This window comes from Thioalkalivibrio sulfidiphilus HL-EbGr7, assembly GCF_000021985.1.
Taxonomy (GTDB): Bacteria; Pseudomonadota; Gammaproteobacteria; order Ectothiorhodospirales; family Ectothiorhodospiraceae; genus Thioalkalivibrio_A; species Thioalkalivibrio_A sulfidiphilus.
The window spans coordinates 2,149,209-2,262,835 of record NC_011901.1 but is presented as its reverse complement, the minus strand read 5'-3'; the positions used below and the strand labels follow the sequence as shown (position 1 = coordinate 2,262,835).

General features: G+C 64.0%; 104 protein-coding genes and 3 tRNA genes (2 of these 107 cut by a window edge). 73 read left to right on the top strand and 34 right to left on the bottom strand.

The features are described from left to right. Both mobB and mobA read right to left on the bottom strand, forming a co-directional pair. A protein-coding gene (gene mobB / locus TGR7_RS10665) for a molybdopterin-guanine dinucleotide biosynthesis protein B (protein ID WP_012638689.1) crosses the window boundary here: on the bottom strand, positions 1-69 show its start. 477 nt of this gene lie to the left of the window's left edge; 69 of the gene's 546 nt are visible here — the first part of the coding sequence; its start codon is at positions 67-69; its stop codon lies beyond the left edge, outside the window. A 218-nt stretch (positions 70-287) separates the two neighbouring features. Continuing rightward, the gene (gene mobA / locus TGR7_RS10660; RefSeq protein WP_012638688.1) at positions 288-866 is read right to left on the bottom strand and encodes a molybdenum cofactor guanylyltransferase MobA; all 579 of its coding nucleotides are present in this window, start codon (positions 864-866) and stop codon (positions 288-290) included. 62 nt (positions 867-928) lie between these two features. Here mobA and TGR7_RS10655 point away from each other — a divergent pair, with 62 nt between their 5' ends. From TGR7_RS10655 to TGR7_RS10640, 4 genes are all read left to right on the top strand, one after another. Next, positions 929-2,407, top strand: a complete 1,479-nt coding sequence (locus TGR7_RS10655; RefSeq protein WP_041441655.1) for an NfeD family protein — start codon at positions 929-931, stop codon at positions 2,405-2,407. Further along, positions 2,404-3,159: a slipin family protein gene (locus TGR7_RS10650; protein ID WP_012638686.1), complete on the top strand. Its 756-nt coding sequence runs from the start codon at positions 2,404-2,406 to the stop codon at positions 3,157-3,159. Before TGR7_RS10655 ends, TGR7_RS10650 begins: the two co-directional genes overlap by 4 nt. 151 nt (positions 3,160-3,310) lie before the next feature. Beyond that, positions 3,311-4,237 (top strand): site-specific tyrosine recombinase XerD, encoded by a 927-nt coding sequence (gene xerD / locus TGR7_RS10645; RefSeq protein WP_012638685.1) that lies wholly within the window; start codon positions 3,311-3,313, stop codon positions 4,235-4,237. Between the two features lie 147 nt (positions 4,238-4,384). Next, entirely contained in the window at positions 4,385-5,110 is a 726-nt protein-coding gene (locus tag TGR7_RS10640) for a DsbC family protein (protein ID WP_012638684.1), read from the top strand. Between the two features lie 101 nt (positions 5,111-5,211). On the opposite strand, the gene trxA is transcribed toward TGR7_RS10640, so the two are convergent. Together trxA and TGR7_RS10630 are read right to left on the bottom strand one after the other, a co-directional pair. Further along, positions 5,212-6,072 carry a thioredoxin gene (trxA, locus tag TGR7_RS10635; RefSeq protein WP_012638683.1) on the bottom strand — a complete coding sequence of 287 codons (861 nt, stop codon included), beginning with the start codon at positions 6,070-6,072 and terminating at the stop codon, positions 5,212-5,214. Between the two features lie 161 nt (positions 6,073-6,233). After that, positions 6,234-9,635: a UvrD-helicase domain-containing protein gene (locus tag TGR7_RS10630; protein WP_041441650.1), complete on the bottom strand. Its 3,402-nt coding sequence runs from the start codon at positions 9,633-9,635 to the stop codon at positions 6,234-6,236. 170 nt (positions 9,636-9,805) lie between these two features. Between TGR7_RS10630 and parE the strand changes: the two genes are divergently transcribed. The 7 genes from parE to TGR7_RS17490 all read left to right on the top strand — a co-directional run bounded on the left by parE (position 9,806) and on the right by TGR7_RS17490 (position 17,583). Beyond that, entirely contained in the window at positions 9,806-11,698 is a 1,893-nt protein-coding gene (gene parE, locus TGR7_RS10625; protein ID WP_041441647.1) for a DNA topoisomerase IV subunit B, read from the top strand. 130 nt (positions 11,699-11,828) lie between these two features. Then, positions 11,829-12,149, top strand: a complete 321-nt coding sequence (locus tag TGR7_RS10620; protein WP_012638680.1) for a type II toxin-antitoxin system RelE/ParE family toxin — start codon at positions 11,829-11,831, stop codon at positions 12,147-12,149. Positions 12,150-12,160: 11 nt separating this feature from the next. Continuing rightward, a complete protein-coding gene (locus tag TGR7_RS10615) occupies positions 12,161-12,487 on the top strand; it encodes a helix-turn-helix domain-containing transcriptional regulator (RefSeq protein WP_012638679.1) in 327 nt (108 codons plus the stop codon). Positions 12,488-12,670: 183 nt separating this feature from the next. Next, complete coding sequence (locus TGR7_RS10610; RefSeq protein ID WP_012638678.1) at positions 12,671-13,600, top strand: HAD family hydrolase; 930 nt, start codon at positions 12,671-12,673, stop codon at positions 13,598-13,600. Between the two features lie 145 nt (positions 13,601-13,745). Next, positions 13,746-15,995 (top strand): DNA topoisomerase IV subunit A, encoded by a 2,250-nt coding sequence (gene parC / locus TGR7_RS10605; RefSeq protein WP_012638677.1) that lies wholly within the window; start codon positions 13,746-13,748, stop codon positions 15,993-15,995. Between the two features lie 298 nt (positions 15,996-16,293). Continuing rightward, the gene (htpX, locus tag TGR7_RS10600) at positions 16,294-17,181 is read left to right on the top strand and encodes a protease HtpX (protein WP_012638676.1); all 888 of its coding nucleotides are present in this window, start codon (positions 16,294-16,296) and stop codon (positions 17,179-17,181) included. A 231-nt stretch (positions 17,182-17,412) separates the two neighbouring features. Continuing rightward, entirely contained in the window at positions 17,413-17,583 is a 171-nt protein-coding gene (locus tag TGR7_RS17490; protein ID WP_012638675.1) for a DUF3330 domain-containing protein, read from the top strand. Positions 17,584-17,767: 184 nt separating this feature from the next. Here the strand turns inward: TGR7_RS17490 and TGR7_RS10595 are convergent, their stop codons facing one another. Continuing rightward, positions 17,768-18,424 (bottom strand): arylesterase, encoded by a 657-nt coding sequence (locus tag TGR7_RS10595; protein ID WP_041441642.1) that lies wholly within the window; start codon positions 18,422-18,424, stop codon positions 17,768-17,770. Here TGR7_RS10595 and TGR7_RS10590 point away from each other — a divergent pair. The 3 genes from TGR7_RS10590 (at position 18,423) to TGR7_RS10580 (ending at position 23,975) form a co-directional block, all read left to right on the top strand. Then, on the top strand, positions 18,423-19,133 hold the full coding sequence (locus TGR7_RS10590) for an ABC transporter ATP-binding protein (RefSeq protein WP_012638673.1): 711 nt from the start codon (positions 18,423-18,425) through the stop codon (positions 19,131-19,133). The genes TGR7_RS10595 and TGR7_RS10590 overlap by 2 nt on opposite strands. Positions 19,134-19,144: 11 nt before the next feature. Continuing rightward, positions 19,145-21,640 carry an ABC transporter permease gene (locus tag TGR7_RS10585; protein ID WP_012638672.1) on the top strand — a complete coding sequence of 832 codons (2,496 nt, stop codon included), beginning with the start codon at positions 19,145-19,147 and terminating at the stop codon, positions 21,638-21,640. Positions 21,641-21,737: 97 nt separating this feature from the next. Then, on the top strand, positions 21,738-23,975 hold the full coding sequence (locus TGR7_RS10580) for a RelA/SpoT family protein (protein ID WP_041441635.1): 2,238 nt from the start codon (positions 21,738-21,740) through the stop codon (positions 23,973-23,975). Positions 23,976-24,144: 169 nt separating this feature from the next. Here TGR7_RS10580 and TGR7_RS10575 read toward each other — a convergent pair. Further along, positions 24,145-24,221 (bottom strand) — tRNA-Arg (locus tag TGR7_RS10575). A gap of 140 nt (positions 24,222-24,361) precedes the next feature. Here TGR7_RS10575 and TGR7_RS10570 point away from each other — a divergent pair. From TGR7_RS10570 to TGR7_RS10525, 11 genes are all read left to right on the top strand, one after another. Then, on the top strand, positions 24,362-25,642 hold the full coding sequence (locus TGR7_RS10570; RefSeq protein ID WP_012638670.1) for a nucleotide sugar dehydrogenase: 1,281 nt from the start codon (positions 24,362-24,364) through the stop codon (positions 25,640-25,642). Between the two features lie 47 nt (positions 25,643-25,689). Continuing rightward, on the top strand, positions 25,690-26,697 hold the full coding sequence (locus TGR7_RS10565; protein WP_012638669.1) for an NAD-dependent epimerase: 1,008 nt from the start codon (positions 25,690-25,692) through the stop codon (positions 26,695-26,697). Positions 26,698-26,739: 42 nt separating this feature from the next. Continuing rightward, the gene (locus TGR7_RS10560) at positions 26,740-27,975 is read left to right on the top strand and encodes a GumC domain-containing protein (RefSeq protein ID WP_012638668.1); all 1,236 of its coding nucleotides are present in this window, start codon (positions 26,740-26,742) and stop codon (positions 27,973-27,975) included. 70 nt (positions 27,976-28,045) lie between these two features. Next, complete coding sequence (locus TGR7_RS10555) at positions 28,046-29,449, top strand: phosphohexomutase domain-containing protein (RefSeq protein ID WP_012638667.1); 1,404 nt, start codon at positions 28,046-28,048, stop codon at positions 29,447-29,449. 98 nt (positions 29,450-29,547) lie between these two features. Next, entirely contained in the window at positions 29,548-29,925 is a 378-nt protein-coding gene (locus TGR7_RS17190) for a nucleotidyltransferase family protein (RefSeq protein WP_081434282.1), read from the top strand. 45 nt (positions 29,926-29,970) lie between these two features. Then, positions 29,971-30,345, top strand: coding sequence for a type VII toxin-antitoxin system HepT family RNase toxin (gene hepT / locus TGR7_RS10545; protein WP_245522976.1), 375 nt, complete (start codon positions 29,971-29,973; stop codon positions 30,343-30,345). A 188-nt stretch (positions 30,346-30,533) separates the two neighbouring features. Beyond that, on the top strand, positions 30,534-31,586 hold the full coding sequence (gene rfbB / locus TGR7_RS10540) for a dTDP-glucose 4,6-dehydratase (protein ID WP_012638664.1): 1,053 nt from the start codon (positions 30,534-30,536) through the stop codon (positions 31,584-31,586). 164 nt (positions 31,587-31,750) lie between these two features. Further along, the gene (locus tag TGR7_RS17185; RefSeq protein ID WP_012638663.1) at positions 31,751-32,458 is read left to right on the top strand and encodes an FkbM family methyltransferase; all 708 of its coding nucleotides are present in this window, start codon (positions 31,751-31,753) and stop codon (positions 32,456-32,458) included. A 185-nt stretch (positions 32,459-32,643) separates the two neighbouring features. Then, entirely contained in the window at positions 32,644-33,369 is a 726-nt protein-coding gene (locus tag TGR7_RS17180; protein ID WP_187148395.1) for a class I SAM-dependent methyltransferase, read from the top strand. Continuing rightward, complete coding sequence (locus TGR7_RS10530) at positions 33,366-34,859, top strand: lipopolysaccharide biosynthesis protein (protein ID WP_012638661.1); 1,494 nt, start codon at positions 33,366-33,368, stop codon at positions 34,857-34,859. Before TGR7_RS17180 ends, TGR7_RS10530 begins: the two co-directional genes overlap by 4 nt. 54 nt (positions 34,860-34,913) lie before the next feature. Beyond that, a complete protein-coding gene (locus TGR7_RS10525; protein WP_148211495.1) occupies positions 34,914-35,429 on the top strand; it encodes a hypothetical protein in 516 nt (171 codons plus the stop codon). Positions 35,430-35,564: 135 nt separating this feature from the next. On the opposite strand, the gene TGR7_RS10520 is transcribed toward TGR7_RS10525, so the two are convergent. Then, the gene (locus tag TGR7_RS10520) at positions 35,565-36,545 is read right to left on the bottom strand and encodes an IS5-like element IS1384 family transposase (protein WP_012637023.1); all 981 of its coding nucleotides are present in this window, start codon (positions 36,543-36,545) and stop codon (positions 35,565-35,567) included. Between the two features lie 31 nt (positions 36,546-36,576). Here TGR7_RS10520 and TGR7_RS10515 point away from each other — a divergent pair, with 31 nt between their 5' ends. The 8 genes from TGR7_RS10515 to fcl all read left to right on the top strand — a co-directional run bounded on the left by TGR7_RS10515 (position 36,577) and on the right by fcl (position 45,758). Beyond that, positions 36,577-37,422 carry an O-antigen ligase family protein gene (locus TGR7_RS10515; protein WP_148211494.1) on the top strand — a complete coding sequence of 282 codons (846 nt, stop codon included), beginning with the start codon at positions 36,577-36,579 and terminating at the stop codon, positions 37,420-37,422. 37 nt (positions 37,423-37,459) lie between these two features. Then, complete coding sequence (locus TGR7_RS17175; RefSeq protein WP_012638658.1) at positions 37,460-38,263, top strand: glycosyltransferase family 2 protein; 804 nt, start codon at positions 37,460-37,462, stop codon at positions 38,261-38,263. Between the two features lie 792 nt (positions 38,264-39,055). Continuing rightward, positions 39,056-40,216, top strand: coding sequence for an NAD-dependent epimerase/dehydratase family protein (locus TGR7_RS10510; protein WP_012638656.1), 1,161 nt, complete (start codon positions 39,056-39,058; stop codon positions 40,214-40,216). A 75-nt stretch (positions 40,217-40,291) separates the two neighbouring features. After that, entirely contained in the window at positions 40,292-41,539 is a 1,248-nt protein-coding gene (locus TGR7_RS17165) for a glycosyltransferase (RefSeq protein ID WP_012638655.1), read from the top strand. After that, the gene (locus tag TGR7_RS10500; protein ID WP_012638654.1) at positions 41,536-42,264 is read left to right on the top strand and encodes an FkbM family methyltransferase; all 729 of its coding nucleotides are present in this window, start codon (positions 41,536-41,538) and stop codon (positions 42,262-42,264) included. Before TGR7_RS17165 ends, TGR7_RS10500 begins: the two co-directional genes overlap by 4 nt. Positions 42,265-42,324: 60 nt before the next feature. Further along, positions 42,325-43,590, top strand: a complete 1,266-nt coding sequence (locus tag TGR7_RS10495; protein WP_012638653.1) for a glycosyltransferase WbuB — start codon at positions 42,325-42,327, stop codon at positions 43,588-43,590. Continuing rightward, on the top strand, positions 43,587-44,705 hold the full coding sequence (gene gmd, locus TGR7_RS10490; RefSeq protein WP_012638652.1) for a GDP-mannose 4,6-dehydratase: 1,119 nt from the start codon (positions 43,587-43,589) through the stop codon (positions 44,703-44,705). Before TGR7_RS10495 ends, gmd begins: the two co-directional genes overlap by 4 nt. An 84-nt stretch (positions 44,706-44,789) precedes the next feature. Next, positions 44,790-45,758 carry a GDP-L-fucose synthase gene (gene fcl / locus TGR7_RS10485; protein ID WP_012638651.1) on the top strand — a complete coding sequence of 323 codons (969 nt, stop codon included), beginning with the start codon at positions 44,790-44,792 and terminating at the stop codon, positions 45,756-45,758. 390 nt (positions 45,759-46,148) lie between these two features. Here the strand turns inward: fcl and TGR7_RS10480 are convergent, their stop codons facing one another. From TGR7_RS10480 to TGR7_RS10470, 3 genes are all read right to left on the bottom strand, one after another. After that, positions 46,149-46,481: a DUF5615 family PIN-like protein gene (locus tag TGR7_RS10480; protein ID WP_012638650.1), complete on the bottom strand. Its 333-nt coding sequence runs from the start codon at positions 46,479-46,481 to the stop codon at positions 46,149-46,151. Continuing rightward, on the bottom strand, positions 46,478-46,681 hold the full coding sequence (locus tag TGR7_RS10475; protein ID WP_342606937.1) for a DUF433 domain-containing protein: 204 nt from the start codon (positions 46,679-46,681) through the stop codon (positions 46,478-46,480). Before TGR7_RS10475 ends, TGR7_RS10480 begins: the two co-directional genes overlap by 4 nt. A gap of 292 nt (positions 46,682-46,973) precedes the next feature. Next, a complete protein-coding gene (locus tag TGR7_RS10470; RefSeq protein ID WP_012638648.1) occupies positions 46,974-47,570 on the bottom strand; it encodes a Uma2 family endonuclease in 597 nt (198 codons plus the stop codon). 335 nt (positions 47,571-47,905) lie between these two features. Here TGR7_RS10470 and TGR7_RS10465 point away from each other — a divergent pair, with 335 nt between their 5' ends. The 6 genes from TGR7_RS10465 (at position 47,906) to TGR7_RS10440 (ending at position 51,878) form a co-directional block, all read left to right on the top strand. Beyond that, positions 47,906-48,199, top strand: coding sequence for a type II toxin-antitoxin system HigB family toxin (locus tag TGR7_RS10465; RefSeq protein ID WP_012638647.1), 294 nt, complete (start codon positions 47,906-47,908; stop codon positions 48,197-48,199). Between the two features lie 17 nt (positions 48,200-48,216). Then, positions 48,217-48,591 (top strand): helix-turn-helix domain-containing protein, encoded by a 375-nt coding sequence (locus tag TGR7_RS10460; RefSeq protein WP_012638646.1) that lies wholly within the window; start codon positions 48,217-48,219, stop codon positions 48,589-48,591. Between the two features lie 58 nt (positions 48,592-48,649). Next, entirely contained in the window at positions 48,650-49,615 is a 966-nt protein-coding gene (locus TGR7_RS10455; RefSeq protein ID WP_012638645.1) for a transposase, read from the top strand. A 68-nt stretch (positions 49,616-49,683) separates the two neighbouring features. Then, on the top strand, positions 49,684-49,944 hold the full coding sequence (locus TGR7_RS10450) for a type II toxin-antitoxin system Phd/YefM family antitoxin (RefSeq protein ID WP_012638644.1): 261 nt from the start codon (positions 49,684-49,686) through the stop codon (positions 49,942-49,944). After that, entirely contained in the window at positions 49,944-50,351 is a 408-nt protein-coding gene (locus TGR7_RS10445) for a type II toxin-antitoxin system VapC family toxin (RefSeq protein WP_012638643.1), read from the top strand. Before TGR7_RS10450 ends, TGR7_RS10445 begins: the two co-directional genes overlap by 1 nt. Before the next feature lie 108 nt (positions 50,352-50,459). Then, on the top strand, positions 50,460-51,878 hold the full coding sequence (locus tag TGR7_RS10440; protein ID WP_012638642.1) for an undecaprenyl-phosphate glucose phosphotransferase: 1,419 nt from the start codon (positions 50,460-50,462) through the stop codon (positions 51,876-51,878). Between the two features lie 94 nt (positions 51,879-51,972). Here TGR7_RS10440 and TGR7_RS10435 read toward each other — a convergent pair whose 3' ends face one another. The 3 genes from TGR7_RS10435 to TGR7_RS10425 form a co-directional block, all read right to left on the bottom strand. After that, the gene (locus TGR7_RS10435) at positions 51,973-52,338 is read right to left on the bottom strand and encodes a type II toxin-antitoxin system VapC family toxin (RefSeq protein WP_012638641.1); all 366 of its coding nucleotides are present in this window, start codon (positions 52,336-52,338) and stop codon (positions 51,973-51,975) included. Then, on the bottom strand, positions 52,335-52,556 hold the full coding sequence (locus TGR7_RS10430; RefSeq protein WP_012638640.1) for a ribbon-helix-helix domain-containing protein: 222 nt from the start codon (positions 52,554-52,556) through the stop codon (positions 52,335-52,337). The genes TGR7_RS10435 and TGR7_RS10430 overlap by 4 nt, the downstream gene beginning before the upstream one ends. 153 nt (positions 52,557-52,709) lie before the next feature. Beyond that, on the bottom strand, positions 52,710-53,945 hold the full coding sequence (locus TGR7_RS10425) for an O-antigen ligase family protein (RefSeq protein WP_012638639.1): 1,236 nt from the start codon (positions 53,943-53,945) through the stop codon (positions 52,710-52,712). Positions 53,946-54,054: 109 nt separating this feature from the next. Between TGR7_RS10425 and TGR7_RS10420 the strand changes: the two genes are divergently transcribed. Continuing rightward, a complete protein-coding gene (locus tag TGR7_RS10420) occupies positions 54,055-55,521 on the top strand; it encodes a mannose-1-phosphate guanylyltransferase/mannose-6-phosphate isomerase (protein ID WP_012638638.1) in 1,467 nt (488 codons plus the stop codon). Positions 55,522-55,676: 155 nt separating this feature from the next. On the opposite strand, the gene TGR7_RS10415 is transcribed toward TGR7_RS10420, so the two are convergent. The 6 genes from TGR7_RS10415 to glgB all read right to left on the bottom strand — a co-directional run bounded on the left by TGR7_RS10415 (position 55,677) and on the right by glgB (position 60,146). Continuing rightward, the gene (locus TGR7_RS10415; protein WP_012638637.1) at positions 55,677-56,180 is read right to left on the bottom strand and encodes a GNAT family N-acetyltransferase; all 504 of its coding nucleotides are present in this window, start codon (positions 56,178-56,180) and stop codon (positions 55,677-55,679) included. An 11-nt stretch (positions 56,181-56,191) separates the two neighbouring features. Then, a complete protein-coding gene (locus TGR7_RS10410; RefSeq protein WP_012638636.1) occupies positions 56,192-56,470 on the bottom strand; it encodes a type II toxin-antitoxin system TacA family antitoxin in 279 nt (92 codons plus the stop codon). 436 nt (positions 56,471-56,906) lie between these two features. Continuing rightward, positions 56,907-56,982, bottom strand: a tRNA-Ala gene (locus tag TGR7_RS10405). A 103-nt stretch (positions 56,983-57,085) separates the two neighbouring features. After that, the gene (locus TGR7_RS10400) at positions 57,086-57,514 is read right to left on the bottom strand and encodes a type II toxin-antitoxin system HicB family antitoxin (RefSeq protein WP_012638635.1); all 429 of its coding nucleotides are present in this window, start codon (positions 57,512-57,514) and stop codon (positions 57,086-57,088) included. Between the two features lie 4 nt (positions 57,515-57,518). Next, positions 57,519-57,704 carry a type II toxin-antitoxin system HicA family toxin gene (locus TGR7_RS10395; protein ID WP_012638634.1) on the bottom strand — a complete coding sequence of 62 codons (186 nt, stop codon included), beginning with the start codon at positions 57,702-57,704 and terminating at the stop codon, positions 57,519-57,521. 264 nt (positions 57,705-57,968) lie between these two features. After that, a complete protein-coding gene (gene glgB, locus TGR7_RS10390) occupies positions 57,969-60,146 on the bottom strand; it encodes a 1,4-alpha-glucan branching protein GlgB (RefSeq protein WP_012638633.1) in 2,178 nt (725 codons plus the stop codon). A gap of 167 nt (positions 60,147-60,313) precedes the next feature. On the opposite strand from glgB, the gene glgC reads away from it, so the two are divergent. The 3 genes from glgC to malQ are packed head-to-tail and all read left to right on the top strand — an operon-like array spanning position 60,314 to position 64,829. Then, complete coding sequence (gene glgC, locus TGR7_RS10385; protein WP_012638632.1) at positions 60,314-61,579, top strand: glucose-1-phosphate adenylyltransferase; 1,266 nt, start codon at positions 60,314-60,316, stop codon at positions 61,577-61,579. Further along, positions 61,569-63,302, top strand: coding sequence for a glycoside hydrolase family 57 protein (locus TGR7_RS10380; protein WP_012638631.1), 1,734 nt, complete (start codon positions 61,569-61,571; stop codon positions 63,300-63,302). The genes glgC and TGR7_RS10380 overlap by 11 nt, the downstream gene beginning before the upstream one ends. A 39-nt stretch (positions 63,303-63,341) precedes the next feature. After that, entirely contained in the window at positions 63,342-64,829 is a 1,488-nt protein-coding gene (gene malQ / locus TGR7_RS10375; protein WP_012638630.1) for a 4-alpha-glucanotransferase, read from the top strand. 98 nt (positions 64,830-64,927) lie between these two features. Here the strand turns inward: malQ and TGR7_RS10370 are convergent, their stop codons facing one another. Continuing rightward, positions 64,928-65,458 carry a DsrE family protein gene (locus TGR7_RS10370; protein ID WP_012638629.1) on the bottom strand — a complete coding sequence of 177 codons (531 nt, stop codon included), beginning with the start codon at positions 65,456-65,458 and terminating at the stop codon, positions 64,928-64,930. Between the two features lie 297 nt (positions 65,459-65,755). On the opposite strand from TGR7_RS10370, the gene TGR7_RS10365 reads away from it, so the two are divergent. The 6 genes from TGR7_RS10365 to secF all read left to right on the top strand — a co-directional run bounded on the left by TGR7_RS10365 (position 65,756) and on the right by secF (position 71,410). After that, positions 65,756-65,842 (top strand) — tRNA-Leu (locus TGR7_RS10365). A gap of 92 nt (positions 65,843-65,934) precedes the next feature. Then, positions 65,935-67,029, top strand: a complete 1,095-nt coding sequence (gene queA, locus TGR7_RS10360) for a tRNA preQ1(34) S-adenosylmethionine ribosyltransferase-isomerase QueA (protein WP_012638628.1) — start codon at positions 65,935-65,937, stop codon at positions 67,027-67,029. Next, entirely contained in the window at positions 67,019-68,134 is a 1,116-nt protein-coding gene (gene tgt, locus TGR7_RS10355) for a tRNA guanosine(34) transglycosylase Tgt (RefSeq protein WP_012638627.1), read from the top strand. The genes queA and tgt overlap by 11 nt, the downstream gene beginning before the upstream one ends. Positions 68,135-68,194: 60 nt before the next feature. Continuing rightward, complete coding sequence (gene yajC, locus TGR7_RS10350; RefSeq protein ID WP_012638626.1) at positions 68,195-68,524, top strand: preprotein translocase subunit YajC; 330 nt, start codon at positions 68,195-68,197, stop codon at positions 68,522-68,524. Between the two features lie 56 nt (positions 68,525-68,580). Next, positions 68,581-70,452 (top strand): protein translocase subunit SecD, encoded by a 1,872-nt coding sequence (gene secD, locus TGR7_RS10345; protein WP_012638625.1) that lies wholly within the window; start codon positions 68,581-68,583, stop codon positions 70,450-70,452. A 16-nt stretch (positions 70,453-70,468) separates the two neighbouring features. Next, positions 70,469-71,410 (top strand): protein translocase subunit SecF, encoded by a 942-nt coding sequence (gene secF / locus TGR7_RS10340; protein WP_012638624.1) that lies wholly within the window; start codon positions 70,469-70,471, stop codon positions 71,408-71,410. 52 nt (positions 71,411-71,462) lie between these two features. Here secF and TGR7_RS10335 read toward each other — a convergent pair whose 3' ends face one another. After that, positions 71,463-71,822, bottom strand: a complete 360-nt coding sequence (locus TGR7_RS10335) for a hypothetical protein (RefSeq protein WP_012638623.1) — start codon at positions 71,820-71,822, stop codon at positions 71,463-71,465. A gap of 268 nt (positions 71,823-72,090) precedes the next feature. Continuing rightward, entirely contained in the window at positions 72,091-72,870 is a 780-nt protein-coding gene (locus TGR7_RS10330; protein ID WP_012638622.1) for an inositol monophosphatase family protein, read from the bottom strand. A gap of 102 nt (positions 72,871-72,972) precedes the next feature. On the opposite strand from TGR7_RS10330, the gene TGR7_RS10325 reads away from it, so the two are divergent. The 18 genes from TGR7_RS10325 to der all read left to right on the top strand — a co-directional run bounded on the left by TGR7_RS10325 (position 72,973) and on the right by der (position 89,140). Next, on the top strand, positions 72,973-73,716 hold the full coding sequence (locus tag TGR7_RS10325) for an RNA methyltransferase (protein WP_012638621.1): 744 nt from the start codon (positions 72,973-72,975) through the stop codon (positions 73,714-73,716). Positions 73,717-73,809: 93 nt separating this feature from the next. Beyond that, complete coding sequence (cysE, locus tag TGR7_RS10320) at positions 73,810-74,616, top strand: serine O-acetyltransferase (RefSeq protein WP_012638620.1); 807 nt, start codon at positions 73,810-73,812, stop codon at positions 74,614-74,616. A gap of 96 nt (positions 74,617-74,712) precedes the next feature. Continuing rightward, positions 74,713-75,201 (top strand): Fe-S cluster assembly transcriptional regulator IscR, encoded by a 489-nt coding sequence (iscR, locus tag TGR7_RS10315; RefSeq protein WP_012638619.1) that lies wholly within the window; start codon positions 74,713-74,715, stop codon positions 75,199-75,201. Positions 75,202-75,264: 63 nt separating this feature from the next. Then, positions 75,265-76,488 (top strand): IscS subfamily cysteine desulfurase, encoded by a 1,224-nt coding sequence (locus TGR7_RS10310; RefSeq protein WP_012638618.1) that lies wholly within the window; start codon positions 75,265-75,267, stop codon positions 76,486-76,488. A gap of 153 nt (positions 76,489-76,641) precedes the next feature. Beyond that, positions 76,642-77,049 carry a Fe-S cluster assembly scaffold IscU gene (iscU, locus tag TGR7_RS10305; RefSeq protein WP_012638617.1) on the top strand — a complete coding sequence of 136 codons (408 nt, stop codon included), beginning with the start codon at positions 76,642-76,644 and terminating at the stop codon, positions 77,047-77,049. Between the two features lie 76 nt (positions 77,050-77,125). After that, entirely contained in the window at positions 77,126-77,449 is a 324-nt protein-coding gene (gene iscA / locus TGR7_RS10300; RefSeq protein WP_012638616.1) for an iron-sulfur cluster assembly protein IscA, read from the top strand. Positions 77,450-77,474: 25 nt separating this feature from the next. After that, entirely contained in the window at positions 77,475-78,017 is a 543-nt protein-coding gene (hscB, locus tag TGR7_RS10295) for a Fe-S protein assembly co-chaperone HscB (protein ID WP_245522975.1), read from the top strand. A 74-nt stretch (positions 78,018-78,091) separates the two neighbouring features. Continuing rightward, the gene (gene hscA, locus TGR7_RS10290; RefSeq protein WP_012638614.1) at positions 78,092-79,963 is read left to right on the top strand and encodes a Fe-S protein assembly chaperone HscA; all 1,872 of its coding nucleotides are present in this window, start codon (positions 78,092-78,094) and stop codon (positions 79,961-79,963) included. A gap of 74 nt (positions 79,964-80,037) precedes the next feature. Next, positions 80,038-80,376, top strand: a complete 339-nt coding sequence (gene fdx, locus TGR7_RS10285) for an ISC system 2Fe-2S type ferredoxin (protein WP_012638613.1) — start codon at positions 80,038-80,040, stop codon at positions 80,374-80,376. Between the two features lie 14 nt (positions 80,377-80,390). After that, the gene (iscX, locus tag TGR7_RS10280; RefSeq protein WP_012638612.1) at positions 80,391-80,585 is read left to right on the top strand and encodes a Fe-S cluster assembly protein IscX; all 195 of its coding nucleotides are present in this window, start codon (positions 80,391-80,393) and stop codon (positions 80,583-80,585) included. Between the two features lie 328 nt (positions 80,586-80,913). After that, positions 80,914-81,345 (top strand): nucleoside-diphosphate kinase, encoded by a 432-nt coding sequence (gene ndk, locus TGR7_RS10275; RefSeq protein WP_012638611.1) that lies wholly within the window; start codon positions 80,914-80,916, stop codon positions 81,343-81,345. 85 nt (positions 81,346-81,430) lie between these two features. After that, positions 81,431-82,561 (top strand): dual-specificity RNA methyltransferase RlmN, encoded by a 1,131-nt coding sequence (gene rlmN, locus TGR7_RS10270; protein WP_012638610.1) that lies wholly within the window; start codon positions 81,431-81,433, stop codon positions 82,559-82,561. Then, complete coding sequence (gene pilW / locus TGR7_RS10265) at positions 82,558-83,334, top strand: type IV pilus biogenesis/stability protein PilW (protein ID WP_012638609.1); 777 nt, start codon at positions 82,558-82,560, stop codon at positions 83,332-83,334. Before rlmN ends, pilW begins: the two co-directional genes overlap by 4 nt. Beyond that, on the top strand, positions 83,324-84,301 hold the full coding sequence (locus tag TGR7_RS10260) for a helix-turn-helix domain-containing protein (RefSeq protein WP_012638608.1): 978 nt from the start codon (positions 83,324-83,326) through the stop codon (positions 84,299-84,301). The genes pilW and TGR7_RS10260 overlap by 11 nt, the downstream gene beginning before the upstream one ends. Positions 84,302-84,341: 40 nt before the next feature. Next, positions 84,342-85,616 carry a histidine--tRNA ligase gene (gene hisS, locus TGR7_RS10255; protein ID WP_012638607.1) on the top strand — a complete coding sequence of 425 codons (1,275 nt, stop codon included), beginning with the start codon at positions 84,342-84,344 and terminating at the stop codon, positions 85,614-85,616. Positions 85,617-85,857: 241 nt separating this feature from the next. Beyond that, complete coding sequence (locus tag TGR7_RS10250) at positions 85,858-86,487, top strand: YfgM family protein (RefSeq protein WP_012638606.1); 630 nt, start codon at positions 85,858-85,860, stop codon at positions 86,485-86,487. Further along, positions 86,484-87,686: an outer membrane protein assembly factor BamB gene (gene bamB, locus TGR7_RS10245; RefSeq protein WP_012638605.1), complete on the top strand. Its 1,203-nt coding sequence runs from the start codon at positions 86,484-86,486 to the stop codon at positions 87,684-87,686. The genes TGR7_RS10250 and bamB overlap by 4 nt, the downstream gene beginning before the upstream one ends. A gap of 59 nt (positions 87,687-87,745) precedes the next feature. Continuing rightward, positions 87,746-89,140, top strand: a complete 1,395-nt coding sequence (gene der, locus TGR7_RS10240) for a ribosome biogenesis GTPase Der (protein WP_012638604.1) — start codon at positions 87,746-87,748, stop codon at positions 89,138-89,140. 250 nt (positions 89,141-89,390) lie between these two features. Here der and TGR7_RS10235 read toward each other — a convergent pair whose 3' ends face one another. Beyond that, positions 89,391-90,209, bottom strand: a complete 819-nt coding sequence (locus TGR7_RS10235) for a peptidoglycan DD-metalloendopeptidase family protein (RefSeq protein WP_012638603.1) — start codon at positions 90,207-90,209, stop codon at positions 89,391-89,393. A gap of 302 nt (positions 90,210-90,511) precedes the next feature. Here TGR7_RS10235 and TGR7_RS10230 point away from each other — a divergent pair, with 302 nt between their 5' ends. From TGR7_RS10230 to TGR7_RS10220, 3 genes are all read left to right on the top strand, one after another. Continuing rightward, positions 90,512-91,678: a pyridoxal phosphate-dependent aminotransferase gene (locus TGR7_RS10230; RefSeq protein WP_012638602.1), complete on the top strand. Its 1,167-nt coding sequence runs from the start codon at positions 90,512-90,514 to the stop codon at positions 91,676-91,678. A gap of 146 nt (positions 91,679-91,824) precedes the next feature. Further along, positions 91,825-92,229: a large-conductance mechanosensitive channel protein MscL gene (gene mscL, locus TGR7_RS10225; protein ID WP_012638601.1), complete on the top strand. Its 405-nt coding sequence runs from the start codon at positions 91,825-91,827 to the stop codon at positions 92,227-92,229. A 64-nt stretch (positions 92,230-92,293) separates the two neighbouring features. After that, entirely contained in the window at positions 92,294-92,782 is a 489-nt protein-coding gene (locus TGR7_RS10220) for a TspO/MBR family protein (RefSeq protein ID WP_012638600.1), read from the top strand. Positions 92,783-93,025: 243 nt separating this feature from the next. Here TGR7_RS10220 and TGR7_RS10215 read toward each other — a convergent pair whose 3' ends face one another. From TGR7_RS10215 to dctP, 8 genes are all read right to left on the bottom strand, one after another. Continuing rightward, positions 93,026-93,901 carry an AEC family transporter gene (locus tag TGR7_RS10215; protein ID WP_012638599.1) on the bottom strand — a complete coding sequence of 292 codons (876 nt, stop codon included), beginning with the start codon at positions 93,899-93,901 and terminating at the stop codon, positions 93,026-93,028. Between the two features lie 48 nt (positions 93,902-93,949). Continuing rightward, entirely contained in the window at positions 93,950-95,158 is a 1,209-nt protein-coding gene (glcF, locus tag TGR7_RS10210) for a glycolate oxidase subunit GlcF (protein WP_012638598.1), read from the bottom strand. A gap of 6 nt (positions 95,159-95,164) precedes the next feature. Beyond that, positions 95,165-96,226, bottom strand: coding sequence for a glycolate oxidase subunit GlcE (gene glcE / locus TGR7_RS10205; protein ID WP_012638597.1), 1,062 nt, complete (start codon positions 96,224-96,226; stop codon positions 95,165-95,167). Continuing rightward, positions 96,226-97,737, bottom strand: coding sequence for an FAD-linked oxidase C-terminal domain-containing protein (locus tag TGR7_RS10200; protein ID WP_012638596.1), 1,512 nt, complete (start codon positions 97,735-97,737; stop codon positions 96,226-96,228). Before TGR7_RS10200 ends, glcE begins: the two co-directional genes overlap by 1 nt. Positions 97,738-98,123: 386 nt before the next feature. Next, positions 98,124-99,473, bottom strand: coding sequence for a four-carbon acid sugar kinase family protein (locus tag TGR7_RS10190; RefSeq protein WP_012638594.1), 1,350 nt, complete (start codon positions 99,471-99,473; stop codon positions 98,124-98,126). Between the two features lie 80 nt (positions 99,474-99,553). Next, positions 99,554-101,779, bottom strand: coding sequence for a phosphoketolase family protein (locus TGR7_RS10185; RefSeq protein ID WP_012638593.1), 2,226 nt, complete (start codon positions 101,777-101,779; stop codon positions 99,554-99,556). 254 nt (positions 101,780-102,033) lie between these two features. Further along, on the bottom strand, positions 102,034-104,232 hold the full coding sequence (locus tag TGR7_RS10180; RefSeq protein WP_012638592.1) for a TRAP transporter large permease subunit: 2,199 nt from the start codon (positions 104,230-104,232) through the stop codon (positions 102,034-102,036). 116 nt (positions 104,233-104,348) lie between these two features. Then, complete coding sequence (dctP, locus tag TGR7_RS10175) at positions 104,349-105,509, bottom strand: TRAP transporter substrate-binding protein DctP (RefSeq protein ID WP_012638591.1); 1,161 nt, start codon at positions 105,507-105,509, stop codon at positions 104,349-104,351. 219 nt (positions 105,510-105,728) lie between these two features. On the opposite strand from dctP, the gene TGR7_RS10170 reads away from it, so the two are divergent. After that, positions 105,729-106,514, top strand: a complete 786-nt coding sequence (locus tag TGR7_RS10170; protein WP_041442945.1) for an IclR family transcriptional regulator — start codon at positions 105,729-105,731, stop codon at positions 106,512-106,514. Between the two features lie 168 nt (positions 106,515-106,682). Here TGR7_RS10170 and cysZ read toward each other — a convergent pair whose 3' ends face one another. Beyond that, positions 106,683-107,405, bottom strand: coding sequence for a sulfate transporter CysZ (gene cysZ, locus TGR7_RS10165; protein WP_012638589.1), 723 nt, complete (start codon positions 107,403-107,405; stop codon positions 106,683-106,685). Between the two features lie 42 nt (positions 107,406-107,447). Between cysZ and TGR7_RS10160 the strand changes: the two genes are divergently transcribed. Next, positions 107,448-108,275 (top strand): alpha/beta hydrolase, encoded by an 828-nt coding sequence (locus TGR7_RS10160; RefSeq protein WP_425358075.1) that lies wholly within the window; start codon positions 107,448-107,450, stop codon positions 108,273-108,275. Between the two features lie 47 nt (positions 108,276-108,322). On the opposite strand, the gene TGR7_RS10155 is transcribed toward TGR7_RS10160, so the two are convergent. Together TGR7_RS10155 and queF are read right to left on the bottom strand one after the other, a co-directional pair. Next, positions 108,323-109,621, bottom strand: coding sequence for an FGGY-family carbohydrate kinase (locus TGR7_RS10155; protein ID WP_012638587.1), 1,299 nt, complete (start codon positions 109,619-109,621; stop codon positions 108,323-108,325). Between the two features lie 116 nt (positions 109,622-109,737). After that, on the bottom strand, positions 109,738-110,127 hold the full coding sequence (gene queF / locus TGR7_RS10150) for a preQ(1) synthase (RefSeq protein WP_012638586.1): 390 nt from the start codon (positions 110,125-110,127) through the stop codon (positions 109,738-109,740). A 184-nt stretch (positions 110,128-110,311) separates the two neighbouring features. On the opposite strand from queF, the gene smc reads away from it, so the two are divergent. Further along, positions 110,312-113,627 carry the 5' portion of a chromosome segregation protein SMC gene (gene smc / locus TGR7_RS10145; protein WP_012638585.1) on the top strand. The gene runs 191 nt beyond the window's last position, so the window shows 3,316 of its 3,507 coding nt (coding positions 1-3,316); its start codon is at positions 110,312-110,314; the stop codon falls past the right edge of the window.

The window sequence follows — 113,627 nt, the reverse complement described above, 5'->3', positions numbered from 1 at the left end:
GCCGCTGTAGGCAGCAAAGCCCAGCACGGGCAGGGAACAGCGGACGGGTTCTGTGATCTCTTGGCCCATGTGAAGCATGCCTTGTGTTGGTCAGTATTCGTGCCGAATCATATCAGGCGGTGAGGACAGCGTTGCTTGGCGGTCTTTCTAAGGCAAGGATCGAAAAGCACACTGCGAAGGACGCGAAGGTCTGCGCGAAGGCCGCAAGATTTTTTTTCAAGATGTGTCTTTGCGTCCTTGGCGAGAACTTTGCGCCCTTTGCGTGCCGGCTTTTGAATGTACGGCCATCAGCCCTGGTGCGCCGCCAGCTCCTCGGGCGTGTTGAGGTTGGCGAAGGCCTCGGGGTAGTCGGAGAAATCCACTTCCACGTGGGCGTGATCCCGCATCCAGCGGCCCACCGCCAGCCGGCCGGCGGCGATGTCGGCATCCAGTTCCGGCAGGAGGGAGCGGTGTAGCAGGGCGAACAGCGGTTGCATACGCTCACCGTCGTGGGGCAGGGCGATCAGGGCCTCCGGGGCGTTTGACAGGGCATCTGTCAGGCGCTGCACCAGGCACGTCGGCAGTGCGGGGGTGTCGCAGGGCACGCACTGGACCCAGTCCGTGTCCGCATGGCGCAGCACGGCGGCCATGCCTGCCAGGGGGCCGGGATACTCGTCGTGGTGGTCGCTGACTACCGGGTAGCCAAAGGCCTCATAGTCCGTGCGGTTGCGATTGGCGTTGACGAGCAGACTGCTCACCTGCGGACGCAGTCGCTCGATCACGTGCTCTACGAGAGGCCTGCCATTGAGCAACAGCAAGCCCTTGTCTTCCCCACCCATGCGCATGCCCCGGCCGCCGGCCAGGATGGCGCCGGTGATGTCTGACATGGAATGATTCTCTGCAGGCATGGTCAGAAGTGATTCACGGAGGGGATGCTATGATAACTGCCATGGGTGCCAATCGATACGCACGGATGTTCCGCCTGGGGGTCTGGGCCCTGTTGCTCATCCTCGGCGCGGTCCTTGCGTTTGCCGCCACCGGCGAGGATCGTCAGCGCAGCGCGCTGCTGCTGGACATCGACGGGGCCATCGGACCGGCCACCAGCGACTATGTCGTGCGTGGTCTGAAGCAGGCCCGGGACGAGGGCGCCGAACTGGTGATCCTGCGCATGGACACGCCGGGCGGTCTGGACACCGCCATGCGCGAGATGATCAAGGAGATCCTCGCCTCCCCGGTGCCCGTGGCCACCTACGTGGCCCCCGCCGGCTCCCGTGCCGCCAGTGCGGGCACCTACATCCTCTACGCCAGCCATATCGCCGCCATGGCGCCGGCCACCAACCTGGGTTCTGCCACCCCGGTGGCCATCGGCGGCATGCCCGGCATGCCCGACGAGCAGCCGCAACGCGATGACAGGAGTCGCGACAGGGAGGACAAGGAGACCAAGGAGACCAAGGACAAAGAGGCCGAGGCAGGCGATGCCGCCGAGGAAAGACCCGCGGAGCCCCGGCGCGGCACCAGCCCCATGGAGCGCAAGGTGCTGGAAGACGCCGTGGCCTACATCAAGGGGCTGGCGGAGCGCCACGGGCGAAACGCCGAGTGGGCCGAGCAGGCGGTGCGCGAGGCCGTCAACCTGACCTACTCCGAGGCCCTGGCACTGAACGTCATCGACGTGGTGGCCGAGAGCGTGGAGGATCTGCTCAAGCAGATCCACGGACGCACCGTGAAGATGGATGTGGGCACCCGGGTGCTGAACACGGAAAACCTGCAGGTGATCCAGGTGGAGCCCGACTGGCGCAGCCGCCTGTTGTCGGTGATCACCAACCCCAACATCGCCTACATCCTCATGATGGTGGGCATCTACGGCATCATCTTCGAGCTGGCCAATCCCGGCAACATCTTCCCCGGCGTGGTGGGCGCCATCTGCCTGGTGCTGGCGCTCTATGCCTTCCAGGTGCTGCCCATCAACTATGCAGGCCTTGCGCTCATCATTCTCGGCGTCGTATTGATGATCGCCGAGGCCTTCGTGCCCAGTTTCGGCATACTCGGATTCGGCGGCATCGCCGCCTTCGTGGTGGGATCGATCATCCTGATGGACGAGACAACACTCAGCATTTCCATACCCCTGATCGGCGGCACGGCCCTGGTGTCCGCCGCCTTCTTCATCTGGGTGCTCAGTCGGCTGGTGGCCATCCGCCGGCGCAAGGTGGTCACCGGTGAAGAGGAGATGATCGGCATGGAAGGCACCGCGATGGACGAGTTCGTCGGTAACCGGGGCCGTGTCTGGCTGCACAGCGAGACCTGGTCCGCGGAGTCCCCCCTGCCCGTGGCCAAGGACGAGCGGGTGCGGGTCGTCGGTATGCAGGGCCTGCTGCTCAAGGTTGAACCGATTACGGAACACACTGAAACCCACAAAGGAGCTGCCACATGATTGCCTATCTGGTACCCCTGGCCCTGGTACTGGGCCTGCTGGTCATGTCCATCCGGATCCTTCCGGAGTACGAGCGTGGCGTGATCTTTTTTCTGGGAAGGTTTCAGGGAGTGAAGGGACCGGGTCTGATCATCGTCATCCCGGGCATCCAGCAGATGGTGCGGGTGGACCTGCGTATCATCACCCTGGACGTGCCCAGTCAGGACGTGATCTCCCAGGACAACGTGACCGTGCGGGTCAACGCGGTGCTGTACTTCCGGGTCATGGAGCCGGCCAAGGCCATCATCCAGGTGGAGGACTACTACGCCGCCACCAGCCAGCTGGCCCAGACCACCCTGCGTTCCGTGCTCGGCAAGCATGATCTGGACGAGATGCTCTCCGAACGCGACAAGCTCAACCAGGACATCCAGGAAATCCTCGACAAGCAGACGGATTCCTGGGGCATCAAGGTCACCAACGTGGAGATCAAGCACGTGGACCTCAACGAGAGCATGATCCGCGCCATCGCCCGGCAGGCGGAGGCCGAGCGTGAACGTCGCGCCAAGGTGATCCACGCCGAGGGCGAACTGCAGGCCGCCGAGAAGCTGTCCGAGGCCGCCGAGATCATCGGTCGCCAGCCTGCCGCCCTGCAGCTGCGCTACCTGCAGACCATGAGCGACATGTCCACCAAGACCGGCTCCTCAACGGTGTTCTTCCCGCTGCCGATGGAGCTGGGGGACATATTCAAGGCGTTGCAGAAAGGTGCGAAGTAAGGCGAATCAAGTGGGAAGTGGGAATTGGGAAGTCGGAACTGAAGTGTGAAGTGCGAACTAGAAAGTCGGAAGTCAGTTCTTTTTCTTCCCACTTCCAATTTCCTACTTCCTACTTCCTACTTCCCACTTCCCACTTCGAACTTCATCCCTGATGTCCGCTTTCACTACCGGCCCGGACACTGCCCCGCCTTCCACCCTGGCTATCGACGCCTTCCTCGACGCCATCTGGGCGGAGCACGGCCTGAGCGATCACACCCTGGCCGCCTACCGGGCGGATCTCATGGCACTGGCCCGCTGGCTGGGGCCCCGGGGCAAACGGGTGGAGCAGGCGGACCGTGGCGACCTGCTGGCCTACCTGTCACACCGGGTGGCCGGTGGTGCCCGGCCCCGGTCCACCGCGCGTCTGCTGTCCAGTCTGAGGCGTTTCTACCGCCACCAGGTGCGCGACGGGCGGCGCCAGGACGATCCCACCGCCCAGATCGATTCCCCCAAGCTGGGCCGGCCCCTGCCGGACACCCTGAGCGAGACGGACGTGGAGGCCCTGCTGGCATCCCCGGACACCGACACCGACCTGGGGCTGCGCGACCGGGCCATGCTGGAACTGCTCTACGCCACCGGGCTTCGGGTCTCGGAGCTGGTGGGGCTTCGGGTGGACCAGGTGAACCTGCGCCACGGGGTGGTGCGCACCCTGGGCAAGGGCAGCAAGGAGCGCCTGGTGCCCCTGGGCGAGGAGGCCTCCGTCTGGGTGGAGCGTTACCTCGGTGCTGCCCGCCCGGCGCTGCTGGCGGGGCAGGGGGCCTGCGACGACCTGTTCGTCACCCGCCGGGGCGGGGCCATGACCCGTCAGGCCTTCTGGCACCTGCTGCGCCGCTATGCCGCCCAGGCCGGCATTCACAAGCATCTCTCGCCCCACACCCTGCGTCATGCCTTCGCCACCCACCTGCTCAACCACGGCGCCGACCTGCGCGTGGTGCAGATGCTGCTGGGCCACAGCGACCTGTCCACCACCCAGATCTACACCCACGTGGCCCGGGCAAGACTCAAGGAGCTGCACGGCAAACACCACCCGAGAGGGTAAGTGGGCAGTGCGAATCGGGAAGTGAGAAGTTGGGCCCATTTCCCACTTCTCAATTCTTACTTCTCACTTCGGAGTGAATTTTTGTCATCATTGCGCGTCTTATACGCATCCGATCTTCTTTTTGACCCCCACTCAAGGTTCCATTTCATGCTCAAGACCCTGTCCAAACTCTTGCCGGCCGTGGCCCTTTCTCTGGCCGTGGTGTCCCATGCAGTCCTTGCCCAAACCGCAGAGGAACGCCTCAAGGACCTGATCCCCGGGGTGACGGCGGATGCCGTCAAGGAAAGCCCGGTGGCCGGGCTCTACGAAGTGCGCTATGGCACCCAGATCTTCTACGCCACCGGCGACGGCCAGTATGTCCTGCAGGGCAACCTGGTGGAGATGGCCACCCGTACCAATCTGACCGAGGCCAGCCGCACCGAGGCCCGCAAGGTGGTGATGGAGGCCCAGGACGAGTCCCGCATGGTGGTCTATGCCCCCAAGGGCGAGGTCAAGCACACCATCACGGTGTTCACCGATGCCGACTGCACCTTCTGCCGCCGCATGCACGCGGAGATGGAACAGATCAACGATCTGGGCATCAAGGTGCGCTACCTGCTGTTCCCGCGCACCGGCGTGGACTCCCCCAGCTACCGCAAGGCGGTGGGCATCTGGTGTGCCGACGACCGCAACCACGCCATGGACGAGGCCAAGCTGGGCAAGGACATCCCTGTGAAGAACTGCGACAACCCGGTGCAGGCCCACATGCTCCTGGGTGAGCAGGTCGGCGTGCAGGGCACCCCGGCCATCGTCCTGGAAGGCGGCCAGATGCTGCCCGGCTACCGCCCGGCCAACGAGCTGGCGGCGATCCTGGAGCAGGTTGCCAGGAAGTAGGCAGGGTGAATTGGGAAGTGCGAAGTTAGCAGCAAAAAGGCGAGCCATGGCTCGCCTTTTTGCATTTCAGTTCCGACTTCCCAATTCACACTTCCCGCTTCTCAATATAAGAGGCTCACCATCTTCCTCCGGTATTCCTTCACCAGCGGGTGCTGGGCGCCCAGCAGTTCGAAGGCGGCCAGCAGGCCCTTGTGGCCGGCCTCGTCGGCGTACTTGCGGTGCTTCTGCATGAGCCTGAGCAGCAGGGACAGCGCCGCCTCGTAGTCTTCCGACAGGATCCTCGCCGCCGCCACCCGGTGCAGGGCCTCCGGGTTGTCGCCGGCCTCGACCTGCGCCTCCAGTTTCTGCAATTCCTCGCCCCGTGCGGCCACCCGGGCGAACTGCACCAGGGCCTCCAGGCGCTGGACCTCCTCTTCCTGGTGCAGGTCCATGGGCAGGGTCTTCAGGGTCTCGTCCGCCTCGTCGGCCCGGCCCAGGGCCATCAGGGCACGGGCGATGTCGATCTTGATGGCCTGGTTGTCCGCGTCCTCTGCCAGGGCCGCTTGCAGAGACGCCAGGGCGCCCTCGGCATCACCGGCCGCCAGCTGGGCCTGGGCGGTCGCGCGCTGTTTGTCCGAGGGGCGGGGCAGGTGTTTCTCCAGCAGGGCGCGGATGGTGGATTCCGGCTGAACGCCCATGAACTGGTCAACCGGCTTGCCGTGGCGGAACAGCATCACCGTGGGCAGGCTGCGGATGCCGTAGCGGCTCGCCAGGGCCTGCTGCTCGTCGGAATTGATCTTGGCCAGGATGAAGCGTCCGCCGTAGGCCGCGGCCAGCTTCGCCAGCACCGGCATGAGCATCTGGCAGGGCTGGCACCAGGCGGCCCAGAAGTCCACCAGCACCGGACGCTCCCGGGAACCCTCCAGCACCACCTGGTCGAAGTTGGCCTGGGTGACGTCGAAGATGTAGGGGGCGTCGGGCATGGGGATGGTTCCTCCTGTTCGGGGTGAAGTGGGTCAATCCGGATAGATTGGGATGGTATGGGGATGATTCAAGATTCAACATTCAAGATTCAAAGGGTAGGAGGCTCCAGAATGGGCCCACCGACCCCCTTTGAATTTTGAATCTTGAATCTTGAATTCACTCATACGAGCGCCCGCAGGTGGGTGAACAGCAGCCGGGCCTCCACCGTCCTGCCGGGCCAGAGCCTGCGCACGCCCTCGGCGTACAGCGCCATGGGGGCGGCATAGACCTCGGCCACCTGCCGGGCGGCGGCCTCGTCGGCCACCCGGTGGGTCTTGTAGTCGACGAGCAGGATGCGCTCGCGGCCGACCCGCAGACGATCGATGATGCCATACACGGTGCGTCCGTCGGCGGCGGTGTACTGCAGGGGAACCTCGCAGTAATCCACACAGTCGGGCGCTGGGGCGAACACCGCCGCGAGGCCGGGCTCGGCCAGCACCGCGCGGGCCTCGCCAAGCCATTCCCCCAGATCGGGATGGCCGGGGTCCAGGCCCAGTTCGGCGGCCAGGCGCCGGATCAGGGCCGCGTCGCTGTCCCGCATGCCTCCTGCCAGCCATTCCAGCAGGCGGTGAATGCCCACGCCCCGCAGGCGGGCGTCCTCGTCGCCATCCTCCCGCTCCCCCTCGGCATAGCCCGCGGCCGCCCGGCTGGGGGCGATCTCCCGTTCCGGCGCGGCGCACTCCAGGCGCCGGTTGAGGCCCTCGGGGACCTGCGCCGCCGGCGGTGTCGCGACAGCCTGCTCTGCGGCCACGGGCGGCGTGCCGGCCTCGTGCACCCAGCTGCCGTCCTCCGCGAAGCGGCCGGGCACACCCGTATCCAGCTCTTCGCTGACCGCCTCCGGGGCGATGGCCTCGCGAATGCGGGCGTACCAGCCGCCGTCACCCTTGCCGCGGGCGCTGGCGCTGACGATCAGGACCTGCCGGGCCCGGGTCAGGGCCACGTAGAGCAGGTTGGCCTCCTCCCGCTCACGGGCGGTCTGGTGATGCGCCAGGGCCTGCCGGGTGAGGCTGTCCACGTCATCGCTCCTGGGCAGCAGTTGCATGAGCCGGGGGCGGGGTTCCCCGGCGGGCCATTGCACCAGGGGTTCGTAGGTCTTGTGGTCCCTGGGCACGGCGGCGGCATCGGCCAGGAATATCACCGGGGCCTCCAGGCCCTTTGAGGCGTGGATGGTCATGATGCGTACCCGCTGCTCGGCGCCGCGCACCGGCGGGGTGTCGGGGGCGGCGTCCGACCGGTCACGCAGGCCCCGCAGCCGGGCCAGGAAATGCACCAGGCTGGGGTAGCGGCCGCTGTCCACCTCCAGGGCCAGTTCCAGGAAGCGGATCAGGCTCGCCATCACCGTGGGCACCCGGTCCGCCCGGCTGCCGGCCTGGTAACGGGCGAGCACATTGCCGTCCAGGAAGATGCGGTCCAGCAGGTCGTGCACGGGCAGGGCGCCGCTCCATGCCCGCCATCGGGTGAGTTTGTCGGCCGCCCGTTTCAGGGCGCTGCCGGGCGGCAGGTCCGGGGCCAGCCGCTCCAGGCGCTCGTGCCAGGGGCCGGGTCCGGCATCCGCCAGGCGCTCCAGTTCCCGGTGCGTCACGTCGAACAGGGGCGAGCGCAGCACCTGGGCCAGGGCGAGATCGTCGTGGGGGGTGATGAGCACCCGCAGCAGGGCCTCCAGGTCGCGCACCTCCAGGTGATCCAGCAGTTCGCCCCGGGCGGCGCTCAGGTAGGGGATACCCGCATCTCGCAGGGCGTCCTCGATGGCGCCCACGTGGGTGCGGTTGCGTACCAGGATGGTGATGTCGCCGAAATGCATTGGCCGGGCTGATGCGCCCCGGCCCACCACCTGTCCGCCGTCGACCATCTCCCGGATGCGCGCGGCGATGCGCGCCCCCTCCCGGGCGTGCAGGCTTTCGCCCGGGTCGGGTCGGGGGGTGGTGAGCGGGTCGCGAAGGCCCTGGGATGCCGGCGTGTCCTCCTCGGTTTCCTGGTCCGCCTGGATCAGCGGCCAGACCTCCACCCGGCCCCACAGGTCCTTGAGGTGCGTGTCGTGGGGGTGGAAGCCGGGCAGGGCCGCGCGCAGGGCGGGGCAGGCGGTGAACACCCGGTTGACGAAGTCCATCACCGCGGGGCTCGAGCGCCAGGACCAGTCCAGGGTCTCGGGCCGGCCGTTCAGCCGCTCCTCGATCCAGCGGGCGGCGATCTCCTGCAGACGGGGGTCGGCGCGGCGGAAGCTGTAGATGGACTGCTTGGTGTCGCCCACCAGGAACACGCTGCGCCCCTGGCGTTCCCCGTGGGCGGCCAGTTCCTCCAGCAGGGGCAGGATCAGGCGCCACTGGGTGGGGTTGGTGTCCTGGAACTCGTCGATGAGCAGGTGCTCGATGCGGCTGTCCAGGCGGTACTGCACCCACAGGGCGTGGTCGCCGTGGTTGAGCAGTTGGTAGGCGCGCCACTCCAGGTCGGTGAAGTCCAGGGTGCGCAGCTCCTCCTTGAGGGCCTGGTAGTGTTCCAGGTAGCGCAGGCCGGCACTGAACCAGGCGCCGTTGAGGCGCAGGCTGTGCTGGCGGGCGAGCCCGTCCAGGGCCGCGAGCCAGCGCTCGCAGAGTGTGCCGTGCAGGGCCAGCAAGCGGTCCTCGGCGGCCTCGCCGCCCAGACGCTTGGCCTGGGCCGCGCTCTGCTTGCGGACCCGGGGGGTGTTTTTCTGGGTGAGCAGGGCGGCCCGGGCGGCCTCGAACAGGACACCGGTGTCCCCGATGGCCAGGGCATCGGCCAGGGCCTGTCCCAGGGGCTTGTCGGTGCTGGTGTTGCGTGCCAGCAGCGCGGCTAGATCGGTCAGGTCTGCGCGCGTGGCCGGGTCCAGGCAGTCGCCCCGGGGGTCGGCGTCCGGGTCCACCGCCAGGGCCTCGGTGATGCGTGCCCGGGCGAAGGCGAGGGGATCGGCCTCGTGTTCCGTCCAGGCCCACCAGTCCTCCCGGTGGGACAGGAATCCGTCCAGTGCCTTGCGCACGCTGTCCACGCTATTGAGTGTGGCGATGAGCGTCTCCAGGGCCCTGGCCACCGTGGCGTCCGGCGCCCGGGTGGCCTCGCTCACCAGGGCGTCCCAGGCCCGGTCCTGCAACTCCCGCTCATTGTCCGCCAGTTCAAACCCGGGCGGCACCCGGGCCTCCAGGGGGAAGCGGGCCAGCAGGTCCTGGCAGAAGGCGTGGAAGGTGGTGGCACGCACCGGGCGGTCCGCCAGCAGGGTCTGCTCGAACAGCCGCCGGGCCCGTTCCCGCACGGCATCGTCGACGCTCACCCCCATGTCCGCCAGTGCCCGGTCCAGGGCCGTGTCGTCCAGCGTCTGCCATTCCCGCAGCCGTTCCGTGAGCCGGCTCTGCATCTCGCCGGCCGCGAGCCGGGTGAAGGTCACCGCCAGGATGCCGTCGGGCCGGGCCCCGGCCAGCAGCAGGCGCAGGATGCGGGTGACCAGCAGGTAGGTCTTGCCGGAGCCGGCGGAGGCGAAGACGGAGATGTTGAGGCTGGGGTCGGTGGCGAGCATGAAGGACAGCGCTAGAGACAAGTGGCTAGATACAAGATACAAGAAAAAGACCTCCCGGGCGGGGTCTGACCTACCTCTTGTATCTTGTATCTTGTATCTTGTATCACCTTCATATTGTGCCCGGGCTTTCCCGGAGCCCCATGATCTTGGGTTTCAACCAGACACATCCAATGACCAACTCCTACAACGCCGCTGACATCGAAGTCCTCTCGGGTCTCGACCCGGTGCGCAAGCGCCCGGGCATGTACACGGACACCACCCGGCCCAATCACCTGGCCCAGGAGGTGATCGACAATTCCGTGGACGAGGCCATCGCGGGCCATGCGAAGAAGATCGACGTGGTGCTGCACAAGGACAATTCCCTGTCCGTGGCCGATGACGGGCGTGGCATGCCCGTGGACATGCACCCCAAGGAGAAGCGTCCCGGCGTGGAGGTGATCCTCTCCACCCTGCACGCGGGCGGCAAGTTCTCCGGCAAGAACTACCAGTTTTCCGGCGGCCTGCACGGCGTGGGTGTGTCGGTGGTCAACGCGCTCTCCAGGCACCTGGAGGTGTGGATCAAGCGCGACGGCCGCGAATACAACATGGCCTTCGCCGACGGCCACAAGAAGACCGACCTGGAAGTGGTGGGCGAGGTGGGCAGGCGCAACACCGGCACCACGCTGCGCTTCTGGCCCGATCCGAAATACTTCGATTCCCCCAAGTTCTCGGTGCCGCGGCTCAAGCACATCCTGCGCGCCAAGGCGGTGCTCTGCCCGGGGCTCGCGGTGAGCTTCTACGACGAGGTCACCGGTGAGCGGGTGGACTGGTGTTACCAGGCGGGCCTGCGGGACTACCTGGTGGAGGCGGTGGACGGCTTCGAGCGGGTCCCCGAGGAGCCCTTCATGGGGTCCATTGCGGGCCAGACCGAGGCCGCCGACTGGGCGGTGGTGTGGTTGCCCGAGGGCGGCGAGGCCGTGGCCGAGAGCTACGTGAACCTGATCCCCACGGCCCAGGGCGGGACCCACGTGAACGGCCTGCGCACCGGGCTCACCGACGCGGTGCGCGAGTTCTGCGAGTTCCGAAACCTCCTGCCCCGGGGCGTGAAGCTCACCCCCGAGGACGTCTGGGACCGGGTGGCCTACATCCTGTCCTTCAAGATGCAGGACCCCCAGTTCGCCGGCCAGACCAAGGAGCGTCTCTCCTCCCGGGAGGCGGCGCCGTTCGTCTCCGGGGTGGTCAAGGACGCATTCAGCCTGTGGCTCAATCAGCACCCGGCGGCCGGCGAGCGTATCGCCGAGCTGGCCATCAACAGCGCCCAGCGCCGCGCCCGCGCCGGCAAGAAGGTGGTGCGCAAGAAGCTCACCCAGGGCCCGACCCTGCCGGGCAAGCTGGCCGACTGCGCCAGCCAGGACCTGGCCCGCACCGAGCTGTTCCTGGTGGAGGGTGATTCCGCCGGCGGCTCCGCCAAGCAGGCCCGGGACCGGGAGTTTCAGGCCATCATGCCCCTGCGCGGCAAGATCCTGAACGCCTGGGAGGTGGAGGCGGACCAGGTGTTGGGGTCCCAGGAGATCCACGACATCAGCGTGGCCGTGGGCGTGGAGCCGGGCAACACGGAACTCAAGGATCTGCGCTACGGCAAGATCTGCATCCTGGCGGACGCCGACTCCGACGGCGCCCACATTGCCACCCTGCTGTGTGCCCTGTTCGTGCGCCACTTCCGGCCCCTGGTCGAGAAGGGCCACGTGTACGTGGCCATGCCGCCGCTGTTTCGCATCGATGTGGGCAAGGAGGTCTTCTACGCCCTCGATGAACACGAGAAGCAGGGCGTGCTGGAGCGCATCGAGGCGGAGAAGAAACGGGGCAAGGTCTCGGTCACCCGCTTCAAGGGCCTGGGCGAGATGAACCCCCTGCAGCTGCGCGAGACCACCATGGACCCGGACACCCGCCGCCTGGTGCAGCTCACCGTGGACGCGGGCGACGAAACCAACACCCTGCTGGACATGCTGCTGGCCAAGAAGCGCGCCGCCGACCGCAAGAGCTGGCTTGAGAGCAAAGGGCACCTGGCCGAGGTGGAGGTTTGAGATGGGAACCGCGACGCAAAGACGCGAAGGCGCAAAGGAGCGCAATGAATTGTCGGAATAAACAAATCCCCACGCTCATGGAGAGTGAACAAGGACTAATGGTAACGAATATGTTACTATAGGTGTGCTGATGACAAGGAAGTTGGAAGTCTTCGTGGACGCGGCGGGCAGGGCGCCGTTTGAGCGCTGGTTCAATGGGCTCAATGCACCGGCTGCTGCTCGGATCACCACGGCGCTGGCCCGCCTTGAGCAGGGCAACGTCTCGGGGCTCAAGTCGGTAGGCCAGGGGGTCCACGAGCTCCGCATCGCTTTCGGACCCGGATACAGGGTCTATCTGGGGCTGGATGGCCCCGTGCTGGTGATCCTGCTGGGTGGTGGAACGAAGAAGGGTCAGCAGACGGACATTGAGGCCGCCAAATCCTGCTGGCGTGCTTACAAACAGCGACTATGAGGGGTTCATCCATGGCACTTACCCGGGAGTTCAGGCAAACGGTGCAGGCCCGTGTCCGGCGGGATGCCGCCTATCGCCGTGCTTTGCTGACTGAAGCGGTCGATGAACTTCTGGCCGGTGAATTGGGTTCCGGCAAGTCCCTGCTTCGGGACTACGTCAACGCGACCCTGGGGTTCGAGGCATTGGGCAAGGAGTTGGGGCGCTCTTCCAAGAGCCTGCAGCGTATGCTGGGCCCGGCCGGAAATCCCACGGCGGAGAACCTGTTCGCCATACTGCGGGCCCTGCAGGAACAGGAAGGGCGGCAGCTGAAGGTGCGTCTGAAGTCCGAGGCCGCCTGATTATGAGTCGCGACGTATGAAGGGCCTTCAACGCAAAGGCGCAAAGACGCCAAGGACGCAAAAAATCGGGAATGAAAGTTTTATGAATCTTTGCGCCCTTTGCGCCCTTTGCGCCCTTTGCGCCCTTTGCGTCTTTGCGCCTTTGCGTTGGATTTTCCATCGCACTCATGCGAGGGCACGCACATGACCACATTGTTCACCCAGACGATCATCGCGGTGGTCTGGGACTTCGACAAGACCCTGATCCCCGGGTACATGCAGCGGCCCCTGTTCGAGGAATACGGGGTGGACGAGCGGGCCTTCTGGACCGAGGTGAACCAGCTCGCCGAGGTCTACCGCAAGCGCGGTTCCGAGCAGGTCTCAGGGGAGATGAATTACCTCAACCACGTGCTGACCTACGTGCGCCGCGGCGTGTTCAAGGGCCTCAGCAACCAGAAGCTGGGCGAGCTGGGTGCGCGCCTGCAATTCTACCCGGGCCTGCCGGATTTCTTCGGTGAACTGAAGGCCGCGGTGGAGCGCGAGCCGCGCTTCGCCCACCACGACATCACCCTGGAACACTACGTGGTGAGCACCGGCTTCACGCGCACCATCCGTGGCAGTGCCATCGCGCCGTTCCTGGACGGGGTTTGGGGCTGCGAGTTCGTGGAGGATCCGGACGGGGATTCATCGGTGATTTCCCAGATCGGATACGTGCTGGATAACACCACCAAGACCCGGGCGGTGTTCGAGATCAACAAGGGTGTGAACAAGCACCCGAACCAGATCGAGGTGAATGCGGCCGTACCGGAAGCGGAGCGGCGCATCCCGTTCCAGAACATGATCTACGTGGCCGACGGCCCCTCCGACGTGCCGGTGTTCTCCGTGGTCAAGCGCAACGGCGGGCGAACCTACGGCGTGTACAACCCGGGCCAGCGCAAGGAATTCAGCCAGGTGAACGAGCTGCAGCGCCAGGGCCGCGTGCAGGCCTTCGGCCCGGCGGACTACCGTGAAGGCTCCCAGACCTACATGTGGCTCACCGACGCCGTGCGCGAGATCGCCGAACGCATCGTCACCGACCGGGAACGCGCCCTGGGCGACAAGGTCGGCAAGGCCCCGCGGCATTTGTCGGATTGATCTCAAAAGCCTTCAACGCAAAGGCGCGAAGGCGCAAAGGGACGCAAAGTTTTTAGGTTATCGATTTTTCCTCAAGATCTTCTTTGCGTCCTTGGCGTCTCTGCGTCTTCGCGTTGAAATCTTTTCAAAATAACGAGCACACACCATGAGCAGTCTTGATCTCAACCTGGAAGGCGCCGAGCGGCTGCCGCTGAAGGACTTCACCGAGAAGGCGTACCTGGATTATTCCATGTACGTGATCCTCGACCGGGCCCTGCCGAACATCGGCGACGGCCTGAAGCCCGTGCAGCGGCGCATCATCTATGCCATGAGCGAGCTGGGGCTCTCGGCGGCCTCCAAGTACAAAAAATCGGCGCGCACCGTGGGTGACGTGCTGGGCAAGTTCCACCCCCACGGCGACTCGGCCTGCTACGAGGCCATGGTGCTCATGGCACAGCCGTTCTCCTACCGCTATCCCTTCGTGGATGGGCAGGGCAACTGGGGCTCGCCGGACGATCCCAAGTCCTTCGCCGCCATGCGCTACACGGAGTCGCGGCTCTCGCCCTACGCGCAGCTGCTGCTCTCGGAGCTGGGACAGGGCACGGTGGACTGGGTGCCCAACTTCGACGGCACCCTGGAGGAACCGAAGGTGCTGCCGGCGCGCCTGCCCAACGTGCTCTTGAACGGTGGCACCGGCATCGCCGTGGGCATGGCCACCGACATCCCGCCCCACAACCTGCGCGAGGTGGCCAGCGCCTGCGTGCACCTGCTGGATAACCCCAGGGCATCCGTGGCGGATCTGTGCGAGCACATCCAGGGCCCGGATTTCCCCACCGAGGCGGAGATCATCACCCCCCGGGCGGAACTGCGGAAGATGTACGAGTCCGGCAACGGCGGCCTGCGCATGCGTGCCCGCTACGAGCGCGAGGGCACGGACATCATCATCACCGCGCTGCCCTACCAGGTCTCCGGCTCCAAGGTCCTGGAGCAGATCGCGGCGCAGATGAATGCCAAGAAGCTGCCTATGGTGGAGGACCTGCGCGACGAATCCGACCACGAACATCCCACGCGCCTGGTCATCCAGCCGCGCAGCAACCGGGTGGAAGTGGAAGCACTCATGGCGCACCTGTTCGCCACCACCGATCTGGAACGCAGCTACCGGGTGAACCTGAACATGATCGGCCTGGATGGCCGGCCTCAGGTGAAGGGCCTGCTCACGCTGCTGGGCGAGTGGCTGCATTTCCGCACCGAGACGGTGCGCCGGCGCCTGCAGTGGCGTCTGGACAAGGTGCTGGCCCGGCTGCACATCCTGGAAGGCCTGCTGATCGCCTACCTCAACATCGACGAGGTGATCCGCATCATCCGGGAGAACGACGAGCCCAAGCCCGTGCTCATGGAACGCTTCGGCCTCACCGACACCCAGGCCGAGGCCATCCTGGAGCTGAAGTTGCGCCACCTGGCCAAGCTCGAGGAGATGAAGATCCGCGGCGAGCAGGATGAGCTGGAAAAGGAGCGGGACAGCCTGGAGAAGACCCTGGGTTCCGCCGCGCGCCTCAAGCGCCTGATCCGCGAAGAGATCCAGGCGGATGCCGAGAAGTTCGGCGATGAACGCCGCTCGCCCATCGTGGCGCGCGCCGCTGCCCAGGCCATGGACGAGTCCGAGCTGGTGCCCACCGAACCGCTCACGGTGGTGCTCTCGAAGATGGGCTGGGTGCGCGCCGCCAAGGGCCACGACGTGGACGCCGAGGGCCTGAGCTACAAGTCGGGCGACGCCTTCCTGTCCGCCGCCCGGGGGCGCAGCAACCAGCCGGCGGTGTTCATCGACTCCACCGGTCGCACCTACACGCTGCCGGCGCACACGCTGCCCTCGGCGCGGGGGCAGGGCGAGCCCCTGTCCGGGCGTCTCTCGCCGCCGGACGGAGCCCGCTTCGTGGGGGTGATGATGGGCGCGCCCTCGGACCTGTTCCTGCTCTCCACCGACTACGGCTACGGCTTCGTGTGTTCCCTCGAGGACATGCAGAGTCGCAACAAGGCGGGCAAGGCGGTGCTCTCGGTGCCGGCCGGCGCGAAGGTGCTGCCCCCGGTGCGGGTGCGGGATATCGATGCGGACTGGATCGCCGCCGCCACCAGCGAGGGCCACCTGCTGGTCACGCGCCTCAACGAGCTGCCGCGCATGGCCCGGGGCAAGGGAAACAAGATCATCAACGTGCCCTCGGCGAAGCTCAAGACCCGGGAGGAGTGGGTGGCCGCCATCACCCTGGTGCAGGACGGCGAGCCGCTCACCGTGGTGGCCGGCAAGAAGTTCAAGACCATGAAGGGCCCCGAGGTGGATGAGTACGCCGCCGAGCGCGGCAAGCGCGGCAAAAAGCTGCCCCGGGGTTTCCAGAAGGTGGATGAGCTCAAGGTCGAAACGTGAGGTGCCTGTAGGAGGCCCGACCCCGGGCCGAACAGTGGCCGGGATCGAGCCGGGCGTTTGACGCAGAGGGCGCAAAGACGCAGAGGACGCAGAGGTTTTTTATCAAGAATTTTTGCGTTCTCTGCGCCTTTGCGCCCTCTGCGTGATCAACGAGGCGTCAACATCCCCCTTGGGGTCGTTCGCGGCGGGGTCGCCGCTCCTACCCATGTCGCACGCCGAACGGTTGAATTTTTTACCGTTGCCCCTATCTAATACCGCGGACTTTTGATCCTGAACCTTTGAACACATCGGAGCGACGATGAAACGTATCTTCCTGTTCCTGGCCACCAACCTGGCGATCATCGTGGTGCTGAGCATCGTGCTGCGCCTCCTGGGCGTGGAACGTATCCTCGATGAGTCCGGCACCAACCTGAACCTGAACGCCCTGCTGATCTTCGCGGCGGTATTCGGCTTCGGCGGCTCGTTCATCTCCCTGGCCATTTCCAAGTGGATGGCCAAGAAGACCATGCGGGTCCATGTCATCGAACAGCCCCGCAACAGCACCGAGCAGTGGTTGCTGGAGACCGTGCGTCGCCAGGCCCGTGAGGCGGGCATCGGCATGCCGGAGGTGGGTATCTTCAATTCCCCCGATCCCAATGCCTTCGCCACGGGCATGAGCAAGAACAACGCCCTGGTGGCGGTGAGCACCGGGCTCATGGACCGCATGAACGCCGACGAGGTGGAGGCGGTGCTGGGCCACGAGGTCGCCCACGTGGCCAACGGCGACATGGTGACCCTGGCCCTGATCCAGGGCGTGGTGAACACCTTCGTGATCTTCCTGGCCCGCGTGGTGGGTCACTTCGTGGACCGGGTGGTGTTCAAGAACGAGCAGGGCCATGGCCCGGCCTTCTGGATCACCACCATCGTGGCGGAGATCGTGTTTGCCATCCTGGCCTCCATCATCGTCATGTGGTTCTCCCGCCAGCGGGAGTTCCGGGCCGACGCGGGCGGTGCCCGCCTGGCCGGCCGGGAGAAGATGATCTCGGCCCTGGAGAAGCTGCGCGCCGTGCACACGCCAAGCCAGATGCCCGACCAGATGGCCGCCTTCGGCATCCGCGGCGGCATGGGGCAGGGGCTCAAGAAGCTGTTCATGAGCCACCCGCCCCTGGAGGAGCGCATCATGGCCCTGAAGGCCATGCAGCGCTGATCACTCAGTAAGTCGCTGAAAAGACCGCCGCAAGGCGGTCTTTCCGTTTGGGGATACTGAAAAAAACCGGTTCTCTCGCGAAGACGCGAAGACGCGAAGGAAAATCAATACTTGAAAGGGTTTCTTGGCGGCTTCGCGGCTTGGCGAGAGAACCGGTTTTCGCTTTTCAGGTCTGTAGCTGGATATTTGGACTATGCTTGAAGGAACCCTGTCGTCAGTGAGGGTTTCTCCATGAATACCAAGCCCTATCCCACGGAGCCGGAGCATATGGACATGGAGGCCTTTCTCCGGGAACTCCCACCCCACGGATCCCATACCGCCGAGGAAGACGAGTATGTCCAGCATTTCTGCGGGCTGGAATGCTACGAGTTGTGGCGCAAGGGAGAATCCGACTCAGAGTAGGAGGCCCGACCCCGGGCCGAACGCGGTCAGGGGCGTACCTGAGCTGCCTGTTCGACGCAGAGGACGCAAAGACGCAGAGAACGCAGAGGTTTTTGATCAAGAATCTTTGCGCTCTCCGCGTCTTTGCGCCCTCTGCGTGATCAACGATGCCTGATCCTGCCCCCCAAGCCTCGCGCCGCCGCCCCTACGAGCCGGCAACCCGGCGCTCCAGCATCGGCTTGAGTGTCTCCCACACGTTTTCCAGCATGCGAGCTTGCGCTTCGGCGGTGGGGTGGATACCGTCGGGCTGCATGAGCGCGCGATCCTCGGCCACCCCTTCCAGGAAGAAGGGCACCAGGGGCACGCCGTGCTCCCGGGCCACCTCGTGGTACACGGCGTGGAACCTCTCGGTGAAATGATTGCCGTAGTTGGGTGGCAGGTGCATGCCGAGCAGCAGCACCTCGGCCCCGGACTCCCGGCTCAGGCGAACCAGTTCGGCGAGGTTCTCGCGCATCTCGTCGATCATGATGTTCGGATGCACGCCCCGCAGGCCGTCGTTGCCTCCCAGTTCGATGATCACCAGCGCCGGTTCGTGGCGTTCCAGGACCCGGGGGAGACGGGTGAGTCCGCCCCGGGTGGTGTCGCCGCTGATGCTGGCGTTGACCAGCCGCCAGGGCAGGTCCTCATCGGACAGGCGCCGCTCCAGCAGGGCCACCCAGCCCTCCCGCTCGGCCATGCCGTAGGCGGCGCTCAGGCTGTCACCCAGCACCACCAGGGTGTGGCGCTCCTGGGCGTCCGCCAGGACGGGTGCGGCCAGGAAGACGTGGAATACGACGACAAACAACAGGAGTAAGGATTTCATGGTGTCCCATTCTAACGTGGCGGCCAGGGCAACCGGGACCGCGCTGGTGGAGGCCATCGGCCTGAGCAAATCCGTGCAGGGCCCCGGCGGACGACTGGATATCCTCAAGGGCGTGGATCTGGCCGTGGCGCCCGCCGAGGCGGTGGCCATCCTGGGCGCCTCCGGATCGGGCAAGTCGACCCTGTTGGGTCTGCTTGCCGGATTGGATCTGCCGAGCGGCGGAGAAGTTCGACTCCTGTCCGAATCCCTGGGGAATCTGGAGGAGGATGCCCGGGCCAGGCTGCGCGCCGGTCAGGTGGGTTTCGTGTTCCAGTCCTTCCAGCTGCTGCCGGCGCTCACGGCGCTGGAAAACGTGATGTTGAGCCTGGAACTGGGCGGGCACCCCGGCGATGCCCGCAAGCTCGCCCTGGAGGCCCTGGAGCGGGTCGGCCTCAAGGACCGGGTGGCCCATTACCCGAGCCAGCTCTCTGGCGGCGAACAGCAGCGGGTGGCCGTGGCCCGGGCCTTCGCGCCCAATCCCAAGGTGCTGTTCGCCGACGAGCCCACCGGCAACCTGGACCAGGTCACCGGCGAGCAGATCATCCGCCTGCTGTTCGGCCTCAAGGACGAGCTGGGCACGGCCCTGGTGCTGGTGACCCACGACGTGGAACTGGCCGGTCGCTGCGACCGGCGCCTGTTCCTGCGCGACGGCGTGCTGGGGACGCAATGAGCTCCGCTGCCATGAGGGTGGGCGCATTCCGCTATTCCCTGCGCTCCCTGCTGCGGGAGTGGCGCTCCGGGGAACTGCAGGTGCTGGCGCTTGCGGTGGTGATCGCCGTGGCGGCAGTCACCTCCGTGGGCTTTTTCACCGACCGGGTGCAGCGGGCCATGCTGCTCCAGGCCACGGAGCTGCTGGGTGCCGACCTGGCGGTGGTCTCCGCCGACGAGATTTCCGAGACGCTCTCCACCGGCGCCACGGAACGGGGGCTTTCCATCGCCCGTTTCGTCACCTTCCCCAGCGTGGTGCTGTTCGGCGATGCCGCCCAGCTGGCGGAATTGAAGGCGGTGGACGGGGGCTACCCGCTGCGCGGCCGGTTGCGGGTGTCCGAGCAACCCTTCGGGCCAGAGTTGGAGCCGGAGGGCGGTCCCGGCCCCGGCGAGGTCTGGGCCGAGACGCGATTGTTCCAGCAGATGGGCTTCCAGGTGGGCGACCGGCTGCAGGTGGGCGACACCGAGCTGCGTGTCAGCCGGGTACTCACCTACGAACCTGACCGGGGCGGCGACCTGTTCCAGCTCGCCCCGCGGGTCATGTTCAACCTGGCTGACGTGCCCGCCACGGGCCTGGTCACCCCGGCGAGCCGGGTGCGCCACCAGCTGCTGGTGGCCGGCGACGAGGCGGCGGTCAATGACTACCGGGCCTGGGCCGTCGACCGGCTCGCCGCCAACGAACGCATCGAGGGCGTGCGCGATGCCCGCCCGGAACTGCGCCAGGCCATCGAGCGGGCCGAGCAGTTCCTGGGGCTTGCCGCCCTGGTGGCGGTGCTGCTGGCCGGCGGCGCCATCGCCGTGGCGGCGCGCCACTACAGCGAACGCCAGTCGGACACCAGCGCGGTGATGCGCTGCCTGGGGGCCAGCCGGGACTTCGTGGTGCGGGTGTTCCTGCTGCGTCTGCTGTGGATCGCGCTGCTGTCGAGTCTCGCCGGCGCCCTGGCGGGTTACGGCGCCCAGACGGTGCTCACGGCGCTGCTGGGCCAATGGTTCACCGGCGGCCTGCCCGCGGCCTCCGCCTGGCCGGTGTTCAGCGGCCTGGCCGTGGGCCTGGTCACGGTGCTGGGCTTCGCGCTGCCCTCCATGCTGCGTATCGGCCGGGTGCCGCCGCTTCGGGTGCTGCGCCGTGAACTGGGCGCGCCGCCGCCCGCCATGTGGCTGGTGCTGGGCCTGGCGATGGTGACCCTGGGCGTGCTGCTGCTCTGGCAGGCGGGCGACGCGCGCCTGGCAGTTCGGGTGCTGGGCGGGGCCGTGGTCACCGGGGTGCTGCTCTGGGGCGTAGCCTGGGCCATGATCTGGCTGCTCAAGCCCCTGCGCACCCGGGGCGGGGTGGCGCTGCGCTTCGGGCTGGCCAACCTGTCCCGCCGGGGCAGCCTGAGCGCCGTGCAGCTCTCCGCCTTCGGTCTGGGCATCATGGCCCTGCTGCTGCTCGCCCTGGTGCGGGTGGACCTGCTCTCCGCCTGGGAGCAGAACCTGCCGGAGGACGCCCCCAACCACTTCATGATCAACGTGCAGCCGGAGGAGGTGGAGCCGCTGCGCGCCCTGTTCGAGTCCCGGGGCCTAGATGCGCCCGCCTACTACCCCATGGTCCGGGGTCGTCTGGCCAACATCAACGACCGGCCCGTGAACCCCGAGGATTACGAGAGTGCCCGGGCCGAACGCCTGGCCGCCCGGGAATTCAACCTCTCGTTCGGTGACGCCCCCCAGCCGGACAACCGCATCATCGCCGGTCGCTGGTGGCAGCCGGGGGACGATCTGGCCCAGTGGTCCGTGGAGGAGGGTCTTGCCCAGACGCTCGGGATCGCCATGGGCGACCGCCTGGTGTTCCGGGTGGCCGGTGAGTCGGTCGAGGGCAGGGTGACCAGCCTGCGCACCGTGCAGTGGGATTCCTTCAACGTGAATTTCTTCGTGGTCGCCCCGCCGGAACTGCTGGCGGAGATGCCCGCCACCTACATCACCAGTTTCCGCCTGGACGGCCAGGGCGAGGGTCTGCTGGCCGCCGCCGTGCGCCAGTTCCCCAGCATCACGGTGCTGGACGTGCGCGCGCTGATGGAGCAGGTGCGATCCATCATGGACCGGGCGACCCTGGCCGTGGAGTACGTGTTCCTGTTCACCCTGCTGGCCGGCGTGACGGTGCTGTTCGCCGCCATCCAGGCCACCCGTTCCGTGCGCCAGCGGGAGACAGCCCTGCTGCGCACCCTGGGCGCCAGCCGCCGCCAGGTGCTGGCCGGCCTGCTGTCGGAGTTCCTGGTGATGGGCGCGCTGGCGGGCCTGCTGGCCGCCGCCGGTGCCACCCTGATCGGCTACGTGCTCGCCGCGCAGATCTTCGACCTGCCCTTCGCGGTCAACCCGTGGCTGTGGATCGCCGGCATCGGCGGCGGCGCCGCCGGCGTGGGCTTTGCCGGCTGGCTCGGCGCGAGAGGGGTCCTGAAACAGCCGCCGCTGTTCACGCTGCGTAAGGCAGCGTAAACAGAAGGATGAAGGATGAAGGATGAAACAAATGGCCCGCCCGCGGGCCTTTTGTTTCTCTTGTCTCTTGCCTCTTGTATCTTGTCTCTCGCGCCTCATGAAACACACCCACTATCACAAGAAGCACGTCTCCGACGCCCCGCTCCACGAGCTGGAGGCGCGCTTCGCCTCGGCGCCGGGGGAGGGCAGGGACGAGCAGCTCCTGGAGGCCCTGCGCACCGCGGTCGCCTACCGCCCCGAGGATCCCCAGCGTCCTTGCGCCCTGGACGTGGCCGAGATCCTTCGCCTGCTGGGGGTGGACCGTGAGACCCTGATCGCCACCCTGCTGCTGGATGCCTTCCTGGACAAGCGCCTGACCGAGGCGCGCCTGCGTGAGCACTTCGGCGAGGCCGTCGCCGCCCTGGTGCGCAGCGTGCACTGGATGCTCACCTTGTTCGACGCTTCCATGCGCCTCACCCCTCCGGGGCTTGCGCGACGAATCGCTCCCGGCGATTCGTTCAAGGAAGAACCCCCCCGCGAGTCGGGCGCCGGCCCGGAGCAGGCCGAGCGCCTGCGCCGCCTGCTGCTGGCGGTGGTGGAGGACGTGCGCGCGGTGCTCATCAAGCTGGCCTACCGGGTGCAGCGTCTGCGCCTGCTGGCCACCGAACCCGATGACCTGGCCCGGGCCTATGCCCGGGAGACCCTGGAGGTGTTCGCGCCCCTGGCCCACCGTCTCGGCATCGGCCAACTCAAGTGGGAGATGGAGGACCTGTCCTTCCGCATCCTGGAGCCGTCCGAGTACCGGCGCGTGGCCAGGCTGCTGGAAGAGAGCCGCACCGAGCGCGAGACCTACATCCGGGAGTTCATGGAGCGCCTGGAGACGGCGTTGCGCCCCGAGGGCATCGAGGCCCGGGTGCTGGGACGGCCGAAACACATCTACAGCATCTGGCGCAAGATGGAGCGCAAGCAGCTGGACTTCGAGGAGCTCTACGACCTGCGCGCCGTGCGGGTGATCGTGGACCGCATCCCCACCTGCTACACGGTGCTGGGCGTGGTGCACGGCCTCTGGCCCCACATCCCCCAGGAGTTCGACGACTACATCGCCAATCCCAAGGACAACGGCTACCAGTCTCTGCACACCGCGGTGATCGGCCCCAGGGCCAAGGTGGTGGAGGTGCAGATCCGCACCCAGGCCATGGACGACTTCGCCGAGCTGGGTGTGGCCGCCCACTGGCGCTACAAGGAGGGCGGCCGGGAGGATCAGGCCATGGGCCGGGCCATCGGCTCCCTGCGTCGCCTGCTGGAGAATCGCGAGGACGACGAGGCCCTGATGGACAGCTTCCGTTCCGAGCTGTTCCAGGACCGGGTGTTCGTGCTCACCCCCAAGGGCGATGTGGTGGACCTGCCCAAGGGCGCCACGCCCCTGGACTTCGCCTACGCCATCCACACCGAGGTGGGCCATCGCTGCCGGGGCGCCAAGGTGGACGGGCGCATCGTGCCGCTGACCTATGCCCTGCGCTCCGGGCAGCGGGTGGAGGTGCTCACCACCCGCCAGGGCGGACCCAGCCGCGACTGGATCAATCCCAGCATGGGCTACCTGCGCACCTCCCGGGCGCGGGGCAAGGCCCGGTCCTGGTTCAAGCTCCAGGACCACGATCGCAACCTGCACGAAGGTCGCGTGATCCTGGACCGGGAGTGCCAGCGCATGGGGGTCGCAAACCCGGACCTGGAGGCCCTGGCGAAGCGTTTCCACCAGCCCACCAGGGATGAGTTCCTGGTGGCCGTGGGCGCCGGCGACATCACCCCCGCCCAGCTGGCCGGGGCCCTGCAGCCCGTGGCCCCGCCGGTGGAGAGCCTGGTCTCCACCCGGCGGCGCAAGCGCGCTCCCGCGCCCGCCGGCGGCGAGAAATCCGAGATCCACATCCGCGGCGTGGGCAACCTGCTCACCCAGATCGCCCGCTGCTGCCGGCCCGTGCCCGGCGACCCCATCATCGGCTTCATCACCCGGGGCAAGGGCGTGACCATCCACCGCCGTGACTGCGTGAACATCCTGCGCATGCCGCCGGAGAAGAAGGTGCGCCTGGTGGAAGTGAGCTGGGGCGCCGAGCCCCGGTCCTACCCGGTGAACATCCGCATCGAGGCTTTTGACCGCCAGGGTCTGCTGCGGGACATCACCGGCGTGCTGGCCAACGATCGGATCAACGTCCTGTCCGCCAACACCCGCACCGACCGTTCGGATCAGACGGTGACCATGGAGCTGACCCTGGAGGTGGAAGGCAGCGCCCAGCTGAGCGCCCTGATGGACAAGATCGGCGCCCTGCCCAACATCACCAGCGTGCGCCGCTCGGCGGGCTGACCGGTTGGCGCGGCGGCCCCGCCGTGAGTCGGATGTGGCAGGATCACGTGCCTCTGATCACGCAAAGGGCGCAAAGACGCAGGGGACGCGGAGTTTTTTTGATCAAATTCCTTTGCGTCCTCTGCGTCTTTGCGTCCTTTGCGTCAACCAGAGCGGCCTGGCAAAGAACTGGTGCCCCGATCAGGATTCGAACCTGAGACCTTCCCCTTAGGAGGGGGACGCTCTATCCATCTGAGCTACCGGGGCCTGAAGGCGGATAAGATACCCGATTCGCCGGCACCCGCCAAAGACCACCGGTCATTTCCCCGTCATCAACCGGCCTTTGCCCCGCCGCGGGCTTTCCGCTATCGTTCGCCCCCAGAACAGCCTTACAAGGGAAGGGTGGCATGAGCGAAAGAATCGGTGTGATCGGGCTGGGCTATGTAGGTCTGCCCGTGGCCCTGGGGTTTGCGAAACACTACCCGGATACGGTGGGTTTCGACATCAGCGAGCGCCGGGTGCGCACGCTGCGTGATGGCCAGGACTATACCGGCGAGGTCACCGCCGAAGAGCTCAAGGCCAATCCCATCCGCTACACCACGGATCCCGCCGACCTCAAGGGCGTGACCTTCTTCGTGGTCACCGTGCCCACCCCCATCGACGACAACCGTCAGCCGGACCTGAGCCCGGTGATCTCCGCCTGCGAGACCGTGGGCAAGGTGCTCTCCCCGGGCGCCGTGGTGGTGTTTGAGTCCACCGTCTACCCCGGGGTCACCGAGGAGATCTGCGGCCCCATCCTGGCCCGGGTCTCCGGCCTGGAGCAGGGCAAGGACTTCAAGCTGGGTTACTCACCCGAACGCATCAACCCCGGCGACAAGGAACACACCCTGGAGCGCATCGTGAAGGTGGTCTCCGGTGAGGACGCCGAGACCCTTGAGCGGGTGGCCGAGGCCTACGGGCGCATCGTCACCGCCGGCATCCACCGCGCCCCCACCATCAAGGTGGCCGAGGCCGCCAAGGTGATCGAGAACACCCAGCGGGACCTGAACATCGCCCTCATGAACGAGCTGGCGCTGATCTTCGATCGCCTGGGTATCCGCACCAAGGACGTGCTTGCCGCCGCCGGCACCAAGTGGAATTTCCTGCCCTTCACCCCGGGCCTGGTGGGCGGCCACTGCATCGGCGTGGATCCCTACTATCTCACCACCAAGGCCAAGGCCGTGGGCTACTACCCCCAGGTGATCCTGGCCGGCCGGCGCATCAACGACGGCATGGGTGCCTACATCGCCCAGCGCCTGGTGAAGATCCTCATCGAACAGGACCGTCCCGTGAAGCAGGGCAGGGTGGGAATCCTCGGGCTCACCTTCAAGGAAAACGTCCCCGACCTGCGCAACTCCCGGGTCCCCGACATCGTCAAGGAACTGCGCCAGTTCGGCATCGAGCCCCTGATCCACGACCCCCTGGCCGATGCCGACGAGGCCCGCCACGAGTACGACCTGGAACTGGCGTCCCTGGATGCCTTCCGTGACCTGGATGGACTGATCTACGCCGTACCCCACAAGGCCTACCAGCAGCAGGGTGCCGCGGGACTGCGTGCCATGATGGTCGAGGGCGGTGTGTTCGTGGACGTGAAGTCGGCCATGCACCCCGAAGACATCAACGGCAAGTACGTCTACTGGAGTCTGTAGGCCTTGGGCAACTTCGCCCGGCAAACCAGTAACGAAAGGATCCCGACATGAAGGTTCTCGTCACCGGCACCGCCGGATTCATCGGCAACACCCTGGCCATCCGCCTGCTCGAGCGCGGCGATGAGGTCATCGGCGTGGATAATCTCAACGACTACTACGACGTGAACCTGAAGAAGGCCCGTCTTGCCCGCATCGCCGACAACCCGGCCTTCACCGATGTGCGCGCCGACATTGCCGACCGCGCCGCCATGGAAAAGGTCTTCGCCACCCACAAGCCCGAGCGCGTGGTGAACCTGGCCGCCCAGGCCGGTGTGCGCTATTCCATCGAGAATCCCCACGCCTACGTGGACACCAACCTGGTGGGGTTCTGCAATATCCTGGAGGGCTGCCGGCATCACGGTGTGGAGCACCTGGTCTATGCCTCGTCCAGTTCCGTCTACGGGGCTAACACCAGCATGCCCTTCTCGGTGCACGACAACGTGGACCACCCCATGAGCCTGTATGCCGCCAGCAAGAAGGCCAACGAGCTCATGGCCCACACCTACAGCTCACTTTACAAGCTGCCCACCACGGGTCTGCGCTTCTTCACCGTCTATGGACCGTGGGGTCGCCCGGACATGGCCCTGTTCATGTTTACGCGCAACATCCTCGCGGGCAAACCCATCGACGTGTTCAACTACGGCAAGCACCGCCGCGACTTCACCTACATCGACGACATCGTCGAGGGCGTGATCCGCGTGCTCGACCGTGTGCCCGCCCCGAATCCCGACTGGACTGGTGCCGCCCCCGATTCCGCCACCAGCTATGCCCCCTACCAGCTCTACAACATCGGTAACAACCAGCCGGTGGAGCTGATGCACTACATCGAGGTGCTGGAGCAGTGTCTGGGCAAGAAGGCCGAAAAGAATCTGCTGCCGCTCCAGCCGGGTGATGTGCCGGATACATACGCCGATGTCCAGGATCTGATCAAGGACGTGGACTACAAACCCGACACCCCGGTGGAGCAGGGCATCACCAACTTCGTGAACTGGTATCGCGAGTTCTACAACTGCTGATCGCGGTTGTGAGCAATCTGACTGGGTAGGGATGTATCACTGATGGCTGATATGAAAGGATCGCAGAGTGATGAAGCGGAGCAAACTCGTGGCGGGTCCCGCCGGGAGGCAGCCTACTATCCGGATGACGAGATCAGCTTGATCGACCTGTGGCGCACGCTGGTCAGAAGAAGGTCCATTATTGGGTTTACAGTCGTGGGGAGCTTGGTCCTCGGTATTATGTTTTTGATAGTCAAGCCCGATACGTACGTTTTCGGCAGCACTATCGAAATCGGTCATTATCCAACCGAGGCAGGCTCCAGAGAGTTGGCGTCCCTCGATACGGTCGAGAATGCCCTGTCCAAGCTTCAGGATGGCTATATTCCTGAGGCGCTTCGTCGCTACATGGATGAAGGCCACGAAGAATCCAGACTGCGTGTCACGGCTCGCAACCCAAGGGGTAGCAATCTGGTTGTGATCGAGGTCAAGGGAACGCTGGATGAGGGAGAGTCAATCCTCCGTGTGCTCAACTACGCCAGTAATCAACTGATCGAGGATCATCGCTATCTGTTGGATATTCAGCGCCAGCAACTCGATTCCCGTCTTGAGCAGGCCCGGTTGGAACTTGCGAAGTATGAGGATGAGCGCATGTTCCGTATTCAGGAATTGGAACGTGTACGGGCCATTGAAAGAACCAAGCTAGAGCTGAGTGAACTCCTCCAGCAACAGGAACTGGTGGAGTCACGCATCAAGCGCTTGGATGATATGCAAAGACTGCTGGAACAGCAGATCAAGGAGATTCGGCATTCTATCGAGGTGGCATCTGAAACGAGGCGTGCGGCGGTCGCCAATGTTGGCGACCCCGCGAATGCCATGACCTTGCTCATGATCGACAGCGACATCCAGCAGAACCGCAATCGCCTTGCGACCCTGGACGAAAGGCTGCACATCGGCCTGCCCAATGAATTCGATGAACTTCAGAAGCGACTGGACGACATTCTGCGGGCTCAGTCGAACATGAAAACGGAGATTGAGGCCAGGGAGTCTGAACTGGAACGCTTCCGCATTGACTGGGAAAGGTCGACGGAGGCGCAGCGTCAGACCGTGCGCGCGGTGGAGGCCAGACTCAATGCCGCCCGGGATACGCGAGTCGTGACCCAGCCCGCGCGCAGTCTTGAGCCCGAAGGGCCTGGCAAGTCCATCATCTTGGCGTTATCCCTGTTCTTGGGCCTGATGCTGGGCGTCTTCGCCGCCTTCTTCGCCGAATTTCTGAGAAACGCCCGCGAGGAAACAGCATAGGCTGTCAGTGGTCAGTGGTAAGTAACCTTAATATCGCCATGTCCCGATTCATGCTTTCTAAGAACTAGCTATGCCCCTACCCAGTTTCAAAGCCTACGACATCCGCGGCCGTATACCGGACGAACTCAATGCCGAACTGGCCTATCGGATCGGTCGTGCCTACGCCCGGGTCATCCAGCCAACGGGGCCCGTGGCGGTGGGTCAGGACATGCGCTTGACCAGTGCGGAACTGGCGGAAGCGGTGACCCGGGGTCTCAATGACGAAGGTGTGGATACCCGCAGCCTTGGGCTGTGCGGCACCGAGATCGTCTACCATGCCGCCTCCCTGCCCGGCATGGGTGGCGGCATCATGGTCACCGCCAGCCACAACCCCATCGACTACAACGGCATGAAGCTGGTGCGGGAGGAGGCCATCCCGGTCAGCGGCGACAGCGGGCTGAGAGACATTGAGCACCTGGCGCGGGAGGCCGATTTCTCCTCTTCGACTGGTCATGGGCAGGACACATCCCTGGATGTCATGAGCAGCTATGTCAAGCGGGTGCTTTCGCTGGTCGATCTGACCGAGCTCAAGCCTCTGCACCTGGTGGTCAATGCCGGCAACGGCGCAGCTGGTCCGGCCTTTGACGCTATCGCGGAACATCTTCCCTTCCTGATCACCCGCATCCATCACGAGCCGGATGGCCATTTCCCCAATGGCATTCCCAACCCTTTGCTTCCCGAGAATCGTGGGGTCACGGCGGATGCTGTTCGGGCCCATGGCGCCGACATGGGCATCGCCTGGGACGGCGACTACGACCGCTGTTTCCTGTTCGACCACACGGGCCGGTTCATCGAGGGCTACTACCTGGTGGGCCTGCTGGCGGAGGTGATGCTCGCCAAGTATCCCGGCGGCATGATCATCCATGACCCCCGGCTCACCTGGAACACCATCGAGCAGGTTACCGCCGCAGGTGGCATGCCCATCATGAGTAAGACGGGGCACGCCTTCATCAAGGAGCGCATGCGCCTGGAGGATGCTGTCTATGGTGGCGAGATGAGCGCCCACCACTACTTCAGGGACTTCGCCTGCTGCGACTCCGGCATGATCCCCTGGCTGCTGATCGCCGAACTCATGTGCAAGGGCCATCTCAATCACCTCTCCCCCCCAGGGGGAGGGGTGAGGGTGGTTTCTGACGGGATCACCCCCCTGGCTGATCTCGTCAACGCGCGCATGGCCGCCTATCCCTGCAGCGGTGAGATCAACTTCCTGGTGGGTAGCGTGCCCGACACCATCGCCCGCATCGAGGCGCATTTCACCCCAAAGCAGCCCTCCATCGACCGTACCGACGGCCTGAGCATGGAATTCAGCACCTGGCGCTTCAACCTGCGTGGTTCAAACACCGAACCCGTGATTCGTTTGAATGTGGAAACCCGGGGGGATGAGGGATTGATGAGGGAGAAAACGCAGGAATTGAGTCGTTTGATTGGAGGCTAGTCAGTGGTAAGTTGTTTAATATTCTTGACCACTGACCACTGACCACTGACCACTGACCACTGACCACTGACCACTGACCACTGACCACTGACGAAGAAATGCCCGCTCTTTCACCTCATCAACTGGAAGCCCTCAAGACCCTGGCGGCATATCATGGCTGGCAGCTACTCGTGCTGTTCGGGTCCGTGGCACGGGAAGGGCAGGGGAGGGATATAGACCTAGCCGTCGTTCCTGGGGAAGTACCAGGCCTCATGACCCAAGGGCGATGGCTTCGTGAACTGGAAGACATCCTCAAACCCCAGCCTGTCGATCTGCTGGTGCTTCAGGACGGCACCTCGCCTCTTACCCGTTTTCAGGTCTTTCGGGACGGTGTGTGTCTGCATGAGTCCCTGCCGGGCAAGTTCGCGCGTGAGCAGGATCGAGCCTTCTTCCTGCATGCCGATGCAGCCTTCCTAAACGCCAAGGCCAGGGCATGAGTCATGTCGCCTGATCACCGAGAAGTCCTGGAAAGAAAACTTGGCATGCTCCAGCAATTCCTGGCGGATCTGGCGCACTATAGCCATTTGGATACGCCAACCCGCAGGCGGGAGCACTACGCCATTGAACGTTTACTGCAGTTACTCTGTGAATCTGCGGCCGATATAGGTTTGCAATTGCTACGTGCTGATGGATATAAACTGGCTTCCAGCTACCGGGAAGTATTCCAGGTCATGCGTGATCGCCTTGGACTCCCAGATGATTTGGCCGACTCCTTGATGGATGCCTGCGCCATGCGCAATGTGCTTACCCATCTCTACGATGTGATCGATCTGGACAGGGTTGTCGCCGCAGTCGAGCCAGCGATTGATGTCTATGGCCGATATGCCAAGTGGGCGCAATGGAAAACCGACCCCTGACCCCTGACCCCTGACCCCTGACCATCAATCGCCCCATCTCAGACGCTCGTCTGAATCAAGCCTTGATCTTGTAGGGCTGTTGGTGCCTAATTGCCTGAATTTGCGGGGAACTGCACGGATAACCTGTGTTTGGCGCGAGAACATTTGTGTCTCGAAGCACAAAGCACAAAGCACAAAGCACAAAGGAAATGTCTAAATCCCTCCTCATCACTGGCGGCGCCGGCTTCATCGGCTCAGCCGTTGTCCGGCACCTCATCCACAACACCGACTACCGGGTCGTCAACCTGGACCGGCTCACCTATGCCGGCAACCTGGATTCGGTGGCTGAGGTATCCAATTCCTCCCGATACGCCTTCGAACAGGTGGATATCCGAGACCGTCGGGAGTTGGATCGGGTCTTCCGTGAACACCGCCCTGCTGGTGTCATGCACTTGGCGGCGGAATCCCACGTGGACCGCTCCATCGAAGGGCCCGCGGACTTCATCGACACCAACATCGTCGGCACCTACACGTTGCTCGAAGCCAGTCGCGCGTACTGGAACGAGCTGGAAGGGCAGTCCAAGGCGGATTTCCGTTACCATCACATCTCCACCGATGAGGTGTACGGTAGCCTTGGCGAGACGGGGCTCTTCACGGAAGAAACACCCTACGCCCCAAATTCACCCTATTCCGCCAGCAAGGCCGCGTCCGACCACCTGGTCCGAGCCTGGCACCATACCTATGGATTGCCCGTAGTCACCAGCAATTGCTCCAATAACTACGGCCCGTACCAGTTCCCGGAAAAGCTCATTCCCCACATGATCCTCAACGCCCTGGATGGCAAGCCTTTGCCCATCTACGGCGATGGCAGCAACATCCGCGACTGGCTCTATGTGGACGATCATGTCCGGGCGCTGGTGAGAATCTTCGAGCGCGGCAGGCTGGGGGAGAACTACAACGTCGGCGGTCACAACGAGCGCACCAACCTGGAAGTGGTCAACACCCTGTGTGATCTGCTGAATGAGTTGCTCCCAGAATCAGTCCATCGTCCGCACCGAAAGCTGATCAGCTTTGTCAAGGACAGGCCGGGGCATGACAGGCGGTACGGCATGGATATCAACAAGGTTCGACAGGAACTAGGCTGGAGACCGGAATGGGAGTTCGAAGCTGGCCTCAAAATGACAGTGAATTGGTATTTGGAGAATGGTCCGTGGGTAAGAGGTGCGGTCGGTCGCGAAACCGCGATACGGATGGTGGCATGATTGCTGTGGTGGCCGAGATGCTAGTTAATTCAGTGTGTTGAGCATGCACATAGTCTCAGTGATTAAGAACCGATGAGAAATCACTGTCCCTGATCCAAAGAAATTTAAACCCGACGCCTTTCCTTTATTTCTTTTACCAAACAGACGACAGGAGATGGAAGAGTGTGAAGCAGTTTATTCGTGGGATTGTCAATAGACTTGGTTTTGATGTGATTCGCCTTCATCGATCACCAAAGCGCACGTTGCTGGGACTGTCCCGGATGAACATCGGTTCTGTTATCGACGTCGGGGCAAATCGCGGCCAATTTGCGCGTCTGGTATCGACATTTTTCCCAAACGCCGAACTGTACTGTTTCGAGCCACTGGAAGAACCGTTTCGCGAGCTCAATGCCTGGGCGGAGACCCAGGGTGACCGGGTGCATTGCTTCCAGTTTGCACTGGGCGAACAGGAAGGAGAGGCTGAAATTCACTTGCATGAGCAGCACACTCCTTCATCATCACTGCTTTCTGCCACCGACAACTGTCACCGTCTCTACCCACAAACACGGGTGGAGCGCATGGAACGCATTCGGATCTCTACGTTGGATGAGGTGCTAAAAGGTTCGCTAGATCGGATGCCGCGGGAAATCTTGCTCAAACTGGACGTGCAGGGTTTTGAAGATCGTGTGCTCCGGGGGGGAGGGAACGTGCTCTCCCAGTGTCGGGCGGTACTGTTGGAGGTCTGTGTTGACCCACTTTACCAAGGGCAAGCGAGTTTTTACGAGTTGGCGCACTTACTCCGAGAACAAGGTTTCGGCTATGCAGGTAATCTCGACCAGTCCTACGGTGCGGATGGTCGGGTGGTGTTTCTGGATGCGATGTTCGTGAGATGACCACACCATTTGTTCAATGCCCAGATTGCGAAGGTGAGGCGATAATAATTGGGCCAATTCCCGCAACTGATGTATTCGCCGGTCAAGTGTGTGAACGTCCGCTTTCGGGCGGGGCGTTGTACCGCTGTCGGCAATGCTCACTGGGTTTTCGCTGGCCGCGGCTGGGAAAAGACGAGCTTGATTCCATGTACGAGCAAGGAGGCGAACTGACCTGGACGGCGCTGGCAGACTCCCGCCAGGATTGGTTTGCCGCACGCGGTTGGTTGAATCAATTACTGCCCACCGAAAGTCGCATTCTAGATGTGGGTTGTTTTGATGGCGGGTTCCTGGAGCCCCTCAGAGGCTCATACCGTTGTTTTGGAATAGAAATACATGCCGCGGCGCGCGATCGAGCGGTCAAAAAAGGCATCGATGTGATTGGGACGGACTTCTCCGCAGTTGCGGGTACTTTCGATTGCGTCACTGCGTTTGATGTTATTGAGCACGTGGAGAGACCAAAGTCTTTTCTCCGTGATTGCATTGCGGCGGTCAGACCAGGCGGCTGGGTTCTTATCTCAACAGGCAATTTGGACGCCTTTACCTTTCGCTTGATGGGCAGCAGGTACTGGTACTGCTCTATCGCAGAGCATATCTCGTTCGTCAGCCCAGCGTGGTTTTCCGGGCTTGCCGACGCTCTTGGCTTTCAAGTCGTAATGCAGAAGAACTTTTCCCATAGCAATTCCACAATGTCACGGCGCATTAGGCAAGCCGTGAACAATCTACTGTACCGCATCAATCCGACTGGATTCCGGCTTCTGCGAAAGCTCGGCATGGGCGGCAAAGATGTAACAAAACATCCAGAACTGGCGGATCATCCACCGGGCTGGGAGAGTGCGCATGACCATTATATGGTCCTGTTGAAGAAGCAATGAGAAAACGACTCGTTCGCAACGTCGTGGCCAACCTTCTTCAGGCCGTCCTTGGTGCTGGTTTGCTGTTTGCGCTGTACCGCTACATCAATGACACGCTGGGGGTAGAACAACTCGGCGTGTGGTCCGTAGTGCTCGCAGCCGCCTCAGCATCGCGACTGGCTGATCTAGGTCTTAGCGTGGGGGTGACGCGCTTCGTGGCTCGGGACCGGGCGCGTGATAATGCGAGGCGTGCTGGGAAAGTGCTGGACACCACCGCCTTGACCCTTATGGTCACGGTAGGCCTGATATTGCCGCTGGCATACCCTATCATCCACGGGCTTTTACCGTACTTGTTCGATGACCAGTACCTGCAGATGTCTCAGCAGATACTTCCATATGCGCTGCTTTCATTGTGGTTGACAATTATAGCGACCGTCTTCCAGGGCGGCCTCGATGGTTGTGAGCGCATGGATCTGCGTAGCGCACTGGTGGTCAGCGGCCAGGTATTGCTTCTGGCACTGGCGTTCTGGCTGGTTCCGCAGCATGGCCTGATTGGTCTGGCTTGGGCTCAGGTCGGCCAGGGGCTGTTTCTTGTCGTGGCCGGACGTCTGATGCTGGTGCACACATTGAATGTTCTTCCGATATTTCCGATGCGCTGGCGTTGGCAAGTTCTGCGCGAGATGCTTGGCTATGGTGCGAATGTTCAGGCGGCCACCGTATTCATGCTGCTGCTGGACCCTGTGGCCAAGGCCATGATGGCGGGCTTAGGGGGCGCCGCGGCGGCGGGTTATTTCGAGATGGCCAGCCAGGTGGTGCAGCGGGGGCGGGCGATGATCGTTGCAGCCAACCAGGCCGTAGTGCCGAGAGTGGCCGCTTTGACGGAAGGCGCGCCCGGTCAGCTCAGCCAGTTTTACCGGATGAACATGCGGCTGATCGTGTTTATCACCCTGCCGGTATTTTCTTTGCTCGTCGCATGGGCAGGCGGCGTTTCCTGGCTGCTGACAGGTAGTTATCAAGAGGACTTCGTCGCGATGATGCTCGTACTGACCATCGCTTGGGCAGCTAACACGCTCACGGTGCCAGCCTACTTCTTCAATCTGGGCAGCGGCCGCGTGGGCTGGAATACGCTGTCGCATATTGCGATGGGCGTTTGTAATGCTAGTCTAGGTTGGCTTCTGGGGGGCATATATGGGTGGGTTGGTGTTGTGCTGGGTTATGCCATTGCTGTGCTGATTGGCAGCGGTGTTCTAATCCTGGCATTTGTGATGCGTCACGAGTATGCACACGCGTGTACGGGAACTCCGGCACAGTACCTGCTTGTGGTGGTCTCCTTGCTGGTGGCGGTCGTCGCCTGGCTTGTGCCGTTGCAGCCAATGAATGGTACGACGCAGGAGCTAATGGCAGGGATTCTCCTGCCGCCCCTGGCACTGGGAATAGCGGCTTGGCTTCACCCGGGACGCCGACAGTTAATGCAAATGTTTGGCGTCGTGAAGTGCGCTCGTGAAGCGTGAAATTTTACATAAAAATGTCGTGGGTATTCGGCGAGTATTGATCGAGGACTGCGTGTGAGCGTCACATCACCTGAAAGGGGTTCTAACACCCAACAGGTCGTAGCCGAAAGGATGGTCTTCAGCCCGATACGTTTGGGTTTTCTTGACGTAGTGGTCTTCATCATCCCCTTGCTGCGCTTTGTGCAGATAGAGGTTGTCGGAAGACTCTATCTGACAGAGATACTGCTGGCACTGCTGCTGTTTCCACTACTGGCCACCAGCGGGCAGCGTCTTTCCAAACGCATGCCATTAGCCTTTATTTCACTATTGATACTTTGGCTTACTGCCCAGGTGGTGAGCGATCTGGTGCGGTTGATCCCGTTTGACGACTTTTCGAGAGGATGGTCGAAGATCGTCTTTACGTTGATTAATTTCTGTGTCCTCTATCTGCTGTTGTATGGCAAGCCCAAGCGGCTATTGCTATTTATTGCAGGTGCGGCATTGGGGGACATCATCATGTATTACGTGGCGCCAAGCCATCACGGCGTTACATACCCCTGGAAGTTCGGCTATGGCTTAGGGATGGTCTGAAGTAGTTGTGTATTTCTGGCTGACTTCAGCCCCTGCCGATTTTAAAAGCGGCAAATCGATCAAAAACGCTCAGATCACCCGCTTATTTCTGTGTTTTTAGCCGCCGCGAGCACCTCGCGGCAGCCATTTTCCACATTACAGGCGCACCTCTCCTGCATTCGCCAGTAAATGTCGGCGCGCCATCCACAGGTTCGACAGAGCGAACAGTGTCACCAGTTGCGCCGTGTTTTTGGCCAAGCCGCGAAAGCGCACCTTGGTGTAACCGAACTGGCGCTTGATTACCCGGAACGGATGCTCGACCTTGGCGCGCACCTGAGCCTTGGCCTTTTCAATCTTGCGCTTGGCTTTGTACAGCACGCTGCGCTTATCGAGTTTTTTGTAGGTGCTGCGGCGTGCCGCCACCTGCCAGATAACTTCACGTCCTTCATGCTCGGGCCGCTTTTCGACACCGGTGTAGCCTGCATCGGCGCAGACCACGTTTTCGTCGCCATGCAGCAATTTGTCCACCTGGGTGACATCCGCCACATTGGCCGCCGTGCCCACTACGCTGTGCACCAGACCCGATTCGTCATCGGCGCCGATGTGGGCCTTCATGCCAAAATAATACTGGTTTCCCTTCTTGGTCTGGTGCATTTCCGGGTCGCGCTTGCCGTCCTTGTTCTTGGTCGAACTGGGCGCATTGATCAGCGTTGCATCGACGATGGTGCCCTGGCGCAGCGACAGGCCGCGGTCGCCCAGATAGCCATTGATGACAGCGAGGATGCCGGCCGCCAGCTCGTGTTTCTCCAGCAAGCGGCGGAAGTTGAGAATGGTGGTTTCGTCGGGGATGCGCTCCAGGTTCAGCCCGGCAAACTGGCGCAGGATCGTGGTTTCGTACAGCGCTTCCTCCATCGCTGGATCGCTGTAGCCGAACCAGTTCTGCAGCAGATGCACACGCAGCATCGCCATCAACGGGTAGGCCGGACGGCCACCTTCACCCTTCGGATAATGTGGCTCGATCAAAGCAATCAAGCCCTTCCACGGCACCACCCGATCCATCTCGATCAGGAACAACTCCTTGCGGGTTTGCTTGCGCTTGCCAGCGTACTCGGCGTCGGCGAAGGTCATCTGCTTCATCGGGAAACTCGGTGGGTGGGGTCGCGGTATTTTGCCAAATCAGAAAGTCTTTTTCAGAGTTTCCTTAGGTGTCACCTGGCTGCTGGTCTTGCTTGCCGTTATGCTGTCGAACTTCCGCAGCTTTGGTCGGCTATTGCCAGCGGGGGTTCTTCTGTTGGCGGCTGCACTCAATGTGTACATGGACTTCCGTTCGTTGGGTGGGCTGGCTTTCTTGGCGGCTTGCTATCTTGCCCTGCAGGCGTTTCGTTCACCACAACGTGCTCTGAATCGGATCACCATAAGGCAGGTGGTGACGCTGGCTGCATTGGGATTGGGGGCGTCTCTGATTCTCGTTCAGGTATATGAGTACAGTGTCCAGAAGGGATGGCTTGGAGAAACTGCGCTGATGCGTTATGACATGCAGGCAGATGGTGAATTCGGCCTGCTTCTCGGGGGGCGAAGTGAGCTCATGGTATCGAGTCGTGCGGTACTTGAGTCGCCTTGGTTGGGTCATGGTTCGTGGGCGAAGGACTGCGAATACGCCGCGTTACTGCTTGAGCTCAAGGAGCGAGCCGGTTATTACCCGGGTACAATGAATCAGGAATGCCTGATTCCGTCGCATTCCTACCTGATGGGTGCTTGGGTGGAGGCAGGAGTAATGGGATTGATTTTCTGGCTCTGGGTCCTCAGTCTTCCGGTGCGACTTCTGCTTTATCGTCACCTTGTGGCGCAGCGCATGGCGCCGCTTGTGGTTTTCGCAGCTCTCGTTCTAATTTGGGATGTGCTGTTCTCGCCGTATGCCGCATGGGCGAGATTTATGGTGCCCTTTTTTGTCATAGTTATGATGAGTTACATGCCGCCGCGACCTGAAAGGGCAGGGTGTTGCGATGTTCGTTAATAAGTGGTGCTTGCGGTGTCGCCGAGAGGAGTGCTGAATGAAATTTTCGATCGTTACCATCTCCTTCAATCAGGCTGAGTTTCTTGAGCAGGCCATACTGTCGGTGCTCGACCAGGATTATCCAGACGTCGAATACATTGTGGTCGATCCCGGTTCCACTGACGGTAGTCGTGACATCATCGAGCGTTACCGGGACCGTATTGATAAGATTATCTACGAGACAGATCTAGGGCCAGCCGACGGCCTTAACAAGGGATTTACGCAGGCGACTGGTGATATTTATGGGTTCTTGAATTCCGACGATGTATTTATGCCGGGTGCTTTTTCGGCAGCGGCAAAAGTATTTGAACATTTTCCATGTGTAGACGTTGTATCAGGTGGTGCGCTTGTGGTCGATGAACATGGTAATGTTGCCCGTCGACTTTTTTCGGATAGATTCCATATTTACATGGCGGCATATGGCGCCTGTATTCTCATTCAGCCATCAACTTTTTTTAAGGGCTCAAAATTCAGTTCAGTGGGTGGTTTTAATGTTGATAACAAATCCAATTGGGACGCAGAGCTCTTCATTGATATGGCGCTCAAAGGTGCCGTTTTTAAGGTTGTGAATTCCATATTTAGTCAATATAGAGTCCATCCTGAAAGCATAACCGGATCAGCTCGATTGCATGATGCGCATTCAGAATACAGAGAGAGAATCTTTAAAAGGCTATTGGGCAGGCAGAAGACTTTTCCTGATAAGGTGATGGGGTTCCTTCTTGTTCATTTAAGAAAGATTCTAAATCCACGTGATACCTTTGAACGGATTATGTATGGCCCCGTGTTTGGTGCTTCAAAATAATGCAGTGGCTTAAAGTTGCCCTGTATCTTGCGTTTTGCGTTCTTCCGTGGTCGATGAGAAGGCGGGCATTGAGTATTGCGTTTGGTTATCAAATAGACCCCTCTGCCAGAATCTCACGTATGGCGTTCGTTATGCCTAGGAAACTAATATTGAAAAGGGGCGCGAGAATCGGTCCGTTAACTGTTGCTGTGAATCTTGATTTGCTCGAGATGGGTACGGGTTCGACAATTGGGAGGGGTAATTGGATAACAGGATTCTCAGGGGAGTCTTCAGCTCACTTTTCTCACCGACATGAACGCAATTCTCGGTTGTTACTTGGTGATGAATCGTCAATTACTAAATCTCATTTAATTGATTGTACTGATTCTGTGATAATTGGCTCGTATACGACTATAGCTGGGTACGATTCGCAGATACTGACTCATGGGATAGATTATATTGAGAATAGGCAGGACTGCGGCCCTGTAACTATCGGTAGTTATTGCTTAGTTGGTTCTGGTGTAATTATTGTCCCGAAGGCTTCTTTAGCAGATTTTTGTATTGTTGGTGCTGGAGCGGTGCTGGTTGGTGAAAATAATAAGTCGTGGGCGCTATATGCGGGTGCGCCTGCAGAATGTAAAAAAGTGATTTCTAAAGATTCACGATATTTTTCACGTAGCAGAGGCCATGTTAGTTAGAATATGGTGTCCATATTTATCGTGTGGTTTGGCATTTATTTGGTTAAAAGATTAGCGCGTGATGTTTATGTTCTGTAGGTATAATACACACAGATATGGGCGAATGAGGTGATAGATGAAGGTTCTTGTTCTGGGTGGTGACGGATTTTGCGGCTGGCCGACTTCCTTGTATCTCTCGGCGGAAGGCTACGAGGTATCCATAGTCGACAACCTGTCGAGAAGAAAGATAGATATCGAACTTGAGTGCGACTCCCTGACGCCAGTAGCTCCAATGGGTGAACGCATCAGGGCATGGAAAGAGGTGTCAGGTAAGACCATCGAGTTCCATAACCTTAATGTCGCGAGGAATTACCAAAGGCTGCTCGATCTACTGGTATCGTGGAAACCAGATGCCGTAGTGCATTTCGCTGAACAGCGAGCTGCGCCCTATTCCATGAAAGGGTCGCATGGAAAGCGGTATACCGTTGATAACAATATCAATGCAACGCATAACCTCCTTGCTGCTATTGTCGAATCTGGGCTTGACATTCACGTCGTACACCTGGGAACGATGGGTGTTTATGGATATGGAACGGCAGGGATGAAGATACCCGAAGGCTATGTCACGGTTCAGGTGCAGACCGATGCCGGAGGTGTGGTAGAGAAGGAAATCCTTTATCCAGCTGATCCCGGTAGCATTTACCATATGACCAAAACCCAGGATCAGCTGATGTTTTATTTTTACAACAAGAACGATGACATCAGGGTGAGGGACCTTCATCAGGGTATTGTCTGGGGCACCCAGACGAGCCAGACGAGATTGGATGAGCGCCTTATCAATCGATTTGATTATGACGGTGATTATGGAACTGTTCTTAATAGATTTCTGATGCAGGCGGCAATAGGCTATCCGTTGACGGTTCACGGCACAGGCGGCCAGACGCGCGCCTTTATTCATATTCAGGACACTGTGCATTGTGTTCTGTTAGCAATTCAGAATCCGCCTGAGAAGGGTGACCGCGTACACATCCTGAATCAGATGACGGAAACCCATCGTGTTCGGGAGTTGGCGAAATTGGTGTCGGATAAGACTGGCGCAGAGATTAATTTCGTGTCGAATCCTCGTAACGAAGAAGAGGAAAATGACCTGCATGTTATGAATGATAGGTTTCTGGGCTTGGGACTTCAGCCAATCACGCTGAATGAAGGTCTACTTGAAGAGGTAACGCAAATTGCCAAGAAATATGCACACAGGTGTGACAAGGAAAAAATTCCATGTGTTTCTATGTGGAAATAAGAATTTCTGAATTTTGCGTTATTAGATTCGTTCCTATCAGCGGTTACTGAAATATCAGGTATTATCTCGAGGCTCATGGTGAATTCCGATCAGCGTTTTAAGATCCTTCATGTCATTGAGACGCTGTCCCCGCGATATGGAGGTCCGGTTAGTGTTTTGCTTCCTCTTGCGAAGGCGCAGCTCGAGAGTGGTCATGAGGTTACTATCGCTACTACAAATACCAATTATCCGAATGGTGTGCTGTGTGATCCCGGCTGGGGTAATGTGTCAGATTCTTTGGTGCCCGTGCTGTATTCGTCAGTCCAGTTTACGCCATTGCGGTTCTCCCGTGATCTCATGGCGTACCTCAAACGCAACATATCACAGTTTGACATTGTTCACATTAACGGACTTTATCGCTTCCCTTCGACCTATGCGGCATGGCAGGCGCGAAGACAAAATATACCTTACATCATTAAGCCGCATGGGTCTCTAGACCCATATTTATATGAGCGAAGCTCGGCCGGCCATGTGTGGCTAAAGCGGCTTTATGAGAGATTGTTCGATTTACCTAATCTGCGTGGCGCAAGCGCTTTACATTTTGTGACGGAAGAAGAGCGGCGTCTTGCGGATTATCTAGATTTGGATATTCCATCTTTTGTCATATCAAGCGCTGTTGACTGGGCAAAATACCAGCGCTTACCGCCGCGCGGCGCGCTACGTATAAGATTGGGATTGGGTGAGAGGCCAGTGGTGCTTTTCCTCGGGCGACTTCATTTCAAAAAAGGCTTAGATCTTTTGATTTCAGCTTTTTCGCAACTACGATCCTTGGCACCCGAAGCCCAGCTAGTGATTGCTGGGCCTGAGAATGATGATTATGGTCGACACGTTCGGGATTGGGTTCGCGAACACGGCTTGGAAGGCTCGGTTCATTTCGCCGGGTCACTCGAGGGCACCGATGTAGTGCAGGCCTATGTCGACTCGGATGTATTTGTGCTTCCTTCGTACACTGAAAACTTTGGTATGACAGTAGTGGAAGCCATGGCCTGCGCATTGCCGGTGGTTATTTCCGACCAAGTGAATATCCATGCCGAGGTGAGCCGGGCCGGGGCGGGCCTGGTCACCCGCTGTGACGCGGATGAGGTGGCGGTGGCCATCAATGAATTGCTGCACGACCCAGAACGGCGGCGCACCATGGGTAACGCGGGCAGGAAGTTGGTGCAGGCGCAGTACACTTGGCCTTCCATTGTGGATGCACTAACAGACGAGTACACGGAGGTTATTGAGAGACACTCGTCAGGGCAAAGCGCTCACTGCAAGATTATTCATAGGTCCGACCAATGAGTCGGTTGTTGCTGCAGGCTCGCAAACTGGCCTCCATATTAACCGTTTCACTGTGGCGCAAGGCCTTGATGCAGCACCGTGTTGCGGCGGGTGTGGAGCATATCACCGTGTTGCGTCAGCTAGGCGCTTGCCGCACAGTGGTGGACATTGGTGCGAACAGAGGCCAATTTGCGTTGGCCGCGCGGGCCGCTTTCGCCGATGCGCAGATTTATTCTTTCGAGCCGCTGTCGGCGCCGGCTTCTGGCTATCGTGCGACACTGGCCAGCGACGTACGGGTTTGCTTGTTAGAGGCGGCCGTGGGACCGGAGAAGGGAGAGGCGGATATTCATCTTTCCGAACGGGATGATTCTTCCTCGCTCCTGCCAATCACAGGCCGCCAGGATGAGTTATTCCCAGGAACAGCCGAGATCGGAAGGGGAAGGATAAGTGTTGTCCGCCTTGCGGATGTGTTGTCCGCAGAGGAGATCGTGGCGCCTTCGTTGTTGAAGCTGGATGTGCAGGGCTTCGAGTTACAGGCGCTGGCGGGTAGTGAAGACTTGTTGCCACTGTTCGATTGGGTGTATGTCGAGTGTTCATTCGTCGAACTCTATGCCGGGCAGGCCTTCGCTGATGAGGTCATCGCATGGCTTCGGGAGAGAGGCTTTCGTCTCACTGGTGTGTTCAACATGAGTTACGATCGCGCGGGCCGTGCCATTCAGGCGGATTTTCTGTTCAAAAAGTCATGAGGAATTACAGCCGCTTAATATCTCTGGATCTGGAAAGGTCCGAATGAGTTCCGTTTCGTAATGCGCATCCTTCTCTACGGAATCAACTTTGCCCCCGAGCTGACGGGCATTGGCAAGTACAGTGGAGAGATGGCCGCGTGGCTGGCGGCTCGTGGCCATGATGTACAGGTCGTTACGGCCCCACCGTACTATCCGGACTGGCGCGTGCTCGGCGGTTACTCTCCCTGGAAGTATCGCCGAGAGTCCTGGTGCTTTGATGATCAGTCTCGCGTTCGAGTGCACCGCTGCCCGATCTGGGTGCCGCGTAAGCCCAGCGGAAAGAAGCGGCTGATACATCTGGCAAGTTTCGCTCTGAGCAGTCTCCCGGTAGCACTGGCGCATGCACGGTGGCGGCCTGATGTTGTCATGTCTGTAGAGCCCACCTTGGCGGTTGCGCCGACTGCGTTACTGCTTGCCCGCCTCGCGCGCGCAAAATCCTGGCTTCATGTTCAGGACTTCGAGGTCGACGCCGCTTTCGACATGGGGTTGGTAGGAGGCGGGTGGTTCAAGAGGCAGGCCATGCGGACGGAGCGTGCCCTGCTGAGTCGCTTCGACCGGGTATCGACCATATCGGATCGAATGATGGACCGCTTTGCTGAGAAAGGTGTTATGGACGAGGCCAGAGTGTTGTTCCCGAACTGGGCGGATACTCACGCGATATGTCCATTAGACAAGCCATCCGTCTTTCGTCATGAACTGGGCCTTTCGAGTGACGCGGTGGTTGTACTGTACTCGGGTAACCTCGGGGAGAAACAAGGGCTCGAGGTGCTCATTGAAGCTGCGAAATTGGTCGCCGACGAGCGTAATGTGGTCTGGGTCATTGCCGGAACGGGCAGCGCACGTGCCCGGCTGGAGGCCATGTCGTCGGGGCTCTCTAATGTCCGATGGCTGCCGCTTCAGCCCTTGGAAAGACTCAACGAACTGCTGAATTTAGCGGATATCCACGTGCTCCCACAGCGGGCGGATGCGGCAGATCTGGTCATGCCGTCGAAGCTGACGGGTATGCTCGCTAGTGGGCGGGCGACCGTGGCAACTGCAACGAAAGGCACACAGGTCGGGCAGGTTATGGATGAATGCGGGGTGCGGGTACCTCCCGGCGATCCGCGGGCCCTTGCCGAGGCGGTGGTCGAGCTTGCACGTGATGAGTCGCAGCGCAAGGTATTGGGGGCGCGTGCGCGGACCTATGCTGAGAAACATCTTGGATATGACAGTATCATGACGCGATTCGAAGCGGAGCTGAACGCCCTTGTCTCTGGCTCGGCGCGGCCTGTATTGGAGGAGAAATGAAGAAGGCACTGATTACGGGGATCACCGGCCAGGATGGTTCTTACCTGGCTGAGTTCCTGCTGGAGAAGGGCTATGAGGTGCACGGCATCAAACGCCGCGCGTCGCTATTTAATACGGAGCGAATCGACCATCTCTACCAGGATCCCCACGAGCGGGACCGGAAGTTGGTCCTCCATTACGGGGATCTGACGGACTCGTCGAACCTCATACGTATCATTCAACAGGTCCGGCCCGACGAAGTCTACAACCTTGGCGCCCAGTCGCATGTGGCAGTGAGTTTCGAGTCACCGGAATATACGGCGGATGTGGACGCGCTGGGTACGCTGAGGCTGCTGGAGGCGATTCGTATCGCTGGTCTTGAGAAGGAGACGCGCTTCTACCAGGCCTCCACATCCGAGCTCTACGGCTTGGTCCAGGAAGTTCCCCAAAAGGAGACAACGCCGTTTTACCCGCGCTCGCCATATGCCGCCGCAAAGCTCTATGCATACTGGATCACGGTGAACTATCGCGAGGCCTACGGTATGTATGCCTGCAACGGTATTTTGTTCAACCATGAGTCCCCGCGCCGTGGAGAGACCTTTGTCACTCGCAAGATTACGCGAGGCTTGTCGAATATCGCCCAGGGTATCGAGCAATGTCTCTATCTTGGGAATATGGGTGCCCTTCGCGATTGGGGGCATGCCAAGGATTACGTGCGCATGCAGTGGCTGATGCTGCAGCAGGATCAGGCAGAAGACTTCGTGATCGCAACAGGTGTGCAGTATTCCGTTCGTGATTTTGTACGTATGAGTGCCGAGGAATTGGGGATTACGGTCCGATTCGAGGGAGACGGAGTGGAAGAGAAGGGTATCGTGGAAGCCGTATCCGGCGATTCGGCGCCTGCAGTGAAGCCAGGCGACATCATTGTGGCTGTGGATCCTCGATACTTTAGACCGACTGAGGTGGAGACGCTGTTGGGGGATCCTACACGCGCACGGGAACGACTGGGTTGGGTGCCGGAGATCTCCACTGAAGAGATGGTACGCGAGATGGTGGCCTACGATCTTGATCAGGCGCGGCAGCATGCCTTGCTGATGAGGCACGGGTATGAAGTGAACGTTTCCCGTGAAAGCTGATTTCGTGAGGGTTACTGACTTTGACGTGGTCTGCCTCGTGGCCGCCCTATGGGGCTTCTGGATTGAGATAGCGGGTGGTATGTGATGTCGAGGGATGCGCGGATTTTTGTGGCTGGCCATCGGGGGATGGTCGGGGCAGCAATTGTCAGACGGCTAGAGTCGCTGGGATATCGAAATCTGGTGACCTGCGATCGCAAGACGGTGGATCTCACTCGCCAGGCGGATGTGGAGAGTTTTTTCAAGGATACGGCTGTGGACTATGTCTACCTGGCAGCGGCGAAGGTGGGCGGTATCTATGCCAACAACACCTATCCGGCTGAGTTTATCTATGAAAACCTGATGATTGAGTGCAACGTGATTCACTCTGCACATCAGGCAGGCGTACAGAAGCTCTTGTTTCTGGGTTCATCCTGTATCTACCCGAAGCTGGCTCCGCAGCCGATGGCGGAGGAGTCACTGCTGCAGGGGAGCCTGGAACCGACGAATGAGCCCTACGCTGTTGCGAAGATCGCGGGCATCAAGCTGTGCGAGAGCTTCAACCGCCAGTACAGCCGGGATTACCGCAGCGTGATGCCGACGAATCTCTACGGTCCCAACGACAACTTCCATCCCGACAACTCTCACGTAATTCCGGCATTGATCCGCCGGTTCCACGAGGCACGTGAGAGTAGGGCGCCGCAGGTGGTGGTCTGGGGCAGCGGGCAGCCTATGCGAGAGTTCCTACACGTTGATGACATGGCGGCCGCCTGTGTACATGTCATGGAGCTGGACGTAGAGACCTACCGAGCCCATACGCAACCGATGCTGTCCCATATCAACGTGGGCACGGGCATCGATTGCACCATCCGCGAACTGGCGGAGACGATCGGCCGGGTGGTGGGGTATGAGGGGGAGATTGTCTTTGATTCCTCAAAACCCGACGGGGCGCCTCGTAAACTACTCGATGTCAGAAGGCTGACCAGCCTGGACTGGCAGGCTCAGATCGGTCTTGAAGATGGGCTCCGAAGCACTTATGAGTGGTTTCTCAAGAACCAGGAGCGGTATCGAGGATGACAACTACGACAGGATACCCAATGATAGGGTCAAGTCTAGTAAAATAGAGTTTTGCCTTGGATTATCCGCGTCGCATGTCCCATTCGCTCTCGCACGCCCCCCCACTCTCCGTGGGGGGGTACGCAGTTCCTGTTAACCTGCATATCTCACCGGTCGGACACCGGCGGACGCGTAACAGGCTGAGACGCAAGTGGAATATTCTGATAAGGTCGGCAACCTCAGCATGACAGTCTGTTCCCGCCGGAGTCCTATCGCGGTTCAGGCTCGTCTTCGCGCCCGTAGGCTTGCTCTTCACTCAACCCATAGCTATTGCTATGGGTTTCGCTCCAGAGCGGCGCCTACAGACACGAATCCTTCGCCTGCTCCCGCGATCCCGGTGAGATATGCGGGTTAACTGAGTTCAAGGCAGACGATTTCTCCGGAGTCGAGGAAGTCCTTGATTGCCTGTGTCCGGGATATGAGAAGGTGGAGGATGGCGGTGTTCGTGGCATTGCCGCACTGGAGCCAGATGACTTTGGGAGGTGGTCCTCTCAGTAAAGCCATCTCCTGAAAGCCCGCATCCTTGGTTACGATGGCAAATCCATTATCTCGGGCATAGCGCCAGATTGTCGCGTCATCCGCATGCTCAAGGCCAAGTAATTGAACTTGATTGGTGCCGGGAAAAGGAGTCTGCAGTTCGTTGACGATGCGGCGCGATATGTTTTGATCCAAAAGCAGTTTCATGCGGCTCTGATGGGGGCTGTCAGGTGTTCCCGGGCAGCCGCATATTCCAGAACCGCCCTGATGTCTTCTCGGGTGAGCTCCGGGTACTCCGCAAGGATGTCATCCCAGGACATTCCGGTGGCCAGCCAGCCGAGAACATCATAAACGGTAATTCTCATGCCTCGTATGCAAGGCCTCCCTCCCCGCTTTCCGGGTTCCATGGTGATGATGTCTTGATAAGACATGGAAGAAGCCTCCAAGGGCTGTCATGCCCGAGATAAAGAAAAGTCTGAGCGGTGGATATAGCTTGTCTTAAGGGTTACCCAATTGTGGCCGCTGGTCAACGGCCAAGGGCAGCAGAGTGCTGGGGTCAAGTCTAGAAATAAATAGTTTATCGGTTTCGCACAAGCGTGGGATCAAACCCAAACCGACGAGCGGGAGGCATCTATGCGGCGGGCATGGCCAGCACAGTGGGGGCCTGGGTCTGGTTTGTTGGTTTGGCCCGCGCAGCCGTCAGGCGTTAGGGCTTTCAAGTAGGCGTTCGACGATCGGGTCCCAGCGGATGGCGATCTCCGGCAGGACGCTCAGGGCCGTTTCCCCTGCCAGTTCATGGATGGTGGGACGGCCGAAGGTCTGGCCGTCGTGACGGTAGATGGTCAGGATGCGATCGACCGGGTGGGCCAGCCAGTATTCGCGGACGCCGGCGTGCTCGTAGGCGGCCAGTTTGATGATCTGATCGTGACTGGCGGAGGAGGGGGAGATGACTTCCATGATCCAGTCCGGAGCGCCGCGCACGCCTTGCGGGCGAAGCTTTGCGGGGTCGCAGACGAGTATCACGTCGGGCTGCACGACGGTGTCCACCTCTTCGTCGGACTCCTTGCTTTTCGGCAGCAGTACGTCGACAGGGGAGAGTAATACCCGGCAGGAGTGGTTTTCGAGGGCGTTGCCAAGCTGCCGGCCGACTTCAAAGGCGATGGTCTGGTGATCTACGCTCGGGGCGGGCGCCATCAGGTAGGCGATGCCGTCGAGGAGTTCGTAGCGAACGTCATCGGGCCAGGTGAGGTAGTCGCCGTATGTGTGGCGTTCGTTGTCTCGCTGCGGGAAGGCCATAGAAGTAGTGTCTGGTGCTTGGTCCTTTGCCCTTTGTATTGCGTGCTTTGCTGATTGTATCTCGCAGCCGGTGGCAAGTACTACCAAGGGTAGCAACTACTCAATATGGATATCCATGCAAAAAGGCAATGGGGTCAGGCCTAGTAATGTATGGTTTATCGCTTTCACATAAGCGTCGGGTCGAACCCGCAACGTCATGGGGAGGCCGGCGGGGTTCGACTCGAACAGTTGCAGTTCGGGGCCAGGCGACATGGGCATCCACTTCAAAGTGAATGGGTGTCTGTTCAGTTCGGCTGGAGGTTGCTCCCATTGTGGGAGGTTTGTACAATTCATCCATGAGGGTCATCGCCAAACGGACTTTGCGAGAGTTCTACGAACAGCCGTCCCATCGGGACGCCCGAGGGCCGCTGGAGGCGTGGCACGCCGAGGCAAGCCGGGCCGTTTGGCGGACACCGCACGAGATCAAGGCGCAGTACGCCAGTGCCAGCATTATCGACAGGTCCCGCGTGGTGTTCAATATCGGCGGGAATAAGTACCGGCTTTTGGTCGATGTGGACTACGCCCGGCAGGCGCTCTACGTGAAGTTCGTGGGCACCCATGCGCAGTACGATGACCTCGACCTGGAGTGACCTGAGAGGAAGACAGCATGGATATCCGCCCAATCAAGACCGAAGCAGATTACGAAGCCGCGTTGGCCGAAGTGGAGGCGTTGTGGGGCGCTACGGCTGATACTCCGGAGGGTGATCGCCTCGACGTTCTGATCACCCTGGTGGAGGCCTACGAGGCCAAACACCACGCCATTGCTACTCCTGATCCAATCGAGGCCATTTTGTTTCGCATGGAGCAACTGGGCATGGAGCGAAAGGATCTGGAACCGTACATCGGGCACAGTGGCCGGGTGTCCGAGATACTGCACCGCCAGCGCCCGCTCTCGATCCGGATGATCCGCAAACTCTGGAAGGAGTTGCACATTCCTCTGGAGAGTCTGATCGAAGATTCGCGTCACCAGGGGGCTGCCTGACCAGGAGTTGCTGGGGTCAGGTCTAGCAAAATAGAGTCACATCTCGTAGATTGCCCGCATGGCCCGCCCCCTGCGCATCGAGTATCCGGGTGCCTGGTATCACGTGATGAACCGGGGTGCGGGGCGGCGTACGGTATTCAATACGGACGCCGAGCGGAAGTATTTCCTGTCGCTGCTGGCCGACACACATGCTCGCTTCAACGCGGAGTGGCATGCGTACTGCCTGATGGGCAACCACTATCATCTGCTGCTGCGCACGCCGGAAGCTAACATGCAACGGATCATGCGGCACGTGAACGGTGTCTACACCCAGTATTTCAATCGCTGCGAAGATCTGGACGGGCCGTTGTTCCGGGGGCGTTACAAGGCCGTTCTGGTCGATGCACAGAGCCATTGGCTCGAACTGTCGCGCTACATCCACCGCAATCCTCTTCAGGCGGGGCTGGTTGACGATCTGGCCGATTACCCCTGGTCAAGCTATCGGGCATATGTGGGGCTCGATCCGACACCTGACTGGTTGCAAACCGGGTACGTGCTTGGGGCCATCGGCAAGCGCCGTGTGCATGCCCGATATCGGGCCTATATGGAGGGGGATTCCGGTGAGGCACTGTGCCGTTTCTACGACGGTCGCGGGCCGTCCAGCATCTTGGGCGATGAAGCGTTCCGCCGGCAGGCGCTGGAGGGACGAATGCCGAGCGTTGATGTGCCCGAAGTGGCACGCAACCGTCCGCGGCCGACGCTCGATGACGCGGTGCGGGTGACCTGCGAGGTGTTTGGCGTGGACGAACAGGAGATCTGGACTTCGAGGCGGGGGCGGGGCGTGGGCAGTCCGGCGCGCTCCGTGGTGATGTACGTGTGCCAGGAGGCCTGCGGGATGACGCTTTCGGAGATTGCCGTTGCCTTCGGGTTGGCGAGTTATGCCAGCGCCGGGTCGGCGGTCCGGGCCTTGCGCCGGCGCATGGTTGAGGATGAGGCGTTGAGGGAGAGAGTAAACATGATAATACTAGACCTGACCCCGGCTTGACGCGTTTGCTTGTTTTTTCTATCTGCCGACAATACCATCTAGACATGTAATCTAGACAGGTGTGGGTAATGGCCTCTTCAACTTGGTCCCTCCATGATGCCAAGAACCGCTTCAGTGCGGTGGTTGATGCGGCTTTGCGTGGTGAGCCGCAGTGGGTCACCCGTCGTGGTAAACGGGTGGGTGTCGTATTGTCCGCAGAGATGTTCGAGCGGCTGAAGCAGCTTGAACAGGTGGCTGCGCCCTCGTTCAATTCGGTACTTCTGGACATGCCCCAGGATGACCAACCGTTCGAGCGCCTCCCGCTACGTCAGCGCGATGTGGAGTTCTGATGTATCTGCTGGATACGGTTGTCCTGTCCGAGTTGCGCCGCAAGGAAAGAGACCCGGGGGTTGTCGACTGGGTGGCCGCACAGCGTTCCACAGATCTTTTCCTGAGCGTTGTGACCATCGGGGAGGTCGAGCGCGGTATCATGCGTCAGCAGACAAAGAATGCGGTGTTCGCTTCTGCTTTGGCAGAGTGGCTGGACATTGTTCTGAAGTTCTACTCGGACCGGATTCTGCCTGTTGACACAGCGGTGGCCCGTCGTTGGGGCCGGCTCTCCGCGGAGCTGGGCAATGACGGAGCTGAATTGCTGATCAGCGCTACTGCGCATGAATATGGCCTAACCGTAGTGACTCGAAATGTTCGCCACTTTGAGCCAACTGGCGTTCAGGTGGTAAACCCATTTTCGGTCTGAATTCCGGGCTTGAACCATAAAAAATGGACGATTCATGAATACATGGACTCCCCCTTGTATATCCTCTCTTTGTACCTACGCCTGTAAACCAGGCGTTTCTGCCAAACCATGAGTCCCAGGCGCTCCGGTGGTGTGCTCAAGGAGCATGCCGGGTTCCTTAATGTCACCCTTCATGTGATCGACTGGTTTATTGTCGCATTCTGTGGCTGGTTATCACATTGGCTGTATTTGGGAGTTCCTTCCCTAGACGATCATTATGAAGCGGCATTGCTTATCGGTGCGCTGCTCGCTGCGCTCGTATTTCAGCGATTTAACCTCTATCGCCCCTGGAGGGGAGCCTCCCTCTGGGAAGAGTTGCGACTTATCACCGCGGCCTGGGTCTTTGTCTTCACAGCCTTGGTCGCGATCGCCTTTTTTACCAAGATGGGTGAGAGCTATTCCCGTGGTTGGGCCTTGATCTGGGCGACGAGTACGTGGTTTGTCTTGCTCGCGAGTCGGTTCATCCTTAGGAATATTTTGAACAGCTTGCGTGCTCGTGGTTACAACTATCGGCGCATCGTCATCGTCGGCGCAACGGGAGCCGGTAGGCAGGTTGCCGAGCGTATCAAGGCAGCGCCATGGCTTGGCCTCAAAATCATCGGGTTCTTCTGTGATCGAGAGGGTCTCAAGGGCACCTCACCTTGTGGCTACCCCATGTTGGGCAGGGTTTCAGAACTGGCCGAATTCGTTCGAAAAGAAGATGTCGACCAGATCTGGATTGCGATGCCTTTGCAAGAGGCAGACCGTCTTCAGGATGTATTACATTCATTGCGCAATGAAACCGTTGATATCCGATTCGTGCCGGATCTGTTTGGTCTCCGTCTCTTGAATCATTCAGTCACAGACGTAGCTGGCCTGCCCGTCATGAATCTCTCGGTTTCCCCCATGGAGGGGGTAAACAGATTCGTCAAGGCCATTGAAGACAGGGTGCTCTCGCTGTTGATCCTGATTCTGATCAGCCCCTTGCTGGTCGCAATTGCCATCGGCGTGAAGCTCAGTTCGCCGGGGCCTGTGTTGTTCAAGCAGAAACGCCATGGCTGGGACGGCCGTGAGATCAGGGTGTATAAATTCCGCAGCATGGTGTTGCACCAGGAGGCGGATGGGCAGGTCACCCAGGCGTCCAAGGCGGATCCTCGGGTTACGCGCTTCGGGGCCTTCTTGCGACGGACCAGCCTGGATGAGTTACCCCAGTTCTTTAATGTGCTCCAGGGCCGGATGTCGATTGTCGGGCCCCGTCCCCATGCGCTCGCACATAACGAGTACTACAAGGAGCATATTGATTACTACATGCTTCGGCACAAGGTGAAGCCCGGCATTACAGGGTGGGCTCAGGTCAACGGCTACCGTGGTGAGACGGATACGCTGGAGAAGATGCAGAAGCGGGTGGAGTATGACCTGTATTACATCGAGAACTGGTCGTTGTGGTTTGATTTGAAGATCATTTTTTTGACGGTTTTTAAGGGGTTTGTGGGGAGGAATGCATATTGAAGGCGGTGCTTGGTGCTTGGTGATTTGTACTTTGTGACAGCCAAGTACCAAGCACCAAGCACCAAGCACCAAGCACCAAGCACCAAGCACTACCTTACAACCTATACGGCACCCGTATCCCCGGGGTGTCGGAAGGAAAATCCTTCGTGTCGCGGGTCACCAGGAGCGCGTGACTGCATTCGGCTGTGGCGAGGATGATGGCGTCCGGGAGTCTGAGGCGGTTGGTGCGTCGGAGTATGACCGCTGTTTCGGCAACCTGTGCGTCGATCGGTACCACATCGAAAGTGGCAAGGAAGCCGCGTACCAATTGCTCTTCCTGGTCGTCCCGGCAGCCTGCCATGACTTCCATCCAGGTGATCTGGCTGATCAACCGTTGGTTGTAACGATTCAATTCCTCGGCAGCCTGGGGAAGTCCATTGAGGTAGTCCACCAGTATGTTGGTGTCGAAGACCGCCTTCATCGAGTCCACTCATCCCTGAGTGTGTCCTGATACTGAATTCCTTCCTCCCGCCCCTCCCATAGGCCGAATGCGGGTGATTCTTTATCGGGTGCCGGGCGGGCGTGGAGGTATGCCCGGACGGCGCGCCGGATGGCCTCAGCCTGGGAGATTTTCTCCCGCTTGGCCAGAGCCTTGATGGCCTGGAGTTCTTCGTCGGGAAGATCGACTACAGTGCGCATGGCAAACTCCGATGTGATATCAGATGACGATAGCAGATGTTGGTTGTGCTTGGTACTTGGTGCTTCGTACTTTGTGGGCTGATGGGTTGTATCCTTCGCAGAGCACCAAGCACCAAGCACCAAGCACCAAGCACCAAGCACCAAGCACAAACCCTACCCTTCTCCCCGGGTCACGTTAATGGCCCATCCCATGCCCATCCAGATAATCGCGGCAATCCACCCGCTGGTGATACTCATGGTCGACATGATGGGCCAGAAGGTGGCCAGGAAGAGGGCTATGGCGAAGCCCGCGGTCATGGCTTGTCGTGGGATGGCCTTGAGGAAGTGCCACAAGATCAATGCCAGCATCGTGCTGAAGAGCAATACCCCGATCAGCCCGCCTTCCGCCAGGATTTCGACATAGGTGTTGTGCGGGTGTGAGCAGAACCAGCCTTCAATGCTTGGGTCTTGGGTTACATCTTTGCAGATAGGGCGATAATTTTTGATGCCGACCCCTGTCCAGGGGGCGTCTCTCCAGAGCATCAGGGCGTTGCCGTAAACTAGGCCGTAGGGAGATTCGTTGAAATTGCCAATCGTGCTCGCGGTGCTCCCAATGGTCCGCTCGACCATCTTGGGTTGTGTGGCAAGTGCCCCGGCGATGGCGATTGCCAGCAGGGCGCCACCCAAAAGGATCCAGAGACGTCCTCGTTTCTGGGTCATGATCAAGGCCAGGATCACGATGCCACTGCCCAGCAGGAAGCTCATGAAGGCCACACGCTCTCCTGTCAGGAACATGAAGGCGGCGCCGATAGAAAGTGCGGCCAGCAGCGTGATGTTCCTTGTCAGGTCGTTTTTCAGGTGCTGGCTGAAATAGAGTGCGGCCAGAGCGATGAAGATGATCCGTAGCGTATAAGTGCCAGGAACCGGGCGGTCAAAGGGCCCCGTGAGGCGGGTCGTGCTGTGCGGCGCTTTTCCGAAAATGTCGGATCCCGTGAAGTACTGAAGCAGGCTGTCGGCAATGATGAAGACCACGATCGCTGCGATCGTTACTTCGAACCAGCGCCTGAGTTCCGGGCTTGCGAACACCCAGTAGGCCAACGCGGCGGCGAACAGGGGCCAGCGGATGAAGAACAGGGAATGGGGCAGGGCGATCTCGGGGTGGACAGCCATGGGGGCCGAGATCAGGGTGAGGTAGGCCGTGAATACCAGGGCGGCGATGAACCAGGGTTCCTTGACCCAAGCCCATTCCTTTGTCCGGTAGCTCCTGACCAGAAAAAGCACGCCTACGAGTACCACCGCCAGCTCCGCCAGGGAGCGGGAGAACATGATGGCGATGGGCATCAGGACGATGGCGGCCTTGGCAAGCAGACTGGCGGCCTGGTGTTCTGGGATATGGGCAGTGTGGGTCATTTTCGGTGTCTGTTTGACTTGTTGTCGCCTGGATTAACCATTTTTCACGTGCTGATTGTATGCTGTTTGGCAGGTTCAAAACCAAACCGATGCACAAGGAGCGTTGTTTGTGATTCCCGTGATTCTCTCTGGCGGTTCCGGTACCCGTCTCTGGCCCTTGTCCCGTGAGCTCTATCCCAAGCAGTTTCTGCCCCTGACCGGCGGGGATCTGAGCCTGTTGCAGGCGACGGTGGAGCGGATCGCCGGGTTTCCCGGTGCCCGGGCGCCCCTGGTGGTCTGCAATGAGGCGCACCGCTTCCTGGTGGCGGAGCAGATGCGCCAGTTGGAGCTTGAGCCCGAGGCGATCCTGCTCGAACCCGTGGGGCGCAATACCGCACCGGCGGTGGCCCTGGCGGCGCTGTCGCAGCCGGACCCGGAGTCGGTGTTGCTGGTGATGCCGGCGGACCATGTCATCCGGGATATCGCCGCGTTTCACCGGGCCCTGTCCATCGGGCTGGAGCAGGCCCGGAGCGGTGCGCTGGTGACCTTTGGTGTGGTGCCCCAGTCGGCCCATACGGGGTATGGGTATATTCGCGCTGATCGCGCGGGAGCTTCGTCCTTGGTGCTTGGTGCTTCGGAGAAGAACACAAAGCACAAAGCACAAAGCACGAAGGACAGTTCCGCCTTTCCCGTTCTCAGCTTTATCGAAAAACCCGACCAGGCCACCGCCGAATCCTATCTCGCCTCCGGCGATTATTTCTGGAACAGCGGCATGTTCCTGTTCAAGGCCTCCGCCTATCTGGCCGAGATGGAGCGTCACGCGCCGGATATCCTTGAGTCCTGCCGTGCGGCGCTCAAGGGGGCGCAGCGGGACCGGGATTTCCTGCGTCTGGACGAGGAGGCCTTCAGCAACTGTCGTTCGGATTCCATTGACTATGCGGTCATGGAGCGCACGGACCGCGCCATGGTGGTGCCCCTGGACGCGGGCTGGAATGACGTGGGCTCCTGGGACTCGCTCTGGGAGGTAGGCGAGCGGGATGCCCAGGGCAACGTATTCAAGGGGGACGTGGTCACGGAAGGGGTGCGCAACACCTACATCCACGCCCAGCAGCGGCTGGTGGCCGCGGTGGGGTTGGAGGACCTGGTGATCGTCGAGACCGGGGATGCGGTGCTGGTGATGGACAGGGCCCGCACCCAGGACGTGAAGCAGATCGTTGCCCGGCTGCGCGAGGCGGGCCGGGACGAGGCCCAGGTGCACCGCCGTGTTGCCAGGCCCTGGGGGACCTACGAGTGCATCGACGGGGCCGACCGCTTCCAGGTCAAGCGCATCACCGTGAAACCTGGCGAGAAGCTGTCGCTGCAGATGCATCACCACCGGGCGGAGCACTGGGTGGTGGTGCGGGGGACGGCGCGTATCACCCGGGGGGAGGAGGTGTTCGTGCTCAGCGAGAACGAGTCCACCTACATCCCGCTGGGGGTCAAGCATCGCCTGGAGAACCCGGGGCGTATCCCGCTGGAGCTGATCGAGGTGCAGTCGGGGGCGTATCTGGGGGAGGACGATATCGTGCGCTTCGAGGATACGTACGGGCGTTCTTAGGAACCCGGCCCTCCAAGGGTAATGGGATCAATGTGGCGGCCATCCTGGACGACGCGCTTCCGAATCACATCACGCTATTCGATCTGGCAGTTGATCCGCCAGCCCTGTGGGATGAGCAGCGCGAGAGAGTCGGGCTCTGAGGTGGAGATACCACCTCAGCTCAACATGCCCTTGAGATCTTTGAGCATCAGGAAGAGGTGATAAGGATCGGTCGGACTGGGCTCGAATTCCCAGGACTCGTACCACTGCCGCGCTGCGTCGTCCTTGGCATGTACCAGCAGGCAGCGGATACCGGCGATGTCGGCGGCCTGCGCCGTGCGCAGCAGCGCATCCTTGAGCAATGCCTGGCCCAGGCCTTTGCGTTGATGGTCCTTGTCCACCGCGAGCCGGGCCAGGATCATGACCGGTACTGGGTGACGCGCTAGCCCCTTCATCACCCTCGACGGAGCGGCTTCCGGATCGACGCTGCCGACGGCGAGGCTGTAGAGGCCGACCACCACGTCACCTTGGCAGCAGACGTAGGTCTGCGCGCTGTTGGCCTTCTGGTTGACGAGCGCGTAGCGCTGCAGGAACTGGTTCAGCGCGGCTTGGTCGCAGTCGAACGCATCGACTTGATCCGTTGCTGCAAGCTTGCGAACGGGTGCATAGGGCGACGCCATGGCGTCGCCGGTCAACCCAGCACCCCGGGCTCACGCAGCAGCTTCTTCAGGCGCGGCTTGCTTTGCACCGGACGATCCAGCGCTTCCTGGAACGCCTGCCACTGCGCCTCGTCCAGTACGAACTGGCGACGGTCCGCCAGCGTCTGCGCGGCAGCCGTCACGCCCGCGTCGAGCAGGAACTCGCTGACGTTCTTGTGGCAGGCGCGCGCGGCTTCCTGCAGCAGTTGCTTGACCGGCGTGCTTGCACGGACGTCAATGCGCTCGGTCTTGGGAAGATTCAGCGTGCTCATGAACTGCCCCTCCGGACTTTGGATGCCTCCATTGTAGTTGTCCGGACAGTGTACTGACAAGTTGTTTCTTGTCTCGACCCTCAGCCATGCACGTGCGTCCGTTGCCATGTGTCGTTAGTGGTCGACAACTACCGACGAAACGCAACGACGGTGTTTCCTTCTCCACCCAATGCTGCCATCCAACCGCTTGATTCGTCCGCGCGTAACCCAGTGATTTGTCAGTGTTGACCTCGCGGCCTTTGCGGATTTCGGCCCTGTTTCCAGGGGCGAGGCCGGAGAGAAAAACAGACGTGAGAGAGTGGAAGGTGGCCTTGAGCGGGCCCTCGGGCTGATCGGTGAAGTCCGCAGGCTTCCGCAGGAGTCCCCGCGAACACGCGGGAACCGGCGCGAGCGGGCAATAAAAAAGGCCAACAGCGAACTGTTGACCTTTTGGTATTGGTGGAGCGGATGGGAGTCGAACCCACGACCTCAGCAGTGCGATTGCTGCGCTCTCCCAACTGAGCTACCGCCCCGAACAAGCGTCGTATTGTACTGGCGGGGCTAGGGCAAGGCTAGCCCGGGTTTTCAGTGGCAATGCCTGTGGCACGTGAATTGGCCGCTGGACCCTTTTCGGGCCTACTCACTCCCGGTCGTTTTCTCCATTTCTTGCAACTGTGCCGCCTTGAGCCCGGCCCTGGCAAGAAAGCCGGAGCGGGTCTCGTGGGCGCGGGCGGCAGCTGCGTCGATGGCGCGCAGGACCCTTTTGGGGATAGTGATATTGATGCGCTGGGCAGGGCCCTGAATGCGGCTCATGTCGATGTCCACCATGGCCCTGATCCAGTCCTTGTAGGCGGGGTTGTTGAGCTGCATCTCAATGCTGCTGGGTTCGGGCAGGGACTCGCCGGCATCGATCAGGGCTTCCAGATGCATGAGGATGGCTTCCTCGGCATTCTCGATCGCTTCGTCTAGCGTATCGCCTGCGGAATAGCACCCAGGAAGATCTGGGACTACCACGCTGTAGGCTGTGGAATTTGATCCGGGTTCGATCAGGATGGGGTATCGCATGGACTTATCTCAGACCTGCCTGTTTGCGGATGGCCATGACAAGACCCTTGCCAAGATCTTTCTTGGGGTGGGGTATGGTCAGTACGGCGCCGGGGCGATCGGGGTGGGCAAACTGGTGATGACTGCCGCGTACGCGTACCTCAACCCAGCCCGCTTCCTTGAGCTCCTTGATCAGCGTCCTGCTGTCCATGGTGTGTATCGTACATCCGATGGGTCGATGGCTCAATGTGTTGAATGCGTTGGGATAATCCCTGGTCGAATTGTGGTGGTAGATGAGGTTCCGCTTTTCGCGGCGGGGTCGCCGCTCCTACCGTGGGCTGTGTCCGTCTGCCTGTTGTGGCGCATGCATTCGACCGGAGGGTCGGGCTCCGGCAAAACCCATACCCTGCAGGGCTCAGCCCTTTGGGTGAATGCAGGTCAGGAGCCTTCCGCCAGGCCCGGGGTGAATATCGCGTCAGCCGCTGTGCCGCAGGATCAGCCCCCCCAGGGGCGGCAGGGTCAGGACGATGGAGTGGGGGTGGCCCATCCAGGGGATGTCCTCGCTCTGGGCGGCGGGCTGGCCCAGGTTGCTGCCGCCGTAGTGGCTGGAGTCGGAGTTGAGGACCACCTGGTAGCGGCCGGGGCGGGGCACGCCCAGGCGGTAGCCCTCCCGGGGCACGGGGGTGAAGCTCAGGGCCACCACCATCAGTTCATCGTCGTCCTTGCGCAGGAAGCTCAGCACCGACTGGGCGGCGTCGTGGCAGTCGATCCACTCGAAGCCCTGCCAGTCGAAGTCGTGCTGGTGCAGGGCGGGGTGGTCCCGGTACAGACGGTTGAGGTCGCCCACCAGGTGCTGCATGCCCTGGTGCAGGGGGTAGTCGAGCACGTACCAGTCCAGCTGGTTCGCGGCATCCCATTCATCCCCCTGGCCGAACTCGCTGCCCATGAACAGCAGCTTCTTGCCGGGGTAGGCCCACATGTAGGTGTACAGCAGGCGCAGGTTGGCGAAGCGCTGCCACTCGTCGCCGGGCATGCGGTAGAGCAGGGAGCGTTTGCCGTGCACCACCTCGTCGTGGGAGAAGGGCAGGACGAAGTTCTCCGTGAAGGCGTACAGCAGGCCGAAGGTGAGCTGGTCGTGGTGGTAGTGGCGGTGGATGGGGTCCTTCTTGAAGTACTCCAGGGTGTCGTGCATCCAGCCCATGTTCCACTTCATGGAGAAACCCAGGCCGCCCAGCCAGGTGGGGCGGGTGACCTGGGGCCAGGAGGTGGATTCCTCGGCGATGATCAGGGCGCCGGGGTGCTGGCCCTGGACCACGTTGTTGAGTTCCCGGATGAAGTCGATGGCCTCCAGGTTCTCGTTGCCGCCGTAGCGGTTGGGTTCCCAGTCGCCGGGTTCGCGCGAGTAGTCGAGGTAGAGCATGGAGGCGACCGCGTCCACCCGCAGGCCGTCGATGTGGAATTCCTCCACCCAGTACAGGGCGCTGGACACCAGGAAGTTGCGCACCTCGTTGCGGCCGTAGTTGAAGATCAGGGTGCCCCAGTCCCGGTGCTCGCCCTTGCGCGGGTCCTCGTGTTCGTACAGGGCCGTGCCGTCGAAGCGGGCCAGGGCGTGGCGGTCCTTGGGGAAGTGGCCGGGGGCCCAGTCCAGGATCACGCCAATGTCATTGGCGTGACAGTGATCCACGAAATAGCGGAAGTCTTCGGGGGTGCCGAAGCGGCTGGTGGGGGCGTAGTAGCCGGTGGTCTGATAGCCCCAGGAGGCGTCGAAGGGGTGCTCGGTGACGGGCAGCAGTTCGATGTGGGTGAACCCGAGCTGCTTCACGTAGTCCACAAGGGCATGGGCCAGTTCACGGTAGCCGAGAAACTCCCCCTCCGGTCCCCGCCGCCAGGAACCCAGGTGCACCTCGTAGATGGACATGGGGCGGTGCAGCCAGGCGTCGCCGTGGCGCCGGGCAAGCCACTCGCCGTCCTGCCAGTCGTAGTCGGCGGGCGCGGGCACCACGCCGGCGGTCTTGGGGCGCAGTTCGAAGTTCTGGCCGTAGGGGTCGGTCTTGACCATGATCTCGCCACTGTCGCGGTTGCGGATCTCGTACTTGTACAGGCAGCCGGGTTCGAGCCCGGGGATGAACAGCTCCCAGATGCCGCTGCCGCCGCGCACCCGCATGGGGTGGCAGCGTCCGTCCCAGCGGTTGAAGTCGCCCACCACGCTGACCCGTTCCGCACCGGGGGCCCAGACGGTGAAGCGCACGCCGTCCACCTCGCCCACGGACTGAACATGGGCCCCCATGAGGCGCCAGGCATGCCAGTGACGACCCTCGTTGAACAGGTGGATGTCGAAGTCGGAGAGCAGGGGCTCGAAGCCGTAGGGGTCCCAGGCCACGTGTTCGTGGCCGTGGCCGTCGCTCCAGCGGATTCGATAGGGGCGGGGCAGTGCATCGCCGCGCCATTCGAACAGGTCCGTGCCCTCCAGGCGTTCCATGGGGGCGTCGCCGGCCTCCACCACCCAGGCCTCGGCGGCCTGGGGCAGGAAGCTGCGCACCAGGAACTCGCCGCCGATCTCGTGGTATCCCAGGACCGAAAAGGGGTCATGATGACGGGCATCAAGAATCCGGCGGATCTCTGATGGGATCATGGACTTTTCCTGAACCTTCATGTTGGCTCCCAAGGACCCTGTCGTCTCATGTTAAATGTAATAGAATCGCAAAAAAGGATGTGCATCATGCGCGATCACGCACCGGCCGTTCTGGCTCGTTCCTGTCGTCAGCTTAACATGTCGACGATGACAAGATGCCGGCTCACTCAAAGGAGCATCGAAGAGGCATGAAACCCCAATCCCAGCGTTTCGTCAGCCGCATCACCCGCGACACCCTGGCCCTGATCCTCGCCGGCGGTCGAGGCTCCCGACTCAAGCAGCTGACCATGTGGCGTGCCAAACCCGCGGTGCCCTTCGGCGGCAAGTTTCGCATCATCGATTTCCCGCTCTCCAACTGCATCAATTCGGGCATCCGCCAGGTGGGCGTGCTGACCCAGTACAAGGCCCATTCCCTGATCCAGCACATCCAGCGGGGCTGGGGCTTCCTGCGCGGCGAGTTCGGCGAGTTCATCGAACTGCTGCCGGCCCAGCAGCGCATCGAGACCTCCTGGTACGAGGGCACCGCGGACGCGGTCTACCAGAACCTGGACATCATCCGCCAGCACGAGCCCAGCTACGTGCTCATCCTGGCCGGCGACCACATCTACAAGATGGACTACGGCGACATGATCGCCTACCACGTGGAGTCCGGCGCGGACATGACCGTGGGCTGTCTTGAAGTAGGCCTCGATACCGCCAGGGCCTTCGGCGTGATGGCCGTGGATGCGGACGGACGCGTGCGCCAGTTCGCCGAGAAGCCGGAGAACCCGGCGCCCATGCCGGGCCGCCCGGACACGGCGCTGGCCTCCATGGGTATCTACGTGTTCAACACCCAGTTCCTGTTCGAGCAGCTGATCAAGGACGCCGACACCCCGGGCTCCAGCCACGACTTCGGCAAGGACATCATCCCCAGCGTGATCCAGCGCTACCGGGTGATGGCCTACCCGTTCCGCGACACCCAGACCGGCAGCCAGGCCTACTGGCGGGACGTGGGGACCATCGACGCCTACTGGGCCTCGAACCTGGAGCTGATCGGCGTCACCCCGGAACTCAACCTCTACGACATGGACTGGCCCATCTGGACCTACCAGGAGCAGCTGCCGCCGGCCAAGTTCGTGTTCGACGACGAGGACCGCCGCGGCATGGCGGTGGATTCCATGGTCTCGGGCGGCTGCATCATCTCCGGCTCCCTGGTGCGTCACTCCCTGTTGTTCTCCAATGTCATCGTGAACTCCTACGCCGAGGTGCACGATTCCGTGGTGCTGCCCAACGTGGAGGTGGGCCGTTACTGCCGCATCCACAAGGCGGTGATCGACAAGGGCTGCCGGATCCCCGAGGGCACGGTCATCGGCGAGGACCCGGAAGAAGATGCCCGTCGCTTCTACGTCTCCCCCGGCGGCGTGGTGGTGGTGACCCCGGAGATGCTCGGCAACGCCACGCGCTATGTGCGCTGAGCGCGCGCGGGGAGGCAAGCCCGCGCCGCTCAGGGTGGTGCTGTGCTGGCACATGCACCAGCCTCAGTATCGGGACGTGCAGGCACGTCGCTACGCCCTGCCGTGGACCTACCTGCACGCCATCAAGGACTACGTGGACATGGTCGCCCACCTGGAGGCGGCCCCCGGCGCGCGGGTGGTGGTCAACTTCGCCCCGGTGCTGCTGGAACAGATCGACGACTACGCCCGGCAGGTGCATGACAACCTCGATCATGGCGCCGAGATCCGTGACCCGCTGCTCGCGGCGCTCGCCGCCGAGACCCCGCCCGCCGGCGAGGCCGAGCGCCTGCAGCTTGCCGAGGCCTGTCTCAAGGCCAACCAGAAACACCTGATCGAACCCTATCCCGACTACCGCATGCTCACCCAGATGGTGCACTGGCTGCGGGAGCATCCGGCGGGGCTTGCCTACCAGTCCGAGGGCTTTTTCGCCGACCTGGTCACCTGGTACCACCTGGCCTGGCTGGGGGAGACGGTGCGCCGGGAAGACGGGCGTGTGCGTGCCCTGATGGAGAAGGGGCGGGGGTTCGATCTGCACGACCGCCGCACCCTGCTCACGGTGATCGGCGAGATCCTGGCATCGGTCCTGCCCCGCTACCGCAAGCTGGCGGAGGCGGGGCGCGTGGAACTGGCCTTCAGCCCCTACGCCCATCCCATCGTGCCCCTGCTGCTGGACCTGCGCGCCGCCCGGGAGTCACTGCCCGAGGCTCCCCTGCCCGCCGCAAAGGCCTATCCGGGGGGCGAGGAGCGGGTGCGCTGGCATCTGGATCGGGGCATGGCGGTCTTCGAACGCTATTTCGGCCGCAAGCCCCTGGGTTGCTGGCCTTCGGAGGGTGGTCTGAGTACCGCCACGGTGCGCCTGCTCTCCGAGCACGGCATCCGCTGGACCGCCAGCGGCGAGACCGTGCTGGCCAACAGCCTGCGCGAGGCCGGCGCCCTGGAGGAGGGCGAGGACCGCCGCTGGCTGCACCGTCCCTACCGGGTGGAAAAGTCGGACACCGCCTGCTTCTTCCGCGACGATGGCCTCTCGGATGCCATCGGCTTCAAGTACGCCGACTGGCACGCGGACGACGCCGTGGGGGAGTTCGTGCACCACCTGGAGACCATCGCCGCCCGGGGTGTCGAGCCCGACACGGTGGTCTCCGTGATCCTGGACGGGGAAAACGCCTGGGAGTACTACCCCGCCAACGGCTATCATTTCCTGACCGCCCTGTACGCGCGCCTGTCGGATCATCCGCTCATCGAGATGACCACCTTTGCCGACTGTGTGCAGGCCATTCCCGCGCCCCGCGCCCTGTCCAGACTGGTGGCCGGCAGCTGGGTGTATGGCACCTTCTCCACCTGGATCGGCGACAAGGACAAGAACCGGGGCTGGGAACTGCTCATCGAGGCCAAGCAGCACCTGGACACGGCGATCCGCGCAGGGCGTCTGGGCGGTGAACGCCTGCAACAGGCCCTGGAACAGCTGGCCATCTGCGAGGGCTCGGACTGGTGCTGGTGGTTCGGCGACTACAACCCGGCCGTCGCGGTGAGCGATTTCGAGCGCCTCTACAGGCATCACCTGGCGGTGCTCTACGAACTCATGGGCGAGCCGGTGCCCGAGGTCCTGTCCAGGGTATTGACCCATGGCGGCGGTCATCCCGCTGCGGGCGGCACCATGCGCCGGGGCAGTGAAGGTCATCAATGAGACATTCAAGGAACGGATGTTCACAACTTTGGAGGTCGTGTGTCACAGGAACCCAGTGAAGGCCGCTCACCCCTGGACCAGCGTCGCGCCGGCGTGCTGCTCCATCCCACCTCCCTCCCGGGTCCGGGCGATGTGGGCACCCTGGGCCCGGATGCCCTGCGTTTCCTGGAGTTCCTCGCTGCCAGCGGCATGAGCGTCTGGCAGATGCTGCCCCTGTCCCAGCCCCACGACGGCGGCTCCCCTTACCAGTGCATGTCGGTCAATGCCGGCAACATCGATCTCATCTGCCAGCGTTCCCTGGTGGACTGGGGCTGGCTGGACGCGGTGGCGGAGAGCCGGGGCCGACGCAACCCGTTCCACTGCGAGCCCCTGCGCCTGGCGCGTGAGGGTTTTCTGGCCCGCGCCACGGATGCCGAGCACGAGTTATATCGGGAGTTCGTCCAGCGCCATGGCCACTGGCTGGAGGACTACGCCCTTTATCTGGCCCTGAAACAGGAGCACGGCGGCGCCCCCTGGTGGGCCTGGGATGAACCCCTGCGCGACCGGCACCTGGGCGCGCTGCGTCAGACCCGGGAACGGCTGGACGAGGTGCTGGATCAGTACCGCTTCGACCAGTTCGTGTTCTACCGCCAGTGGGGGCAGCTCAGGCAGGCCGCCCGGGCGCGGGGCATCCTGCTGTTCGGCGACATGCCCATCTTCGTGGCCCACGACAGCGCCGATGTCTGGGCCCACCGCCACCTGTTCGACCTGGACCACGATGGCCAGCCGGTGAGCGTTGCGGGCGTGCCGCCGGACTACTTCTCCGAGACCGGCCAGCGCTGGGGCAATCCCCACTATGACTGGGCGCCCATGGAGGCCGACGGCTTCCAGTGGTGGATCGAGCGCATCGCCGCCCAGCTGGAACTGGTGGACCTGATCCGCATCGACCATTTCCGTGGTTTCGAGGCCTTCTGGTCCATTCCCGCCGAAGAGCCCACGGCCATCAACGGGCAGTGGGTGCAGGCCCCCGGCGAGGCCCTGTTCCGTGCCCTGAAACAGCGCTTCGGCAGGCTGCCCCTGGTGGCCGAGGATCTGGGCGTGATCACCCCCGAGGTGGAGGCCCTGCGGGACGGCTTCGACCTGCCGGGCATGAAGATCCTGCAGTTCGCCTTCGAGGGCGGACCGGACAATCCCTACCTGCCTCACAACCACGTGGAAAACTGCGTGGTCTACACCGGCACCCACGACAACGACACCACCCTGGGTTGGTTCGAGGCCTGCAACCCGGGCCTGCAGGCCCACGTGCTCGACTACCTGGGCCAGCCCGCCGAGCCCATGCCCTGGCCCCTGGTACGCAGCGCGCTGTCCTCCGTGGCCCGGCTCGCCGTGGTGCCGCTGCAGGACCTGCTCGCCCTGGACGGCGAGCACCGCATGAACGTCCCCGGCACCACCGAGGGCAACTGGAACTGGCGCTTTTCGTGGGATCAGTTCGAGGAAGGTCTGGCGGAGAAGGTGCGGGGGATGGTGGAGATGTATGGACGGGCATGAAGCACGGAGGAAGTGCGGAGGAAGTGCGAAGTGTGAATTGGGAAGTGCGAAGTTAAGGCCTTTACTTCCTACTTCCCAATTCACCCTTCGTACTTCCCTTACGGTATCGCCACCATCCCATAGCCCTGTTGCTGGAACCCGATCAGGGTGATGAAGGTGTTGTTCACCACGTTCACCTCCTCCAGCACGCCGTCGGCGGGCACCTCGAAGCGGTCCATGGCGACCTTGCAGGCCTCGATGCGGATGTCCCTGGCGTGCAGGTCCGCGATGGCCCTGGCGATCTCCTCGGCCACGATCTGGTCGGCCAGGTCGATGGGGCTGCGGTCACGGCGCAGGTAACGCACCGAACCGCCGCGCATGGCCACCACGATGCGACGTTCAAGCCCCATGGCCTTGAGATCATCGTCCATCTGCGCCACCAGTTGCAGGTAACGCAGCACCGTGCGCGGCTCCCCGTGGCTCAGGTCCACCAGGCCACGGAATTCCTCCAGGCCCTCCAGGGAGACGTAGCCGCCTTTGCCCTGATCTGTGCTCTGGCCATGTCCGCCGGCCAGGGCGGGTGTCAGGGCCAGCGTTGCGGCCAGCAACAGGACGGTCAGCAGAGGGCGTGACAGGGTGTTCAGGGTCATGACGGGCTCCTTGGGTTGAGAATGATCGCGGGGCACGCCGGAGGGCGTCGCCATGGTTTCAAGCATAGTGCCCCGCCCGGAGCCTGCCCGGAGAAACTGGCGCCGGGATGACCGTGGTCATGATTTGAGACCCTGGCCTTTATTTGTAGGAGGCCCGACCCCGGGCCGAACGGCGTGGTCCGCACAGACTCAGCCGTTCGCGGCGAGGTCGCCGCTCCTACCGGTGGTGCCATGCCATGCGGCTTTACTCCCGGTGGTATTCCATTAGACTAGGCCCTCCTGAATTCAGGCCTCCCTGCCGGGATGGCGGAACTGGTAGACGCGCCGGACTCAAAATCCGGTTCTGGCAACAGAGTGCGAGTTCGATTCTCGCTCCCGGCACCATTTAGGGCAGTGGCAAGTGGCGAGTGGCAAGGACTGGCCTGGGCCGCTTTCCCTCCAATACCCTCCCGTATCATCTGATAACATCGCGCGCCATGCGTTTGAGCGATTTTCATTATGAATTGCCGCCGGAACTGATTGCCCAGCGGCCCCTGGCGGAACGTTCCGCCTCCCGGCTGCTGTGCCTGGACCGGGACACGGGGGCGCTCGCGGACCGCAGGTTCCGGGACCTGCCGGATCTGCTCAATCCCGGGGACCTGCTGGTGTTCAACGACACCCGGGTGATCCCGGCCCGTCTGCTGGGGGTCAAGCGTGACACCGGCGGGCGGGTGGAGGTGCTGGTGGAGCGGGTGCTGGACGAGCACCGGGTGCTGGCCCACGTGCGTGCCAGCAAGTCCCCGGGGGAGGGGGTGGTGCTGTGGCTGGAGGAGGCTCTTGAGGCCGTGGTGGAAGGCCGCGAGGGCGATCTCTTCTGTCTGTGGTTTGCCGGGGACCTGCCCGTGATCGAATTGCTGGAGCGCCATGGCCACATGCCCCTGCCGCCCTACATCGAGCGCCCCGATGCCGCCGAGGACCGGGACCGTTACCAGACCGTGTTCGCCAGCCGGCCGGGGGCAGTGGCGGCGCCCACGGCGGGGCTGCACTTCGATGCGGACATCATGGCGCGCATGCGCGCGCGCGGGGTCGAGACCGCCGCCGTGACCCTGCACGTGGGTGCGGGCACCTTCCAGCCGGTGCGCGTCGAGGACGTGAGCAGGCACGTGATGCACGCGGAATGGACCGAGGTGAGCACGCAGGTCTGCGACCAGGTGGCCGCCTGCCGGGCCCGGGGCGGGCGGGTGGTGGCGGTGGGTACCACGGCGGTGCGCAGCCTGGAGTCCGCGGCAGCCGACGGGGAACTCAAACCCTTCTCCGGTGACACCCGGCTGTTCATCACCCCGGGGTACACCTTCCGGGTGGTGGATGCCCTGGTGACCAATTTCCACCTGCCCGAGTCCACCCTGCTGATGTTGGTGTCCGCTTTCGCCGGCTACGAACCGGTGATGCAGGCCTACCGTCATGCGGTGGCCGAGCGCTATCGCTTCTTCAGTTATGGGGATGCGATGTTTATAGGGCCCCAAGAGGCAAGTGACAAGATGCAAGAGACAAGCGGGCGGGGTGAAAGGCCTCGGTTTGACCATGAAATTTGAGCTGATCGCCAATGACGGGGCGGCACGGCGGGGACGGCTGAGTTTTCCCCGGGGCACGGTGGAGACGCCGGCCTTCATGCCCGTGGGTACCTACGGCACGGTCAAGGCCATGACCCCGGAGGAACTGGAGGGCATCGGCGCCGAGATCATTCTGGGCAACACCTTCCACCTGATGCTGCGCCCGGGCACCGAGGTGATCCAGCTGCACGGAGACCTGCACGACTTCATGCACTGGGAGAAGCCCATCCTGACGGATTCCGGCGGTTTTCAGGTATTTTCCCTCGCTGATCTGCGCAAGATTACCGAAGAAGGCGTCAAGTTCCGCTCGCCGGTAGACGGTTCCGAGATCCTGCTCACCCCGGAGCGCTCCATGGACGTGCAGCGGGCACTGGGTTCCGACATCGTTATGATCTTCGACGAGTGCACCCCCTATCCGGCCACGGAGGACCAGGCCCGGGAATCCATGGAACTGTCCCTGCGCTGGGCAGCCCGCTCCAAGGTGGCCCACGGCGACAGCCCCTCGGCCCTGTTCGGCATCGTCCAGGGAGGCATGTACCCGGCCCTGCGCAGCCGGTCTCTGGAAGGGCTGGTGGACGTGGGTTTCGACGGCTACGCTATCGGCGGGCTGTCCGTGGGGGAGGGCATGGAGGAGCGCCATCACGTGCTGGACCACCTGATGCCCGAGATGCCCGCCGAGCGGCCCCGCTATCTCATGGGCGTGGGCAAGCCCGAGGACATCGTCGAGGCGGTGCGCCGGGGCGTGGACATGTTCGACTGCGTGATCCCCACCCGCAACGCCCGCAACGGCTTTCTCTACACCCGCGAAGGGGTCATGCGCATTCGCAACAGCCGCTTCCGTACCGATACCGGCCCCATCGACGAGAGTTGCGACTGCTACACCTGCCGAAACTACTCCCGGGCCTACCTCAAGCATCTGGACAAGTGCAACGAGATCCTCGGCGCCCGGCTCAACACCATCCACAACCTGCATTACTACCAGACCCTGATGCGGGAACTGCGCGGGGCCATCGCCGAGGGCCGTCTGGAGGCCTGGGTGGCGGAGTTCTACGGGCGCCGCTCGCAAGCGGTACCGTCTGTGCCATAATACCGGCCTTTGCGCACATCCAGACCCGACTGAACACTTAATAACTAAGGAGTCCCGAGCATGAATTTCTTCATCGCGGATGCGGCAGCCCAGAGCGGCCAGGCCCAGGGCGGCGGCGGTTTCGAATTCCTGATCATGATCGCCATCTTCTTCGCGATCATGTACTTCCTGATCATCCGCCCCCAGACCAAGCGCGCCAAGGAACACCGCGCCATGGTGGAATCCCTGTCCAAGGGAGACGAGGTGGTGACCGGTGGCGGTCTGCTGGGCCGCATCGTGGAACTGGAAGAGAACTTCATCCGCATCGAGGTGGCCAATGGCGTGCAGGTGACCGTGCAGCGCACGGCCGTGGCCGCCGTGATGCCCAAGGGCACCATGAAGGACGCCTGATCGGCCTGCTGCAATAAGGTCCCCCGGCCCGTCAAGAACCCGCTTTCGGACGCCCCATGATCAACCAGTACCCCCTGTGGAAATACCTGCTCATCGTCGTGGTCGTGGCGGTGGGTGCCCTGTATGCCATGCCGAACCTCTACCCGGAGGATCCGGCGGTGCAGATCTCCAACACCACCACCGACGAGGTGGATGAGGCCACCCGTCGACAGGTGGAGGCGGTGCTGGCGGGGCGGGGGCTGAACCCCAAGACCGGGGTGGAGTACGACGGTCAGCACGTGCTGCTGCGCTTCGATAACACCGATGACCAGCTGCAGGCCGCGGATATCCTGCGCACCGCGCTCATGGGCACCCAGAACGTGGTGGCCCTGAACCTGGCGCCGGCCACGCCCGACTGGCTGCGGACCTTCAACGCCCGGCCCATGTCCCTGGGCCTGGACCTGCGCGGCGGTGTGCACTTCCTCATGGAAGTGGACATGGCGGCGGTGGTCACCGCCTCCCATGAACGCTACGTAGGCGAGTTCCGCAGCCTGCTGCGAGACGAGCGCATCCGGTACCTGTCCGTGGAGCGGGCCAGCGAGGGCGTGGTGGTGCGTTTCCGCGATGCCGCCGAACGGGATCAGGCCGGTGATTTCCTGCGCCGGGAGTACCGGGGCGACCTGGACTTCCGTAGCGATCAGGCCGGCGAAGTGTTCCTGCTCATCGCCAGTCTGACCCAGGACACCCTCACGGACCAGCGCCGCCTGGCCCTGCAGCAGAACATCACCACCCTGCGCAACCGCGTGAACGAGTTGGGCGTGGCCGAGCCCATCATCCAGCAGCAGGGTGAGGATCGTATCGTCGTGCAGTTGCCCGGCGTGCAGGACACCGCGCGTGCCAAGGAGATCCTGGGCGCCACCGCCACCCTGGAATTCCGCCTGGTGGACGAGGAGAACGACCCCTTCGAGGCCGCCGCCACCGGACGCGTGCCCTCCGCCTCGCGCCTGTACCGGGAGCGCAACGGCAACCCGGTGCTGCTGCGCCGCCAGGTGATGCTCACCGGCGATTACATCGTTGATGCCGCTTCCGGTATCGCCCAGGACAGTGGCGGCCCTGCGGTGTTCATCAACCTGGATGCCCAGGGTGCGCGCATCTTCAGCCGGGTGACCGGCGAGAACATCGGCCGCCTGATGGGCACGGTGTTCATCGAGACCAAGACCGAGACGGTGGAGGAAAACGGCGAGATGGTGCGCCGTACCACCCGCACCGAGGAGGTCATCAACGTGGCGCGCATCCAGGATCAACTGGGACGGCGCTTCCAGATCACAGGCCTTGAGAGCACCCGCGAGGCCCGCAACCTGGCCCTGCTGCTGCGTGCCGGTGCCCTGGCCGCGCCCATGACCATCGTCGAGGAGCGCACCGTGGGCCCGAGCCTGGGTCGCGACAACATCGAGCGCGGTTTTAACTCCGTGGTGATCGGCTTCATCCTGGTGCTGATCTTCATGGCGCTCTACTACCGGGTGTTCGGCCTGGTGGCCAACGTGGCCCTGGCGCTCAACCTGGTGCTGATCGTCTCGGTGCTATCCATGCTGCAGGCGACCCTGACCCTGCCGGGCATCGCCGGTATCGTGCTCACCGTGGGCATGGCAGTGGATGCCAACGTACTGATCTTCGAACGTATCCGTGAAGAGCTGCGTAACGGCAACTCGCCCCAGGCGGCTATCGCTTCCGGTTACGACCGCGCCTTCTCCACCATCGTGGATGCCAACATCACCACCCTGATCGCGGCCCTGGTGCTGTTCATGTTCGGTACTGGCCCCATCAAGGGCTTCGCCATCACCCTGTCCATCGGTATCGTGATCTCCATGTTCACGGCCATCCTGGTCACACGGGCCATCATCAACCTCATCTATGGTCGCCGGCGCCGCATCAAGGCGCTGGCCATCTGAGCGCGGAGCGCACTCCATGCTGAATTTCGCCAACGCCAACATCAACTTCATGGGTCAGCGCCGTCTGTGGCTGGCCGTGTCGGCGCTGTTGATCATCGGGTCCATCGTTCTCATCGCAACACGCGGGCTCAATTTCGGTATCGACTTCACCGGTGGCACGGTGATCGAGGTGGGGTACCCGGAACCGGTAGAGCTCGAGCAGGTGCGCGAGCAGCTGGATGCCGGTGGCTACGGTCGTGCCATCGTGCAGTACTTTGGCACTTCTCAGGATGTCCTCATCCGTCTCGCGCCGCGGGAGGGCGAGAACACCGCCGACCTGTCCAACGAGGTGCTCAGGTTGCTGCGCGCCGGTGCTGACAACGGTGTGGACATGCGCCGGGTGGAGTTCGTCGGACCCCAGGTGGGTGAGGAACTGCGCGAGCAGGGCGGACTGGCCATGCTCTATGCCCTGTTCGGCATCCTGATCTACGTGGCGTTGCGCTTCGAGTGGCGCTTCTCGGTGGGTGCCGTGCTGGCGCTGGCCCATGACGTGATCATCACCCTGGGTATCTTCGCTCTGCTGCAGAAGGAGTTTGATCTCTCGGTCCTGGCCGCCGTGCTGGCAGTGATCGGTTATTCGCTCAACGACACCATCGTGGTCTACGACCGTATCCGGGAGAACTTCCGCAAGCTGCGTAAGGAAAATGCCGAGCAGGTGATGAACAAGGCAGTCAACCAGACACTTTCACGTACCATCATGACGGGTGTGACCACGCTGCTGGTGCTGCTGGCCCTGTTCTTCTTGGGCGGTGCGGTGATCAACGGCTTCGCCCTGGCCCTGATCATCGGCGTGCTGGTGGGTACCTACTCATCCATCTACATCGCCGCTGCACTGGCCCTGGTCATGGGCGTGGACCGCACGGTGATGCTGCCGGTGAAGAAGGAAGGCGAGGATACCCCGGAGGAAGGGCGGCCCTGATTGGGGTGTGAGGGGATAGGCGATAGGCGTGAAATGCCTCAGTCCTGACGCCTTACTCCTCACGCCTTGAACGTTCCACCTCTTCCAGGGGATCGCTTTCGTCGAGCCGGCTGCCCGAGCCGGCCAGCGCCTGGCACAAGCGGTTGCTGCCGCTGACGCGGCTCCGGTCGTCATCGACCCCCTGCACCGTGAGCAGGGTCCAGATCGCGGCCACCCCCCACAGCAACACCCCGATCCCCACCACCCACCAGGCCACCGAGCCGTTGTTGAGCGGACCACCCAGGCCCCCGTAGACAAGACCGACGATGCCGGTCAGCCAGAACGCCCCGATAGGGGCGGCACAACGCCTCGCGCAGCCGTAATGGCACACCGCAAGGGGCGGTGCCGCCAGGCTCAGCAGGATTCTGTTCATTGGACTCCCTCAATGTGTCCCGTCGTTGTGGCGCTTGTGGTTTATGGGTATGGCGCGCCACCGGGAAAACCCGAGTGTTTCTGCGGGTTGCTCTTGTATAACACAGTTTTGTGAATGCGCAAGGAAGGGGGAAGGCAATTCAAGATTCAAAATTCAAGATTCAAAGGGAAAAACCCAAAAAATCCAAATGGATATGTCTTAGAGAAAGACAAAGGGGGGCCCGAGGCCGCCCCCTTTGAATTTTGAATCTTGAATTTTGAATTGCAGTTCAGCGCGCCTGGGCCAGCCGCTGCAGCATCGCCTTGAAGACCTTCGGGCCGGCGGCCACCACATCGCCGCGGGCCATCACGTCGTGGCCGCCGTCGGGCGTGCCCACCAGGCCTCCGGCCTCCTGGACCAGCAGCAGGCCGGCGGCCATGTCCCAGGGATTGAGGCCATATTCCCAGAAGCCGTCCAGGCGTCCGGCGGCCACGTAGGCCAGGTCCAGGGCGGCGGAACCGGCGCGGCGCACGCCGGCGGTGCCCGGCAGCAGGGCGCGCAGCGTCTTCAGGTAGGCATCCAGGTCCTGGTCCTCGCGAAACGGGATGCCGGTGCCCAGCAGGGCGCCGTTGAGGTCCTTCAGCGTCGTGACCCGAACCCGCCGGTTGTTGAGGGTCGCGCCACCGCCCCGGGAGGCGGAGAACAGCTCTTCCTTGACCGGATCGTAGACCACGGCCTGCTCCAGCCGGCCCTGATGGCGCAGGGCGATGGAGACCGCGAATTGCGGGAAGTCGTGCAGGAAGTTGGTGGTGCCGTCCAGGGGGTCGATGATCCACTCGTAGTCGCTCCTGCCCTGGCCGCCGCTCTCCTCGGCGAGGATGGCGTGATCCGGGTAGGCGCGCTGGATGACGCGTATAATCTCGCGCTCGGCCAGATGATCCACCTCGCTGACGAAGTCGTTGGGCTGTTTGTTCTGCACCGTGAGGCCTTCCAGGCGCCCGACGTGACGGACGATGACCTGGCCGGCGGCACGGGCGGCCTTGACCGCGATGTTGAGCATCGGCTGCATTGGGATGTTCCCCGAGACGGATTATGAAAGAAGGACGCGGCGGCTGCCGCGTCGAGATGGCGAACGATACACAAGCCCACAGTTCCCAACAAGTTGAATACGATGAATGTACTCGATCGGCTGCGGATCGTCCTGATCCAGACCTCCCACCCCGGCAACATCGGCGCCAGCGCCCGGGCCATGAAGACCATGGGTCTCTCGGACCTGCGCCTGGTCAGTCCGGTGCGTTATCCCAGCGCGGAGGCCACCGCCATGGCCTCCGGCGCCGACGACCTGCTGGCTGGCACGCCCGTCTACGAGGACCTGGATGAGGCCCTGACCGGCTGCCGGCTGGTGATGGGCACCAGCGCCCGGCAGCGCAGCCTGCGCTGGCCCCAGCTCAATCCCCGCGAGGCGGCCGCCGCGCTCATCGAGGCAGCCGCCCAGAGGCCGGTGGCGCTGCTGTTCGGCCGGGAGCAGAGCGGCCTGAGCAACGAGGAACTGGACCGTTGCCATTCCTTGGTGACCATCCCCGCCAACGAGGCCTACAGCTCGCTGAATCTCGCGGCCGCCGTGCAGGTGCTGAGTTACGAGTTGCGCATGGCGGCCCTGGAGCGGCAGGCGCCGGCGGTGGACACCAGCGCGGACCTGGCCCCGGAAGACCAGCCCGCCAGCGCCGAGGCCCTGGAGGATTTCTACGCCCACCTGGAGCGCGCCCTGATTCACCTGGACTTCCTCGACCCGAACAACCCCCGGCATCTGTTACGCCGGCTGCGCCGGCTCTACGGCCGGGCGGTGCCCACTGTGAGCGAGGTGAACATCCTGCGGGGTATCCTGACGGCGGCCGAGAAAGGACCGCGCCGCTAGCCAGCCGCTACTGTGCCCTGTGACGGTGCGTCATGAACCTGTATAATTTCTTACTAATCAACTCAGGAATTATCCCCATGACGGGAAGCGCCCATGTTTGAACGCCTGAAGGAAGACATCCGCTGCGTCTTCGACCGTGATCCGGCCGCCCGCAACACCTTCGAGGTGCTGACCACCTATCCGGGCATCCATGCCCTGTGGATGCATCGCCTGAGCCATGTCCTGTGGCAGCGGCGCCTGCTGTGGCTGGCCCGCTGGATCTCCTACCTGGGGCGCTGGCTCACGGGCATCGAGATCCATCCCGGCGCCCGCATCGGCCGGCGTTTCTTCATCGACCATGGCATGGGCGTGGTGATCGGCGAGACCGCCGAGATCGGCGAGGACTGCACCGTTTACCACGGCGTCACCCTGGGTGGCACCAGCTGGGAGAAGGGCAAGCGCCATCCCACCCTGGGCGACCGGGTGGTGGTGGGTGCAGGGGCCAAGATCCTGGGTCCCATCACCATCGGCGCCGACGCCCGGGTGGGGTCCAACGCGGTGGTGCTCAAGGACGTGCCCAAAGGGGCCACGGTGGTGGGCATCCCGGGGCGGGTGATCTCCAAGCGCGACGAGGAAGAGCGCCGTCGGGAGGTCATGGCCGAGCGCATGGGTTTTGACGCCTACGGCCTGTCCAAGGAGATGCCGGACCCCATCGCCAATGCCATCAACCGCATCCTGGATCACCTGCACACCCTGGACCAGCGGGTGGACGAGACCAGCCATGCCCTGAAGCAGCTGGGCGCGGACGTGGACGACTCCCATATCCCGGAACTGGATGCCCGGGACATGGAGGGGCTGGAGGAGACCGTGGAGAGCCATCCGGAAGAGACACCCAGGCAACCCGGATCCGGGGCAGGGTAATACTTGACCTTTTTTCTAGGTTATTGCTAAGATCCACAGGTCAATGCCGAGGAACCCGGTTTCGAGGCAGGGAATTACAGGCAAGAGGAACAGGACATGAGGCTGACAACCAAGGGACGCTATGCCGTAACGGCGATGCTCGACCTGGCCATCCATAACGAACAGGGACCGATCTCCCTGGCCGATATTTCACATCGGCAGGGTATCTCACTGTCTTACCTGGAGCAACTGTTCGCCCGCCTGCGCAAGCAGGGCCTGGTGGTGAGCACCCGGGGCCCCGGCGGTGGTTACTCCCTGAGCCGTCCCGCGGACAAGACCGCCATCGCCGATGTGATCGCGGCGGTGGACGAGAAGGTGGACACCACCCGCTGCGGTGGCGCCGCCGACTGCCAGAACAACCAGCGCTGCCTGACCCACGACCTGTGGTCTGACCTGAGCGACCAGATCCGGCAGTTTCTCACCAACATCACCCTGGCCGATGTCATGGCCCGCAACGGTGTCCAGGAAGTGGCCGCCCGTCAGGACCGTCAGGTGGGGCAGCGCGTGCTGCTCGCCCGGCGTGCCGAGTCGTTCCGGGCCGAGTGATCCGGAACGGCTGACGCAGCCCGGAGTGTACGGGCACCGTATCGAACCAGAGAGGAAAGCGCAGTGAGCGATATCAAGACCCCCATCTACCTGGACTATTCCGCGACCACGCCGGTGGACGAGCGCGTGGCCGAGGAGATGGCCAAGTACCTGACCCGCGGCGGCATCTTCGGCAACCCGGCGTCGCGTTCCCACGTGTTCGGCTGGGACGCGGAGAAGGCGGTGGAGCGCGCCCGTGAGCAGGTGGCCGAGCTGGTGGGAGCCGACCCCCGGGAGATCGTCTGGACCAGCGGCGCCACCGAGGCCAACAACCTGGCCATCAAGGGCGCGGCGCACTTCTACCAGAAGAAGGGCCGTCACCTGATCACCGTGAAGACCGAGCACAAGGCGGTGCTGGACACCTGCCGGCAGCTGGAGCGCGAGGGTTTCGAGGTCACCTACCTGGACGTGCAGTCCAACGGCCTGATGGACCTGGAGGTGCTGAAAGCCGCCATTCGCGAGGACACGGTGCTGGTGTCGGTGATGCACGTGAACAACGAGATCGGCGTGATCCAGGACATCGAGGCGATCGGCAACCTGACCCGGGAGCGTGGCGTACTGCTGCACGTGGACGCGGCGCAGTCCACCGGCAAGGTGGCCATCGACCTGTCGAGGCTGCCGGTGGACCTGATGAGCTTCTCGGCCCACAAGACCTACGGCCCCAAGGGCATCGGCGCGCTGTACGTGCGCAGGAAGCCGCGGGTGCGCATCGAGGCGCAGATGCACGGCGGCGGTCACGAGCGCGGCATGCGTTCCGGGACGCTCGCCCCGCACCAGATCGTGGGCATGGGCGAGGCGTTTCGCATCGCCCGCGAGGAGATGGGTGCCGAGGTGGAGCGCATTCGCATGCTGCGCGACCGCCTGTGGACGGGCCTCTCGGACATGGACGAGGTGTACCTGAACGGTGACCTGGAGCGGCGCGTGGCGCACAACCTCAACGTCTCGTTCAACTTCGTGGAGGGCGAGAGCCTGATCATGGCGCTCAAGGACATCGCGGTGAGTTCGGGTTCGGCCTGCACCAGCGCGAGCCTGGAACCCAGCTACGTGCTGCGTGCCCTGGGCCGGGATGACGAGCTGGCGCACAGCTCGATCCGCTTCTCCATGGGCCGCTACACCACGAGTGAGGAGGTGGACTACACCATCGACCTGGTGAAGAACGCGGTGGCGAAGCTGCGCGAGCTCTCGCCCCTGTGGGAGATGTACCAGGAAGGGGTGGACCTGAAGAGTGTGCAGTGGGTGGCGCATTAGGCGCCACCCATAGAGACAAGAGACAAGAGGCAAGAGACAAGTAACCCCGTTTTTTCTTGCCTCTTGGATCTAGGAACTTGTCTCTGCTGACTGATGCTTGTTCGTCCTCCCCAAGGTGCGGAGAGGACGCAAAGACAAACCTGGAGGTGAAGTATGGCTTACAGCGACAAAGTGCTGGATCACTATGAGAATCCCCGCAACGTGGGGTCCCTGGACAAGGCGGACCCGAGCGTGGGCACGGGCATGGTGGGCGCGCCGGCCTGTGGCGACGTGATGAAGCTGCAGATCAGGGTCAACGCCGAGGGCGTGATCGAGGATGCCAAGTTCAAGACCTACGGCTGCGGTTCGGCGATTGCCAGTTCGAGCCTGCTGACGGAGTGGGTGAAGGGCAAGACGCTGGATGAGGCGGCTGCGATCAAGAACACGCAGATTGCCGAGGAGCTGGCGCTGCCGCCGGTGAAGATTCACTGCTCGGTGCTGGCCGAGGACGCCATCAAGGCGGCCATCGCCGACTTCAAGCAGAAGTCCGGCGCCGAGGAGCCCGCCAAGAAGACCGCCTGAGCGGTTTTCCTGGCGTGACCTGAGCACAAACAGCGCGTATCAACACCAGACGTAGCAAGACGAGTTAGGAGTCATCATGGCCATCACACTGACCGAAAGCGCCGCGGACCGCGTCAAGACCTTCCTTGCCAAGCGTGGCAAGGGGCTGGGCCTGCGCCTGGGCGTGCGGACCACCGGTTGCTCCGGCATGGCCTATGTCATCGAGTTCGCCGATGAGCTGGACGAGGGCGATACCGTGTTCGAGGACAAGGGCGTCAAGGTGATCGTCAATCCCAAGAGCCTGGTGTACCTGGAAGGCACGGAGCTGGACTTCGCCCGCGAAGGCCTCAACGAGGGTTTCAAGTTCAACAACCCCAACGAGAAGGACCGTTGTGGCTGCGGCGAGAGCTTCAACGTCTGAGGCGCATGGCGCGCCGGTGATCCCCGTGAACCTGGACTTCAGTCAGAACCATTTCGAACTGATGGGTCTGCCGGTGGGCTTTGCGCTTGACCGGGCCGCCCTGGAGGACGCCTACCGGCGACTCCAGGGGCAGCTGCACCCGGATCGCTTTGCCCAGTCCGGTGATCAGGAACGGCGCCTCGCGGTGCAGGGTGCGGCCTGGGTCAACGAGGCCTACGCCACCCTGAAGGACGACACCCGCCGCGCCCGCTACCTGTTGACCCTCCAGGGCGTGGAGTTCAACGACGAGCGCGATACCGCCAGTGATCCGGTCTTCCTCATGGAGCAGATGGAACTGCGCGAGGCCCTGGAGGAGGCGCCCGAGGCCGCCGACCCCCTGGGCCGGCTGGATGCCCTGAGCGGTGACATCGCTGCCCGCCGCAAGGCCCTCTCGGCGCAGTTCGCCGAGGCCCTCGATGCGGATCGTGTGGACGAGGCGAAGACCCTGGTGCTGAAGATGCGCTTCTACGACAAGCTGCGCGACGAGGCCAGGCGCACCGCCGAGCGCCTCGAAGACGAATTGCTTTGAAACCCTACGAGGTGCGGGTGGCGTGTAGGCACTTGTATCTTGCCACTTGCCTCTTGTCTCTAGAGATTTAATTCATGGCCCTGTTGCAGATCTCCGAACCCGGCATGTCCACCAACCCCCACGAGCACCGGCTCGCGGTGGGCATCGACCTGGGTACCACCAATTCCCTGGTGGCCTCGGTGCGCAGCGGTGTGGCCGAGACCCTGCCCGATGCGGAGGGCAGGCACCTCTTGCCTTCCGTGGTGCATTACAGTGCCGACGGCGTGACCGTGGGCCACGAGGCCAAGCGCCGCGCCGCCCTGGACCCGCTCAACACCATCGCCTCGGTGAAACGCCTGATGGGCCGTGGCGTGGAGGATCTGAAGACCCTCAACGGCCACATCCCCTATGAATTCGTGGCAGGCGAGGGTGGCGTGCCGCGCATCCGCACCGCCGGCGGCGATGTGACCCCGGTGCAGGTCTCCGCCGAGATCCTGAGGGTGCTGCGCGAGCGCGCCGAGGCGAGCCTGGGCGGTGAACTGTCCGGTGCGGTGATCACCGTGCCTGCCTATTTCGACGACGCCCAGCGCCAGGCCACCAAGGATGCCGCCACCCTGGCGGGCCTCAACGTGTTCCGCCTGCTCAACGAGCCCACGGCGGCGGCCATCGCCTATGGCCTGGACAAGGGCCAGGAAGGGGTCATTGCGGTCTATGACCTGGGCGGCGGCACCTTCGACATCTCCATCCTGCGCCTGTCCAAGGGCGTGTTCCAGGTGCTGGCCACCGGCGGCGACAGTGCCCTGGGCGGCGACGACTTCGACCGCGCCATCGCCGAGTGGATCATGCAGGAGGCCGGCATGGCCGGCGAGTCCGATCACCAGCGCATGCGCAAGCTGATGATGGACGCCTGCGCCGCCAAGGAGGCGCTCAGCGACAGCGACGAGACCGAGCTGAGCATCCAGGTGGCCGGCGACCAGGTGTGGAATGGCTGCATCACCTGCGAGCAGATGAACTGCCTGATCGAGCCGCTCATCAACAAGACCCTGGCCGCCTGCCGCCGCGCCCTGCGCGACGCCGGCGTGGAGCGGGACGAGGTGATCGACGTGGTCATGGTGGGCGGTTCCACCCGGGTGCCCCACGTGCGCCAGCGGGTGGCGGAATTCTTCGGCCGCGAGCCCCGGGTGGACATCGACCCGGACCGGGTGGTGGCCGTGGGTGCCGCGCTGCAGGCGGACGTGCTGGCCGGCAACAAGCCCGACGAGGAGATGCTGCTGCTGGACGTGATCCCCCTGTCGCTCGGCATCGAGACCATGGGCGGCCTGGTGGAGCACATCATCCCGCGCAACACCACCATCCCCGTGGCCCGGGCCCAGGAATTCACCACCTTCAAGGATGGCCAGACCGCCATGGCGCTGCACGTGGTGCAGGGAGAGCGCGACGTGGTGGACCACAACCGCTCCCTGGCCCGCTTCACCCTGCGCGGCATCCCGCCCATGGTGGCCGGCGCGGCGCGCATCCGGGTCACCTTCCAGGTGGATGCCGACGGACTGCTCAATGTCAGCGCCCGGGAGGAGCTGAGCGGCGCCCATGCGGCCATCGAGGTGAAACCCTCCTACGGGCTCACCGACAACGAGATCGAGACCATGCTGCGGGATTCCATGAGCCATGCCCGCGAGGACATGGAGGCCCGCCGCCTGCGTGAACAGCAGGTGGAAGCCGACCGGGTCATCGAGGCCCTGGACGCGGCCCTGGCCGCCGACGGCGAGGCGCTGCTGGAGGCCGCCGAACGCCAGGCCATCGACGCGGCCCGGGAGCGCCTGGTGGCCGCCCGCGCCGACGGCGACGCCGAGACCATCAAGCGTGCCATCCAGGGCGTGGAGAAGGCCGGTGAGGACTTCGTCGCCCGGCGCATGAACCAGAGCATCCGCAAGGCCATGGCCGGTCACCGGGTTGAAGAATTCGAGTAAGGTCCCAATGAATCGGTGGCCGGGGGCACGCAGACATCCCGGCCGCACAAGACACTGACAGCAACGAGATCACCATGCCCCAGATCATCTTTCTGCCCCACGAGGACATCTGCCCGGAAGGCGCCGTGATCGATGTCGAGCCCGGCACCACCATCTGCGACGCCGCGCTCGCCCACGGCATCGAGATCGAACACGCCTGCGAGAAGTCCTGCGCCTGCACCACCTGCCACGTGTACGTGCGCGAAGGCGGTGAGTCCCTGGAGGACCCCACCGAGGACGAGGAGGACATGCTCGACAAGGCCTGGGGCCTGGAGCCGGACTCCCGCCTCTCCTGCCAGGCGCGGGTGGACGACAAGGACCTGGTGGTGGAGCTGCCCAAGTACACCATCAACCAGGTCTCCGAACATCACTGATCCGGAGTCACGCCATGAAGTGGACCGACACCCTCGACATCGCCATCGCCCTTGACGAAGAACATCCCGACGTGGACCCCACCCGGGTCAATTTCGTGGACCTGCGCAACTGGATCATGGAACTGGACGGCTTCGACGACGATCCCGCCCACTGCGGCGAACGGATCCTGGAAGCGGTGCAGATGGCGTGGATCGAGGAGAAGGGATGAGCGTGAGGGGATAGGTGTCAGGCGAGAGGTGTGTGACCCGTAGGTCGGCCTTCAGGCCGACGCCGCAGTCCACCGAAGCCTCGCCTGTCGGTCTGAAGGCCGACCTGCCAAGTGGGCCTCGTCCATTCAGCCCTTGGGCCTCTCCGCTTGCTGCTCAGCCACAGCCCCTTTGCCAAACCCCTGTCCGGACGGTTAAAATGGCCGGATTGTGGTGGGTTGGGGTGCCAGTACCCGCATCCGTCGTCACCTGAGCCGATTCACGACAAACCCGCGCGACCACGCGGGTTTGTCATTTGAACTTTCAAAACTTCTGTCCGGAGTCTTTACCATGGCCGTTGAACGCACCCTGTCCATCATCAAGCCCGATGCCGTCGCCAAGAACGTGATCGGCGAGATCTACACCCGTTTCGAGAAGGCCGGTCTGAAGATCGTCGCCGCCCGCATGATGCACCTGTCCCGCGAGCAGGCCGAAGGCTTCTACGCCGTGCACAAGGAGCGTCCCTTCTTCAAGGACCTGGTGGACTTCATGATCAGCGGCCCTGTGATCGTGCAGGCGCTGGAAGGCGAGAACGCCGTGGCCCTGCATCGTGACATCATGGGCGCCACCAACCCCAAGGACGCCGCTCCCGGCACCATCCGCGCCGACTTCGCCGAGAGCATCGACGAGAACGCCGTGCACGGTTCCGACAGCCTGGAGAATGCCGGCAAAGAGATCGCGTTCTTCTTCAAGCCCGAAGAGATCTGCGCCCGCACGCGCTGAGCACCCGACACGCCGGCGGCGGCCCTGTGCAAGCCGCCGGTGTGCTCCGGTCAGGATGTCGCAGGGCGGAGGTAGCGAGTACCCGATGACTGACAGCCCGAAGACCAATCTGCTGGGCATGACCCGGCAACAGCTGGAAGGCTTCTTCACCGCCATGGGGGAGAAGCCTTTTCGCGCTGTACAGGTGCTGAAATGGATACACCAGCACTGGGTGGAAGACTTCCAGGACATGACCGACCTGTCCAAGGCGCTGCGCGAGCGTCTGGCCCAGGTGGCGGAGATCCGTGCCCCAGAGGTGGTCTATGACCAGGCCTCCGCCGACGGCACCCACAAGTGGCTGCTGCGCCTGGACGACGGCAACTGCATCGAAACGGTGTTCATCCCGGAGAAGGACCGCGGCACCCTGTGCGTCTCCTCCCAGGTGGGCTGCGCCCTGGACTGCACCTTCTGTTCCACGGCCCGCCAGGGTTTCAACCGCAACCTCTCGAGCGCCGAGATCGTCGGCCAGCTGTGGCTGGCCAACCGCCGCTTGGCGCCGGAGCGCACCGTGGCTGGCAAGGCCCCGGAGCGCGTGGTGAGCAACGTGGTGCTCATGGGCATGGGCGAGCCGCTGCTCAACTTCGACAACGTGGTTGATGCCATGCGCCTGATGCTCGACGACAACGCCTACGGCCTGAGCAAGCGCCGGGTGACCCTGAGCACCTCGGGCATCGTGCCTGCCATGGACCGCCTCAAGGAGACCCTGGACGTAGCCCTGGCGGTGAGCCTGCATGCGCCCAACGACGCCCTGCGCGACGAGCTGGTGCCCATCAATCGCAAGTACCCCATCGCCGAACTGCTGGACGCCTGCCGGCGCTATGTGCGCGAGGAGCGCCACCACCAGCGCATCACCTTCGAATACGTGATGCTGGAAGGGGTCAACGACAGCCCGGAGCACGCCCGGCAGCTGATCGCCCTGCTGCGTGACGTGCCCTGCAAGATCAACCTGATCCCCTTCAATCCCTTCCCGGAGACCCGCTATCGTCGTTCCGGGGATGCCGCCATCCGGCGCTTCCAGGAGATGCTGGCCAACGCCGGCTACACCACCATCACCCGCCGCACCCGGGGTGACGACATCGACGCCGCCTGTGGCCAGCTGGTGGGCAAGGTGGCCGACCGCAGCCGCCGTGCGCTGCGTTTTGCACGTCTCGAAGGAACCGGAGGAACCGCACCATGATGCATGTCTCGTGGCACCGCTGGACCCTGTTTGGATTGCTGCTTGCCCTGCTGCTGGGCGGCTGCGCCTCACAGCCCACCACCGAGAGCCGCGAGCGTGACCGGCGTGCCGCCGCCATCAACGTGGACCTGGGCCTGCACTACCTGTCCAACAACAACCTGGAGCAGGCACGCATCAACCTGAACCGGGCGCTGGAGGTCGATCCGCGCTATTCCCAGGCCCACAGCGCCTTCGCGCTGCTGCAGGTCCGGCTCAACAACCCCGAGAACGCCGAGCGTCACTTCAAGCGCGCCCTGGAACTGGACGCGGAAGACTCCTTCACCTGGAACAACTACGGCAGCTTCCTGTGCGCCCAGGGCCGCAAGGCCGACGCCCAGCGCGCCTTCGACAAGGCACTGGCCAATCCCTTCTACCGGACACCGGAGCAGGCCCTGACCAATGCCGGCGTGTGCGTAATGGAGACCGGTGATAACGCCAAGGCGGAGGAATACCTGCGCCGCGCCCTGGACAACAACCCGCGCTACACCCCGGCCCTGCTGGAGATGGCGCGCCTGACCTTCCAGGCGGAGCGCTACCTGCAGACCCGCGCCTTCCTGTCGCGCTTCACCGCCGAGCAGGAGCACACCGCCGAGACCCTGTGGCTCTGCTACCAGGCGGAAACCGCCATGCGCAACCACGAGGCGGCGGGCAACTGTTCCGTGCGCCTGAAGGAGCGTTTCCCGGATTCCCGCCAGACCGCAGCGCTGCTGGAGCTGGAACGACGTGGCCGCTGAGCGCGACGCAGACACCGGCCAGGAACCTGTTCGTCGGGTACCCGGACCCGGCGCGGAACTGCGCCGCGCCCGCGAGGCCGCGGGCCTCAGCACCGGGGAACTGGCCAGCCGTTTGCACCTGGGCGTGGGGCTCATCGAGGACCTAGAAGGGGACCGTTACGACAGCCTGCCCCAGCCGGCCTACGTGCGTGGCTATCTGCGCGCCGCTGCCCGCGCCCTCAACATCGACGCCGCACCCCTGATCGAGGCCTACGATGCCCAGGGCCTGTCCGAGCCCAAACTCGACGTCCCGCCCGCCGTGGCCCGATCCGGCGTGGCGCCGGCGAACCGGGGGCACCGCCGGGCGCCTTATCTGCTGGGCCTGCTCATCCTGGTGGCGCTGGCGGGCCTGATCGCCTACGGCTGGTTCGAGGGGCAGGACGTCCTCACGGGTGCCCGTGACGAGGAACCGACCACCCGCGCGCCCCTGGCCCTGCAGACGCCTGCCCCGCCGGAACCGGTCCTGCGCGCGGAACCTGATGCAGCGATCCCCGATGCAGCGATCCCCGAAACACGGCCGCCCCTGGCAGGAGACGCCGAGCCCTTGCTCCCCGAGACCCACATGCCCGTGGAAGAGCCCCCCGCGGCATCTCTGCCGGTCCCGACACCCGCGCCACCCCCGCCAGCACCGAGGGCTCAGCCTGCACCCGCCCCGGCGCCGGCCACCCCGCCAGCCGCGAACGGCAGCGTGCTCGTGCTGCGTTTCGCCGAGGACTCCTGGGTGGAGATCAGCGACGCCCGTGGTGAAAGCCTGCTGGTGGGGCTGATGCGCGAAGGCACCGAGCGGCGCCTGGAAGGGGTGCCTCCCTACCGGGTGTTCCTGGGCAACGCCCCGGGCGTGCGCATCGAGCACGATGGCAGCAGCTACGATGCCGCGCGCCATGCCCGCACCGACAACACCGCCCGATTCACCCTCGAACGACCCTGAGCCTCAGGGTACGCATTCCCGGATCACGACCCCGAACACCATGTCCAAGACCCTGCAATCCATTCGCGGCATGCACGACGTGCTGCCCGCCGATACCCCCGCCTGGCAGTGGCTGGAAGCCGCCGCCCGCGAGCTGCTGGCCGGCTACGGCTATGAAGAGATCCGCATGCCCATCGTGGAGCAGACGGAGTTGTTCGCCCGCTCCATCGGCGAGGTCACCGACATCGTCGAGAAGGAGATGTACACCTTCGAGGATCGCAACGGCGACAGCCTGACCCTGCGTCCGGAGGGCACCGCCGGCTGCGTGCGCGCCGGCATCGAGCACGGCCTGCTGCACAACCAGCAGCAGCGGCTCTGGTACATGGGCCCCATGTTCCGCCACGAGCGTCCCCAGAAGGGCCGCTACCGGCAGTTCCACCAGATCGGCGTGGAGACCTTCGGCATGGACGGCCCCGACATCGATGCCGAGCTGATCATCCTGACCGCGCGTCTGTGGCGGGTCCTGGGCCTGAAGGACGTGCGACTGGAGATCAACTCCCTGGGTTCCACCGAGGCCCGTGCCGCCTACCGGGCACTGCTCGTCCAGCACTTCGAGGCCCACGCCGAGGTGCTGGACGAGGACGCCAGACGGCGCCTGCACAGCAACCCGCTGCGCATCCTGGACAGCAAGAACCCCGCCATGCGCGAGGTGATCAGGAGTGCCCCCAGCCTGCTGGACCACCTGGATGAGGCCTCCCGGGCGCACTTCGAGGGCCTGAAGGCCCTGCTCACGGCGGCGGGCATCGAATTCACGGTGAACCCGGCCCTGGTGCGCGGACTCGATTATTACTGCCGGACCGTGTTCGAATGGATCACCGAGTCCCTGGGCGCCCAGGGCACGGTCTGCGCCGGAGGCCGGTATGATGGCCTGGTGGAGCAGCTGGGCGGGCGGGCCACCCCGGCGGCGGGTTTCGCCATGGGCCTGGAACGTCTGCTGGCCCTGGTGGAGGCGGGTGGTGCCCGTCCGCCGGCACCGAAACCCCACGCCTACCTGGCCCTGGCCGGGGAGGGCACCCAGGCCGAGGGCCTGCGTCTGGCCGAGTCCCTGCGCGATGCGCTGCCGGGCCTGCGCCTGGTGGTCAACGGCGGTGGCGGCGGTTTCAAGGCCCAGATCAAGCGCGCCGACCGCAGCGGCGCGGATCTCGCCCTGATCATCGGCGAGTCGGAGCTGGCCGAGGGCACCATCCTGGTCAAGCCCCTGCGCGAGGCCGGCGGCGAACAGCAGGCGGTGCCGCGGGACGGGCTCGCGGAGTTTCTGCGGGCGCGGATTGGTTGAAAAGCTTGTTTAGCCGCAGAGGTCACAGAGGACACAGAGACAAGACTCTGTAGGTCGGACTTCAGGCCGACTATCGCAGTCTGATCAGGACACCGTTGTGTCGGGCTGAAGCCCGACCCACGAGGAAAGAATGTTTGAGTTCTCTGTGTCCTCTGTGCCCTCTGTGGCAAAAAAACGCATTGGATCTTCCTGACGCCAAACGTGTCAGTGACAAACAACAGCAGCAAGTGGAGAAGGCTCAGTGAGCGAGTACACGACAGACGAGGAAAAGGTCGAGGCCATCAAAAAATGGTGGCAGGAAAACGGCAAGGCGGTGATCGCCGGCATCGTGCTGGGCGTGGGCGGCCTGTTCGGCTGGCGCTACTGGGTGGACCTGAACGAAACCCGCGCCGAGCGCGCCTCGGACCTGTTCCTGGCGGTGGATCGCGCCTCCCGTGCCGGTGACCTGGAGCAGGCCCGGCAGCAGGCGGACCTGTTGCGCGCCGACTATGCCAGGACCCCTTACGCCCCGCTCGCGGCCCTGGAACTGGCCCGCCTGCAGGCCGCCCGAGGCGAACTGGATTCCGCCGAGGAGAACCTGCGCTGGGCCATCGGCCAGGGGCGCAGCGAGGAAGTGACCTGGACCGCGCGGGTGCGTCTGGCCCGGGTGCTGGTCGCCCTGGAGCGTGCCGACGAGGCCCTGGAGACGGTGGCCGGCAGCCATCCCCAGGGCTTCGAGGCGCTGGTGGAAGAGGTGCGCGGCGATGCCTGGCGCGCCAAGGGCGACCGGGATCAGGCCCGTGCCGCCTATGACCGCGCCATCGCCGCCTCCATGGGCGGCACCGAGTTCCTGCAGATGAAGCGCGACGACGTGGCGGTACCCGGCGCATGAGATTCATGAGCATCTTCGCTTCCCGGTCCTCCCTGCGGGTGGCGCTGCTGGGCGCGGCGCTGCTCTTGGGCGGCTGCGGCACATTCTCCCGGGACAACACCGAGCCGCCCGCGCCGCTGCCCGATTACACCCGGACCGTGTTGCCCTCCACCGTGTGGAATCGCGATACCGGGGGTGGTGTGGGCCGGTTCTATGTCTACCTGGTGCCGATGCGCTTCGGGGACGGCGTCTACGTGACCGATGCCGAGGGCCGGGTCACGGCGGTCAATGCCGAGGACGGCCGGCAGCGCTGGTCCGTGAACCTGTCGGTGCCGGTCACCGGCGGCGTGGGTGGCGGCGACGGCCTGGTGATGGTCGGTACCGCCAAGGGCGAGATCATTGCGCTCGACATGGAGAGCGGCGAGATGCTGTGGAGCCGGCGCCTGTCCAGCGAGGTGATGGCCATCTCCAGCGTGAGCCAGGATCGGGTCGTGGCGCGCACCAACGACGGACGCGTGCACGCGCTGCACGCCGGCACCGGCGAGCCGGACTGGCTGGCGGGTCGCACCACCCCGGCGCTGAGCCTGCGCGGCGTGGGCCAGCCGGTGATGGTCCCGGGGCGCGTGATCGTCGGCTTCGACAACGGCCGCGTGCTGAGCCTCGGGCTGGGCCGGGGCAACGTGCTCTGGGAGACCGCCCTGGCCGTGCCCAGCGGCCGTTCCGAGCTGGAACGCATGGTGGACGTGGACGGCCATATCGTCGTGGCCGACGGCCGCGTCTACGCCGTCGCCTATCAGGGGCGCGTGGCGGCCCTGAGCCTGGCCGATGGCCGTATCCTGTGGGAGCGCAACTTCTCCTCCCATCGCGGTCTGGCCGTGGGCGGCAACCAGGTGTTCATCACCGATGCCGAGGGCCACGTCTGGGCCCTGGACCGCAACAGCGGCGGCACCCTCTGGCAGCAGGAACTGCTGCGCCTGCGCGGCGTGACTGCGCCGGCGGTGCTGGGTGATCACGTGGTGGTGGGTGACTACGAGGGCTACCTGCACTGGCTGTCCCGGGAGGACGGCAGTCTGGTGGGCCGCCTGCGCACCGATTCCTCCGGCCTCATGTCCCGGCCCATCGTGCACGAGGGACGACTGTACGTACTGGGTAACGGCGGCAGGCTCTCCGCCGTGGTGCCTGAAGGTGGCCGACGCGCCCGCTGGTCGGACAGCGAATGATTTTCTCCCCGTGGATCCGTTTCCCCGGGGATCACTGACAACGGACCACTGACAACGCCATGCTTCCGGTCATCGCCCTGGTGGGCCGCCCCAATGTGGGCAAGTCCACCCTGTTCAACCAGCTGACCCGTTCCCGGGATGCCCTCGTGGCAGACTTCCCGGGCCTGACCCGTGACCGTCAGTACGGCCCGGGCCGGGTCGGGGGCTTCCCCTACATGGTGGTGGACACCGGCGGCCTGTCCGGCGAGGCGGAGACCCTGGACAACCTCATGGCCCGCCAGACCCAGCAGGCCATCGACGAGTCCGACGTGGTGCTGTTCCTGGTGGACGGCCGCGAGGGACTCACGGCGGCGGACCAGGCCATCGCGCGGTCCCTGCGTACCCAGGGCAAGAAGGTGCTGCTGGTGGTCAACAAGACCGACGGCGTGGACGCCGACCAGGCCATGGCCGAGTTCCATGCCCTGGGCTTCGGTGCCCCGATCCCCATTGCGGCGACCCATGGACGCGGCGTGCTGGGCCTGATGAACGCCGTGCACGCGCTGCTGCCGGAGGTGGAGGAGATCCAGGCGGAGGCGGAGCGCTGGCCGGGTATCCGCATCGCCTTCGTGGGCCGGCCCAACGCCGGCAAGTCGACGCTGATCAACCGCATCCTGGGCGAGGAGCGGGTCGTCGCCACCGAGATCCCCGGCACCACCCGGGACAGCATCTTCATCCCCTTCGAGCGCGACGGCCAGCAGTACACCCTGATCGACACGGCCGGCGTGCGGCGCCGTTCCCGGGTGCACGAGGCCATCGAGAAGTTCAGCGTGGTGAAGACCCTGCAGGCCATCGACGCCGCCCACGTGGTGGTGATGGTGCTGGATGCCCGGGAGGGCATCTCCGAGCAGGACGCGCACCTGCTGGGCGTGGTGCTGGACGCCGGCCGCGCCCTGGTGGTGGCCATCAACAAGTGGGACGGCCTGGACCCGGACCAGCGTGACCGCATCCGCCACGAGCTGGATCTCAAGCTGCCGTTCCTGGACTTCGCCGAGAAGCGCTTCATCTCGGCGCTGCACGGCACCGGGGTGGGCGACCTCTTCGCCCACGTGAAGCGGGCCTACGATTCCGCCTTCATCAAGGTCTCCACCAACCATCTCACCAAGCTGCTGGAAAGCGCCATGGTGGCTCACCAGCCGCCGCTGGTGTCCGGTCGTCGCGTGAAGCTGCGCTACGCCCACCAGGGTGGCCAGAACCCGCCGATCATCGTCATCCACGGCAACATGACCGAGCGGCTGCCCGGCAGCTACAAGCGCTACCTCAGCAACCACTTCCGCCAGCACCTCAAGCTGGTGGGCACCCCCATCCGCCTGGAATTCAAGACCGGCGAAAACCCCTACGCCGGCAAGCGCAACGTGCTCACGCCGCGTCAGCAGTACAAGCGCAAGCGCATGATGCGACACGCGAAGAAGAAGTGAGGCGTTAGGAGGTAGGCGTAAGGTGCGGGAAAGTAGGCCGGATAAGCGCAGCGCATCCGGCGACTGGATCTTCCCTGCAGGAGCGGCGACCCCGCCGCGAATCGGCTGAGGCGATGGCGCAGCGCTCATCACGCAGAGGACGCAAAGACGCAGAGAGCGCAAAGGGTTTTCATGAATAATACTCTGCGCTCTCCGCGTCTTTGCGTCCTCTGCGTTTACAGATCCGTCCGGAGCATCTCCGATCTACGGCTCACGGGCGCGTGAAGAACAACTCCGGATCCACTGGCGTGCGATTGAGATACACCCCCCAATGCAGGTGTGGACCCGTGACCCGTCCGGTCATGCCCATGGTGCCGAGCCGCGCACCGCGTTCCAGCCGTTGTCCTTCCTCAACGCCGATGCTGTCCAGGTGCGCGTAGAAGCTCAGCAGACCGTGGCCGTGGTCCAGCATCACCGCCTTGCCGGCATAGAAGAAATCCCCGGTGAGGATCACCCGCCCGGGTGCGGGCGCGTGGATGGGCGTGCCCACGGGCGCGGCGATGTCCAGGCCGCTGTGGGGATTGCGTGGCTGATCGTTGATGAAGCGGCGCAGGCCGAAGCCGCTGGAGAAGCGGCCCTCGGAAGGCACGGCGAAATCGAAATCGGGCGTTGCATCCGACCAGGTGGCCAGGGCTGCACGGATGCGCACGCGGTCCGCCTCGATGCGTTTTAGATCATCGGGTCCCGGGCTTATCATGCGCTCCTCGCGGATGGTGATGCGGCTCTCTGCATAGTCACGGTGCAGCACCGTGAAGCCGTGCCGCGAGCGACGCCCGTCGGGCCAGGTCACTTCGATGCGCTGGTCTCCTGGCTCAAGGGACAGGGGCAGACCGACCACTGCGCGCCAGCTGTTCTCTGTGCGCACCACCGCGACCCGTTCACCGTCGAATTCGGCCCGGGGCGCATCTTGCGATGGGCCCAGGTCCAGGATCGCCACGCCGCCCGGTGCGGGCAGGGCGGTGGGCAAGGCCAGCAGCAGGGAGGGGCAGAGGAAGAGAATCAAGAACAGGGTCGCGCGCATGGCGCTCATGCTAGCACGGAGCAGTGTCCGACCCTGTGTGCCTTTTGGTTGGCAAGGACCCCTTTTGCCACAGAGGTCACAGAGGTCACAGAGAACGAAATACACTACTTTGTGCGGCAACGATAAGGGGCGCTCATCAGAAACGGACGTTTTGCTCCCGAATTGGCCCGGCAGGCTGAAAGTCTCTCAGCAGAGAGAGGCACAGTGATCTTATTCTCTGTGCCCTCTGTGCCCTCTGTGCCCTCTGTGGCAAAACTTCCTGGTTTTGAACGGGTAAAAAGAACCCACCACACCCGTGCTAGCATGGCGCCATGAAACGCCCTGCACACATCGCCCGCCGCATGGCGGACATCGAACCCTTCCACGTCATGGACCTGCTGGCGCGGGCTCGCAGGCTTGAGGCCGCCGGGCGAAGCATCGTGCACCTGGAGATCGGCGAGCCGGACTTTGCCACGCCCGAGCCCATCATGGAGGCTGGGCGTCGGGCGCTGGCCGACGGCCACACCCACTACACCCCCGCCGTGGGCCTGCCGGCCCTGCGCGAGGCCATCGCCCGCTTCTACCAGGACCGTAACGGGGTGGAGGTCTCGCCGGAGCGCATCATCATCACCCCCGGTGCCTCCGGCGCCCTGCTGCTGGTCATGGCCGTGCTGCTGGACCCGGGCGACCAGGTGCTCATGGCCGATCCCGGTTATCCCTGCAACCGCCATTTCGTGCGTACCTTCGAGGGCGAGCCGGTGTCCGTGCCGGTGGGTCCGGAGACCGCCTACCAGCTCAATGCCGGACACCTGGAAGCACATTGGGGCGAGCGCACTGTGGCGGCCCTGGTGGCCTCGCCCGCCAACCCTACCGGGACCCTGGTGCCCCGCGCGGAGCTTGAGCGCATGGCCGATTTGGTCGCCAGGCGCGACGGGCGCCTGATCGTGGACGAGATCTACCACGGCCTGGTCTACGGCGAGCCCGCCGCCACGGCCCTGTCGATCTCCGACGACGTGTTCGTCATCAACAGCTTCTCCAAGTACTTCGGCATGACCGGCTGGCGGCTGGGCTGGATCGTGGCACCCGAAGACTACGTGCGCCCCATCGACAAGCTGGCCCAGAACCTGTTCCTGGCCGCGCCCACCCCGGCCCAGCACGCCGCGCTCGCCGCCTTCCGCCCCGAGACACTGGAGATCCTGGAGGCCCGTCGCGAGGCCTTCCGTGAACGCCGCGATTTTCTGCTGCCCGCGCTGCGTGCACTGGGCTTCGGCATCCCGCTGACGCCCGAGGGTGCCTTCTACATCTACGCCGACAGCAGCGCCTTCGACACCGACAGCCAGCGCCTGGCGGAGCGCCTGCTGGATCAGGCGGGTGTGGCCATCACCCCGGGGCTGGACTTCGGCCATCACCGGCCCGAGGCCCATGTGCGCTTTGCCTATACGCGGGAGGTTGCCGTGCTGGAGGAGGCGGTGGCGCGCCTGCGACGGGCCCTGGGGTGAAGCGACATCGGCATCGCCTCCTGCTGTTCCTTGAGTGCCTCCCTGTCCCTGATTCTTGAACTACGCTTCTAGTGGTTCCACGGCAAGTTTGTCCTGTCAGTCTGCGGGCCGAACGGGTGTTCAATCTCTCAAGGGGAGTGTGTCCAATGGGCATGTTGAAGGAGTTCAAAGAGTTTGCGGTCAAGGGCAATGTGGTGGACATGGCGGTGGGTATCATCATCGGCGTGGCGTTCGGCAAGATCGTGTCATCATTCGTGTCCGACGTGATCATGCCGCCGCTGGGCCTGCTGATCGGCGGGGTGGATTTCAGTGATCTGGCCATCACGCTCCAGCATGCCGGGGAAGGGGTGGCGGAGGTGACGCTGCGCTACGGCGTGTTCCTGCAGGCGATCTTCGATTTCATCATCATCGCCTTCGCCATCTTCATTGCGGTCAAGGCCATCAATACCCTGAAGAAGAAGGAAGAGGCGGCCCCGCCGCCGGCCCCGCCCGAGCCTTCCAGCGAGGAGAAGCTGCTCGCCGAGATCCGCGACCTGCTCAAGCAGAAGTGATCCTGACCGGAAGCCCGGAGCCTGCTCCGGGCTTTTTTCCTTTCGACCTGTCAACGGACATCCCATGACTGCCACCTGGCGCAATGGTCTCGGCCTGATGGCATGGCTGCTGGTCAGCTTCGCGGCCGCCGCCCTGGCGGGCTTGGCCTCCGCCGATGCCGGGAGCTTCTACCAGCAACTCCAGCGCCCCGCCTGGGCGCCGCCGGGCTGGCTGTTCGGGCCGGTGTGGACGCTGCTGTACCTGATGATGGGCGTTGCCGCCTGGCTGGTGTGGCAGCGGCGGGATGCCCTGGGCAACCAGGCGCTGATCCTGTTCCTGGTGCAGCTGGGCGCCAACGTGCTCTGGACCTGGCTGTTCTTCGTCTGGCGTCTGGGTCTGCTCGCCTTCCTGGAGATCCTGGTGCTCTGGTGCCTGGTGCTGGCGACGCTGATCGTCTTCTGGCGGGTTCGTCCGCTGGCGGGTCTGCTGCTGGTGCCTTACCTGGCCTGGGTCAGCTTTGCCACGGCGCTCAGTTATACGATCTGGCGGCTCAATCCAGCGTTGCTGGGATAAGGGCCGGGCGTCCTGTCAGGAACACCCGCCCGGATGTTGCATGAAGGGATTGCGATTGATGGTGGTCGCTATCCAGTAGCAGTCTATCCGTAGGGCGGGCCATGCCCGCCGGAGGGCGCACCCGCCGTCGAGAGGCGGCCACGGGCCGCCCTATGCAGGCCGGTGGCCTCGCGGGGCGAGCAAGGAAAGCGCATGCGTCGCTGCTTCCGGTGGGGTGCCGGATGCGGCTGCGCTTTATCCGGCCTACAGCACCCAGGCGAGTACGGCGGACAGGCTGAAGATGCTCAGCAGGTTGGCGATGAACACGATGGAGGCCACCCGCTTGGGCTCCTGCTGGAACTTCTCGGCCACCATGTAGTTGAGCACCGCCGGCGGCAGGGCGGCGAAGATGAACAGGTAGGCCATCTGCTCCGGGCTCAGGGTGAGCCAGGGGTAGAGCAGCCCGGCGATCACCAGGCCACTGACCGGCGCCAGCACCGCGCCCCACAGGCCCAGGCGCCAGTCGCTGAAATCCGCATCCACCATGCGCACCCCCAGGGTGAACAACATCAGCGGGATGGCGATCTGCCCCATCATCTCGATGGGCACCGCCGCCACCGATGGCACCACGAAACCCGACAGGCTCACCGCGATGCCGGCGATGCTGGCCAGGATCATGGGCGTGCGCAGCACGTTCCAGAGGTTTGCCCTGTGGTTGACCATGTACATGCCCGCCGTGAAGTGCAGGGTGTTCTCCACCAGGAACAGCACGATGGCGGCGGGCAGGGCGGCCTCGCCGAAGGCCAGCAGCAGGATGGGGATGCCCATGTTGCCGCTGTTGGTGAACATCATGGGCGGCACGAAGGTCTTCCAGTCCACCCTGAGCAGGCGCACGAAGGGCAGCACCACCAGGCCGGACCCCAGCACCACCAGGGTGGCCGCCAGGGCCAGCTGGGAGTAGTCGGCGATCTGGAAGCCCTGGGCCGACAGGGCGCTGAAGATCAGCGCGGGGGTGAAGATCTCCATGTTGAGCCGGTTGGCGGTGTCGATGTCGGTGGGGAATCGACGGCCGTAGAGGAAACCCAGGGCTACGATCAGGAAGACCGGCAGGACGGTGTTGAGGACGGGGATCAGGTTCATATTCGGCGTGCCAGGGAGAGCGGCGCGGCATGGCCGCCCGCATGCGGATCAGTTCGCCGGTGGGTCAAGCAGCGTGATCCAGTGCACCACGGGGACGTCGCTCCCCGAGGCCAGGTGGGTCTGACAGCCGATGTTGGCGGTGGCGATGAGTTCGGGGCCGTTGGCCTGCAGCTTGTGGAGCTTGTCCTCGCGCAGGCGCCCCGCGATGTCGCCCTGCAGGATCGAATAGGTGCCGGCAGAGCCGCAGCACAGGTGGCTGTCCGCCACCGGCAAGAGTTCGAAACCGAGGCGTGTCAGGATGCCCTCCACCACGCCGCGCAGCTTCTGGCCGTGCTGGAGGGTGCAGGGCGGATGGAAGGCGATGCGCCGCCGGGACACCCGGAAACCGGACAGGTCGGCCTCGGCCAGCACCTGGCTCAGATCCCGGGTCAGGGCCGCGATGTGCGCCGCCTTTTCCGCATACGCGGGATCGTCGGCCAGCAGGGCGCCGTAGTCCTTGACCTGCGCGCCGCAGCCGCTGGCGGTCATCACGATGGCCTCGGCGCCGGCCTGCACCTGGGGCCACCAGGCGTCGATGTTGCGTCGGATCTGTGCGCGGGCCGCCTCGAAGGCCCCCAGGTGCTGGTCGATGGCGCCGCAGCAGCCGGCGGCCGGGACACTCACCAGTTCGATACCCAGGCGGTCCAGCACCCGGGCGGCCGAGGCGTTGATGTCCGGGGACAGGGCGGGCTGCACGCAGCCCTCCAGCAACAGCATGCGCCGGGCGTGCTGCCGGCCCGGGCGCCGGGGCGCGGGCCGGGATTCGGGGACACGGCGGCGCAGGGACGCGGGCAGCACCGGACGCGCCAGGCGGCCCAGGGCGAGGCTCACGCCGAACAGCGGCGAGCGCAGGAAGCGCCGCAGGGCGCCGCGCAGCAGGCGCTCGCTCAGGGAGCGTTGCACCTGCTGCTCGATCACCTCGCGGCCGATCTCCACCAGGCGGCCATAGCGCACACCCGAGGGGCAGGTGGTCTCGCAGTTGCGACAGCTGAGGCAGCGGTCCAGGTGGCTCAGGGTCTTGCCGGTGGGTGTGTGGCCTTCCAGCATCTGCTTCATCAGGTAGATGCGGCCGCGCGGACCGTCGAGTTCATCGCCCAGCAGCTGGTAGGTGGGACAGGTGGCATTGCAGAAGCCGCAGTGCACGCAGGCGCGCAGGATCTGCTCGGCCTCGCGGCCCTGGTGGGTGTCCTTGATGAAATCGGCAAGCTGAGTCTGCATGGGAGATCAGAAGTCGGGGTACATGCGATGGCGGTTGAAGATGCCGGCGGGGTCCATCGCCTGCTTGAGATTGCGGTGCAGGCGCAGCAGCGCGGGCGTCAGGGGATGGAAGACCTCGCCGGTGCCGCCGTGTCCCCGGAACAGGGTGGCGTGGCCACCCAGGGCGGCGGCCCTAGCGCGCAGGACCTCGGCGGGTGCGTCGCTGCATAGCCAGCGCTGCGCGCCGCCCCATTCGATGAAGGTCTCCCCCAGCCCCAGGGACGGGGCCGCGGGCGGCAGCGACAGACGCCACAGGGGGCCGGGCCGGTCGAAGAACGGGTGGCTGTGCTCGCGTACCGAGTGCCAGAAGTCCCGGGACTCCGGCAGTGTCTGTCCGTCCAGGACCTGCTCGGCGGCCTCCAGTGAGCGTTCGCCACCGCACACGCGCACGTACAGGCGCTCGCCGTCGTGAGCGGTGGCGGTGATGGACAGGGAGGTGCGTCCCAGGGCGGTGAGCCGGGCGAGGGCGGTGGCCTCGTCCATCTCGAACACGGCCGTGCGTTCGAAGGCGGGCCTGGGCAGGACCTTGAGGGAAACCTCCAGCAGCACGCCCAGGGTGCCCAGGGCGCCGGCGTTGATGCGGCTGAGATCATAGCCGGCCACGTTCTTCATCACCTGGCCGCCGAACGACAGGATCTGCCCGCGCCCGTTGATCAGCTTGACCCCCAACAGGTTGTCGCGCACGGCACCGGAGAAGGCGCGGCGCGGCCCGGACAGGCCACTGGCCACAGCCCCGCCGATGGTGGCGGCCGCGCCGAAGGCGGGGGGCTCGAAGGGCAGTTGCTGGCCATGGTCGCGCAGGCGCTGTTCCAATTCCGCGAGCGGCGTGCCCGCGCGTGCCGTGATCACCAGTTCGGTGGGTTCGTAGCTGACGATGCCGCGGTGCCCGATCATGGACAGGGGCTCGCCCTCGCTGCGCAGGCCGTAGAAGTCCTTGGTGCCACCGCCGCGGATCAGCAGTGGCGTGCCGGATTCGGCGGCGACCCGCACCTGTTCGGCCAGGGCCTGGCTCAGATCGGCGTCGTGCATCAGAACCTCGGGATGTCCGGGTGGGGCAGCTGTCCGTGGTGCACATGCATGGCGCCGAATTCCGCGCAGCGGTGCAGGGTCGGCACGGCCTTGCCCGGGTTGAGCAGCCCCCGGGGATCGAAGGCGGCCTTCACCGCGTGGAACTGGGTCAGCGCGTCCGGCGTGAACTGGGTGCACATCTGGTTGAGCTTTTCGATGCCCACGCCATGTTCGCCGGTGATCGTGCCGCCGTACTCCACGCACAGTTCCAGGATCCTGCCGCCGAAGTCCTCGGTCCGTTCCAGCTGCCCGGGGGTGTCGGCATCGTACAGGATCAGGGGGTGCAGGTTGCCGTCGCCGGCGTGGAACACATTGGCCACCCGCAGTCCGAACTCATCGGACATCTCGCCGATGCGTCGCAGGACCTGTCCCAGGTTCTTGCGCGGGATGGTGCCGTCCATGCAGTAGTAGTCCGGCGACAGCCGGCCCACGGCAGGGAAGGCGGCCTTGCGTCCGGCCCAGAAGCGCAACCGTTCCTGGTCGTCGCCCGCCGTGCGCACCTCGGTGGCACCCTGGGCGATGAGCAGTTCGCGCACCTGCATGATGTCTTCCGAGACCTCGGCATTGGTGCCGTCCAACTCGCACAGCAGGATGGCCTCGGCCTCCACCGGGTAGCCGGCGTGCACGAAGTCCTCGGCGGCACGGATGGAGTTGTTGTCCATCATCTCGAGACCCGCGGGGATGATTCCGGAGCCGATGATGGCGGCCACAGCCTCGCCGGCCCGCTCCACGTTGTCGAAGGCGGCCAGCAGCACCTGGGCCCGCTCGGGCCTGGGCAGCAGCTTGACGGTGATCTCCACGATCACCCCGAGCATGCCCTCGGATCCGGTCATCAGCGCCAGCAGGTCGTAGCCGGGCGAATCCAGGGACTGGCCGCCGAGGGTGATCAGTTCGCCATCGATGGTGACCACTTTCAGTTCCAGGATGTTGTGCACCGTGAGACCGTACTTCAGGCAGTGCACGCCGCCGGCATTCTCCGCCACGTTGCCGCCGATGGAGCAGGCGATCTGGGAGGAGGGGTCGGGGGCGTAATAGAGACCGTGAGCGGCGGCGGCCTCGGAGATGGCCAGGTTGCGCACGCCCGGCTGCACGCGGGCGCAGCGGTTGTCCGGGTCGATGGCCAGGATGCGGTTGAACTTCGCCAGGCCGAGCAGCACGCCGTTGGCCAGGGGGAAGGCCCCGCCGGAGAGCCCGGTGCCGGCACCCCGGGCCACCACGGGCACCTGGTGTGCCTGGCACAGGCGCAGCACCTGCTGCACCTGTTCGATGGTCTCGGGCAGCACCACCAGCATGGGTTTGCGACGGTAGGCGGACAGCCCGTCGCATTCGTAGGGGCGCAGGTCCTCGTCGTCGTGGAGCACGCCCTGGGACGGCACCACGCCGAGCAGTTCACGGATCAGGGCGTCACGCTCCCGGGCGCTGACCGCGCGGGGCTCTTCCAGGTTGGCCGGCCTCAGGGCATCGGCGGACATGGGACTCCTCCGGTCGGCGTCTCTTGGGACGCCGTCGTTATGGGTTTATCGGCCCGCTGGCATCGGTGACCCGCGGGCTCAAGGCGGTGAGGCTGTATGGCGCTGCATGACGTTGCAGCGCGATCTGTTCGCCAATGGTAGCGCAACCAGACATCGGCAGGCGCGTCCTCGAAAGCCAGAAAACCATGCTGGCGAGATCAGCGCGCTTCGGGGCGCACCTTGCTATCTTGCGTCTCCTGCAATGCCTGGTGTGTGCCCGGCGCGTCGGTGCAGGCGTGTCTGCGATGGCATTGGCCGCACAGATAGACACGGCCGAGAGGCCGCAGATAGCCGTAGTGTCCGCAGTACTGGCATAGATCAATCATGGTCCGCTCTCTCCAGTGTCCTCAGCCGGCCGCTTGATGCCGGTGACCGTCGCCCGGCAGGGCGAGTCTACGGTAGGCCTCGGCCAGGGCGTGTTCGTCGCCCACGTTGCCCGGGAAGATCACCACCGGCAGGCCCGGGAAGCGGGGATGGTCGTCGGGGCAGCGCACCACGGAGCAGCCGGTGAGGATCTGGCCCAGCACCCGCGAGGTGGCCAGGGCCAGCCCGGTGCTCAGGGTGTCGTTGGAGGTGATGCCGCCCTTGCTGATCAGGTAGCCGATGTCCGCGGGCAGGCCGCGCACCACGTCCATGAGCAGGGCCGAGACCTGTTCGCCGAAGGCAAGCCGGGTCTGCTGGTCCGGGAACTGGCGCTCGGCGCGGCTGGTGTAGACCACGGGGGTGTCGCCCCGCTCGTGGATCGCCTGGATGGCCGCCAGGGTCTCGCGCAGCACGGCGTCCCGTTCCCCGGGCAGCCGGTTGACGTCGATCTCCACGCCCGCCGTGCCCGGTGTCTCCAGCAGGCGGTGCAGCTGCTGGGTGGTCTTTTTCACATGGGAGCCGACGATGACCGCGCCAGGGCGGCCGCCACGCACGTAGCGGGACATGGCCTCGGCGGGCACGGGCTGGGCGGGCAGCCTGGCCAGGGCGGTGAGCAGGCTGGCGGCGCTGCGGAACAGGAAGCGTTTGCCTCGTGCCGCCGCCGTCAGCACGGCATCGGCGAAGCGCTCGAGATCCGCCTGGGTCTGCGCGTCCACCGCGGCGCAGGCGTTGCCTTCCAGGGCCATGAGCCGGTCGGTCACGTCGCCGCGCAGGTCGGCGAGGGTGAAACGCTGCACGGTCTCGGCGGGGATGCGTCCGCGGGTCTTCTCCGCCACGTAGTCGGGCAGGTAGCTGTGGCGATAGGCGAACACCGAGTCCCGGGCGAATTCCGTCTCGTGGGCAGGGACGGGCTTGCCGGCCTGGACCACGTAGTGCACCGAGTCCCGGGTGATGCGTCCGGCCTCGATGAATGCGGGCACCAGGAAGTGGGCATCGAACGGGCCCATGGCCTCGGCGATCACGTCGGTCTCCACCGGGTAGTGACCCCGCAGGGTGGAATCGGAGCGGCTCACCATCACCGGGTTGACCGGGTGTCCGGCGGCGGCCTCCTCGGCCAGTGCCTGCCTGAGATTGGCGCAGACCTCGCGGGTGATCTGTGCCGCCCGATGGGCGTCCATGCCCCGGGTGTTGGTCAGCACGAAGAAGATGGGCGAGGCGTCCCGCAGCGCCTGGCGCAGGGTGGCCACGTCCCAGCGGGTCAGCAGCAGGCAGCTGTGCACCGTCTGAGAACCGGTGGGGTCGTCGTCCAGGGCGATGATCTTGGTGTCGCTCATGCCGTGAGGGTCTCCGCGAGCGGTGTGCCGAGTCGCAACACATCCCGGGTGCCCGGGCACCCGGGATGGCCGGTCGTCATTTATCGCGCCAGATCCTTCACCCGTGCGGCGATGTCCTCGCCGGTCATGGCGTTGACCTGGAACAGTTCATCCGGGGAGGCGGTGGTCTCGCCGCGCTTCCAGGCGAACACGTCGCGCCGGGCGGCGCGGGTGCGCAGCATGACCGGCTCCAGGGAGCCGCTGGCGCCGCCGGTGACGCCGATCAGGATGTCGCCGTCGAACAGGGCATTGAAGTGATCATCATCCATGAACAGGTTGTCGGGCTGGGAGACGCTGTCCCAGGCCACGTCCGTGGGCCGGTACAGGCGGCGCGGGTTGGCCACGCTCACGATGCGCACGCGGAAACCCGCCGCTTCCAAGGTGTCCCTGGCTTGGAACACCGGCAGCAGGACCATGTCGCCGGTGACCGCGAACACCACCTGGACGCCGTCGCCATTGGCACTCTCATAGAGGCTGATGGCCCCTTTCTCGATGCCCTCCCGGGCCTGCGCCAGGGTGGTGTGCACGGGCAGGGGGCTCTTGGAGGCGATGATCACCATGCCCTTGTTGCTGGCCTGGGTGGCCCACTCGTAGGCCACCTGGATCTGGTTGGCATCGCAGGGGAACAGCGGGAACACGTTGCCGTTGCGCATCATGGCGGCGAAGTAGTTCTCGATCTCCGGGCGCTGGTGGGTCCAGCCGTTGCGGCCCTGTTCCAGGGCACCGGCGGTGAACATGCACACCATCGCCGGGGTGCGCCGGCGCAGTTCCGCCATGGCCTGGGTGACGGTCTGCACAATGGGCCAGCCGTTGATGGCAAAGCTCTCGTAGGAGAGCCACAGGGCGCGCGAGCCGAACAGGGCAAGCCCCGCGGCCAGCCCCGCGCAGGCGTCTTCGTTGAGCGGTTCGTAGACCTGACCGGTGGGTTCCTGGTTGTAGAGCGGGTCCACCGTGGGGTGGCGGATCTTCAGGGCGTCGTTGATGTTCTTCATGGCCGAGGCCTCGTTGCCATCGGCATTGCTCACCACGTAGCGGGGGTCGGCCTTGCCCACGGCGGCCACCAGGGCACCCATGGCGGTGGCGGGCACGGCCTTCTCGCCCACGGGGAATTCCTGCATCGGCAGCCGGCCCAGTTCGGGCAGTTCCCGTTCACGTTCGGTGACCACGGTCTTCGCCGCCGGGCCACCGCCGGCGCGGCTGAAGTTGGCGCGCACGGTCTCCCAGGCCTCGGGATTCAGGGCGCGGCGCTTCAGCCCCTCGATGATGTGGGGCTGGTCCAGGGTGTCCTTGGGATAGAGGTTGTGGGACTTGGAGCCCACGGTGTGCACGCCGGCGCCCTTCATCTGCTTGACGATGAAGGCGGTGAGCCGGCCGCCCAGGGCGGCGCGGGCCGCCCGGTCCATGCCGCTCAGCACGGCGCCCGCGAAGGCCAGTCGCTTCTCCAGGGAGAAGTAGGTGCTGTCGGCGTAGGCGCTGTCCTGGCCGGAGTCGTCGAAGTCCCTGGCGTCCACCAGGATCACTTCCTCGAAGCCGTGGCCCTTCCAGTAGGCGATCATCTCCTGGTTGCCCCAGGTGGAGCACATGGCGTGGTGCTCCTGGCTGTAGCCGTTCCAGATCAGCACCGGCAGGAAGTTGGTCACCTGGGGATAGGCGGTGTGGAAGTGCATCATGGCATTGAGCACGTAGGGCTCGCCCATGCCGCCGTCACCGATGGTCACCGGGAACAGGGTGCCCGGGTGAAGCAGGGCGCCGGCCATGGCGAAGTGCTGGCCCTGGCCCAGAGGGCCGGCCGGGGCGAGGATGCCGGGAATGGCCCCGGAGAGGTGGCCCAGCAGGCCATGGCGCTCGCGGAAGCGGGTGCGCATCTGCATCACCGTGTGGATGCCCATCTCCTCCAGGGAGCCGTCGATGAACATGGCGCTGTAGAAGCCGGGGGCGTGGTGACCCACCTCGGTGACGATGTTGGTGTGGCCCAGCATCACCAGGGAGGCATAGGCCTCGGCGCTGGAGGCGAAACCGCCCGGATGACCGGAGCCCTTGGCACCGGTGACCTGCAGGGTCAGGTAGCGCAGGGCATCGGCCCCCAGCAGGGTCTGGTACGCGGCGGCGGGAGCTGTGGGGTCGGCAATGGCGGTGCTGCCCTCGGCGATCAGCGGCACGGCGCCGAGTCGGTCGAACTCGGGCAAGGGGGACGCGAAGTGCTCGATGCCCTCGCAGAAGGCGGGGATGGCGGCGTCAGGGGCGATGGGCTGAGCGATGCTGTTCATGGACGTTCTCCTGGCTGGGCATGCCATGGGTGTCGGGGCTTGATCCAAACACTAGTCGCGACCCAGGTATTTCACAATACATAACAGATTTCACTATGCGAAATATCCATCCCTTCGGCACGCGGAGCACGAGGCCAGGGATCCTGTCCCGGGGTTGCCGTACCCAGAAAAAAGGCCGTTGCGGTCATCACCGCAACGGCCTTGTCTGTCTGCACCGCTTGTCGTTCCGGCTTCCCGGTGTCTGATCGGTCGGCTCAGCCGTAGGCCAGTCCCGGCAGCCACAGGATGATGCCCGGGAACAGGATGCACAGGATCAGGCCCAGGGTCTGCAGGCCCAGGAACGGCAGCGAGGACTTGTAGGTGGTGCCCATGCTGATGTGCGGCGGCGCGACACCCCGCAGGTAGAACAGGGCGTAGCCGAAGGGCGGACTGAGGAAGCTCATCTGCATGTTCACCAGGTAGAGCACGCCGAACCACAGGGCCACCTTCTCCGGTGGTACCCCGGGCAGGCCGAACACCCCCTCGAAGGCCAGCCCCGCGATCAGGGGCACGAAGATGGGCACCGCCAGCAGCAGGATGCCCACCCAGTCCAGGAACATGCCCAGCAGCACCAGCACCAGCATGATGAGGATCAGGATGCCATAGGGGCCGAGGCCGGTGCCGACGATCAGTTCCTGCACGAACTGCTGGCCGCCCTGGAGGATGTAGAAGCCCACGAATACCGTGGCGCCGAAGATGATCCACAGCACCATGGCCGTGGCCTTCAGCGTCATCATGCAGGCGTCGTGCACGTTCACCCAGGTGAGGCGCCCGTGCAGGGCGGCCACCACCAGGGCGCCGAAGGTGCCGATGCCGGCGGCCTCCACCGGGGTGGCCATGCCGGTGAAGATGGCGCCCAGTACCAGCACCACCAGGCTGATGGGCGCCAGCATGTTGCGCAGCATGCGCAGGCGCTGGGGCAGGTCGACGCGCTCTTCCCGGGGCATCGCCGGGCCCAGCTTCGGGTTGAAGCCGGCACGCAGGGCCACGTAGCCCATGTACAGACCGGAGAGCAGCAGGCCGGGCAGCAGGGCGCCCAGGTAGAGTTCGCCCACGGACTGGCCGGCCACCACGGCGTAGATGATGGCCAGGATGGAGGGCGGGATGAGGATGCCCAGGGTGCCGCCGGCCATGATGGCGCCCAGGGCGATCTTGGGGTCGTAGCCGCGCTTGAGCATGGCGGGCAGGGCGATGATGCCCATGGTTACCACCGCCGCGCCGATCACGCCCACCATGGCCGCCAGCAGGGTGGAGGCCAGGATGGTGGCCACGGCGAGACCGCCGCGCAGGGCGCCGATCCAGTGGTAGACCACGTCGAACAGGTCCTCGATCAGCCCGGCCTTTTCCAGCATGGCCGCCATGAAGATGAACAGCGGGATGGCCGAGAGCTGGTAGTCGGTCATCAGCGGGAAGATGCGCGAGGGGATGATGTTCAGCATGTAGTGGTTGCCCACCAGGTAGATGAACAGCACGCCCAGCCCGCCGGTGACGAAGGCCAGCGGCAGGCCCGCCAGCAGCACCACCAGCAGGGCACCGGTCATGACCAGGGTCAGGGTGCCGATGCCGATGTCCTCCAGGGAGCCTTCCAGGGTGAACAGCAGGTGCTCGGGGCTGTCACCGAAGACGATCACGTTGACCATCTCCAGCAGGATCACCAGGCCCAGGATCACGGCGGCGCCCACCATGCCCCACAGGGGCCAGCGGGCCCCGGTGTGCCGGCGGATGGCGACGCGGAAGGCCTGGATGTCCTTCACCAGCCGCACCGTGCCCTGCAACAGCAGCAGCACGCCGCCCAGCACCATGGCGCCCTTGACCGGGTAGTACTGGATGCGCCACTCGGTGAACGAGACCTCGTTGCTCCAGCCGGTGGCGAAGAAGAACTGCTCCTGGGACAGGGACTGGGCGAAGAAGGTCCAGGCGGTGAGCGTCAGCACCAGCAGGAACAGGTAGAAGATCACCGAGGTGAGGATGTCCAGGGCCGCGGTGACGGCGGGCCCGAAACGGGAATACAGCACGTCCACGCGCACGTGACCGTCCACCCGCAGGCAGTAGGCGCCGGCGATGAGGTACTGCATGCCGAACATCAGGAACATGGACTCGTGCGCCCAGTTGGTGGGCGAGTTGAAGGCGTAGCGGGCGATGACCTCGTAGGTGTAGACCACCACCGCCACCAGGGACCAGTAGCCGACGAAGGTGCCGGTGAAGGTGGACAGGCCTTCCACCGCGCGCAGCACCGGGTTGCTCGGAGTGCCGGCCAGGGCCTCTTCGCCATGGGCGAAGATCTCGGCGCTCTGGGTGGGTCTTGCGCCCCGGCGTCGGGAGCGCCAGACCATGAGCATCATGATGGGGGGCAGAAACAGGAGCACCGACCAGTACAGCCAGTGCGGCAGGACGAAATTCAGTTCCAGGTTCATGGTTCACCCTGAACCGGCCCCGTGGCCGGCGGACAAGTGGATCGCGCGGACTGTGGCCTGCCCTCGGCCACCCCTGGCCACCCCTTCCCGGGGGAAGGGGTGGCGGTCGCGAGCGGCTAGAAGTTCAGCTTGTAGTCCTTGATGTCGTCCGGGGTGATGACGGCGACGCTGGGATCCTGCATGACCTCCAGGTGGACCTTGAACAGGCGCGCGGCATCCCGGTCCTTGTTGGCCCATTCGAACCACAGGGGGATGGCGGCCTCGCGAAAGCGCGCGGCGTCTTCCTCGGAGAGGTGGATGACCTCCACGCCGGCCTCCTTGTACTTGGGCCAGGCCTCGTGGTTGGCCTTCTGGATGGCGGCAAAGTGCTCCGCCGAGTAGGCCTTGACGAACTTGTACATGAGCTTCTGGGTGTGCTCTGAGATGCGGCTCCAGGAGCGCTTGTTGACGGAGATGTCCATCAGGTCCACCGGCTGGTGCAGGCAGGGGGTGGAGGGCGGACCCATGATGATGTAGTCGGCCACCTGGTGGAAACCCAGGTCGTAGTTCACCGCCGGACCCACGAAGTCGGCCGCGTCGATGGTGCCGCGCTCCAGGGCCGGGTAGACGTCACCGCCGGGCAGCAGGGTCGTGCGCACGCCCACCTTGGCGAAGGTCTCGGCGATGATGCCACCGGGGAAGCGGATGCGCTTGCCGCGGAAGTCATCGAAGCTGCGCAGGGGCACCTTGGAGTGAATCAGGTTCAGGTCGTGCTGCACGTGGCCCAGGAACACCAGGCCCTGGCGGTCATAGAGTTCATCCACGATCTGCCGACCGCCGAAGGAATCGAACATCATGTCCCAGTGGTGGGGCAGGCTCAGTGCCATGGGGTAGGCGCTCATGAACACGCCCGCCGGCATCTTGCCGGGCCAGTACACGGTGAACCAGTTCATGCCGTCCAGCACGCCGCTGCGCACCGCGTCGGCCATCTCGAAGGTGCCGGCCACGGCGCCGGCCGGGAACGGTTCGATGGACAATTCGCCGCTGGTCAGTTCCTGGATGGAACGGCACCAGGTCTCGAAGGTGCGGTAGCCGATGGTGCCCGGCTGCCAGGCGCTCTGCATGCGCCAGCGCACGCCGCGGGCGGTCTGGGCGTTGCCGATGTAGGGCGCACCGAGAATGGCGCCGGCGCCCAGTGCCGCGCTGGCCTTGAGAAAACCGCGCCGGGATGTGGTCTGGGAACCCTCCTGCGCGGCCCCGGTGACAATTCCGGTTCCGTTATCGTCTTTTGTTGACATGTGAATCTCCTCCAAGTTGGTGCGCTTTGGTTGGTTGTGCCGGGTCTGCTGCCCGGTCGTGCTCCCCTTGTCGGGGTTATGTCGGGGCCATTTGGGCCTCTTTTTCGGTTCATGCCATCGGCGCAGCTGCGGTGAACTGTCAGAGGGCATGGAATGAAGCTAGCACCCCGTTGATTGTTTACAATGGTCAACGGATTCCACGATGCGAAATGCGACCCGATGAAAACCCACGATCGTCCCGCTGGTTCCATTCAAGTCATCGACCGGGCCTCCGATCTGCTCGAGGCCATCGCACGCTACACCCAGTCGGTGAGCCTGAAGGTGCTGGCCGCCGAGACGGGCCTGCACCCGTCCACCGCATTTCGCATCCTCGCCTCCCTGGTGGAACATGACTTCGTGGTCCGTGATGAGGGGGGCACTTATCGGCTCGGCCCCCGGTTTCTCAAGTACGCCGCCCGGGTACGGGCCGACCTGGATCTGCGCGCCGTGGCCCGGCCGGAGATGGAACGGCTGCTGGGGAGCATCGGCGAGACGGTCAATCTGACGGTTCGGGAGGGTGACGAGGTGATCTACGTGGAGCGCGCGCTGCCCAATCGCATGATGCGTGTCGAGCAGCTCATCGGCAGCCGTGCGCCGCTGCACGTCACGGCCGTGGGCAAGATCATGCTCGGTGATGCCGGCCCCGAGGAGACGCTGGCCTATGCCCGGCGCACCGGCCTGCCGGCCTACACGCCGCGCACCATCAACGACCCGCAACGCCTGCTGGTGGTGGCCGAGCGTGCGGTGAAGGATGGCTTCGCCTTTGACAATGAGGAGGCGGAAACGGGCGTGGGGTGTATCGGTGCCCTGGTGCGCGACGGCAGCGGTACCGCCATCGCGGGTCTGTCGGTCTCGGCGCCCATCGAACGACGCCGTGATGAATGGGTGCCCCTGCTGGTGGCGGCCGCCACGCGCATCTCGGAGCGCCTCGGCTATCGTGCCGAGGCCCCGCCCGACACGGCTTGAGCCGCTGCCGGCCGACGGAGAGCGCCGGGACAGGCAGACCCGTGCCGGGTCGGTGGGTCGAGAGAGCTTCACGGTCATGACAACTTATAGTCGATCCGTGTCCCCTTGACGGTTCGCAGAACCGATGGCCCTGTCTTGGCGCCTGCGACCACCCGCAGTGAGCGGATTTCAGTCGCGCGGCCGCATGCGATCGACCCACAGGGCCGTGGCACCCGCCACCCCCGCCGGCATGGCGACGAAGTTGAGCACCGGCACCAGGGTGAGGATGAGCATGCCGGTGCCGAAACCCAGGGCAAGGGGCAGATTTTCCCCGAGCCGTTGCCGGGCATCCCTGAAGCCCAGTCCATGGTTGCCCATGGGCGCGTCGGCATATTCCAGGGCCAGCATCCAGGCGCCGAAGGCCAGCCACAGCAGGGGCGCCAGCAGGTTCACCCCGGGGATCAGGAACAGCAGCAGCAGGGGCAGGGCGCGCAGCAGGAAGTACAGCAGCTTGCGCAGCTCGTTGAGCACGGCCACCGCAGCCTCCCGGTACCAGGTGAGTCCCGAGTCCGGGGCGGGGCCCCGGGTGAGCTGTGACTCCACCCGGGCGGCCAGGGGGCCGTTGAAAGGTGCGCCCAGCAGGTTGGCGACCAGGGTAAAGCCGAAGAACACCACCGCCAGTACGCCGATCACGAACAGGGGCCAGAGCAGCCAGCGCAGCCAGTCCAGCCACTCGGGCAGCAGCCGATCCAGCCCGGCGCCCAGGTAATGCACGGCCAGGAAGATGCCCAGGGCGAACAGCAGGATGTTGAGGCCAAGCGGGATGATCACCAGGGGACGGATGCCCCGGCGCCGGATCAGGGACAGACCGCGGAAGGGATAACGCAGGCCTGCGAGGTAGTCGTTGAGCATCCCGTTAGCATACCCTGAGCCCACGGGAGACGTGCGGCCATGATCAAAGCCCTGATCCATCTCTGCCTGGTGGCGGCGGGCGCCTACGGGGTGCTCGTGGGCCTGGTCTATTTCAAGCAGGACGGTCTCATCTACCTGCCCCTGTCCACGCTCGTCACCACGCCGACCGAGCACGGCATGGACTACGAGGACGTCTATCTCACCACCGATGACGGGGTGCGCCTGCACGGCTGGTTCGTGCCGGCCCCCGAGCCGCGGGGCGTGCTGCTGTTCTTCCACGGCAACGCGGGCAACATCTCCCACCGCATGGCCTCCATCCGCATCTTCCGCGAGCTGGGCCTGTCGGTGTTCATCATCGACTACCGGGGTTATGGGCAAAGCGAGGGACGGCCCAGCGAGGCCGGGCTGCGTCGGGACGCCCGTGCGGCCTGGGCGTGGTTGCGCGAGACGCGAGAGATACCGGCCCGGGAGATCGTGGTGTTCGGCCGCTCCCTGGGTGCCGCGGTGGCCGTCGATCTGGCCAGCGAACACCCTCCCGGCGCACTGATCCTGGAGTCAGCCTTCACCAGCGCCGCGGATCTGGGCGCCGAGGTCTACCCCTGGCTCCCGGTGGACCGGCTGTTGCGTCACCGCCACGAGGTGATCGAGTCGCTGCCCCAGGTGCGCGTGCCGACCCTGATCGCCCACAGCCGTCAGGACGAGATCGTCTCCTTCGACCATGCCCGACGGCTCATGGACGTGGCCCACGACGGTGCCGTGCTGCTGGAGATGGAGGGCGGGCACAATGACGGTTTCCTGCGCACCGGGCAGCGTTACGTGCGCGGCCTGGGCGACTTCCTCGAAGAACACGTGTTCAGAGAACTGCCGTAATGCGCCGACTGCCGCCGCTGTCGGGTTAGAACCGGGCCTACGACGCTTCAGGATCCGCGAGTTTCGCTTTCGCCGAAGCCCTTACGCGCGATCAGCGCCGCACCATAGGCGGCATCGGTGTGGGTGGCCTGCACCAGGGGCACGCCCAGCAGTCGCTCACGGATGCGTGTCCAGGCGGGATTGATGCTGCCGCCGCCCACGGTGCGCACGCGGGTGGGGGCGGGGGCGCCCAGTTGCACCAGGCGCCGGTAGCCCAGGGCCTCGATGGCGGCGATGCCTTCCAGCAGTCCCTGGAAGAAGCGGGCGTCATCGTCGGGGCGGGGCGTCAGGCGCGGTGCAAGCCCGGGGTCGCAGACCGGGAAGCGCTCGCCGAGGGCGGGCAGGGGGTAGTAGTCGAGCCCGGTGGTGCGTTCGGGTTCGAGCCGCGAGCTCAGGGCTGCCATGGCCTCGGGGCTGAAGAACTGCTTGAGCACCGCGCCGCCGCTGTTGGAGGCCCCGCCCGCCAGCCAGCGGTCCCAGAGCCGGTGGCTGTAGACCCCGAATTCGGGGGCGAACACCGGCCGGGGCGAGACGATCTTGAGCACCAGGGTGCTGCCCAGGGAGGTGACCGCCTCGCCTGGCTGCGAGGCGCCGGTGGCAAGAAAGGCCGCCACGCTGTCGGTGGTCCCGGCCAGCACGGGCAGGCCTTCGGGCAGCCCGGAGTCCGCGGCGGCTCTGGGCGTGACCGTACCCAGCCGATCCCCCGGCGGCAGCACCCGGGGCAGCAGCCCCGCGGGCAGGCCCAGTCCCTCCAGCCACGCCGGCCAGTCCCGGGCCACCGGGTCGTAGCCGAGCTTGAGGGCGTTGTTCTCGTCGCTGATGCCGTAGCGGCCGGTGAGTTGAGCCGCCAGCCAGTCCGCCTGGTGCAGGGCGTGGCGGGCCGCCCGGGGGTCGTGGTGGTCCAGCCACCAGCAGAGCTTGGCCAGGCTCGAACTGGCGCCGTGGGCGCCGCTCTCCCGGGGGGCGATGGCCGCGATGCGCGCGGCCGCGTCCACCGCCCGTGCATCGTTGTACAGGAGCCCCGGGCCCAGGGGCGTGCCGTGAGCGTCGGTGACCACCAGGGTGCCGGAGGTGCCGTCGATGGCCAGGGCCGTGGGAGGGCAGGGCAGGTCCGCCATGAGCGCACGTGTGACCTGGCACAGGGCCGTCCACCACAGCCCCGGGTCCTGTTCCACCCGGGGTCCGTCGCGGCGGGGTTCGGCCAGGGCAACACTGCACCGGGCGATCTCCACGCCATCGGCGTCGATGGCGATGGCCCGGCACCCGGAGGTGCCCATGTCGATACCGATGAAAAGCGAATTCAACATTCAAAATTCAAAATTCAAGATTCAAAGGGAAGTCCGTGGCCAGCGCGCTCTCGTAGCTGCAGGACACGCCCCCTTTGAATTTTAAATCTTGAATTTTGAATGGTTTCAATTGCTCTTCAAGGCAAGGTCACCGGCACCGGCGGCTGCCAGTCCGGGTGGCGGTGTTCGGCCACCACGGTGGTGTACACGCCGCCGCGCACGTTGAACTCGGCGGTCAGGCGCATGAAGTTGGGGTCGGTGGCGGCCACCAGGTCGTTGAGGATCTCGTTGGTCACCTTCTCGTGGAAGGCGCCCTGATCGCGGAAGGCCCAGACGTAGAGCTTGAGGGATTTCAGTTCCACGCAGCGCGCCCGGGGCACGTAGTCCAGGAAGAGGGTGGCGAAGTCCGGCTGGCCCGTCTTGGGGCACAGGCAGGTGAACTCCGGGACGCGGATGCGGATGGTATAATCGCGCCCCGGCTGGGGGTTTTCGAATGTTTCGAGGTCTTTGCTGGGCTGGCTCGACATGGTGTGCTTGTCTCGGTTTGTGAGGGGGGTTGGAACCCTGAAAACGGGACAGGTTCCACACGGGACTTGATCGGCTCCCCCCTAAGGGCGGCATTATTGTAATAATGAGCGCCGCCCAAGGCCATGGAAGACCCTCTCCGTGGCCACAACCTTTATTACCACCATCAGACATCCGCAGGTCCCGATGCGACTGAGCAAGATCAAACTGGCCGGATTCAAGTCCTTCGTGGACCCCACCACCATCGACCTGCCCAGTAACCTGGTGGGCATCGTCGGCCCCAACGGCTGCGGCAAGTCCAATACCATCGACGCGGTGCGCTGGGTGATGGGCGAGTCCTCCGCCAAGCACCTGCGCGGGGATTCCATGGAGGACGTGATCTTCAACGGCTCCTCCAGCCGCAAGCCCGTGGGCCAGGCCTCCATCGAGCTGGTGTTCGACAACAGCGACGGCACCCTGGGCGGCCAGTACGCCGAGTACAGCGAGATCTCCGTCAAGCGCCAGGTGACCCGGGACGGCCAGTCCCATTACTACCTGAACGGCTCCAAGTGCCGACGCAAGGACATCACCGACATCTTCCTGGGCACCGGCCTCGGCCCGCGCAGCTACGCCATCATCGAGCAGGGCATGATCTCCCGGCTCATCGAGGCCAAGCCCGAGGAACTGCGCGTCTACCTGGAGGAGGCCGCCGGCATCTCCAAGTACAAGGAGCGCCGCCGCGAGACCGAGACCCGCATCCGCCACACCCGGGAGAACATCGACCGTCTCAACGACCTGCGCGACGAGATCGAGAAGCAGATCAACCACCTGCAGCGCCAGGCCAACACCGCCGAGCGCTACAAGGCCCTCAAGGAAGAGGAACGCCGCACCAAGGCGGAACTGCTGGCCCTGCGCCTGCGGGACATGGACGGTGATGCCGGCCAGCGGGAAAAGGGCCTGCGCGAGGAGGAGACCCGCCTGGAGGGGGTGATCTCCGAGCTGCGTCACCTGGAATCCACCCTGGAGAAGAACCGCGAGCGCCACGCGGAGGCCAATGAGGCCTTCAGTGAGGTGCAGGGGCGTTTCTACGGTCTGGGCAGCGACATCTCGCGGGTGGAGCAGTCCATCCAGCACGCCCGGGAACTGCGCGAGCGACAGGGCCAGGAACTGCGCCAGGCCGAGGCCGGCCTGCGTGAGACCCGTGAACACATCGAACTGGACCAGGCGCGCCTGCGGGAACTGGACCGGGAACTGGAAACTCTGGCGCCCCAGCACCAGGCCGGCATGCAGGCCCGGGAACAGGCCAACGAGGGCCTGACCGTGGCCGAGCAGGCCATGAGCGAGTGGCAGGGCCGCTGGGAGGACTTCAACCAGCGCGCCGTGGAGCCGGCCCAGACCGCCCAGGTGGAACGCACCCGCATGGAGGGCCTGGAGCGTCAGATCCAGCAGCACCAGTCCCGCCTGGAACGCCTGCAGCAGGAGCGCGGCCAGCTCTCCGGGGACGCCCTGCGCGCCGAGATGCAACAGCTGGGCACCCAGGCCGCCGAGGCCGCCCAGGCCGCTGAACAACTTCAGGGCAGTCTCACCGAGACCCTGGACGCCATCCAGGGCGCCCGGGAATCCAGCCGGGAACGCACCGCGCAGCTGGACGAGCTGCGCCGGCGCATCCAGACCCAGGCGGGCCGGCTCTCCTCGCTCGAGGCCCTGCAGCAGGCGGCGCTCGGCAAGGGCGAGCAGTCCGTGGTGCAGTGGCTGGCCGGTCAGGGCCTGGCCGATGCGCCCCGTCTGGCCGAACAGCTGAGCGTGGAGGCCGGCTGGGAGCGGGCCGTGGAGGCGGTGCTGGGCCAGTACCTGGAGGCGGTGTGCGTCGAGGATCTGGACGGCGTCGCCGGGGTGCTGGACAGCCTCAGCCACGGCGACCTGCTGGTGCTGGACACCCAGGCCGGCGAGGCGGCTGCCGGCGGCGACGCGCCCTGGCTGCTGGACCGGGTCAAGGGTCCGAAACCGCTTAATGACCTGCTGCGCGGCGTGCGCACGGCGGGCAGTCTGCCCGAGGCCCTGGCCCTGCGCGGCCGTCTGGCGGCCGGCGAATCGGTCATCACCCCCGAGGGCATCTGGCTGGGCCGTGCCTGGCTGCGGGTGGCCCGGGATGCCGACGAGCATGCCGGCGTGCTGGCCCGGGAGCAGGAGATCAAGGCCCTGCAGGCGGAACTGGCCGGGCTGAACACCGAACAGGAGCGCTTGCAGCAGGCCCTGGAGGCCGAGCGGGAGCGCGTGCGCGAGCTGGAGGCCCGGCGCGAGGATCTGCAGGTGCAGGTCAACCGCGCCCACCGGGGCGCCGCGGATCTCAATGCCCAGCTGAGCAACCGCCGCACCCGCCTGGAGCAGGTGGAAGGCCGCTTCGCGCGCATCAACGAGGAGATCGCCGAGATCGAGGCGGCCCACCAGCGCGACGCGGAGGCCCTGCAGCAGGCCACCAACCGGCGCAACGAGGCGGTGTCCCGCATGGAGACCCTGGCCCAGGAGCGCGAGCGCCTGTCCGCCGAGCGGGACGGCCTGCGGGAGAAGCTGGATGCCGCCCGCCGCGAGGCCCAGGCCCGGCGCGATGCCCTGCACCAGATCGACCTGCGCATGCAGTCCCTCAAGTCCACCCGCGAGTCCACCGCCCAGGGCCTGTCGCGCATGGAGAGCCAGGCCGGGCAGTTCGATGAGCGCCTGGAGGCCCTGCGCGCCGCCATGCAGGACGGCGACGCGCCCATCAAGGAACTGACCACGGAACTGGACGGCCTGCTGGCGAAACGTGTCGAAGTAGAGCGCGCCCTCGGCGAGGCCCGCACCCGGGTGCAGTCCATCGAGGCCCAGATGCGCGAGCACGACCAGCGGCGCATCGCCGTGGAACGCCAGGCCGAGGAGATCCGCGGCAAGCTGGACAACCTGCGCATGGCCTGGCAGGAGATCCAGGTGCGCCGCCAGACCCTGCGCGAGCAGCTGGCGGAGACGCCGTTCTCCGCCGAGGAACTGCTGCAGGCCCTGGAGGAGGGCGCCGGCGTGTCCGCCTGGCAGGAGAAGGTGGAACAGCTGGCCCAGCGCATCCAGCGCCTGGGCCCCATCAACCTGGCGGCCATCGACGAGTTCAAGGAACAGAGCCAGCGCAAGGAATACCTGGACGCCCAGCACGCCGACCTGATGGAGGCCCTGGAGACCCTGGAGAACGCCATCCAGAAGATCGACCGGGAGACCCGCCAGCGTTTCCGTGACACCTTCGAGCGGGTCAACGCGCGCCTGCAGGAGATGTTCCCGCGCCTGTTCGGCGGCGGCCAGGCGCACCTGGAGATGACCGGCGACGACCTGCTGTCCACCGGTGTGGCGGTGATGGCCCGCCCCCCGGGCAAGCGGCTGTCCACCATCCACCTCATGTCCGGCGGTGAGAAGGCGCTCACCGCCGTGGCCCTGGTGTTCGCCATCTTCGAGCTGAACCCGGCGCCCTTCTGCATGCTGGACGAGGTGGACGCGCCGCTCGACG

Coding starts and splice junctions, on each gene's coding strand:
- mscL (WP_012638601.1), top strand. CDS start 91,825: ATGGGCATGTTGAAGGAGTTCAAAGAGTTTGCGGTCAAGGGCAATGTG.
- TGR7_RS10555 (WP_012638667.1), top strand. CDS start 28,046: ATGCCCCTACCCAGTTTCAAAGCCTACGACATCCGCGGCCGTATACCG.
- TGR7_RS10595 (WP_041441642.1), bottom strand. CDS start 18,424: ATGAAATCCTTACTCCTGTTGTTTGTCGTCGTATTCCACGTCTTCCTG.
- TGR7_RS17165 (WP_012638655.1), top strand. CDS start 40,292: ATGGTGAATTCCGATCAGCGTTTTAAGATCCTTCATGTCATTGAGACG.
- xerD (WP_012638685.1), top strand. CDS start 3,311: ATGTCCGCTTTCACTACCGGCCCGGACACTGCCCCGCCTTCCACCCTG.
- hepT (WP_245522976.1), top strand. CDS start 29,971: ATGCTCCAGCAATTCCTGGCGGATCTGGCGCACTATAGCCATTTGGAT.
- TGR7_RS10585 (WP_012638672.1), top strand. CDS start 19,145: ATGAGGGTGGGCGCATTCCGCTATTCCCTGCGCTCCCTGCTGCGGGAG.
- tgt (WP_012638627.1), top strand. CDS start 67,019: ATGAAATTTGAGCTGATCGCCAATGACGGGGCGGCACGGCGGGGACGG.
- htpX (WP_012638676.1), top strand. CDS start 16,294: ATGAAACGTATCTTCCTGTTCCTGGCCACCAACCTGGCGATCATCGTG.
- TGR7_RS10410 (WP_012638636.1), bottom strand. CDS start 56,470: ATGAGCACGCTGAATCTTCCCAAGACCGAGCGCATTGACGTCCGTGCA.
- dctP (WP_012638591.1), bottom strand. CDS start 105,509: ATGTCAACAAAAGACGATAACGGAACCGGAATTGTCACCGGGGCCGCG.
- parE (WP_041441647.1), top strand. CDS start 9,806: ATGACCAACTCCTACAACGCCGCTGACATCGAAGTCCTCTCGGGTCTC.
- TGR7_RS10590 (WP_012638673.1), top strand. CDS start 18,423: ATGGTGTCCCATTCTAACGTGGCGGCCAGGGCAACCGGGACCGCGCTG.
- fdx (WP_012638613.1), top strand. CDS start 80,038: ATGCCCCAGATCATCTTTCTGCCCCACGAGGACATCTGCCCGGAAGGC.
- hscA (WP_012638614.1), top strand. CDS start 78,092: ATGGCCCTGTTGCAGATCTCCGAACCCGGCATGTCCACCAACCCCCAC.
- TGR7_RS10155 (WP_012638587.1), bottom strand. CDS start 109,621: ATGTTGAATTCGCTTTTCATCGGTATCGACATGGGCACCTCCGGGTGC.
- TGR7_RS17490 (WP_012638675.1), top strand. CDS start 17,413: ATGAATACCAAGCCCTATCCCACGGAGCCGGAGCATATGGACATGGAG.
- TGR7_RS10455 (WP_012638645.1), top strand. CDS start 48,650: ATGGCCCGCCCCCTGCGCATCGAGTATCCGGGTGCCTGGTATCACGTG.
- TGR7_RS10185 (WP_012638593.1), bottom strand. CDS start 101,779: ATGAACAGCATCGCTCAGCCCATCGCCCCTGACGCCGCCATCCCCGCC.
- TGR7_RS10650 (WP_012638686.1), top strand. CDS start 2,404: ATGATTGCCTATCTGGTACCCCTGGCCCTGGTACTGGGCCTGCTGGTC.
- glcF (WP_012638598.1), bottom strand. CDS start 95,158: ATGCAGACTCAGCTTGCCGATTTCATCAAGGACACCCACCAGGGCCGC.
- TGR7_RS10500 (WP_012638654.1), top strand. CDS start 41,536: ATGAGTCGGTTGTTGCTGCAGGCTCGCAAACTGGCCTCCATATTAACC.
- gmd (WP_012638652.1), top strand. CDS start 43,587: ATGAAGAAGGCACTGATTACGGGGATCACCGGCCAGGATGGTTCTTAC.
- TGR7_RS10380 (WP_012638631.1), top strand. CDS start 61,569: ATGTGCGCTGAGCGCGCGCGGGGAGGCAAGCCCGCGCCGCTCAGGGTG.
- glgB (WP_012638633.1), bottom strand. CDS start 60,146: ATGAAGGTTCAGGAAAAGTCCATGATCCCATCAGAGATCCGCCGGATT.
- TGR7_RS10430 (WP_012638640.1), bottom strand. CDS start 52,556: ATGCGCACTGTAGTCGATCTTCCCGACGAAGAACTCCAGGCCATCAAG.
- TGR7_RS10370 (WP_012638629.1), bottom strand. CDS start 65,458: ATGACCCTGAACACCCTGTCACGCCCTCTGCTGACCGTCCTGTTGCTG.
- TGR7_RS10450 (WP_012638644.1), top strand. CDS start 49,684: ATGGCCTCTTCAACTTGGTCCCTCCATGATGCCAAGAACCGCTTCAGT.
- TGR7_RS10640 (WP_012638684.1), top strand. CDS start 4,385: ATGCTCAAGACCCTGTCCAAACTCTTGCCGGCCGTGGCCCTTTCTCTG.
- glgC (WP_012638632.1), top strand. CDS start 60,314: ATGAAACCCCAATCCCAGCGTTTCGTCAGCCGCATCACCCGCGACACC.
- TGR7_RS10180 (WP_012638592.1), bottom strand. CDS start 104,232: ATGAACCTGGAACTGAATTTCGTCCTGCCGCACTGGCTGTACTGGTCG.
- TGR7_RS10330 (WP_012638622.1), bottom strand. CDS start 72,870: ATGCAGCCGATGCTCAACATCGCGGTCAAGGCCGCCCGTGCCGCCGGC.
- rlmN (WP_012638610.1), top strand. CDS start 81,431: ATGACTGACAGCCCGAAGACCAATCTGCTGGGCATGACCCGGCAACAG.
- TGR7_RS10470 (WP_012638648.1), bottom strand. CDS start 47,570: ATGGCCTTCCCGCAGCGAGACAACGAACGCCACACATACGGCGACTAC.
- pilW (WP_012638609.1), top strand. CDS start 82,558: ATGATGCATGTCTCGTGGCACCGCTGGACCCTGTTTGGATTGCTGCTT.
- TGR7_RS10230 (WP_012638602.1), top strand. CDS start 90,512: ATGAAACGCCCTGCACACATCGCCCGCCGCATGGCGGACATCGAACCC.
- ndk (WP_012638611.1), top strand. CDS start 80,914: ATGGCCGTTGAACGCACCCTGTCCATCATCAAGCCCGATGCCGTCGCC.
- TGR7_RS10415 (WP_012638637.1), bottom strand. CDS start 56,180: ATGGCGTCGCCCTATGCACCCGTTCGCAAGCTTGCAGCAACGGATCAA.
- TGR7_RS10465 (WP_012638647.1), top strand. CDS start 47,906: ATGAGGGTCATCGCCAAACGGACTTTGCGAGAGTTCTACGAACAGCCG.
- TGR7_RS10475 (WP_342606937.1), bottom strand. CDS start 46,681: ATGGAACCCGGAAAGCGGGGAGGGAGGCCTTGCATACGAGGCATGAGA.
- TGR7_RS17180 (WP_187148395.1), top strand. CDS start 32,644: ATGTACGAGCAAGGAGGCGAACTGACCTGGACGGCGCTGGCAGACTCC.
- TGR7_RS10170 (WP_041442945.1), top strand. CDS start 105,729: ATGAAAACCCACGATCGTCCCGCTGGTTCCATTCAAGTCATCGACCGG.
- TGR7_RS10460 (WP_012638646.1), top strand. CDS start 48,217: ATGGATATCCGCCCAATCAAGACCGAAGCAGATTACGAAGCCGCGTTG.
- TGR7_RS10215 (WP_012638599.1), bottom strand. CDS start 93,901: ATGAACCTGATCCCCGTCCTCAACACCGTCCTGCCGGTCTTCCTGATC.
- TGR7_RS10565 (WP_012638669.1), top strand. CDS start 25,690: ATGAAGGTTCTCGTCACCGGCACCGCCGGATTCATCGGCAACACCCTG.
- TGR7_RS10560 (WP_012638668.1), top strand. CDS start 26,740: ATGGCTGATATGAAAGGATCGCAGAGTGATGAAGCGGAGCAAACTCGT.
- secF (WP_012638624.1), top strand. CDS start 70,469: ATGCTGAATTTCGCCAACGCCAACATCAACTTCATGGGTCAGCGCCGT.
- TGR7_RS10395 (WP_012638634.1), bottom strand. CDS start 57,704: ATGGACAGCAGGACGCTGATCAAGGAGCTCAAGGAAGCGGGCTGGGTT.
- secD (WP_012638625.1), top strand. CDS start 68,581: ATGATCAACCAGTACCCCCTGTGGAAATACCTGCTCATCGTCGTGGTC.
- TGR7_RS10480 (WP_012638650.1), bottom strand. CDS start 46,481: ATGAAACTGCTTTTGGATCAAAACATATCGCGCCGCATCGTCAACGAA.
- TGR7_RS10615 (WP_012638679.1), top strand. CDS start 12,161: ATGGCACTTACCCGGGAGTTCAGGCAAACGGTGCAGGCCCGTGTCCGG.
- TGR7_RS10630 (WP_041441650.1), bottom strand. CDS start 9,635: ATGCTCGCCACCGACCCCAGCCTCAACATCTCCGTCTTCGCCTCCGCC.
- TGR7_RS10220 (WP_012638600.1), top strand. CDS start 92,294: ATGACTGCCACCTGGCGCAATGGTCTCGGCCTGATGGCATGGCTGCTG.
- queA (WP_012638628.1), top strand. CDS start 65,935: ATGCGTTTGAGCGATTTTCATTATGAATTGCCGCCGGAACTGATTGCC.
- cysZ (WP_012638589.1), bottom strand. CDS start 107,405: ATGCTCAACGACTACCTCGCAGGCCTGCGTTATCCCTTCCGCGGTCTG.
- rfbB (WP_012638664.1), top strand. CDS start 30,534: ATGTCTAAATCCCTCCTCATCACTGGCGGCGCCGGCTTCATCGGCTCA.
- cysE (WP_012638620.1), top strand. CDS start 73,810: ATGTTTGAACGCCTGAAGGAAGACATCCGCTGCGTCTTCGACCGTGAT.
- iscU (WP_012638617.1), top strand. CDS start 76,642: ATGGCTTACAGCGACAAAGTGCTGGATCACTATGAGAATCCCCGCAAC.
- TGR7_RS10425 (WP_012638639.1), bottom strand. CDS start 53,945: ATGACCCACACTGCCCATATCCCAGAACACCAGGCCGCCAGTCTGCTT.
- TGR7_RS10400 (WP_012638635.1), bottom strand. CDS start 57,514: ATGCGATACCCCATCCTGATCGAACCCGGATCAAATTCCACAGCCTAC.
- der (WP_012638604.1), top strand. CDS start 87,746: ATGCTTCCGGTCATCGCCCTGGTGGGCCGCCCCAATGTGGGCAAGTCC.
- TGR7_RS10530 (WP_012638661.1), top strand. CDS start 33,366: ATGAGAAAACGACTCGTTCGCAACGTCGTGGCCAACCTTCTTCAGGCC.
- iscA (WP_012638616.1), top strand. CDS start 77,126: ATGGCCATCACACTGACCGAAAGCGCCGCGGACCGCGTCAAGACCTTC.
- TGR7_RS10200 (WP_012638596.1), bottom strand. CDS start 97,737: ATGTCCGCCGATGCCCTGAGGCCGGCCAACCTGGAAGAGCCCCGCGCG.
- TGR7_RS10325 (WP_012638621.1), top strand. CDS start 72,973: ATGAATGTACTCGATCGGCTGCGGATCGTCCTGATCCAGACCTCCCAC.
- yajC (WP_012638626.1), top strand. CDS start 68,195: ATGAATTTCTTCATCGCGGATGCGGCAGCCCAGAGCGGCCAGGCCCAG.
- iscX (WP_012638612.1), top strand. CDS start 80,391: ATGAAGTGGACCGACACCCTCGACATCGCCATCGCCCTTGACGAAGAA.
- TGR7_RS10235 (WP_012638603.1), bottom strand. CDS start 90,209: ATGAGCGCCATGCGCGCGACCCTGTTCTTGATTCTCTTCCTCTGCCCC.
- TGR7_RS10495 (WP_012638653.1), top strand. CDS start 42,325: ATGCGCATCCTTCTCTACGGAATCAACTTTGCCCCCGAGCTGACGGGC.
- queF (WP_012638586.1), bottom strand. CDS start 110,127: ATGTCGAGCCAGCCCAGCAAAGACCTCGAAACATTCGAAAACCCCCAG.
- TGR7_RS10440 (WP_012638642.1), top strand. CDS start 50,460: ATGAGTCCCAGGCGCTCCGGTGGTGTGCTCAAGGAGCATGCCGGGTTC.
- glcE (WP_012638597.1), bottom strand. CDS start 96,226: ATGCACGACGCCGATCTGAGCCAGGCCCTGGCCGAACAGGTGCGGGTC.
- parC (WP_012638677.1), top strand. CDS start 13,746: ATGAGCAGTCTTGATCTCAACCTGGAAGGCGCCGAGCGGCTGCCGCTG.
- fcl (WP_012638651.1), top strand. CDS start 44,790: ATGTCGAGGGATGCGCGGATTTTTGTGGCTGGCCATCGGGGGATGGTC.
- TGR7_RS10435 (WP_012638641.1), bottom strand. CDS start 52,338: ATGAAGGCGGTCTTCGACACCAACATACTGGTGGACTACCTCAATGGA.
- TGR7_RS10445 (WP_012638643.1), top strand. CDS start 49,944: ATGTATCTGCTGGATACGGTTGTCCTGTCCGAGTTGCGCCGCAAGGAA.
- iscR (WP_012638619.1), top strand. CDS start 74,713: ATGAGGCTGACAACCAAGGGACGCTATGCCGTAACGGCGATGCTCGAC.
- TGR7_RS10620 (WP_012638680.1), top strand. CDS start 11,829: ATGACAAGGAAGTTGGAAGTCTTCGTGGACGCGGCGGGCAGGGCGCCG.
- TGR7_RS10580 (WP_041441635.1), top strand. CDS start 21,738: ATGAAACACACCCACTATCACAAGAAGCACGTCTCCGACGCCCCGCTC.
- TGR7_RS10520 (WP_012637023.1), bottom strand. CDS start 36,545: ATGAAGCAGATGACCTTCGCCGACGCCGAGTACGCTGGCAAGCGCAAG.
- TGR7_RS10610 (WP_012638678.1), top strand. CDS start 12,671: ATGACCACATTGTTCACCCAGACGATCATCGCGGTGGTCTGGGACTTC.
- TGR7_RS10190 (WP_012638594.1), bottom strand. CDS start 99,473: ATGAGCGACACCAAGATCATCGCCCTGGACGACGACCCCACCGGTTCT.
- TGR7_RS10570 (WP_012638670.1), top strand. CDS start 24,362: ATGAGCGAAAGAATCGGTGTGATCGGGCTGGGCTATGTAGGTCTGCCC.
- TGR7_RS10510 (WP_012638656.1), top strand. CDS start 39,056: ATGAAGGTTCTTGTTCTGGGTGGTGACGGATTTTGCGGCTGGCCGACT.
- hisS (WP_012638607.1), top strand. CDS start 84,342: ATGTCCAAGACCCTGCAATCCATTCGCGGCATGCACGACGTGCTGCCC.
- TGR7_RS17175 (WP_012638658.1), top strand. CDS start 37,460: ATGAAATTTTCGATCGTTACCATCTCCTTCAATCAGGCTGAGTTTCTT.
- TGR7_RS10335 (WP_012638623.1), bottom strand. CDS start 71,822: ATGAACAGAATCCTGCTGAGCCTGGCGGCACCGCCCCTTGCGGTGTGC.
- trxA (WP_012638683.1), bottom strand. CDS start 6,072: ATGCCCGACGCCCCCTACATCTTCGACGTCACCCAGGCCAACTTCGAC.
- bamB (WP_012638605.1), top strand. CDS start 86,484: ATGAGATTCATGAGCATCTTCGCTTCCCGGTCCTCCCTGCGGGTGGCG.
- TGR7_RS17190 (WP_081434282.1), top strand. CDS start 29,548: ATGCCCGCTCTTTCACCTCATCAACTGGAAGCCCTCAAGACCCTGGCG.
- mobA (WP_012638688.1), bottom strand. CDS start 866: ATGTCAGACATCACCGGCGCCATCCTGGCCGGCGGCCGGGGCATGCGC.
- TGR7_RS10655 (WP_041441655.1), top strand. CDS start 929: ATGGGTGCCAATCGATACGCACGGATGTTCCGCCTGGGGGTCTGGGCC.